Raw genomic sequence first — 95,383 nt, forward strand, 5'->3', positions numbered from 1 at the left:
GACGCGCACCCAGGTGACGCCGCGCAGCGCTTCGCCTTCGATGGCGACCATTGCGTCGGTGACCTTCTGGATCATGTCCTGCTTCTGGGTGGGCGTGAAAACGTCCTTGATCACTTCGATCGTTACGAGCGGCATTTCGTTCTCCTTGTTGAAAGCCTCCCTCTCCTTAGTCCCGCCCCGCCGCCCAAGCTTGCAGACCGTCTGGAGCTTATCTGGAGAAATGGCCGCAACCGGCTAAGATCGGCCGGTGACTTATGTTTTCGACGGCTTCGAACTCGACACCGCCCGTGTCGAGTTGCGCGCGAACGGCGCGGCCACGCCGGTCGAGCCACAGGTCTTCGCGCTATTGACGCTGCTGATCGAAAACCGCGATCGCATGGTGCCGAAGGACGAAATCGTAGCCCGCGTCTGGGGCGGGCGCTTCATCTCCGACGCGGCCATCGCCAGCCGCATCAAATCCGCCCGCCAAGCTCTGGGCGATGACGGCCGCGGCCAGCGTCTCATCCGCACCATCCGCGGCCAAGGCTTCCGCTTCGTCGGCGACGTCGCGATGCGCGCGACAATCGAGATCGCGCCGGCGCCGCAGCCGCCAGCCGAAGCGCCCGCGGAGGATGTTCGCCCGCGTATCGCCGTATTGCCTTTCCGCCTCTTGGGTGACGCCGGCCCGCACTACGTCATCGCCGAAGCCTTGCCGCAGGATCTGATCACCGCGCTCTCGCGCCTGCATTGGCTCTTCGTCATCGCCCGCGCCTCGTCCTTCCGCTTCCGCGACCCAGCGCAAGACCTGGAGCAAGTCCGCGCGCAGCTGCGCGTCCGCTATTGCCTGACCGGCCTCGTCGAAGTGCTCGGCGCCGCGATGACCGTCACGGTCGAACTCAGCGACGCAGGCGACGCCGGCATCATCTGGAGCGAACGCTTCCAATGCCCGCTCGCCGGCGCGCACGATGTGCGCGAAGAGATCGTCCAACGCGTGATCGGCGCACTCGAATATCAGATCCCACTCACCGAAGCCCGCCGCGCGCAGCTCAAACCGCCCGACAGCCTCGACGCTTGGTCGGCCTACCATCTCGGCCTTCAACACATGTTCCGCTTCACCAAGGACGACAACGACGCCGCCACGCGCTATTTCGCCCAAGCGGCGGCGCGCGATCCCGACTTCGCCCGAGCCTATGCCGGCCTTTCCTTCACCCACTTCCAGAACGCATTCTTGCGCTACACGCGAAATACCGACGAATCCACGCGCCTCGCGCGGCGCTACGCCGAGCAATGTCTCGAGCGCGATCCCGCCGATCCGTTCGGCAATCTCACCATGGGCCGCGCGCATTGGCTGAGCGGCGATCTAGACGCCAGCCTGCCCTGGCTCGAACGCGCCAATACGCTTAATCCGAACTACGCGCAGGCGCGCTATTCCCGCGCCTGGACACTCGCTTTGCTCGGCGACGCTTGCGAAGGTCGAAACAATGCCGACGCAGCTTTAGCGCTGAGCCCGCTCGACCCGCTGCGTTATGGCATGCTCGGCGTGCGCGCCTTCACCCACCTCGTCCGCGACGAACACGCCGGAGCCGCGCACTGGGCCGAACAGGCCGCACTCTCGCCCGGCGCGCACGCACTCATCGGAATGATCGCGATCGTCGCGCACGACCGCAACGGCGACGTCGCCCAAGCCGAACGCTGGAAGCAAGCCGTCCGCATCCGCGCCCCCCGCTTCACCCGCGACGACTTCCTGCGCGCCTTCCCCTTCCGCGGCGAAGCGCTGCGCAACACGGTGACTCAAGCGCTGGCGCGCTACGGCTTTTAACTCTCAGCCTAACCAGCTCGGCCGCTTGAACGGCTTGCCCAGATCCTTCGCCACGGCTTCGTGCGTGATTGCGCCTTCGTAGACGTTGAGCCCGTTCGCCAGGTGCGGATCGTCCTGCAGCGCCTTCTTGTAGCCCTTGTTCGCCAGCGCCAGCGTGAACGGCAGCGTCGCATTGTTGAGCGCAAACGCCGACGTCCGCGAAACCGCCCCCGGCATGTTGGCGACGCAATAATGCACGATGCCGTCCACCACGAAGGTCGGCTCGCTGTGCGTCGTCGCCTTCGAGGTTTCAAAGCAGCCGCCCTGATCGATCGAAATGTCGACCAGCACCGAGCCCGGCTTCATCGTTTTCAGCATGTCGCGCGTGATCAGCTTCGGCGCGGCGGCGCCCGCCACCAGCACGGCGCCGACGACGACGTCCGCGTCCTTGATCGCTTCGGCGATCGCGGCGGAGGTCGAATACACCGTTTCCAAACGGCCGTTGAACTCGCGGTCGAGTTCTTCGAGCCGCGCCGGATTCTTGTCGAACACCTGCACGCGCGCGCGCATGCCGACGGCGATCTGTGCCGCGTTATAGCCCGAGACGCCCGCGCCGAGGATCACGACATTGCCCGGCTGCACGCCCGGTACGCCGCCCAAGAGCACGCCGCGCCCGCCATGCGCCTTCTCCAGGAAGTATGCGCCGACCTGGATCGACATCCGGCCCGCGACTTCCGACATCGGCTTCAGCAGCGGCAGACGCCCGTCGCGATCGGTCACCGTCTCGTAGGCGATGCAGGTCGCGCCGGACTTCATCAGGCCCTCGGCCTGCGCCGGATCGGGCGCCAAGTGCAGATACGTGAACAGCACGTGGTGCGGCTTCAGCCGCGCGATCTCGACCGCCTGCGGCTCCTTCACCTTGACGATCATCTCGGCGGTCTCGAACACCGCGTCCGCCGTCGGCAGAATCTTCACGCCGACCTTCTCGTACACCTCGTCCGGCGCGCCGATGCCTTCGCCCGCTTTGGTCTCGAGGAAGACCTCGTGCCCCGCGCGCACCAGCTCCGCCGCGCTCTCCGGCGTCAGGCCGACGCGGTATTCATGGACCTTGATTTCTTTCGGGCAGCCGACGCGCATGGGAATTTCTCCTGATCGCCGGGGAAATATCGCAGCAGACGTGCATTTTCTTCGATATTTTGCTATTCGATGCCGCGTCACCGCCTAATTCACAGCGTCACGAGCTCAATGTCGCAAAATTCTCCCATCCAGCTCGACGAGTTCGACCACAAAATCCTAGTCGAACTGGAGCGCGACGGCGCGCTTACCGCCGCCGCCTTGGCCGAGCGCGTCGGCCTATCCCCCTCGGCCTGCCACCGCCGCGTCAAGGCGATGGAGGCGGCCGGCGTTATCGAGGGCTACGCCGCCATCCTCTCGGAGAAGGCGCTCGGCCGCAGCGCCACCATTTTCGTCGCCGTCACGCTCGATAACCAGAAGAGCGAGACCATGGCCGCGTTCGAGCGCGCCGTCGCGCGCTGCCGCGAAGTGCAGGACTGTCACCTGATGACCGGCGAGAGCGATTATCTGCTGCGCATCGTCATCGCCGACGACGACCGCTACGAGCGGGTACACCAGGAAACATTGTCGAAGCTTCCCGGCGTACGCCGTCTCGTCTCCAACTTCACCATCCGCACAGTCTTCCGCCGCGCCGCGTCAGTGGCGCATTAAGCAGCGCTATTGCGGCGGCGGTGTCGTTGCGGCCGCCGCTTCTTCGGTCTTTTCCTCATCCTCGTCGGCGGCAGGCGCCGGCGTGTCGCCGGACTCGGCAGCCGCCGCCGTCGTCGCCGCGGCAGGCTCGGCCGCCGGCGCGGGCGTAGTTGCTGGCGCGCTTGCCGCCATTGCGGCTGACGCGGCCGCAGCCTCCGGCTCCGGTTGCGGCGTCGTCGCCGGCGCGGCTTCGCCAGCGGGCGGCGCTGCCGGGGTCTGCTCTGCGCTCGCATCCGCAGCGGCGGGCGCAGCAGCCGGTGCCGCGGCGGCGCTCGTCTCATCGGCGGAGTTCGTTCCGGCGCAGGCCGGCAAGGCGATCGCGAGCGCGAGGATCGCGCCAGTAGCGAGCAACTGTCTCATCATTTCCCTCGAGTGTTTCATCAGACCCCGCCACGGGACGGCCAACAGCAGCGCGCGTGCGGTGTTCCGGTCTGCGGGATGATAATTTTGCAATCTCGCGCGAACCGCCGACGCGCACGTCGCGTCGGCGGCTGGCGTGTCTGCTTCAGTCCGGACGCACGCAGACGTTATGGCCGTCCGGGTGCGCGGTCGACGTGCCGACGCGGCTCGTGTCCGACAGGCATGCGCAGGGCTCGCCCGCATCCTTGCGCGTGCGGCAGCCTTGCGGCGCAGCTTCGCTCGACGCAGCCGCGGCCGGCGGCGGCGTCGAGGCAGGCGCAGTCGCGGACGCCGCTGGCTGCGGAGTCGTCGCAGGAGCCGTCGTCGGGGCTGGCGTTGGTGTCGGTGTCGGCGCCGGCGTGGTCGCCGCCGGCTGTTGTGTCGTGGGCGGCGTCGACGGTTGCGGCGTGGTTTGGGCCAAGGTCACCGGCGCGGCGATGAGAAAGGCCGCAGCGGCCAGCGCTAGCGTTCGATGCATATGTGAACTCTCCACAGGGGAACCCGCCCCTCGCCCGACGCGCGCAACGCGCATCGCGCGGCGGCGGTTTCGCCGCATGAGCCTACAAATCAGCAAGCTTTCGCGCCGCCTGCGCTTCCCCGATTGCCGCTGCTTGTGCTTTGCTCGCCGCCGAGCGGAGGAGTTCCCATGTCTGATCCAGTCGTCATCCCGGTTCCGAAGGAATGGGCCGAGCGCGCTTATGTCGACGATGTGGGCTATCGCGCCATGCACGCCTCCGCCTTGGCCGATCCCGAAGCCTTCTGGGGCGTGCACGGCCAGCGGCTCGATTGGATCAAGCCCTACACGAAAGTCAAAGACACGAGCTTCAACGAGGCCGACTTCCACATCCGCTGGTACGAAGACGGCGTTCTCAACGCCTCGGTCAATTGCATCGACCGTCATCTCGAACAGCGCGGCGACCAGGTCGCCATCATCTGGGAAGGCGACGATCCGCACATTTCCCGCCACATCTCCTATCGCGAACTACACGACGAAGTCTGCCGCTTCGCCAACGTGCTGAAATCGCGCGGCGTCAGCAAGGGCGACCGCGTCACCATCTATATGCCGATGATCCCGGAAGCGGCGTACGCGATGCTCGCCTGCGCCCGCATCGGCGCCATCCATTCCGTCGTGTTCGGCGGCTTCTCGCCGGAAAGCCTCGCCAACCGGATCAAGGATTGCGAGTCGAAGATCGTCATCACCGCCGATGAAGGCGTGCGCGGCGGCAAGATCATTCCGCTGAAACACAATGTCGACGCCGCGCTCGAACACGCGTCGGGCGTCGACACTGTTCTCGTCGTCACCCGCACCGGCGCCGGCGTGCCGATGCAGGACGGCCGCGACATCGTCTACGAAGACGCCGCCGCCAGTGTCAGCGCCGTGTGCCCGCCCGAGCCGATGAGCGCTGAAGATCCGCTCTTCATCCTCTACACCTCAGGCTCGACCGGCAAACCCAAAGGCGTCCTACACACCACCGGCGGCTATCTCGTCTATTCGGCGATGACGCATCAGTACGTCTTCGACTACAAGGACGGCGAGATCTATTGGTGCACGGCCGATGTCGGCTGGGTCACCGGCCACACCTACATCGTCTACGGCCCGCTCGCGAACGGCGCGACCACTTTGATGTTCGAAGGCGTGCCGAACTATCCGACCAATTCGCGCTTCTGGGACGTCATCGACAAGCACAAGGTCAACACCTTCTACACCGCCCCCACCGCCATCCGCGCCTTGATGCGCGACGGCGAAGCGCCGGTGAAGAAAACCTCGCGGGCAAGCTTGCGCCTCATCGGCACCGTCGGCGAGCCGATCAATCCGGAAGCCTGGCTCTGGTATTATCGCACGGTCGGCGACGAGCGCTGCCCCGTCGTCGACACCTGGTGGCAGACCGAAACCGGCGGCGCCCTCATCACCAATCTTCCCGGCGCCACGGCGATGAAGCCCGGCAGCGCCACGCGGCCGTTCTTCGGCATCAAGCCCGCTCTGGTGGACGAGAACGGCAAAGTCATCGAAGGCGCCGGCAGCGGCAATCTCGTGCTCCTGGATTCCTGGCCCGGCCAGATGCGCACCGTCTACGGCGATCACCAGCGCTTCTTCGAGACCTATTTCCGCACCTATCCCGGCATGTATTTCACCGGCGACGGCTGCCGCCGCGACGAAGACGGCTATTACTGGATCACCGGCCGCGTCGATGACGTGCTGAACGTCAGCGGCCATCGCATCGGCACTGCGGAGATCGAAAGCGCGTTGGTGGAGGACACCAAAGTCGCCGAGGCCGCCGTGGTCGGATATCCGCACGACATCAAAGGCCAGGGCATCTATTGCTTCGTCACGCTGAAGCAAGGCGTCGAGCCGAGCGATGCGCTGAAGGACGAACTCAAACAATACGTCCGCCGCGAAATCGGCCCCACCGCGACGCCCGACCTCATCCAATTCGCCCCCGGCTTGCCGAAGACGCGCTCCGGCAAAATCATGCGCCGCATCCTCCGCAAGATCGCCGAAAACGACCTCGGCAATCTCGGCGACACCAGCACGCTCGCAGACCCGAGTGTTGTGGATGATCTGGTGGCGAATAGAGCGGGGGGCGCGTAGTGCTGTTTACTCGCGAGCGGATCGCTTCCCGCGACCAAGCGCCGTCTTACACGTAAAGCCGCCTTCTGCGGCCGCGCCAAGCGAGCGGTGGCGGGGCCAGTCCTGATATGGGCCAACTTCTCTCAACTCGCTTCCTGAGCGGGCTGCTGATCCAGATGGCGTTCGCCGCGCAATGCGCGTACCTCCAGCTCAGCGGCCCGCTACGGATCCAGGCGCGGGCGCATGAGAGACGCTTCGTGCTCCCGCCTTCGAGGAGCGATCCGATGCAGCGTTATCAGCGCGAAGAACACATTGCGCCCGGTTCGACGGACCCGCGTCTGCGGCGGCTGAGACTTCGTCGCGGCCCAGACGCCAACCTTCTGATCTTCATCTTGACCGCGGCCGTCGCGGCAATCCTCTGGGTCTTTCTTCAGCTCTGAACGGACTGCGCCGCTCCGGCGGCGGCGCGCCCCGATTTCGCATTTGCTGCTGCGCGCAGGTGCAGACAATCGAACGGCGTCGTCGCATCGCGGCGCGCATGTTTGCACTTCCGCATCCAAGCCTCGGGGTGAACTTTCCAACGATGACGCGGTGACGAAGCTTCGGACAAGAGCGCCAGCCCGCATTGCCGGCAGCGCCTGGTTCTGCCGGCCGCCGAAATCCATTTACGAAACCAAACCATAAGAGCCTGCGTGTTGGGCAAAGCGGTCGATGAACCCGCGCCTTATCTCCCGTATAGGGCCAACGCTCAGCGGTCCCAACTGTTCATCGAACCTTTGCTGCTGAAGCGCGGACGCGTGAAACTCACCGTTACCCGCCCTCAAGCTCTTGTGCGGCGCATCAAGCACACCATGTCTGGTTACACCACAGCAAGCGCAGACCTGAGGCAAAGGCCGTTGGCGCCTGTACCACGGAGCTGCGCGAATGAACTATTCTATCCGATACACGGACGCTGGCGGCGTTACGATACGCTCGGAATTTCTTCCGTTCGACAGTGACGACGATGCGTCGACGTACGCCGGACTAGAACTTCCCAGAACGCCCCTTATTGAAGTGTGGAAGGGCGACGATCTCGTCACGCGCATGCATCCTCGCGGCGACTAGATGCGAATTAGCGTGCGCGGTCTCGTCCTTGCGTGTAGCCTCAATTCATCGTCGGCTTCTATAGCGGGGCGTTCCGGCGGCTGAGAGCATCCTCTCGCTTCGGAGACGCAAAATGCAAAGCACGACCATACCTTCTCCGGCCGCGATGTTGGCCACGACAGCCGTGCTTTGGTTCGCCATGTGGGGCATGTACGGACTCATGGTGGCCCCGTGATTCGGGCGCTATCCTCTCGCACGCGTTGGTGGCTCGATACGTTGGTTTGGGTCGCCTTCGGAGTGATCGGTTGGTTGGCGGTTGGCGGCGGCTGAGCTGACCGCTAATTTGAGTTGCGGGCGAGCTTATGCTTGCCCGTTTCATTCCGTTGTATAAGTCAAATCCGCTCTTCCGGAGGCGCATTTGACCGCCATCATCTTCCTCGCCGTCGCCGCGATCGTGCTGATCGCCGCGATCGTTCTCTACAACGGCCTCATCGCCAAGCGGCAGATGGCGCAGAACGGCTGGTCCGACATCGACGTGCAGCTGAAGCGCCGCGCCGACCTGATCCCGCAGCTCGTCACCACGGTGAAAGCCTACGCCGCGCACGAGAAGCAATTGTTCGAGGACGTCGCCGCCCGCCGCGCCGCCGCGCTCGCCGCCGGCGACGACGTGACAACGCGCAGCGCCGCCGAGAGCGAGCTCTCGCGTCCGGTCGCGCGCCTGATCGCCGTCGCCGAAGCCTATCCAGAGCTCAAGGCCAGCCAGAACTTCCTCGACCTGCAGAACGAACTCTCCGCCACCGAGGACAAGATCGAAATGGCGCGCCGCTTCTATAACGGCGCCGTGCGCGAGCTGAACACGGCGGTCGAAACCGTGCCGGGCAACATCGTCGCCGCGCTCGGCGGCGTCAAAGCGCGCCAGTATTTCGAGATCGAATCCGCCAACCGCGCCGCCCCGGCGCTGCATCTCGGCGGCGGCGCATGACGTTCCGCGCCGCTCTCCTCGCGCTGCTCGCGCTCCTGTTCGCTGCGCCCGCGCTCGCGCGCGAACAGATCAACATGTTCGATGTCCGCATCGAGGTGCAGACCGACGGCGACATCGTCGTCACCGAAACGATCAACGTCATCGCCGAAGGCGCCCAGATCCAGCGCGGCATCTTTCGCGATCTGCCGCGCACCTACGAACTCGACGGCGCCGTCCTGCCCTACGATTACGATGTGCTGGAGGTGCAGCGCGACGGGAGCGACGAGCCCTACGAGACCAGCACCGACGACAACGCCTTCCGAATCCGCATCGGCGACCCCGACGTGTACCTCGAACCCGGCGCGCACACCTTCACGATCCGCTACGAAGTCGCGAACCAGGTCCGCTATTTCGACGGCTATGACGAAATCTACTGGAACGCGACCGGCAATTACTGGGCGTTCCCGATTCTGCGCGCCCGCGCCGTCGTCGCCCTGCCGCCCGGCGCGCGCATCACCGGCGTGCGCGGCTACACCGGCGCCTTGGGCCAAGCCGGCACGGCCTACGAGCATCGCCAAAGCGGCGACCAGCACAGCTTCGTCACCACGCGGACGCTGCAGCCGCAGGAAGGCCTAACCGTCGCCGTCGGTTTCGAGAAGGGCCTCATCGATCCGCCTTCAACAGGCGACCAATTCGCACGCTGGTGGCAGCGCAACGGCGCGCTCATCATTCTCGGTCTCGGCCTTGCCGGCCTCATCGTCTTCCTCACCAACAGCTTCAACAAGGTCGGCCGCGACCCAACCAGAGGCCCGGTCTTTCCGCGCTACGAGCCGCCCGCCGGCTATTCCCCGGCCGCGACGCACCACATCTACTATCGCGCCGTCTCCGGTCATCGCGCGCTGATCGCCACGCTGATGAACCTCGCGGTGAAAGATCGGCTTTCGATCGACGCGTCGGACAAGGAGAACACGACGCTCACGCGCCGCACCGAAGGGGCGAGCGCCGCCAACATCCCGCAGGAGGATCTCGCGCTCGAAAACGCCATCTTCTCCACCGGCCGCACCAAGACGCTCGGCGCCAAATACGATTCCGCCTTCACCGCCGCCTACAACGCCTTCAACGCCGCGCTCGGCCGCAAATACGGCGCCTCCTATTTCCGCTGGAACATCGGCTACACGCTCGCCGCGATCGGCCTCACCGCCATCATTATCGCCGTCGCCGCGACGCAAGTGACGCAGTGGACGCTCTGGCACACGCTCGGCATCATCGCGCTCATCCTGCTCAACGGCGTTTTCCTCTATCTGATGCCGGCGCCGACGCAGAAGGGCCAGCAGGTCCGCACCGAGATCGAAGGCTTCCGTCTCTACATGGAGAAGGCCGAGAAGCTGCAGCTCAACGCCGTCGAGGTCGGCCTCGAACAGCCGCCGCCGATGACGGTCGAACGCTACGAGCGCTTTCTGCCCTTCGCCGTCGCGCTCGGCGTCGAAGCGCCGTGGACGCGCCACTTCGAGCGCCTGATCCCGGACGAAGCCGCGCGTTACGATCCGCACTGGACCACCATGTCCGGCTCACGTTCGCTCGGCGCCCTCACCGGCGCGCTCGTCGCCAACATGAGCTCCGGCGTTTCCAGCGCGTTGCCGCAAAGCTCGAGCTCCTCCGGCTCCGGCGGCGGCGGCTCCTCCGGCGGCGGCGGAGGCGGCGGCGGGGGCGGCGGCTGGTGATGCGGTCAGCGTCTTCGTGCGCTTCGCATCGACGCCGACTTCCGCTTTGCCTCTCCCGCGCGCTCGTGTAATCCATCGGGCGCGTCGCATCAGCCACGGGGGGTCACATGAAGCACGCTGGTCTTTCACTCGCACTCGCCTTTGCGCTCACCGCCTGCGTGCCGCCACAGAGCGGCGCGGAAGCCACCGTGCGCGGCATTTATGACGAGGTACAGCAGCACATCGGTGGCGAGGTCACGCCTACGGACTCGATCCCGATGACGGACGATCTCATCGCGCTGCTCGAACGCGCCGAAGCGGCGGCGGACGCGCGCGGCGAGCCGTTCATCGATGGCGACCTCGCCGCCAATTGCCAGGATTGCCAAAGCCTCACCGGCCTCGAGATCGGCCCGCAAACCGGCCCCGAGCCCGTGCCTGCGCAAAGCGGCCACACGCTGCTCGAAGCGCGCTTCGTCATCAACGGCAACGAAGAGCGCGCCGTGATTTACGATCTCGTGCAGACGAGCGAAGGCTGGCGGGTCGACAACATCCTCGCCGAAGGTTTCGATTTGCGCGCCGAAGCGCAATCCTATCTCGCCGAGGCGAGCGCCGCGACCTCGGCCGCCGCGCCGCCCTCGCCCTGACGCAAGTTCCGCACGGGAACTTGTAACCGCCGCCGCTGTTCAGACTAACGCAGGTTAGCAGACGGCGGAGACGGATTGACCGCAGCGGAAACCCGGACTGCGCGCGCCGTTGAGCGCGACCATCTCGCTGCACGTTTCGCCGACGTGCGCGCGCAGACCTGCGCCCTCGCCGCCCCGCTCAGAGCCGAAGACCAAGCCATCCAATCGATGCCGGACGCGAGCCCCACCAAGTGGCACCTCGCGCACACGACCTGGTTCTTCGAAACCTTCCTGCTCACACCGCACGCCGCGCATTACACGCCGTTCGATCCGCGCTTCGGCTATCTCTTCAACTCCTACTACGAAGCGGCCGGCCCGCGCCATCCGCGTCCCGCGCGCGGCCTGCTCTCGCGTCCGCGCCTCAATGCGGTGCGCGCTTATCGCGCCCATGTCGACGCCGCGCTGCAGGCGCTGATCGACTCCGCCGCCGCCGCAGCGTGGCGCGAAATCGCGCCGCTGCTCGAACTCGGCCTCCATCACGAGCAGCAGCATCAGGAATTGATCCTGATGGACATCAAGCACCTCTTCGCGCAGAACCCGCTCGCGCCCAGCTACGGCGCCGCGGCGCGTCCGCGCGGAGCGGAAGCGCCCGCGCTCGAATGGACGTCGTTTCCCGGCGGCCTCTACGAGATCGGCCACGCGGGCGAGGCCTTCGCCTACGACAACGAAGGCCCCCGTCACAAAGTCTGGCTCGAACCGTTCGCGATCGCCAACCGCTGCGTCACCAACGCCGAATACGCCGCCTTCATCGCCGACGACGGTTACGCACGTCCGGAGTTTTGGCTGTCGGACGGTTGGGCCGCCATCAACGCGCAGGGCTGGCGCGCGCCGCTCTATTGGCGCGGCGACGACATCTTCACGCTCGCCGGCGAATGCAAGCGCGATCCGGCCGAGCCGGTCTGTCACCTGAGCTATTACGAAGCCGACGCCTTCGCGCGCTGGGCCGGCAAACGGCTGCCGCGCGAAGCGGAATGGGAAGTCGCCGCGCGCGCCGCCGCATCCCACGACGCGCACTTCGCCGAGTCCGGCGAATTCCATCCGCGCCCGGCGCGCGCTGCCGCGCTCACGCAGATGTTCGGCGACGTCTGGGAATGGACCGCCTCCGCCTACAGCGCCTATCCCGGCTTTCGCCCCGCGCCCGGCGCAGTCGGCGAATACAATGGCAAGTTCATGTGCGGCCAATTGGTGCTGCGCGGCGGCGCCTGCGTCACGCCCGCCGGCCACATCCGCAACACTTATCGCAACTTCTTTCCGCCCGGCGCGCGCTGGGCCTTCTCAGGATTGCGCCTGGCCGATGACCTCTAGCCTCAAGCTCAAGCCCGCACGCCGCTTCGAGTTCATCGATCTCGGCCCGCAGCAGGAAAGCTTCGAGCGCGCCGTGCTCGCGGGCCTCGCGCAACCGCACAAATCCGTTCCCTGCCGCTTCCTTTACGACGCGCGCGGCTCGGCGCTGTTCGACCACATCTGCGATCTGCCGGAATATTATCTGACCCGCACCGAAACGCAGATCCTGCGCGACAACGCCGCCGCCATCGCCGGTTGGATCGGCCCGGACGCCTGTCTCGCGGAACTCGGCAGCGGCTCCAGCGTCAAGACGCGCATCGTGCTCCATGCGCTCGACCGTCCCGCCGCCTACGTGCCGATCGATATCTCGCGCGAACATCTGCGCGCCGCCGCGCTCAACCTCGCCGCCGAGCACCGGGAGCTCGACATCGTCGCCATCTGCGCCGATTATTCCGAGCCGTTCGACCTGCCCGCGCTCGGGCGCCGCCGCATCGCCTTCTTCCCTGGCTCCACCATCGGCAATCTGGACGAAGCCGAAGCGCTCGCCCTGCTCCGCGCCTGGCGCACGCGGCTCGGTCCTGGCGGCGGCATGATTATCGGCGCCGACCTACACAAGGACGCGGCGATCCTCGAAGCCGCCTATGACGACAGCGCCGGCGTCACCGAAGCCTTCATCAAGAACATCCTCGTGCGCATCAACGCCGAACTCGGCGCCGACATTGATCCCGCCGCCTTCGCTTACGCAGCCCGCTTCAACGACGCCGCGAGCCGCGTCGAGATGCATCTGCGCAGCAAGCGCGCGCAAACCCTACGCGTCGCCGGCCGCAGCATCGCACTCGACGAGAGCGAGCGCATCCACATCGAGAACTCGCGCAAATTCACGCTCGAAGGCCTGAGGGCGCTCGCAGCCGACGCCGGCTTCCGCGTCGACCGCGTCTGCTGCGACGCCGACGCGCTGTTCAGCGTGCAACTCTGGTCCGCCGCCTGAAGGAGGCCGCTATGGCGCCGCAACCGCGCAAGGGCATGCCGGACGTCCAGCTCGACGAAGCCGAGTTCAAGCGCCGATTCCTCAGCCAATACATCGATCCGGCGTTTGACACCTTACAAGACGAACTGCAGCGCGTCGCCGACGCCGCCTGGCGCGGCTACAGCGAATATCGCAAGAGCCCGCGCACGCGAAAGGCGGGCCCCGGCTTCGAAGAGTCCGATTACGATCTCGCGGTCGACTGGCTGAATGCGCGCGAGGCCGTCATCGCCGCGCAGCAGCGCCACGACGACACATCCCAGCCGCTCCGCATCCTCTTGATCAACAGCTCCTCGCGCAGCGAGCACACCTGCCCGGGCGAAATGTCGAAATCCTTCCGCCTCGCCGAGATCGCCCGCCATGCGATCGAAGCCGAAGGCGAGATCGAGATCGATCCGCTGAACCTCAGCGATCTCGCCTCCGAGTACGGACGCAAGATTCATCCGTGCAAAGCCTGCTTCTCCACCGCCGCTGCGCTCTGCCACTGGCCGTGCTCGTGCTATCCGAACTACGCCATGGGCCAGACGCTCGATTGGATGAACGACATCTACCCGCTCTGGGTCGGTGCGCACGGCGTCATGATCGTGACGCCGGTGAACTGGTATCATACCTCGTCCTCGCTCAAGCTGATGATCGACCGTCTGGTTTGCGCCGACGGCGGCAATCCCGATCCCACCCGTACGCACGGCAAGGACGCCGCCAAAGCCAAGGAGATCGAGCTGCAGGGCTGGGACTATCCGCGCCATCTCGCCGGCCGCCTGTTCGCGGTCGTCGCGCACGGCGACGTCGAAGGCGCCGAGAACACTCGCCGCGCGCTCTCCGATTGGCTTTGCTACATGCAGCTCCGCCCCGCCGGGCCGATGGCCGAACTCGACCGTTACATCGGCTACTGGGCGCCCTACGCCAGCAGCCACGACGCGCTCGACGAAGACGAGAGCATCCAGGAAGAAGTGCGTAACGCCGCCCGCACGCTCGCCCGCGCCCTCAAAGCCCAGCGCGCCGGCGCGTTCGCCGACCCCAGCGAAATTCTCCGCCAGCCGCGCCAGAAATAGCGCAGGCGCGCAAATTCGCGTTGCGCGCACGTGCGTCATAACGTATGCACGCGCTCCTTCTGAACGCCTGACAGGGAGGCGATGATGCAATGCTGTTCACGCCTCCGGGCTTTGTTCACTGCGACTTGAAGCGCGCCGCGCACACGCGCGGCTGAGCCTGTTCGCCACACCTCTCACCCCAGCGTTCGCCGCTCCGCGGCGATGAATGGCCATGCATATCGAACTTGCACACGCGCCGACGCGCGCGCGCCATCATGCGCGCGTGCGCGAGGCTCAACTGGAGACTCGTCTCGCGCGTTTTCGCGCCGAGCTGCGGCCGCGCATCCGCGCGCTCGCGGCCGAACACGCCTGGATTGCCGATCTCGCCTCGAGCTTCCCGGCGCTGCTCGTGGCGCTCGCGTTTCCGCGCCCGCGCGTCGATGTGCGGGAAGCGATGCTGCTCGTCACCACCGGCGCGCCGCTCGCGACGATCGCCGAACACGTCGGCGTTCCGCTCTGGCTGCGCAATTTCTCGCCGGAAGCCTTTGACCGTGCGCTGCCCAAGCTTCCTGACAGCGCCGCGTTCCGTCGCCGCATCGCCAACCATCCGCCGGCCGCATGGTCGCACGCGCCCCGTTGGCTGGAGAGCGTCGCACTCGCCGCCGATGTCGCCGACGAAGAAATTGCGCTCTGGTTCGCGCGCGAGAACCCCGCCAAGCCGAAGCGCCGCCGCCGCGGCTACCAGCCCCCGTGCAAGCGCCGCCTTGTCGCGCTGTGGGCATGGCATTCGCGCCACGGCGCCGTCAAAGGCGACGCTTGGCAATGGGACATGAACTGGAAGAACGCGCTCAACGCCGCTTACGCCTGGAGCGACAGCCTCGAACTCGCGCTGTTTCTGGGCGAGACCCCCGTGGCCGACGCTTGGCTCGAAGACGGCGCCGTCGATGGTTACGACTTCATCGGCCTCCACACCGCCGAAGCCGTTCGCGCCGAGGCGGCGGCGATGAAGCATTGCGCGCACACCTACGGCGCAAGCCTCGCCGGCAACGAATATCGCCTCTGGAGCATCCGCCGCGATGGCGCGCGCGTCGCCACCATGTCGGTGAGCGCCGACCGCCTCGTGCTGCCGACCATCCGCGAGATCTCCGGCCTCGCCAACGCCAAGGTCCCCGTCGACGTGTTCATCGCCGCGCGACGCTGGCTGCACGCGCAGGACCGTCCCGACATCGACGCCAAACGCTTCCAATACAGAAGCCCGCGCTTCGACGCCGCCGCCTGGCGCGCGCAATGGCGGCCATACTGGCTGGCCAAGCGGCGCATTCCCGAATGGCTGCCGCTCACGCCGCCGGCCGACGGCTTCCTGCCGATCTGATCACGCGCTCGCCCGATCCCGCCCCGCCATATCGTCGCCGCTCAGCTCCAGACGGCAGCGCACCGCCCAGCCGCCTGGCGTGGCTCGCGCTTGTCGCCGAAGGCTTGCCGCTCGCGCCATTTTCCTCGACAACCGCCGTAAGGTTTTGCGGCAGGGGCTGGCATGGCGGATCAGGCTGCGGCGAAGGGCTTTCTCGGCTGGATCGAACGCGCGGGCAACAAGCTGCCCGATCCGGTATTCATCTTCTTTTGGCTCATCGCCATCCTGATCGTCGGCTCGGCCATCGCCGCCGGCCTCGGCTATTCGGCGCCGCACCCGACCGAAACGGATGAAAGCGGCGCTCCGGTCATCATCCGCGCCGTCAGCATTCTTGCGCCGGAGAACATTCAGCGCCTCTGGGTCGACATGCCCGAGACGTTCACGCATTTCCATCCGCTCGGCTACGTGCTCGTGGTCATGCTCGGCGCCGGCGTCGCCGAGCGCTCCGGCTTCTTCGCAGCCGCGATGCGCGCCGGCGTACGCGATGCGCCGAAATTCCTGCTGACGCCCGCCGTCGCCTTCGTCGGCATGATGGGCAACCTTGCAGCCGACGCCGCCTATGTCGTGCTGATCCCGCTCGCGGGCGTGCTCTACGCCGCTGCCGGGCGCCATCCGGTCGCCGGCATCGCCGCCGCGTTCGCTGGCGTCTCCGGCGGCTTCTCGGCGAATCTCCTTCCCGGCCAGCTCGATGCATTGCTGTTCGGCATCACCGAAGCGTCAGTCGAGCAGATCGTGCCCGCCTGGGACGCCAACATCGCCGGCAATTGGTACTTCATCGCCGCGATGCTGGTCGTCTTCCTGCCGGTGATCTGGTTCGTCACCGACGCGATCATCGAACCGCGCCTCAAGCGTTACAGCGCGCCGGACGGCGAAGCGATGAAGAATGTCGGCGACGCCAATGCGCCGCTCAGCGCGGGCGAGAAGAAAGGACTCGGCCGCGCGCTGATCGCGTCGCTGCTGGTGGTCGGGCTCTGGGCCTTCTTCACGCTCGGCCCGGGCACGCCGCTGATCGACGAAGAAGCTGAACTCGCGCAAGCGCGCCTGACTCCGTTCTACCAATCGCTCGTGGCCGGCTTCTTCATCCTCTTCCTCGCCGCCGGCTGGGCCTTCGGCGCCGCCGCCGGAACGGTCAAGAACCATCGCGACGCGGTGAAGATGATGGCGGGCGCGATGGGCGACCTCGCTTACTATCTCGTGCTCGCCTTCGCCGCCGCGCACTTCGTGGCGATGTTCAACTGGTCGAACCTCGGCCTCATCTTCGCCGTGCAAGGCGCCGATGCGATCGAAGGCTCCGGCCTGCCTTTGCCGGCGCTGCTCGTGCTGATCGTCGTCTTCACCGCTGGCATCAATCTTCTCGTCGGCTCCGCCAGCGCCAAATGGGCGCTGCTCGCGCCGGTGCTGGTGCCGATGATGATGCTCCTGGGCGTCAGCCCCGAAATGACCACCGCCGCTTATCGCGTCGGCGACGGCGCCACCAACATCATAACGCCGCTAATGGTCTACTTCCCGCTGGTGCTGACCTTCTGCCAGCGATGGCGCGTCGATTTCGGACTTGGCAGTCTTACCGCGGCGATGCTGCCCTATTCGCTTTGGATCCTGATCGTCGGCGTCGGCCTCACCTTCGCCTGGGTCTATCTCGACCTGCCGCTCGGCCCAGGCGCCGTCGTCGACTACACGCTCCCGGCTGCGACTGCGCCCGCTCCCGCACCAGCGCCTTAAGCGCTAGCGCGATCTAGCGCTGCAACGTCGTCGCCGCTCAGCTCCAGCCGCAGCGCGCCCAGCAGCTCACGCAATTGTTCAACGCTGGTCGCGCTCGCGATCGGCGCGGCGACCGCGGGCTTGGCCATGATCCAGGCCAGAGCGACTTGCGCCGGCGTCGCGCCATGGCGCGCGCTCACCTCATCCAACGCCGCCAGCACCGTGGGGCCTTTGCCTTGCATGTATTTGTCCATGCGCCCGCCGCGCAGGCTCTTGGCCTTGTCCGCCTCAGTCCGATACTTGCCGGTGAGATAGCCGCTCGCGAGCCCGTAGAACGGGATCAGCGACACCTTCTCGCGCACGCAGATCGGCATCAGCTCCGCTTCGATGGCGCGGTTCATGAGATTGTATTCGGGCTGCAGCGTCGCGATCGGCAAACCCTGGCGCTTGCCTTCCGCGATCGCCGCCTCGAGCCGCGCCGGCTCGAAGTTGGACAAGCCAACCGCCCGCACCTTGCCCCCCTGATGCAGCGCCTTCAGCGCGCCGACGAACTCCTCTGGCGGCGTTTCCTTGTCGTCGCGATGCAGCTGGTAAAGGTCGATCGCCTCGACCCCGAGCCGCGACAGCGAATCATCGCATGCCGCCAGGATGTTCTCGCGGCGGATGCCGAGCCTCTTGTCCCACATCCCCACCTTGGTTGCGATCACGACGCGCTCGCGCTTGCCGCTCGCCTTCAGCCACGAACCGATCACGCGTTCGCTTTCGCCGCCGGCATGGCCCGGCGCCCAATTCGAATAGACGTCTGCCGTGTCGATGGCGTCGCCGCCCATGTCCACGAAGGCGTCCAGCACCGCGTGCGAGACGCGCTCGTCCGCCGTCCAGCCGAACACGTTGCCGCCCAGCATCAAAGGCGCGATCGCAAGTCCGCTTTGCCCGAGTTCTCGCTTCTGCTGCATCGCGCCGCTCCTGTTTGTGCTGGACCGCCGGCCGCCCCCGCGCCGACAATGCGGCAAAGATAGGAACGCCCATGCGCCTGCTCAACGTCTTCGCCGCGCTTTCCGGCGCATTCGCGCTCATCATGCTCGTGCTCGTCGCGCATGCGCTGCAGTTGGCCGGGCCCGACGCGGACCGCATGCAGCTCGCCGCCTTCATCCAGCTCACCGCCGCCGCGGCGGCGCTGGCGGTCGCCCAGCGCAGCGGCAAGCTGAACCTCATCGCCGGCGCGATGATCCTTGCAGGCGCCGCGATCTTCTCCAGCGCGCTCTATGCGCTCTCGCTCACACAGGCGCGCAGCTTCGCCATGCTTGCCCCCATCGGGGGAATGACGCTGATCGCCGGCTGGATCGCGCTTGCGTTCGCGCGCCCAAGGCCGCACGCGGAACTCGAAGCGCCGTCCTCACGCCCTAAATAGACCTCTTCATGACCGCCACACCAGATCTCGCACCCATTATCGAACCCGTCATCACCGCCGAAGCGCTCGAAGCCGAAGCGCGCCGCTTCGCCGCCAAGCTTGCCTCGATGAGCGGCCCGGACATCGCCGTCGCGCTCGCCTGGACCGCCGGCATTCTGCTCGGCGCGCTCGCTCTGCTTTGGCTGTTGCGCTTTGGCCTTCGTCTCGCCGCCCGCTGGCTTTCGCCCAAGCACGACAAGGCGACCGAGCAAGGCAAGGAAGCGCGCCGCCATGTCGGCGGCTGGACCATGATCGCCGCGCGCTTCGTCATCGGCATCGTCGCCGTCGCCATGATCCTCAACATCTGGGGCTTCGACGTCCGCACCGGCGCGCTCGGGGCGATTCTCGGCGTGTTCTGGCGCGCCGGCTTCATCATCATGTTCGCGCTGGCGGCGGTCGAAGTGTTCGGCTTCGTCATCACCCGCTCGCTGCACCGCGGCGCGCGTCACGCCAGCGATCTCCGCCGCGCCGCGCAACTGCGCACGCTGGCGCCGGTGCTCAAAGGCGTCGCCACCAGCTTCGTCGCCATCATCGCCGTAATGTTGACGCTGTCGCAGTTCGGCGTCGACATCGGCCCGCTGATCGCCGGCGCTGGCGTCCTCGGGCTCGCCATCGGCTTCGGCGCGCAGACCTTGGTGAAGGACTTCCTCACCGGCATCTTCCTCATCCTCGAAGACACCGTCTCGATCGGCGACATCGTCACCATCGCCGAGTTCGGCGGCGTGGTCGAAGACATGTCGCTGCGCACCATCAAGCTCAGAGACTTCGACGGCACGCTCCACATCTTTCCCTACAGCGAGGCCATGGTCATCCACAACAAGACCAAGAGCTTCAGCTTCGCCGTGTTCGATCTCTCGATCGATTACAATTCCGACATCGCTCGCGCGCTCGATTTGATGCGCGACATCGGCGCCGAGCTGCAACAGGCGCCCGAACTCGGCCCCAAGATGATCGATGACATCGAAGTTGTCGGCGTCGATCGCCTCGCCGATTCCGCCGTCATCCTCAAAGCGCGGATCAAGACCGCGCCCGGCCAGCAATGGACGATTCAGCGCGAATATCTGAAGCGCATCAAGCTGGCCTTCGACGCCAACGGCATCGCCATCCCGTTCCCACACCTCAAGCTTGTGCCGCCCGATTCACCCATCCCCGTCGAACCTCCGCGCGCGGCGGAGTGATCACGCAGCGGGCGGCGCCGGCGGCGGCTCTTCGCCCGCGCCGAGCTTCTTCTTCAGCGCCTCGACATCGCGCTTCAGCTCAGCCACGCGGTCCAGCAGCGTCCACACCGCGACGCCGAGCGCCACGACGAGCACGATGATCGTATAATCGGCGGGCGAGCCCATGCCGCTCCTCTCCCCGCGCCGCGCGGCAAAATCAAGGCGCTGCGCGCGCCCGGAGTCCGCTTGACGCGCGAACGCCCGCCTCTAGCCTCCGCCGCGCATGCAAACGCAGACCGTCACCATCGCCGCCCGCTTCAACGGCCCGCCCAATTCCGGCAATGGCGGCTACGTCTGCGGCCTCATGGCCAATCTGATCGACGGCCCCAGCGAAGCAACGCTGCGCGCCCCGCCGCCGCTCGAGCACGCGCTCACGCTGAGCCGCGACGACGGCGGCGCCGTCACATTGCGAGACGGCGATGCGCTGATCGGCGAAGCCAAGCCCGTCGCGCGCTTCGATCTCGCCGCGCCCGCCGCGCCATCGCTCGACGAAGCCCGCGCCGCCGCGACGCGATACCTTGGCCGTCACGTCCATCGCTACGCCACCTGCTTCGTCTGCGGTCCCGGCCGTCCCAGGCATGACGGCCTCGACCTCTTCACCGGCCCGGTCGAACAGCGCGACATGGTCGCCTGCACCTGGACGCCGGGCGCCGATCTCGCCGACGCACACGGCGTCGTCCGTCCCGAATTCGTCCACGCCGCGCTCGATTGCCCGAGCTATTGGGCGCTGCCGCACGCCGGCAAACCTGCCTTGCTCGCGCGCCTCACCGCCAACATCGACGTTCCGCTCCCGCGCGCCGGCGCAGAGCTGATCGTCGCCGCCTGGGCGCTCGAGTCCAGCGGCCGCAAGCACCGCGGCGCCGCCGCGCTCTATCACGCCGACGGCGCCCTCATCGCCCGCAGCGAAGCGCTCTGGATCGAACCCCGCACCACGGAGACGACGCCATGACCGAAGCCCAAGCCGCCGCCACGCGTTATTGCGCCCGGCTCATCGGGCCGCTGATGCTGATCATCGGCGCCATCGTCATCGCCCGCTTCGACGATCTCACGCTGCTGATGCCGGCGATCCTCGAGGACGGGCCGCTCGCTTTCGTCACCGGCATCTTCACGCTGATCTGCGGCTGCGCGCTGTTCGCCGGCCACCACCACTGGACCTCCGCCACCGCGATCGTCATCTCGCTGCTCGGCCTCCTGACCATCGTGCGCGGCGTGACCTTGATGCTGGCGCCTGACTTGCTCGCCGAGTTCGCGCTCCAGTTCGTCAACGCCGGCCCGGGCGTCATCGCCGCCGGCGCCATGGCGCTGCTGATCGGCGCTTGGCTCGCCTTCGTCGGCTGGTTTGCCAAGGGCTGGCGCGAGGTCTAAATCACACGCATCCATAACCCGGGGGGCCGCGCCGAAGCGGCTGAGATTGGACGTAACGCGTCCTGACCCGTCGAACCTGAACCGGTTAGCACCGGCGGAGGGAGGACATAGCTTATGAATAAGCCCGAAAACCGCGGCGCGTTTGCGCCATCCGTGACCACCGGTCCGCTGCAAGGCTCGCGCAAAGTGTACGCGTCAGGCTGCGCGCATCCCGATCTGCGCGTGCCGTTCCGCGAAGTGGCGCTGCATCCGAGCGCGGGCGAACCGCCGCTCACCATCTACGATCCCTCCGGCCCCTACACCGATCCCGACGCGGCGATCGACATCAACACCGGCCTCGCCCGCACCCGCGAGACTTGGGTGCGCGCGCGCGGCGATGTCGAAGAGATCGCCGGCCGCGCCGTGCAGCCGGAAGACAACGGCAACGTCAGCGCCGAAAAACTCACCCCGCCCTTCCCGCAACAACCCCGCGTGCTCCGCGCCAAAGGCAACGCCTGCGTCACCCAGCTCGACTACGCCCGCCGCGGCATCATCACGCCGGAAATGGAATACGTCGCCATCCGCGAAAATATGCGCCGCGAAGCTCTTCACTCCTCCCCCGCAAGCGGGGGAGGTGCTGAGCGAAGCGAAGCGGAGGGGGGAAGTCCGACAGTCGCGCGCACCGGCCCCCTCAGTCACGCTGCGCGTGACAGCTCCCCCGTAAACGGGGGAGCTGTTAGAGCACGCGACGGCGACTCCTTCGGCGCCTCCATCCCCGACTTCGTCACCCCCGAATTCGTCCGCTCCGAAATCGCCCGCGGCCGCGCCATCATCCCGGCCAACATCAATCACGCCGAACTCGAGCCGATGATCATCGGCCGCAACTTCCTGGTGAAGATCAACGCCAATATCGGCAACAGCGCCGTCACCTCCTCCATGGCCGAAGAAGTCGACAAAATGGTCTGGGCCATCCGCCACGGCGCCGACACGGTGATGGACCTCTCCACCGGCCGCAACATCCACAACATCCGCGACTGGATCATCCGCAACAGCCCCGTCCCTATCGGCACCGTGCCGATCTACCAGGCGCTCGAAAAAGTCGGCGGCGTCGCCGAAGACCTCAGCTGGGAAGTGTACAGAGACACGCTGATCGAACAGGCCGAACAAGGCGTCGACTATTTCACCGTCCACGCCGGCGTGCGCCTCCCCTTCATCCATCTCACCGCCAACCGCGTCACCGGCATCGTCAGCCGCGGCGGCTCGATCATGGCCAAGTGGTGCCTCTCCCATCACAAGGAGAGCTTCCTCTACACGCACTTCGCCGAGATCTGCGAAATCATGCGCGCCTACGACGTCAGCTTCTCGCTCGGCGATGGCCTCCGCCCCGGCTCGATCGCCGACGCCAACGACGCCGCCCAATTCGCCGAACTCGAAACCCTCGGCGAACTCACCAAGATCGCGTGGGCGCACGGCGTGCAAGTGATGATCGAAGGCCCCGGCCACGTGCCGATGCACAAGATCAAAGAGAATATGGACAAACAACTCGAAGTCTGCGGCGAGGCGCCCTTCTACACGCTCGGCCCCCTCACCACCGACATCGCCCCCGGCTACGACCACATCACCTCAGCCATCGGCGCCGCCATGATCGGCTGGTTCGGCACCGCGATGCTCTGCTACGTCACGCCCAAGGAGCACTTGGGCCTCCCCGACCGCGACGACGTCAAAACCGGCGTCATCACCTACAAATTGGCTGCGCACGCAGCCGACTTGGCGAAGGGCCATCCGTATGCGCGATTGCGCGACGACGCGTTGAGCCGCGCGAGGTTCGAATTCCGCTGGGAAGACCAATTCAACTTGGGCTTAGACCCCGACACCGCGAGGGCCTTCCACGACGAAACGTTGCCAAAAGACGCGCACAAGACGGCGCACTTCTGCAGCATGTGCGGTCCAAAGTTCTGTTCGATGAAAATCACGCAGGACGTGCGGGATTACGCGAAGGCGAAAGCGGAGCGGGAAGCGGGAATGCAGGAGATGAGTGCGAAGTTTCGCGATGGCGGCGGGGAGATCGATGTTGCGATTTGATCTGCGCCGACGAAATCTACGCTACGCAAAAAGCGACGCCCTCATTGCAACTCAATTTTGTGTTAACCATGTCTCCGTTGGCAGCAATCGGAGAGGTGAATGGCGTTATCGGGTATACAAGGTGCATGTGCGGCGTGGCGTAATGCGGTGAATTTGTTGGCGAAAGGCTTCGAGCTTGAGCCAATGCACACACGGGCGCCGAGAAAAGATTTCGAGAAACTACTTACGCAAGTCGTTGAACGATACGAGGCAGGCGCGACTGCCGCGGCTAAGCAGGACAAACTGCAAGCTTATAAGGACCTTGAGCTTGTCCGTCAGGAGAACAAGCGCCTCCTGGAAACGATCGAAGAACTTAAGCGTCGCGCACCGCGCCCACGACAACTCTGGCAGTCGCGGCGACAGACCGGCCAAAGCCCGCTCCACTGACACGAGCGGCGAACTGACCTCACACGGAATGTGAACCCCCAGAACCCTCTCCCGCAGTGCGGGAGAGGGCAGGGTGAGGGGCCGGCGCTGATCTTTGGGAGTTGGAGCGCGCGGCTCCGCCGCGCATGAGTCGCGAAGCGCCGCGCTCCCAGTCTTCGCTCTCCACCCTCGCCCTACCCTCTCCCTCCCAAGCAGGGAGAGAGTTCAAAAGAGTGCGGCATGGCGGGATAAGCACCACGGCATGGCGGTAGGGAGATTTTAGGCGGGCGACAAGCCGTCTATGTGAAATCCCAGCGCCAATTGGACCGATAAATCGTCGGGACCGGCCCGCCAGTCCAAGACCGTTGCTCCCACATCAACTGTCGCGGGCTGCCCCCGTACTTCGCGTCGTCATGCATCATCGAAAAGACGCTGTCCGTAATATACGTTCGATAAGTACTTTCACGGATTGTGCTGAGCTTCGCCGCGACGTTCGGAGCGCGGCCAACCCAGACCAGATCGTTGTTATTGCGAATCCCACCCCGAACAACGAGGACGTCGCCGCCATCGATGCCGCAAGAGTACGCAAGAGGGTACGTGCCGTTCTGAAAAGCTAAGTAGGTCGATTGAAATTTTGGAACGACCACCGTTTCGAATGCATACTTAAGCTTCAACGATGCCTTCACCGCGCTGGTGTTTTTGTAGTCGCCTACAAACACCGCCATTAGACGATCGCCATCAAAGCTTCGTATTTCGCCCCCCTCCATTCGCACAACTCGCGCCGCCGTAGCGAGAAACGCCTTGAACAGTTTCGCCGCGATTTGCTTGTCGTACATGGCAATTTTGGTTGAGTCTGCGAGGTCAGCGTAGAGCATCACCGCCCCAATCTTCTTGGCGCCGCCTGCAAGCGCGACATTCTCGTTTTGGGGTACCACTTGCCCATCAACGATGGACCACTGCTGCCTCACCGTGGACGTCACGTCGTTCTGAATGTCTTGAAGTACGCCCATCTCACGACCCGAATTGAAATGATTGCCGCTCCAATACGGCAGTAACGAGAAGCACAAGCCAGGGGATCACAGCGAACGCAGTGAGTGTGAAGGCGCCTTCGGTGGCGCTGAACTTCTTGGATAGAATCTCGCAGTTCCGCCAAACCTGATGCAAAGCGTCCTCAAGAAGCTGCTTGTCTTGCAACTCTGTCCACTGCGTCACGAATTCTTCCGGCTCATGGTTGGCAATATCTCGGAAATACAGCAGCGACTTCTTCTTCGCGGCACTGAGGTGGGGCGCGTAAGCGAAGTATAAAAAAATGAGGCTCGCCGTGCAAAGAAGCAGCACCAAAGTCAGAAGCAAACCTACAAAGAGTTGCGTTTGAAATGACTTCCAGCTCACTGCGGCAAACGCGGTCGCGATCAAGCTAAGGTTGATAGCAAACAAGAATGAGGCCTTGCCCTCGACGCGCGGGAAGAAGCTAAGAACTCGGTCAAGCTGCGCCAGGGCGGCGGGCAATCGACTTGGTGATTCCATATCCCTACATTACCACGTTCGGTGTTTGTTCAAGCTTGCCAATTTTTGCCAACCACCCCATCCTCCCCTCATGGCCACCCGCAACATCAATCTCACCCCCGCGCTCGACGCCTATGTCGCCGAGCAGGTCGCGTCCGGGCAGTTTCAGAACGCCAGCGAAGTCCTGCGCGCGGGCCTGCGCGCGCTGAAGGCCGAGCAGGCGGCGCACGCGGCCAAGGTCGAAGCGCTCAAGGCGGCGATCCAGGTCGCCGAGGACGATCTCGCCGCCGGCCGTTACGAAGACGTCGAAGACATCGACGCATGGATGGATGAGATCAGCGCCGAGGTGGAGGCCGAGTTCGAAGCCAAGCACGGCGCCGCGCGCACGCCGGCTGAATGAGGCGCGTCGAGGTCGCTGCGCAAGCGCGAGCCGACATCCGCAACGCGCTTGCGGAGTCGCGCGAACACTTCGGGGCAGCGGCCAGGCATCGCTACGACGCTATCATCCGCCGCGCGCAAAAATTGCTGCAGCAAGACCCTAAACGCGCAGGCGTGCAGCAACGCGAAGACCTCCCGCCGAACTACTTCCTCTTTCACCTTCGTCACGCGCGCACGCGCGCCGCCGCGCCGAAGCACCCGCGCCACTTCATCCTGTTTCGCTTCGACGATCGGCGGCTCTACATTCTCCGCGTCCTTCACGATGCGATGGATATCGAACAGAACGTCAGCGCTGACGAAAACAACGAAACATGACTGAGCCCCACATGCGCGCCGCACTCGCAGCCGCCCTCACCCTCGCCCTCACCGCCTGCACCCCCGCGCCGCCGCCGTCTCAGCCTGCCGCTGAGCCGCCCGCCGCGCCGCCAACGCCAAGCCCAAGCGCCGCGGCCGCGCCGACCAGCGCGGCGGACGCTGCAGCGCTCGCCGCCGCGCCGCTCCCGGACGGTCAATGGTTCTTCCGCGCCGACGAAAGCGTCTTCGCCGCCGGCTTCGGCGCGCCGCAATCGGAGTTTCAGTTCGCCGTCAGCTGCAATGGCGGCAGCGGCGCGGTGCAGATCATGTCCGCGCACGAGCTTGCGCCCGATCAGCCGGTGACGCTCACCATCGTCACCGCGGCGCAAACGATCGACCTCGCCGCCAATTCGTTCAACGAGGGCCTCGCCAGCGTCAACGCCGAGCTCGCCGATGCAGCGCCGGAGAAAGCCGCTTTGATCGCCGCGCTGACGCAAACCCAAGCGCGCATCGGCGTTCGAGTCCGCGACGAAACCCACGTCTATGCGTGGGACGAAGCGCTCACACGCGCGCTCGCGCCCTGCCGCTGAGACCCCCGCGAGGGCGCGCGCTCCGGAACAGCATCCCGCACCCGCCGTTCCCCCAGCGAGCCCGCACGGGAGAGCGCGCATGACCGCCACGACCGAACCCTCCTTCACCGAGACCGAGCAGATTCCCAACGCGCCGGTCACGCCCGCGCCGCGCTATGCGCGCCCGCCGCAGGTCACGGCGCAGCGACACGCCGCGCTCGGCGCTGGCGCGGTCGGCGCATTGGCGCTCGGCGCTTTCGCGGTCGGCGCGCTCGCCGTCGGCGCCCTCGCCATCGCCCGCCTCACCGTGCGCGACGCCCGCTTCAAGCACGTGCGCATCGCCCATCTCGAAATCGACCGCCTCGACGTGCGCGACTCCGAAACGCGCCACTGAGCCTCCGATCGATTGGGGGTGCGCTTGAACTCCGCCTCCGCATCGCCCACGCTTGCGCCCATGCTCGCGCTCGAAACCAAGCCGCGCCCGCAAGCGCCGCCGGCGAAACGCTGGCGCAACTATTACCGCGTCTATCGCGTGCTCGATCTCTGGCGCCTCGGCACGATCTTTCCCGGCGTCCACGCCGGCCCCGATTGGTTCGTCAGCAAAGACCTCGCCGAGGCGAACGCATCCGCGTTCTTGGCCGCGCTCAATCCCCCTGGCCGTTGCTTCATGGAGCACGCCGGCGCCTTCCCGGACGGCGATTCCGCCCACTAAACGCGGTGCGAGCCGCGCAAGCGGCGCGCGCCAATCCCCCGGATATCTCCGCTCTTATCCGCCCCCTTTGAAACGGGCGTATACTTGCGCCCATGACCGACACCGAACCCGAACGCAAAGCCCCGCTGGATCTCTGGCGCATCGCCCGCGCCTTCCTGATCGCGCTGCACGCTTTGTTCGGCGACCCCGCCCAGATCGCCCAGCGCATCTGCTTCCGGCGCAAGGAGTATGAGACCATCGCCCGCTGGGTCCGCGCCGGCGAAATGCTGCTGCGTCGTCTGCTGCTGATCGAAGCCGCGGCCTTGCAGCTCGCGCCGACGCCCGTGCGCGCACGCGTCAAGCGCGCCCGCGTCCGCAAGCTGCACGCCTTCCATCTCGAAGCGCCGGAAACGTGGCGCGTCTCGTTCCACGTCATCGATCGCGGCCGCCGCGCCGCCGGCCATGCGACGCCCCGCACGCACGCGCCGGGGGCCTCATCGCCCGCCGGCGCCTTCCCCGACGCCTTTCCGCTCGCGCTCCGCTGCGAAGCGCTGCTGCGCGCCTACAACGATCCCGCGCCCTACGCGCGCCGACTCGCGCGCCGCCTCGCGCGCCAGCCGCAGCGCGCCGCCGCCATCCTCGCGCACACGCCCGACACCCATCACGTGATCCCGCGCGAAGACGTCGACGCCGTCACCAGCCGCGCCGCCGCCTGCTGGGCCCCGCTGGCGCCCGATTCCAGCTGAGGCTGTCCGCACCGGCTTCAAACGCAACTGCACGGGCGTCGCCGCACAGCGGCGGCGAACGCCGGCGCGCGCGCACGCGCAAGTCTGCCTTCAAATCGCCCTAAGCTCGAAACGAACGCGCAACACCGCGGCAAAACCAAAGGCGCACGCTGAAGAGCATCGGAGGACGAAACATGTCGAAGCCGCAAGCCTGCTTGATCACGTGGTTGGTGGCCGTGCTGCCCGCGCTCGCGCTATTCGCCGGCGGGGCCTACGCCTAAAGTTCCCACGTTGCCGGGCGCCCGTGCTGTCCCTTAAGTTCGCCGCGCGAGGGACGTTTGCCGGCAAGCCAATCACAGAGATCCTACGTGCTCCTGGGCGCGGCTTTGGCCCTGCCCATCGTCGTTCTGGTCGTGCTGCAGCTCGTCCTGGCGCTCGAAGGCGAGCGCGAACGGATCGAGCAGCGGACGCTCAACGAAGCGACTCAGATCGTCAATCTGGTCGACGCCCAGGTCCGCTCCGATCTCGCCGTGATGCGCGTGCTCGCCACCGCCGACGATTTTGAGCGCCGCAACTGGCCGGCGGCCTTCGCCCGCACGCGCGAAATCGCCGCGCTCAACCGGCATTGGCGCAACGTCATCGTCTCGGACCTGGAGGCCGGCCGCGAAGTCTTCAGCCTCGCCCGTCCCTATTCCTCGTCGCGCCGCCCGATCGCGCCCGCCATCGCCCGCCGCGATCCGCGCCATCTCGCCGGCGAAGTGGTGCGCGAAGGCGACGGCTGCCCGTGCGTCTATCTGCACTACCCGTTCGGCAGCGCGGGCCGCTATCTCGTCACCGTCGCGCTCGAACCGCGCGTGTTTCTCGCGCCGCTGCGCCGCAACACGCCGGCCGGCGCGATCAGCGGCCTCGTCGATCGGCGCGGCAATTTCATCGTCCGCAGCCGCGATCAGGCCGAGCGCGTCGGCGCGCCGGGCACGCAATTTCTCCGCGATGCGGTCGCCAGCGACGAAGCTTGGGGCATCTATCAGGGCCGCACCTACGAAGGTCTCGACAATCACACCGCCTACTACACTTCCCCGCTCACCCGATGGTCCGCCCACATCGCCATTCCCTCCTCGCTGATCGATCGGCCGCGCACCTATTCGCTTGTCGCCTCGATCGTCGGCGGCGTGCTCGCGCTCTCGATCGCCGCACTGCTGATCGCCTGGGCGCTGCGAGATCTCGCCCAGCGCCGCGCCGCGGAGGAGCGCTTGGCGCAGACGCAAAAGCTCGAAGCCATCGGCCAGCTCACCGGCGGCGTCGCCCACGACTTCAACAATCTGCTCACCGTGATCATTGGCGGCCTCAACATGCTGTTGAAGCGCATCGACGATCCGAAGCAGCGCCAAATCGCCGAGCACATGCTCGAATCCGCCAAACGCGGGGACAAGCTGACCAAGCAATTGCTGGCGTTTTCCCGCGGCAAACAGATGGAGCTCGCGCCCGTCGACTTGCTCGAACTCGCACCGGGCATGGAAGAATTGCTGCGCCGCTCGATCGAAGCCGGTCAGACTCTCGAAATCCACCTCGATCCGGAATGGCGCTGGGTCCGAAGCGACGCCAACCAGCTCGAACTCGCGATTCTCAATCTCGTCATCAACGCCCGCGACGCCATGCCGAACGGCGGCCGCATCGAGATTGCCAGCCGCAAGTCGGCGCGCGAAGGCTGCATCGAGCTCAGCGTCAGCGACACCGGCATGGGCATGCCGAAGGACGTGATCGACCGCGCGCTCGAACCGTTCTTCACCACCAAGCCAGCCGGCAAGGGCACGGGCCTGGGCCTCAGCCAAGTATTTGGCGCCGCCCAGCAATCCGGCGGCTCGGTGGAGATCGACAGCGTCGTCGGCCGCGGGACGACCGTGCGCATGATCCTGCCGCAGGCCGAGCCGCCGCGCCGCATCGAGCGCGAGGACGACGAAGAGCCGGACTCCGCTCTCTCGGACGGCGCGAGCCGCAGCATTCTCGTTGTCGACGACGAACCCGGCGTGCGGTCCTTCATGGCCGACGCGCTGCGCGATGCGGGCTTCAAGGTCACCGAAGCGGCCCATGCCGGCGATGCGCTGAAGGCGCTCGAGTCGGAACGTCCGATTTTGCTGGTGACGGACTATTCGATGCCGGGCATGACCGGGCTCGAACTCGGCGAACGCGCCCGCGCGCAGGTCGAGGGGCTGCGCGTGCTGATCGTTTCGGGTTACGCCGATGCAGATGCGATCGAAGCCTCGCCCTCGCGGCCGACTTTGCTGCGCAAGCCGTTCGACGAACACGCGCTCTTGCAAGCCGTGCGCGACGTTCTCGCCGCATGAGCATTCGATCGCGGAGAGGATGTGACGCTGCAGCCGATTTCGGATTGCGCGGAACGCGGCTAGATTCGCCGCGGAGGGGCAGATGAACCTGTTTGCGCGGCTCGCGCGGGAAGTGCGTTTTCTGGATGGCCTCGCGCGCACGCTCTGGAGCGTCCGCAAGATCGATCCGGATTCGGACGTTCTCATCTGCGACGATTTCGAGCAAGCCGTCGACAAATTCGCCGACCACACCGCGCTTGTCTTCGAGGGCGAACGCTACACCTATCGCCAGCTCGATGCGCTCGCGAATCGCTTCGCCGCCTGGGGCGATGCGCTCGGCCTGAAGGCGGGCGATACGGTCGCGCTGTTTCTGCCCAATCGCGCCGAATACGTGCCCGCCTGGATGGGGCTCGCGAAAATCGGCGTCGCGGCTGCGCTGATCAACAACAACCTGACCGGAACAGCGCTCGCGCACTGCCTCTCGATCTCGAACGCCGATCACGTCATCACCGATTCCGAGACGGCGCCGGCGGCCGAAACAATTCGCGCCGGCTTGCCGCGGCCGCTCACCTATTGGCTGATCGACGGCGAAGCGGGCCAGAGCGCCCACAAGGCGATCGATCTCAAAACACCAAAAGCGGCGCCGGAACGGCCGCCGCCCTCGCGCCGGGCCGGGCTGAAATCGCGCGACGTCGCGCTCTACATCTACACCTCGGGCACCACCGGCTTGCCGAAAGCGGCGAAGATCACGCACATGCGCGCGCAGCTCTACATGCGCAGTTTCGCCGGCTCGACCAGGGCGACGGCGGAAGACCGGCTCTATTGCGTGCTGCCGCTCTATCATGCGACCGGCGGATTGTGTGGCGTCGGCGCGGCCTTGTTCAGAGGCGGCACGGTCGTGCTGCGCCGGAAATTCTCCGCCAGTCATTTCTGGGACGACATCGCCGAGCACGGCTGCACCATGTTCGTCTATATCGGCGAGCTCTGCCGCTATCTCGTCAATCAGCCTCCGCATCCGAAAGAGCGCGCGCACGCGCTTCGCCTCGCCTTTGGCAACGGTTTGCGGCCGGAGGTTTGGTCCGAATTCCAGCCGCGCTTCGCCGTTCCACACATCCTCGAATTCTACGGCTCCACCGAGGGCAACGTCTCGATGTTCAACTTCGACGGCCAGCCCGGCGCGATCGGGCGCGTGCCGCCTTATCTGCAGCGCAATTTCGCAGTGCGGCTGGTGCGGTTCGACGTCGAAACCGAAACGCCAGTGCGCGGCGAGAACGGCCTGTGCATCCTCTGCGAACCCGACGAAGCCGGCGAGGCGGTCGGCCTGATCAAGGATGATGCGCGGCACAATTATACGGGTTACGCCGACAGGGCCGCATCCGAACGCAAGATCCTGCGCGATGTCATCGAGCCGGGCGACGCCTGGTTTCGCACCGGCGACCTGATGCGCCAGGACAAGGCGGGCTACTTCTATTTCGTCGACCGCATCGGCGACACCTTCCGCTGGAAAGGCGAGAATGTCTCGACCACCGAAGTGGCGGAAGTCGTCGCCCGCTATCCGGGCGTCGACGAAGCCAATGTCTATGGAGTCAAGATCGCCAGGCTCGACGGCCGCGCCGGCATGGTTGCGATCACGCCGGGCGAAGGCTTCGCGCTCGACGGCTTGCGCGATCATCTGGTGCGCGAGCTGCCGGCTTACGCGCGACCGCTCTTCATTCGCCTGCAGCCGGCGATCGAGACGACCGGCACGTTCAAGTATCGCAAGATCGATCTGGTGCGCGACGGTTTCGATCCGGCCAAGCTCGAACAGCCGCTCTATTTCGATCACCCGGATGAGCAGCAATACATCCCGATCACGCGCGAGCTCTACGCGCAAATTCAGAGCGGCGAGCTCCGCCTCTAGTGGAACGCCGCGACATAGCTCTCACCGACGCGCATCAAAGCACCGGTTCGGCCATAGGCGGACTCCAGCGCCGCCGGAGTCAGCGCCTCGATCGGCGCGCCCTCGGCGATTGCGCGTCCCTGCCGCAACAGCAGCACGCGATCGGCGGCGGACGCGGCCAAAGCGATGTCGTGCGTCGACAACAGCACGCCGCCGCCGTTCGCTGCATGTTTGCGCAAGATCTCGGCGACGCCGAGCGCCTGCGCCGGGTCGAGCCCCGCCGTTGGCTCGTCCAACATCAAAAGCGGCGCCTGTTGCGCCAATGCGCGAGCGAGATGGGCGCGCGCCTTCTCGCCGCCGGAGACCTCGTCCATTCGGCGCGTACGCAGCGCCGTGAGCGAACACGCTTCGATCGCCGCATCGACAGCCGCTTGATCGCGCGGGCTCAAGCGATCGGGCGCGGCGCCGTGCGCGTAACGGCCCAGCGCCACGAGGCTTTCGACGCTGACCGGCCAAATCGACTGCGGCCGCTGCGGCAGATACGCGACGCGCAACGCGCGCTGACGGGCGCTCAACATGCGCGGATCGGCGCCGGAAAGCGCAACGCGTCCCTCGTGGCGAACCGCGCCTGTTGCAGCGCGCATTAGCGTGGTCTTGCCCGCGCCATTAGGGCCGAGCAGCGCGACGATCTCGCCAGGAGAAACGCACAGCGAAACGCCGTCCAGCGCCGCAACATTGCGCAGCGTGACGCTGACCGAGTGGAGTTCGAGCAGCGCGCTCATGCGTCGCCTCCCCGCGAAGCCAATCGTGCGGCGATCAGTGCGAACACCGGGCCGCCGATCAAAGCGGCGGCGACGCCGAGCTTGAGTTCGGTATCAGTCGGCAACAGCCGCACAGCCATATCCGCAAGCACTAGAATTGCGCCGCCGGCGAGCGCGCTCGGCAACAGCAGTCGCGCCGGATCGTGCCCGGCGAACGCGCGCACCAGATGCGGCGCGGCGACGCCGACGAAGCCGATCACGCCCGCGACCGCCGTCGCGCCGCCGGCGCAAGCTGCCGCGCCGAGCACGACCAAGAGCCGCGTGCGCGGCAGATCGGCGCCGATCGCCGCGGCCGCTTCTTCGCCGAGCGTCAGCGCCTGCAAGCCGCGCGCGGCGAAGAAGATGAGCGCGCCGCCGGCGAGCAGAAATGCGCCCGCGAGCAGCGCATCGTTCAGCGAGCGGGCTTCCACCGAGCCGAGCGTCCAATTGACGAGATCGGCCAGCGCGCCGGGATTGGGCGCGAGATTGAGCGCGAGCGCGATCAAGCCGCCGGCGAGGCTGGAAATCCCGACGCCGATCAGCGCCAAGCTCGCTGGCCCGCGCGCCGACCAGCCGAGCGTCGTCACCGCGAAAGCTGCAATCAGAGCGAAGGCCAGCGCGGCGAGCGAGGCGAGCAGCGCAACGCCGAACGCAAACGCGACCACCGCGCCCAACGCGGCGAAGCCGGAAAGCCCGAGCACGCCGGAATCGGCGAGCGGATTGCGCAGCAGCCCTTGCAGCGCAGCGCCGGAAAGGCCGAGCGCGGCGCCGACGATCCACGCCGTCAGCGCCCGCGGAAAACGGATGTCCCAGACGATCGTGCGCGTCGCCTCGTCGTTCGCGAACGGGTCGGCAAGCGGCGTCGGACCTAGCCACACAGCCGCGGTGAGCGCCGCGATGCCGAGCGCGGCAAGTGCGAGAGAGATGCGCAAGCTCATGATGCACGGAGGGCGGCGTTGATGCGTTCGGCGGCGTCGATCGCAAACCAAGCCTCGCAACTGATCGCGGCGAGCGGCAGAGAGACGGTGCGCGCATCGGCGAGCGCACGGCGGAGGGCCGGATGACGCGCAGGCAACCACGGATTCACCCGGTTGCGGCCGTGATCGAAGAAACCGAGCGCGATCAACGCCGGCGGCGTCTCGATCATGCGCTCGAGCGGCAGCACGACCCAGCTCGCCTCGGTGCGCACGTTGCGTCCGCCGGCGGCGCGGATCGCCGCGTCCATCATCGTGCCCGAGCCTGCCACCGCGCCGGCGGCGGAGAGATACATTACCGGCGGCGCGTTCTCAGGCGCGTTCGCCGCGAGCCGCGCAAGCCGCAGATCAAGATCGTGCGCGATCGCTCGCCCGCGCGCGGGTTGGCCGATCGCCTGCGCAGCGTCGATCAGATCGGCGCGTGCGGTTGCGAAATCCGGCGCATCGCCCACTTGCAGCACCGGCACGCCGAAGCGCGCATAAACCTGCTCCGCATCCCAAGGCCCGCCCCAGTTGCGCACGACAAGATCGGGCTGCAGCGCCAGCGTTTCTTCGAGCGTGCCGCGCGTCTGGCGGATGCCAGCAGCGCGCTCGCGATAGTAGGAATCGTCGCGCCGCGAACCGCGCGACAGCGCCGCGATCTGCGCCCGGTCGGCGAGCGCGAGCACGAACTGGTCGGCGCAATAATCGAGCGACACGATCCGGCGCGGTTCGGCGTGAGCGGCCGAAGCAATGACGAGCGCCAAAGCGCAGATGAACCAACGCACATCGACCTCCACGGCCGCATCCCGGGCCAAGGCTCTGTGTCGGCAGGTCTTCTGGCTTCGCGGGTCCTTGCTTTTCGGCCCCTTCCCGCGCTTGACGCGCAGTGGCTATGGCCTCGAGCTCGCCGCTTACAGCTGCGGGCGCAGCCGCGGATTTTCACCGCGTTCCCTCATGGTGCTCGGATGAGCAACCGACTCGGGCTGTTTAAGGCATCGCCGGAGCTGCGCCTAGAGCAGCTCTTGCACGGTCTCTTTCGGCCTGCAGAGGCGCGTGCCTTTGTCGGTCGTGACGAAGGGGCGCTCGACCAGCACCGGATGCTGCACCATCGCGTCGAGCAGCTTGGCGTCGCTGACTTTGGGATCGAGCAGGCCCAGCGTCTCGGCTTCGGCGGCTTTCGTGCGCAGCGCCTGGCGCGGCGTCACGCCGGCGGCGGCGAACAGCGCCTTCAGCTGCGGCTTGGTCCAGCCGGTCTTGAGATACTCGACGATCTCCGGCTTCGCGCCCTTCGCCTCGATCATCTCCAGCACTTGGCGCGACGTGGAGCATTTCGGGTTGTGATAGATGGTGGCGGACTTCGCTTTGGCCATCTCTAGTCCTCCTCGTCCTCCTCCATCGGGAAGAAGGAGAAATTCTCGTCGATGTCGATCGGCTCGGCCACCTGCTCGACTTCCTCGAAACGGATGCTGGCCTGCTCTTCGAGGTCTTCATAGCCGCGCGGCGTCTCAAGATCGGGATCGTCGAACAGCAGCTCAGAGGCGATGGTTTCCGCTTCGGACGCGCTCGCCGCCTCGACATAGCGCGTGGTGTAGAAACCGCAGAGGATCACTTCGCCTTCAATGTCGACAGGAAAATTTTCGCCGCAGGCGAACACGCGAAACCAGGCCATGTCAGACCCAATCGGCGATCAAAGCGCCGACTTCGCGATGAACGCCGTTGCGCGTCTCGGCGTCGGCGTTTCCGCCGTCCTGATAGACGGCGATCAGGACCGCATCGCCCTTCGGCGCCCAGGCAATGGCGACGTCGTTGTGGGCGCCGTTCATGCCGGTCCCGGTCTTGTCGCCGACGCGCCAGTCGTCCGGCAGCCCGGCGCGAATGCGTTCACGGCCGGTGGTCGAGGCGATCATCCAGCTGCGCAGCGTTTCGCGATTGGCGCGGCGCAAAGAGTCGCCGACCAACAAACGGTTCAGCGCGTTCGCCTGCGCCAGCGGCGTCGTCGTATCGCGTTCGTCGTTCGGCGCGTTCTCGTTGAGCCCGGGCTCCCAACGGTCGAGCCGCGTTACCGCATCGACGTTCTGGCGCAGCCACACGGTAAAGCCGTCCGGCCCATCGAGTTGACGCAGCAGCAGATTCGCCGCGGTGTTGTCGCTGACCGTGACCGCGGCTTCAGCAATCTCCGACACCGTCATGCCTTCGGCCATCCGCGTTTCGGTGACCGGCGAATAGGCCACAAGATCGCTCTGCGCGTAAGCGATGCGCTCACTGTGATCGAGCCGTTCGAGCGCAGCGGCCGCGAGCAGCCACTTGAAGGTCGAGGCCATGGCGAAGCGCTCTTCGGCGCGATAGCCGATGCGGTTGCCGTTCGCCGTGTCGAGCGCGGCGACGCCAAGTCGCGCGCCAGGCCCAAGCCGGCGCTCCAGCACGGCGAGATAGTTCTCGGTGCGCTGCGCCTGATCGATATCGCCGCGCGTGCCGCAGGCTGCGAGCGCGAGGCCGCCGGCGAGCGTCAGGCGGCGGGTGAGCATCAATCCTTCGCCCGCTCGACGTACGAACCGTCCTCGGTCGAGATGACAACGCGCGTGCCGGCTTCGATATGCGGCGGCACCATGGTTTTGACGCCGATATCGAGCATGGCCGGCTTGTACGAGGACGAAGCGGTTTGCCCCTTCACCACAGGTTCCGTGCTCTCGATCTTCGCCACGATGCGCGGCGGCAGCTCGATCGACAGCGCCTGGCCTTCGAACATGGTGAGATCGACGACCATTTCCGGCTGCAGGTAGGCGATGGAATCGCCAACCATGTCGCGCGAGAGATGCACCTGCTCGTAGGTGTTCGGATTCATGAAAACGAGACCGGCGTCGCCGTCGTCATAAAGATAGGTGTGCTTGATCTGCTCGACGAACGCCTTTTCGAGCGCGTCGGTGGTCTTGTAGGTCTCGGTCGTCTTCACGCCGTCGACGATGCGACGCATGACGATCGTGGTCGTCGGCGTGCCCTTGCCCGGACGGAAGGTTTCGTGGCTCATGACGACATAGAGCTTGCCGTCCTCGTGCTCGAGCACGTTGCCTTTGCGGACGTCGCTGGCGATGACTTTGACCACGTAAACCTCACTTGCCGCCGCCGGCCTCGTTCATCGGCCGGCGGGCCTGAAATCGATCGAAAGGACCGGAATTGCGGGTTTCTCTAGCCGGGTTTGACGCGCGGGGAAAGCGGGGCGCTGAAGCCTCCCCCCTTGCGGGGGAGGCGCCCGCGCAGCGGGCGGAGGGGGGGCGCGGCCAACGCTCCGGCGCCTTCGCGTTTGAACGCCCCCCACCCCCTGCCCCCGCCCCGCAAGGGGACGGGGGATGAGCGCGTATTGGGAAAGGTCGCGCCATGCCGACCGCCGGCTCTTTCTGGCCGCACGAACCGCAATTCTGCGGACGGTACGTGGATGGTTCGAGCGCAACGGCTTCACCGAAGTGGAGCCGAACCTCGTCGTCCCCTCGCCCGGCGCGGAAACGCATATCGAGGCGGTCGCGGCCGACGGCGGTTATCTGCACACCAGCCCCGAGTTCGCGATGAAGCGGCTGCTCGCGGCAGGCGAGCGCCGCATTTTCTATCTCGGCAAATGCTGGCGGAAGGGCGAGGCCGGGCCGCTGCATGCGCCGGAGTTCACCATGATCGAATGGTATCGCGCCGGCGCGCCGTACGAAGAGATCATGGACGATTGCATTGAGGTCGTGCGCGTCGCCGCCCGCGCGGCGAACGCGTCGGCGCTGACTTGGCGTAAGCGCAGCTGCGATCCGTTCACGGCGGCGGAACGCATCAGCGTGCGCGATGCATTCGCACAGCTCAGCCCCGTGCCGATGCCGGCCGACAGCGACGCGTTCTCGGCGGCGCTGGTGCAGCACGTCGAGCCGCAGCTCGGCGACGGCGCGCTCACTTTGCTAACGGAATACCCGATCAGCGAAGCGGCGCTGGCGCGACGCTCGCCGCGCGACCCGAGCGTGGCGGAACGGTTTGAGCTGTACTCCTGCGGCGTCGAACTGGCGAACGGCTTTGGCGAACTGACCGATCCGGTCGAGCAGCGGCGGCGGCTGATCGAAGCGATGGATGAAAAGGAGAAACGCTACGGGCAACGCTGGCCGATCGACGAAGATTTCCTCGCCGCGCTGGCGCACATGCCGCCGGCAAGCGGCGTCGCCATGGGCTTCGACCGCGTCGTGATGCTGGCGACGGGCGCGCGGCACATCAACGACGTGCTGTGGACGCCGCAATGACAGAGACTCGATACCGCCTCCATCTCAGCGTGCGCGGCGAGACGATTGTCCGCGAGATTGTGCTCGATAGTTCTGAGCCAACGAAGGATATTCTTAACTGGCTCGAAGACGAGTACGCCTTCCACGCAAACCTGAAGAAGGTCTATTTGCTTCGAGCTGACGGTGTCGAAGAGCAGATTTATTGATGGTCCGCGACGCTACACCAAACGACTATCCCGCCATCCGACAGATCGTCCGCCAAGCCTTCGGGCAGGAGGACGAGGCGAACCTCGTAGACCAGCTGCGCGCCGAAGGCCATGTGGTGGTGGAGCTGGTCGCGGCGAGCGAAATCGCGCTGCAGGGGCACGTTCTCTATTCGCGGCTCACGATCGAACGCCCTTCCGGAAACTTGAACGCAGCCGCGCTCGCCCCGGTCTCCGTCCTTCCGGCGTTTCAAAGAGGCGGGATCGGCAAGGCTCTTATCGGCGCCGGCAATGCGCGCTGCGCTGCGCTCGGGTGCGCCGCCATCATTGTGCTGGGGCACGCGGACTATTATCCACAGTTCGGCTTCTCGGCGGCGGCGGCCGAATCGTTGGAAGCTCCGTTCTCGGGTCCGCACTTCATGGCGCTAGAGCTTCGGCCCGACGTGCTGAAAGCTGGCGGCCGCGTGCGGTATGCGAACGCTTTTGGAGTTTAGCGCGGTGCAAGCGCCGAAAATCGCAACAGATGACGATCCGCTGGCCGAGGTCGCGGCGCGCTACGCCGTCGCGATCACGCCGGCGATGGAGGCGCTGATCGATCCTGCCGATGCGTGCGATCCAATCGCGGCGCAGTTTCGTCCGGACGCGCGCGAGCTCGAGATCGCTCCGGACGAACTGAGCGATCCGATCGGCGATGACGCGCATACGCCAGTGAAAGGCGTCGTGCACCGCTATCCGGACCGGTGCCTGCTGAAGCTGGTGCACGTGTGCCCGGTCTACTGCCGCTTCTGCTTCCGGCGCGAGATGGTGGGGCCGGACGGCGACGGCACGTTGACGGGCGGGGAGCTTGATGCCGCGCTCGGCTACATCGAGGCGCAGCCGGGCATCTGGGAAGTGATCCTCACCGGCGGTGATCCTTTCCTGCTTTCGGCGCGTCGCGTGCGCGACATCACCGAGCGCCTGGCGGCGATCGATCACGTCAAGATCATCCGCTGGCATACCCGCGTGCCGGTGGTCGACCCGCTTCGGGTGACGCCGGACTTGGTCGACGCGCTGCGAGGCGCCGGCTCAACGACGTATGTGGTGCTGCATTCCAATCATGTGCGCGAACTCACAGACCACGCGCGCGCGGCGATTGCGCGGATCGTCGATTCCGGCGTGCCGATGCTGTCGCAGACGGTGCTGCTGAAGGGCGTGAACGACAGCGTCGAAGCGCTCGAGGCGTTGATGCGCGGCCTGGTCGAGGCGCGGGTGAAGCCGTATTACCTGCACCACCTCGACAAAGCGCCCGGCACCTCGCACTTCCGCTGCTCGATCGGGCGCGGCCAAGAGCTGGCGCGAGAGCTGCACCAACGCGCCTCCGGCATCGCCCAGCCCACTTACGTGCTCGACATCCCCGGCGGCCACGGCAAGGCGCCTCTAGCGAGCCCGAGCGTGCGGGAGGGCGAGGGTGGGATTGAAGTGCGCGATCGTGACGGCGTTTGGCGCAAGTACGAGGAATGATCGCTTAGGGCAGCGGAGTTGCTTCGCGCGCGGGCTCACCCAAGGCTACAAACAGCGCCGCGAGGATCAGCAACGCCGCAGCCGCGAAGGGTGCGCCTGAACCGAGCGTATCGAACAAGGCGCCCGCGCCGAGCGGGCCGGCAACGCGGCCGAGCGCGGACGCCGATTGCGAGAGGCCCATCACGGCGCCGCGTTCCTTCTCCGCCGCTTGAGCGGCGATCAGCGAATTGAGCGCGGGCGTCGCGAGGCCGATGCCGATGGTGAGCGCCGTCAGCGAAGCCGCCATTGTCGCGACTTCGTGGCTGACGGCGAGGCCGCCGAAACCCGCGGCGAACAACGCAAGTCCGATCAATAAGGTGAGGCGCTCGCCGAACGCGCGCGCCGCCGCGCCCGCGCCGCCGCCCTGCAGAACGACCGCGCCGGCGCCGAGCGCAGCCAGCGTCCAGCCAACTTCGCGCGGGCCCCATCGCAACTCGACGCCGGCCCAGAGTCCGAACGTCGTTTCCATCAACGCCTGCGCAGCGATGACGAGGAACATCACCGCGATGAATCGCGTGAGCGCCGGCCGCGTCATCAGCATGCCGATGCGGCGCGGGCGCTCGCCGCCCTTCTGTGTGCGCGATTCCGGCGCGAGCGTTTCGCGGAAAAGCAGAAGCGCCGCCAGAGTCGCCAGCGCCGCGAGCGCGGCCGAGGCGTAGCAGACCAGTGCGAATCCCCCGCGGTCTGCGGTTTCGCCGATCAGCAGCGCCCCAAGCGCAGGTCCGGCGATAAAGCCGAAACCCACAGCCGCGCCGAGCAGGCCCATGTTGCGGGCGCGTGTCTTGGCGTCGGCGAGATCGGCCGCGGCGGCGAACGCTGCGCCGACATTGCCGGCCATCAGCCCGCCGAACAGACGCGCGGCGCCGAGTTCGAACACGCTGTTCGCGTTGGCGATCCACAGATACGAGATCACGCCGCCGATGAGTCCGGTGATCAGGATCGGCTTCCTGCCGACGCGGTCGCTCAAGCGGCCCCAGAACGGCGAGGCGATCAGCTGGCCAAACGAATATGCGCCCATGGCGATGGTGGTGGTCGTCGCCGTCGCATCGAGTTCGAGCGCAAGGAACGGAAAGATCGGCAGGAACACGCCAAAGCCCGTCATGCCGATCAGCACGACGCCAACGAGCGCGGCGAGCGAAGCGGAACGTGGCGTCATGTCGCCCTGGTTAGCCCATCGACCCAATAAGGGAAGCGCGACATGGTCTCCGCGTGCGCATCCGATGCGGGGGCCGCGGGCATCCCTTACCAGGAATTGGAGGCGGGCGTGGTGAAGTCAGGCGGCGACGTGTCTCTCGAGCTGCGAGGGATTAGCAAGAACTATGGCCGCAAGAGCGTGCTAGCTGAGGTCTCGCACACGTTTACGCCGGGGCTCACGCTGCTTACTGGGCCGAGCGGCGCCGGCAAATCGACTTTGTTGCGCATGATCGCGACGGTGGAGAAACCCACTCGCGGCGACATTCTCTGGAACGGGGCGCGCCTGCCGGCTGCGCGCGGCAAGCTTCGCACTACGCTCGGCTATGCGCCGCAGGCGGTCGATTTGCCGGAAGATCTGACGGCGCGTGAGTTCGCCATGCACATGGCCGCGCTCAAAGGACTTTCACTGAGGGCCGCAGACAAGCAGTTCGGCGCAATTACCGACGCAATAGGACTGCACGCCGACATCAACAACCGCATCGCAAGCTTCTCTGGCGGCATGCGCCGGCGCCTGATCTTCGCGCAGGCCCTGCTCGGGGCGCGGCGCGTGTTGGCGCTGGACGAGCCGACGGCGGAACTTGACGCGGAAACCGCGCGCAAGCTCGGCGCGCTGCTTCTCGAGCGCGCGCGCGATGCGATCGTAGTGATGACGACGCACTTGGCCGATGAGCTGGCGCCGAGCGCCATCGCCGTGCTCCGCGTCGAAGCCGGCATGGTGGCGCACTCCTCATGACCACCGTCATGCGCTCTTCGCTGGCGACGTCGCTGGCGCGCTACCGGCGCAGCTGGGGTCTTTGGCTCCTGCTGCTCATCGCTCCGATCGGCGCACGCTACATGCTGCCGATCGACGGGACCGGCGTCATCATCGCCATTGGCAATCAGCTCCCCGAAATGACGTCGCCCTTCCTCGGCGTCTCGCTCGGCATCGTCGTCTCCACCTTGATGCTGCCGATCGCTTGGCTCTACCTGCGCTCGAACACGACGCGCCGGCAACCTTGGCAGATCGAGGAGATCACTCCGGCTTCGCGCGTCGCCATCGCGTTAGGCCGCTTCGGCGCGGATGTGCTGGTGCTGCTGGCGATGCTGGCGGCTTTGACGGTGGCGGGATGGTTTCTGGGCTGGCTGCTTGTGCCGCCGCGGCCATTCAATCTGGCCGAAATCGCCTTTGCGCTTTGGCTGGTCGCTGCCCCAGCCCTGATGGGGCTGGCGGCATTGCGCGTCCTATTCGACGCGCGGCCGCTATTGCGCAGCGGCTTCGGCGACTTTCTCTATTTCGTACTGTGGATCGCCAGTATCGCCGTGCCGGCCGCGACTCAAGGACAGTCGCCCAGCTTCGCGACCAATATGGTGGACTTCGCGGGCTTCGTGACACCGCTGCAGTATGGCGCGCCGGGAGAGCCTGGCGACTTCGCCATCGGCGGCGCGGACGTTGAGCCGGGCCATGTGCAACTCGATGTGATGGCGGGACTGTTATCGCCGGGCTACATCGCGTCGCGTTGGGCGTGGGCGGCAATCGCGGTCGCCATCGCGGCGCTGGCGGGATTGATCTATCGCCCTCACCTCACGCGCCGGCGCCGCGGCAAGCCGGGACGCTTGACGACGTGGCTCGCCGCAGGCCCGCCGCCGCGAGCGATCGCCGATGCGCCGCCCGCCCGCCGCGCCAGCTTGGCTTGGCTCAACCTCGTCGGCGCCGAGTTCAAGCTGATCGGCTCAGGGCGCGCGTTCTGGCTACTTGCCGCGAGCATCGCGGTCGCCAGCGCGCTGGTGGATTTCCGTCACATGGCTAGCCCCGCAGCATTGCTGCTGCTTGCCTTCGCGCTCAGCGCACACGCCGGACGCAGCGAAGCGCGCGGCCTGCTTAGGCTGACGAAGACGGCGCCGTTCGCGCCGATGGCGCGGCGCGCTGCTTTCGTCGCTGCTGGCGCGGGGTGGACGACATTGTTGGCGTTGCCGGCGCTCGTGCGGGCCCCGGCGCTGGACACGCTCGGCCTCGCAGTCGGGACGGGCGCAGCGGCGGCGTTGATCGCGAGCGCGTTAGCCAGCGTCAGCGGCTCTGCCTTCGCGCCGCGCCTCGTGTTGCTGGTGCTGTGGTACGGCTACTTCTCGGCGCCGTGATCAAGCGCTCGGGCGAATTGGCGCGGGCGCGGCGGGATTGAGATAGGCGCGCAGGTCCGCCCACGGGATCGACACTTCCGTGCCGCCCATAACGTAAGGCGCACCGAACGAATACGGCGGGAACAGCAGCGTGAGCCCTTCTTCTGTGATCAGCCACAGATGCGGCTTGGTCACGCTTTCACGCACGTCACGTTCGGGCGGGGTGAAGCCATCTTCGCGGAATTGGCGGGCGATCTCGGACACGGCGCGCTGCGTGAGGAAGTTCTCCCAGCCCGAACCTTCGCGGAAAACATCGCCTGCGACGAGCGCGCGGCCCTCCTCCATCAGCACGGTGACGGCCTTAGACGTGTTGTTGCCGTGCGCCGCGCCGAGCGTGTCGGACGCCATGTCGAAGCGCACCGAGATGAGTTCGGGGCCGGCGAAGGCGATGCGATAGTCGACCGTTTCGTTGGTCGCTTCCTCGAGCCGGAATTGCGGCTGCTGGGCGACGAGATCGTTGAAGCGCTGGATCGCCGGAGTCTGGCGCCCGTCGATGCGGGGGAAGCGGATCTCGCGCACGATCGCGTTCGGCGCCTCCTCGCCGAGGCCGCTCGACGCGGCCATCGCTGCGCTCACGGGCGCGGCGTCGACCAGCTCCATGCGCTGGAAAGTGTAGCCGCCAACCTCCTGCACCGCTTGGCGCACTTCTTGGGCGCGGGCGCGGAAACGGTCTTCGAGGCAGCTTTGCTGTTCGGCATTCGGCTCGGCGTCGGGACCGCCGAGGCCGCAGATGACCCGCGCGGCTTCGCGCCAGCGGTTCTGGTTCTGCACCAGCAACGCGGCGCCCGCGTCCGAGATGGCGGAGGACTCGGCCACCAGCGCCTCGTGCGCGGCGCTCTCGAGTCGCGCGAGCGCCTGGTTCTCGCAGAGTGCGTCGCCGCCATTGGCGCACACGTCAAGCGCCACGGCGATGTTCTCCGCCGAGCTCTGTTCAGTCTTGGCGCCGTCGCCGCCGCGGCCGCATGCGACAAGGGCGAGAAGGGCGAAGGATGCGCTGGCTAGCCAGACTCCGCGCATCGACATCTGTTCACGTACCTCCGCGTCGTCCCCAGCACGCTCTTGGGGTTCATTGCCACATTCGCCGGAGCGCGTCACGGTCCGTCGCGTGACAAGCGCCCTAACCGTTCGCCCTCGCTAAACTAGTTAGATCACATGCCTGTTTCGGCCAGTTATCGACCCGATCCGTTGTTCGAGAAACTCGGGCCGGAATTCGCCGATCCCGTGGCGCCGGCGCGTTTTCCCGAACACATTTTGCGGAGGCGAAATCAGGCCTGGGCCGAGCGCTTGGGACTGGGCGAGCTGAGCGCCGAGGAGTGGACGGCGCACTTCGCACGCTTCGAGCCGCTGCCGGACAATATGCGCCAGCCGCTGGCGATGCGTTATCACGGCCATCAGTTCCGCTCGTACAATCCCGAGATCGGCGACGGGCGCGGTTTTCTCCATGCGCAGCTGCGCGACGACGCCGGCCGGCTGCTCGACTTCGGCACCAAGGGCTCGGGGCAGACGCCGTATTCGCGCTTCGGCGATGGGCGGCTGACGCTCAAGGGCGGCGTGCGCGAGATTCTGGCCGCCGAGATGTTGGAGGCGCTCAGCGTCAACACCTCGAAGGCGTTCTCGCTCTACGAGACCGGAGAGCAGCTCGTGCGCGGCGACGAGCCCTCGCCGACGCGCTCTTCCGTTCTGGTGCGGCTCTCGCACAGCCACATCCGGTTCGGCACGTTCCAGCGCCTCGCCTTCTTCGAGCGGCCGGATCTCGCGCATCAGCTGATCGAGCATGTCTGCGCCGCGTATTACCCACAGCACCTCGGTCTCGCCGGCGAGGCGCGGGCGGCGGCGATGTACGGCGAGATCGTCGAAGCGAGCGCGCGGCTGGCGGCGAGCTGGATGGGCGCCGGATTCGTCCACGGCGTGTTGAACACCGACAATCTGAACGTCACCGGCGAAAGCTTCGACTATGGTCCGTGGCGTTTCCTGCCGACCAGCGATCCGAGCTTCACGGCGGCCTATTTCGACGAGACGGGACTCTATGCTTTCGGCCGCCAGCCGGAGGCGGTGTCTTGGGCGCTGTCGCAACTGGGCGGGGCGCTGACCTTGGCCTGTGCGCCGGCCTTGCTGGAAGCAGAGCTGGCGCGGTTCGCGCCCGCCTCTCAGCGGGGCCTGCGGGGCTACTTGTTCGGCAGGCTCAAACTGACCGAAGGCGATCTCGGCGCGGACATCTCGTTCCTCTCCGACATGTTCAGCTGGCTGACCGAGAGCCAAGCGGGCTGGGATCAGTTCTTCCACGATTGGCATTGCGGCGCCGCCAGTGCGGAGCGCGCGCGGCAAAGCCCGCAGGCGGCGCTCTATGCGGCGGACGCGTTCGCGCCGGTGCGCGCGGGGTTCGAAGCGCGCACCCGCGGCAATGCGGCGGCGTTGCTGGCGCATCCCTATTACCAGCAGCCCCAGCCGGTCAGCATGGTGATCGAAGAGGTCGAGCGGGTCTGGGCCGCCATCGCCGAGCGCGACGACTGGGGCCCGTTCGAAGCCAAGCTGCGCGACATCGCCACACTCAAAGCCGCGCTCAGCGGCTGTCACGCATCTGTCGCCGAAGGATAATACCAGGGTCGGCAATCTCAACGCGACCGGCCACGCGGCGGCGGCGGCCGGATCGGTGACTGAGCGGTTGCGGGAGCCGGCGCAAGTCCTTAGCTGTTGCGCCCGAGGCCCCGTAGCTCAGCTGGATAGAGCAGGTCCGTCCTAAGGACACGGTCGGGAGTTCGAATCTCTCCGGGGTCGCCACGCGCACGCGGGTTCACTCATTGAAACAGAGCCAGGATCTCGCGCCGCTTCAGGAAGAGCGCGATGAGCAGGGCCGTCAGACCCAGCGGAGCGGCGGCGGCTGTCGCGCGATCGTACCAGGGCCGCACTCGTTCGGCCAATTTGCGGCGCGCTGCCGCGGAGACCGCCGCCTGATCGATCTCGGGTCCGAGGCGCTTCATTGGCGGGTCACCGTTTACTCCACCTGGAACAGCATTGGCATGCTGACGTGTGCGCCGACGGTGGGACGCCCGTCGGGGAATTGGCGGGCGGCGCGGAATTGACGGGCGATGCGCAGCGCGGCTTGGCCGAAGCCGGCGCCCGGCGGGTCTTCGGAGGCGACGGCGCAGTTGAGCCGCAGATTGCTGCGCACGGTGCAGTCGAGCGTGACGCGGCCTTCTATGCCGGCGCTCAGGGCGCGGCGCGGATAATGGCGGGCGAAGTCGCTTCCGCTCGGGCGCTGCGTGAACGGCACTTCGGAGAGCGACACCGTCGGGCCTTGCGGCTGCTGGCCCTGTAGCGCGCCGAGCACGTCGAAATGAACGACGAGTTGGGTTTCGTATGCCGCGCCCGGATTAGGCGGATAGCGCGCGCTCAACGCGACGCGCATCGCCTCGGCGGCGACGGCGGCGTTCTCGACGTCGCTTTCGATCACCTGCGCGCTTTCGACGAGGCCTTCGGGCGACACGCGCACGTGCAAGGTGACGACGACGTTGCGGCGGAGCGCAAGGATTTCAGGCGTGAGGATGGGACTCGCGATCGCGAGCGGCGCGATCTCGCGGCCGGCGCGGCCCGGCGGAAAGATCACGCGATAGCGCGCGGGATAGGGCGCGGTGCGGCCGCGCCAATCGGTGGGCCAGAGCGCGCCGCGCACGAGGCGCACCGCTTCGGCGCCATAGCCGATGTCCTCCGCGCTTTCCCGGACGACGCGGATGTCGGAGGCTCTGCCGTCGGCGCCGACGGTGAACTCGAGATCGGCGTAGCCGGAGAGGATCGTCATCGACATGGCCGGACCGAGCACGGGACGGGCGATCCGCTCCGGGCGCACATGCAGGCGGTCAAGTTCGGAGAGGCCGGGCCATTCCTCGTCTTCGACGGCGGCGGTGGTCGGCGTTTCGACCGGGATCAGCGGCTCGCCTGGGCGGCGGTTGGTGTAGAGCGTGACGGCGATGACGATCAGCACGAGGGCGACCGCCGCGATCGCAATCAGGATGGTGCGCCGATCGAAGCCGCGCTGCGGCGGCGGCGGGGGCGGCGGCTCGGACTCGTAGGCCGGCTCGTACGGAGGCTCGCTCGGCGGCGGTGTTCCGAAGTCGGCGGCCTCCGCTTCGACATACGGCTCAGGCTCGCCAACCGGTTCAGCCGCGTACGGCGAGTCGCTTGGCGGCAACGCTCCGAAGTCCGCGCTCGCGGGCTCTCCATACGGCTCCGGTGCGTGAACCGGTTCAGCTTCGCGCGGAGGCTCGCTCGGCGGCGACGCGCCGAAGTCCGCCGTGTCGGTTTCGACATGGGATTCAGGCTCGTGAACCGGCTCGGGCGCGCGCGGCGGCTCCGCTTCCGCAGGTTCTGACTCGACGTGCGGTTCAGGCTCGTTCGGCGCCGGCGGTTCGGGTTCATCCGGCGGCGGCGTAGGCGGGATATTCGTCACCGATCGGCTCGCGGCGTGTGGAGTGCGTCACCCATGCGGCACTCGCCTACACTAGACTTGCGCGCGCCGGAAGCAATGAGCGCTGTGGTCGTTGACGACGCCGACAGCCTGCATCCAGGCATAGACGATGGTAGGGCCCACGAACTTGAAGCCGCGCTGTTTCAGGTCCTTCGAGATCTGCGCCGAGAGCGGCGTCGAGGCTGGAACCGACTTGCCGTCGCCCTTGATCGGCTGGCCGCCGGTGAACGACCAGCAATAGGCGGCGAAGTCCTCGCCGCGCTCGGCCATGTCGCAATAGAGGCGGGCGCCGGCGATGGTCGCCTCGATTTTGGCGCGGGCGCGGATGATGCCCGGATCGGCCATCAGACGCGCGATGTCCTTCTCGCCGAAGCGCGCGACCTTGGCCGGCTCGAAACCCCTGAAGGCCGTGCGCATGTGCTCGCGCTTGCGCAGCACGGTGATCCACGCGAGCCCGGCCTGGAAGCCTTCGAGCATCAGCATTTCCCAGAGCATGCGCGGATCGCGCTGGGGCGCGCCCCATTCTTCGTCGTGGTAGGCGACGTAGAGCGGATCGTCGCCGCACCAGGCGCAGCGTTTCAGGTCGGCTTTTGCCATGGCGCAAGGATTAGCGCGCTTGCCGGAACAGGCGCAAATCGGGCGGCGTTGGTTTCGTTCGAGCGAGGGATCGGCGTGACCTTTCTGAGCGGCTCTTATTGCGGTTCGCCGCCGGCGCCGGCGGAGCTTTGGGCGCGGTGGACGCTCGATCCAGGCTTGCTCGTCGCGCTGGCGATCGCGGCGCTGTGCTACTGTGCGGCCGCGCCTCGCGCCGGCCTGGGGCGGACGCAACGCTGGTGCTTCGCCGCCGGCTTCGCCGCCCTCACGCTGGCGTTGATCTCGCCGCTCTGCGCGCTTTCGGTGTCGCTGTTCTCGGCCCGCGTCGGCCAGCACATGGTGCTGACGCTCCTCGCGGCGCCGTTGCTCGTTCTGGGCGGCGCCGCACGGCTGCTCCCGAGCCAATTGCTGCGGCGGCTCGCGCCGTTGGGCGAGCCGATCGCCGCCGCGCTCGTCTTCGCGGCGCTGATCTGGTTCTGGCACATGCCGGCGCCCTACGCGGCGACGTTCGAGAACAGGCTCGTCTACTGGATCATGCATGTGAGCCTGCTCGCGAGCGCGCTCGCGCTTTGGAGCGCCTTGCTGCGCACCGACCGCCGTGGCGCCGCGGGCGCGGTCGCAGCTGGGCTAATCTCGACCGTGCAGATGTCGCTGCTCGGCGCTTGGCTGACGCTCGCCGGCGCGCCGGCGTTCGCGCCGCACGTGCTGACGACGGCGGTCTGGGGTCTCGATCCGCTCGCCGACCAGCAGCTCGGCGGGCTCATCATGTGGGGGCCGGGCTGCATGGCGTTCCTCATTGGCCTTGTCCCGCCGGCGCTTTCGCTGTTGCGAGAGGAAGCGCCCGCTGCCGCCGCGCGCTGACCGCGCGCTTGCTTGCTTTGCGCTAATCCGGTTCAGTGCCGCCCTCGTCTCGGAGGGGAAGCGATGAAGATTTGGGCGCGCGCAATGCTAGGCGCACTCGTCGCAACAGCGATCACAGCGAGCGCGAGCGCACAGGACGCGCCGGCGCGCGATCCGAATTTCGGCCGCGGCGAGCGTGTGTCGGGGCAAAGCTTCGCGACGCGTTCCCCGGTGATCGCCCCGCACGGCGCGGCCGCCACGGCCCATCCGCTGGCGACGCAGACGGCGATCGACGTGCTGCGCAACGGCGGCAGCGCCATCGACGCGGCGATCGCTGCGAATGCGATGCTCGGCCTTGTGGAGCCGACCGGCAACGGCATCGGCGGCGACATCTTCGTCATCGTCTGGGATCCGGAGACGCAGCGGCTCTACGGCTACAACGGCTCAGGGCGTTCGCCGTGCGGGCTTTCGTTCGCGGAGATGCGGCGTGAAGCGCGCCGCCGCGGCGACGCCGAGCACATCCCGAGCTTCGGCGCAGCTCCGGTGACCGTGCCGGGCACGGTCGACGGCTGGTTCGCGCTGCACGAACGCTTCGGCCGCACGCCGATGGCCGACCTCTTGGCGCCGACAATCCGCTACGCCCGCGAAGGCGCGCCGATCCCGCAGACGATCGCGATGTATTGGGCGAGCAATCGGCGGCGCTTGGAGCGTGAATTCGCGGAAGGCCGGCTGCAGGAATACGACAACGCGCGCGGGACCTATTTCTGCCAGGACGATTGCGAGCCGATGCGGCAATTGCCGGACGGTCACGGCCTCTTCCGCAATCCCGATCTCGCCAACACGCTTGAGCTGCTCGCGCGCGACGGTCGCGATGCGTATTATCGCGGACCGATCGCGCGGACCATCGACGGCTATATGCGCCGCATCGGCGGCTGGCTGCGCTACGAAGACCTTGCGGCGCACCGCGGCGAATGGGTTGATCCGGTGTGCGTGCCCTATCGCGGCGTCGAAGTGTGCGAGATTCCGCCCAACAGCCAGGGCGTCGCGGCGCTGCAGACGCTGCGCATTCTCGAAGGCTTCGACCTGCGCGCCATGGGCTTTCTCTCGGCGGATTCGCTGCACACGCAGATCGAAGCCACGCGTCTCGCCTTCGCCGACCGGGCGCAATTCTACGGCGATCCCGCCTTCACCCGCTTCGACGTGCGCAGGCTGCTGACGGATGACTACACCGCGCAGCGGCGCGCCATGATCCGCAACGACCGCGCCATGGCGCCACCGCCGCACGCGGAGCTCAGAATCGATGGCGACACCACCTATCTCACCACCGCCGACTCGAGCGGCATGATGGTGTCGCTGATTCAGTCGAACTATCGCGGCATGGGTTCGGGCCTCGTGCCCGACGGTCTCGGCTTCATGCTGCAGGACCGCGGCGAATTATTCTCGCTCGAACGCGGCCATCCCAACCAGTACATGCCGAACCGCCGCCCGTTTCAGACCATCATCCCCGCCTTCGCGCTGCGCAACGGCCAGCCTTGGCTCGCGTTCGGGGTGATGGGCGGCGATATGCAGCCGCAAGGGCACGTGCAGATCATCGTCAACTTGGTCGACTACGACATGGACCTGCAGGCCGCCGGCGACGCCGCGCGCTATCGCTTCTATGGCGGCGCCGAACCGACCGGCGATGAACCCGACGGCGTCGGCTTCGTCGCGATGGAAAACGGCGTGCCGCCGGAGGTGCGCGCTGAATTGGAGCGGCGGGGCCATCGCATCCGCCCCGCCGATGGTTCGTTCGGCGGCTACCAAGCGATCATGCGTAATCCGAACGGCGTCTATGAAGCGGCGACGGAAATGCGAAAGGACGGCAGCGCGGGCGGGTACTGATGCTCAGCTGGGGGCAAACGTCGTCATTCCGGAGGCGCGAAGCGCGATCCGGAATCGCGCCGCGGCCGGCGCGTCGCCTGCTCCTGGGTTTGGGGTTCTTCGCGCTCGCGCTTCTCGCCGCCTGCGGCCCGCAGATCGGCGAACTCGAACGCGGCGAAGAAAGCCGCGTGGCGCGCGCTTACAACGGCGACACGCTCGAACTCGAGTCGGGCTTGCGGGTGTTCTTGGCGGAAGTGGACGCGCCGCAGGGCGAGGCCGACTACGCCGCGCAAGCGCAAGGCGAGCTGGAAGCGCTGGCGCTGCATCGCGAGGTGCTGCTTGCGTATGGCGGCGCGAAACGGTGGGTCGGGCGCCCGCGCGAAGGCGAGGAGGCGCCGCGCGAAGCCGCCATCGCGCACGTGTTCGTGCGCAGCGAAGGCGGGCGCTGGTTCTGGCTGCAGCACGAGCTGGTGTCGCGCGGCGCGGCGTACGTGCGACCGCGCCGCGACAATCATGCGCGCACGGACGAGCTGCTGGAGATCGAAGCGCTGGCGCGCGAAGCGGAGCGCGGCCTGTGGGCCGAGCGCGCCTATCGCGCGGCGAGCCCGCGCAGCGCCGCGCGGACGGCGCTGGAAGCGGACGCGACTTGCCTGCGCGGCGACGCGCCCTACCGGATCGTCGAGGGCCGCATCGCTGATGCGCGCGTGTTCGAGACGCGCGCGTCGCTGGCGATGGACGGCGCACCGGCAGAGACGCCGTTTGCGCTGGTCGTGTTCGGCGAGAACTTCTCAGCCTGGGAGGGGCCGCCGCTTGCTTCGCTCACCGGCTCCAACGTGCGGGCGCGCGGGCCGCTCGGGGTCTATCGCGGCGAGCCGCAGCTTTGTTTGGAGCATGCGAGCCAATTGGAAGTGCTGGCGGAGTAGAGCCGGGGCCTCGTAGGCGGCGCTAGCCGACGTAGCCGGCCTCCACCGGATCACCCACGCGCGCGATCAAGGCGCGGCGGAGCTTCTCCAGGGCGTTGCCCTCGATCTGGCGCACGCGCTCCTTCGAGATGCCGAGCCGTTCGCCCAGCGCTTCGAGCGTCACCGCTTCGTCTTCGAGCTTGCGCTCCTGGATGATCAGGCGTTCGCGTGCGGAGAGTTCGCGCAGCGCCTGATGCACGAGGCTGACGCGCGCGGCGCCGTCATGCGCCTGCATCACCATCAGTTCGGGGCTGTCGCTTTCGTCGGCGAGGAGATCCTGCCATTCGCCGTCGCCCTCTTCCGTCAGCGGCGCATTGAGCGAGCGGTCGGGCGCGGAGAGACGCGCGGCCATAGCCTCGACCTCGCGCTCCGGCACGCGCAGCGCCAGCGCCACGCGCGAGGAGGCTTCCGCGCTCATCACCGCGTCGCCGACATCGCCGATCTTGGCCCGGAGGCGCCGCAGATTGAAGAAGAGCGCCTTCTGCGCCGAAGTCGTGCCGGTGCGCACGATCGACCAGTTGCGCAGCACGAAATCCTGCATCGCCGAACGAATCCACCAGGACGCATAGGTGGAGAAACGCACTTCACGCTCCGGCTCGAACCGCGCGGCGGCTTGCATCAAACCGACATTGCCCTCCTGCACCAGATCGCTCATCGGCAGGCCGTAATGGCGAAAGCGCGAAGCCATCGCGACAACGAGGCGGAGATAGGCCGTGATCAGCTTATGCAGCGCCCGCTCGTCGCCTTCGTCGCGCCAGCGGCGGGCGAGTTCGCGTTCGTGCATGGCGTCGAGCAACGGGGCGCGCATCGCGGTGCGCAGATAGCTCTGAGCCCCACGGCGCAGTTCTGAGGTCTCGGTGAGCGCCATACCCTACCTACGTTCGGAGTCACAAAGCGTGCATGCGCCAGCTCATCCCTCTGGCGCCTTGCAGATCACGAACGCTCGAAGCGGCTGTTGGGCGCCGTAGGAACTAAAAGAAAAAGGCGCGCGCATAGCAAAAGAGCCGGACCTTACGGTCCGGCTCTCCGTGTGCGTTCGCTGGCGCCGTCAGGCGGCCGCGGCTTGCTTCTTCGAGGCGAGCGAAGCCGTCACCTTCTGCACCGCGTCATCGCGGCTGACCTTTTCCACCGCCGCGAGTTCGCGGGCCATGCGGTCGAGCGCGCTCTCATAGAGCTGGCGTTCGGAATAGGACTGCTCCGGCTGGTCCGAGGCGCGGTGCAGGTCGCGCACGACTTCGGCGATCGACACCAGATCGCCCGAGTTGATCTTGGCTTCGTATTCCTGGGCGCGGCGGGACCACATGGTGCGCTTGATGCGGGCGCGGCCTTGCAGCGTCTTCATCGCCTGGTCGACCACTTCGCTGGAGGCCAGCGGACGCATGCCGCAGGATTTCGCCTTCGCGGTCGGCACCCGCAGGGTCATCTTGTCCTGTTCGAACGAGATCACGAACACGTCGAGGCTGATGCCAGCCACCGACTGCTGCTCTACCCCCATGACCCGGCCCACGCCGTGCGCCGGATAGACGATGTGGTCGCCCGGGCGGAAAGCAGTCGAGGGGTTGGCAGTTTGCATTCGTGACTCCGTTTGTCCCAACGTACGCGGTCAAATCTTACCGTCACGTCATGCCAAGCCGCGCACGCCAAGGCGGACGGCTTCATTCCCGCCCGAGATGTGCCTGCGCGGTTACGGTAGCGTGATGATGTGATCCGACTGCCGGCGCGTCTGCGCGCGCCACTGATTGTGGAGAGTATATAACACAGTTTACGCCGAATCGGAAGCGGCCTGCTGTCACAAGTTCAGCTGCCGGTCCCCGGCTCCGTGCTGAAGTATTTCTCGAATTTACCTTTTTCGTCCTTGAAGCGATCGGCGTCCTCGGGAGGTGTTCCCTTCACCGTAATGTTCGGCCAAGTCTTCGAATACTCGGTGTTGACGCGAAGCCACTTGCCATCGGGCTCGTCGTGACTGTCGGGCTTGATCGCGTCGACTGGACATTCAGGCTCGCAGACGCCGCAATCGATGCATTCGTCCGGATGGATGACCAGGAAGTTCTCGCCTTCGTAGAAGCAGTCGACAGGACAGACTTCGACGCAGTCCATGTACTTACATTTCACGCATGCGTCGGTGACGATGTAGGTCATTGCCGCTGACTACTCCCGTCGTTCAGATGACGAGCACGGCGCCGAGCGTCAAGCGAAGCTCTCTGCGTCAAGTTCGCTGTAAAGCAGTCGCGCTTCGGCGGGGGGGCCGCGGCGGGCGCCCAGGCCTTCAACGCGGATCGCAACCAGCTTCCCGCGCAGGGGGAACAAGAGTGCGTCGCCGATCCGCACTTCCACCGAGGGCTTCTCCAGCCGCCGCGCCACGCCGTCGCGGGCGATCCGGGCGCCGCCTTCGCTGATCAGGCGGGCTGCCGCGGCGCGCGTCTTCACAAAACGGGCGCGGAACAGCCAGACGTCGATGCGTTGGCTCTCGCTCACCCGGGCCCTCTCCGGCGGCGGCGCGGCGGTGTCGCGGACGACGGCAGCAGGTTGGCGAGCGCGGAGAAAGCGCCGTCCGGCGAGGGTTGCGGCTCGGGGCGGCGCTTGCGCGCGGCGCGCCGCCAGCGCGCGGGTGCGCCCTCGTTTTCGGCCATGCGACGATAGCCGAGCGACGAGAGGATGCCCGGCAGATCGCGCGCCGACCGGCCGATCATGCGGGCGAGTTGTGCTTCCAGCGGCTGTTCTGGGCCTTCGATAGCTTCAGCCAAGCGCTCCACTAAATCCAAACGCACGGCGAAGCGTCCGCAGGGACGGAACCCGGCGGCGGCGCATTCGCCCCACGGCCGCGCCTGCTCGAGCGGAACCGAGAGCGCGCCCGGCCGGGCAAGGAACACCGCGTGCGGTTTGCCGGGGTGGGCCGCGTGCCAGAGCAGCGCCAGCGTGTGCGCGGCGCGCGGCTTCACCAGCGCCGGCAGGAAGATCGTGTGCTTGCCCAGCTTGACGCCTTGACGCTGGAGGGCGGCGCGGCCGGCCTCGCCCATGTGGTCGAGATCTTCGTGCGCGCGATCGAGCGCACCGGCGTTCTCGATCAGGCGGAAAGCGAGCCCGCGAGCGTCCGGCGGCAAACGGCCATCGCGCCATGCGTTCTCCAGCGCAACCAGCGGGCGCAGATCGTGCGCGACCAGGCGCGCAAGCCAGAGTTCGAGCCGCTCGCGCGCGGCTGCGCGTTCGGTTTCGTGCGCGTGCTCGGCGCCGATCAGATCGAGGCGCGGCTTCAGCACCGGCGTTTTGGCGGTAAGTTTGGCGACGAACGCGCCGTCAATGCGCACGCGGCCGTCACGCGTGAGCTCGATATCGTCGTCCTCGGCCGTGGCGATGCGCGCGAGACGGCGTGAAACCTCGGGCCGGAGCGCACGCAGCGCCGCGTTGCGCACGGCGCGGCCTTCGAGACTGGAGGACGCGCGCGGATCCTGGATGAATTCGAGCCCGTCGAGCCGGCCGACGAAATGGCCTTCGACCGTCACTTCGCCCTCTTCGGAAATGCCGGCGAGCAGCGCGTCCTCGCGCTTCAGACCTTTGAGCAGCGCGCTGGTGCGGCGATCAATGAAACGCTGCGTCAGCGCCTCGTGCAGCGAGTCCGAAAGCTTGTCCTCGACCTCGCGCGTCTTCATGCGCCAGTCTTCTGCGTCTTGGAGCCAATCGGCGCGGCTCGCCGCGTACGTCCAAGTGCGGATATGGGCGAGGCGCGCCTGTAACGCGTTGAGATCGCCGTCCGGGCGATCGAGCTTCTCGATCTCGGCGCTGACCCATTGGCTCGGCACGCGGCCCCTAGGCTTGACGATGTAGCCAGCGATCCGCAGCGCCAGGGTGGCGTGCTCGTCCTTCGAGAGCTTGCGGAAATCCGGCAGCTGGCAAGCGTCCCACAGCCGGCGCACATGGTCCGGCGTGCGAATCCCATCCATCAATTCGGCTTCGTCGAGTGCGCGGCGGAGCACGAATTCATCGTCGGCGCCGCGCACGCGCAGCAATCCATTGCGCTCCGGCGGCTTCTCCAGCGAGGCTATCAAAGCTTCGACGCTGTCGAACCGCAACGTCTCGTTGCGCCATTGTACGGCTTCGATCGACTCGAACTCGTGCGCTTCGACCCGTTCGACGATCTCCGCGTCGAACGGCTCGCATTCGCCGGTTTCGCCGAACTGGCCATCGCGCGTGAAGCGGCCGGCGCGGCCGGCGATCTGGGCGATTTCGTCGGGGCGGAGATCGCGCCAGGTGCGGCCATCGAACTTGCGCCGCGAGGCGAAAGCGACGTGATCGACGTCCATGTTGAGGCCCATGCCGATCGCATCGGTGGCGACTAGGAAATCGACCTCGCCGCTTTGGTAGAGCTCGACCTGGGCGTTGCGCGTGCGCGGGCTGAGCGCCCCCATCACCACAGCCGCCCCGCCACGGTGGCGCCGCAGCAATTCGGCGATGGCGTAGACTTCCTCTGCGGAGAAGGCGACGACGGCCGAGCGCTTCGGCAGCTTGGTGATCTTCTGCGGCCCGGCATAAGCCAGCGTCGACATGCGTTCACGGCGGATGATCTCGGCGTCCGGCAAAAGCTTACGGATCATCGGCCGCATCGTGTCGGCGCCTAGCAGCATGGTTTCGCCAAAGCCGCGGGCGTTCAGCATGCGATCGGTGAAGACGTGGCCGCGGTCGAGATCGCGCGCCACCTGGATCTCGTCGACGGCCAGAAACTCGACCGCCCGATCGGACGGCATCGCCTCGACGGTGCAGACGAAATAGCGCGCGCTTTCCGGGACGATCTTCTCTTCGCCGGTGATCAGCGCCGCCAAGTGCTCGCCCTTGGCTTTCACGACGCGGTCATAGACTTCCCGCGCGAGCAGCCTGAGCGGCAGGCCGATCATGCCGCTGGCGTGGCCGAGCATGCGCTCGATCGCCAAGTGGGTCTTGCCGGTGTTGGTGGGTCCAAGGACCGCCCTGACGCGGGCGCGGGCGCTCATGCCCCGACGATGGTTGCCGGCTAAGGCGATTTCAAGCCGAAGCTGGAGAACTGGTAAGATGAGGGCGACGGAAAAGAACCAGAACGAATCACCTGCGAATCACTGCATTTGATTCGTTCTTGCGTCGTTCACGGCTAAGTCTTGTGTTTAAGACTTAAGTAACACACAAGACTACCGTCCAGCATGAAGAAGGCCGCCCGACACCTGCCGGCGGCCTTCTCATTCCAAATCTGCATCGAGTTAGCGCAGGCGCTGGCCGTTCACGGTCAACCGGCGCGCCTCGAGGCGCACGACGCCGACGCCGTCGGTCGGCATCTCGATCGTGACCGGGGCCCACATGCCGCTCTCGGTGCGGGCGAACAGGAAGGTGAGCGTCGCGGGCTCCTGCGGATCGCCGAAGCCGGCGATCGGGCGGAATTGCACCCGGCAGCGCACGCCAGGCCCCTGATAGGCGCGGGAGTTGATGTTCACCGTGCCGTTCGGCGTCAGCACGAAATCGAAGCGCGAACGGCCGTCCATGTAGATCGGCAGCGTGCGCGAACAGGGATCGCCCGTCGCCGTCACCATCGCGGCGATGGCGGTGATCTGGTCGATGACGCCGCGGCGCTGGGCGGCGGTGGCGGGCGGATCGCCCATGCCCATGCCGGCCGGGACCGAAGTGGTGGCGACGTCGTTGGCGGAGAAGGTCGCGCGCACCAGCCGGCCGTTCGGCCGGTCATCGCGGCGCCGCCCGCCCTGGTGCTGGTATTGTGTGGGGCGCAGCGTGCCATCGGCAGTGACGTTGCCGCGCACGGAATAGGTGTAATCCTGGCTTCGGCGCAGGGCCGCGCCCACCCAGCCCTTCATCTCGCGCTCGGCGGTGGCGGTGTAGGTGGAGCCGTTCTGGCGGAAGCTATAGGTGAAATCGCCGGCTTCGACGCCGCGGGCGTGCACGGAATAGACCCCGTCGAAGCTGCGGTTGCCCGATTGGGCGGCGGCCGGTCCGGCCAGCGCCAGCCCGAGCGCCAGGGCCGCGGCGGCAATCTTCTTGATCATCGTGAGCCTTCGTCCTTCTTCCACGGCCATAGATAGTGCATCGGCCCTGACGCCGGCATGAACCAAATTGGGCTTCTTCGAGGAATCCTCGCCGCAATCGTCCTCGGCCGGCCAGTTGACCCCCGCCGGCCGTTCGCGTATGCGTCCGCGCTTCAAAATTCCCACTCTAGAGAGCGCGTTCCCATGTCCCGCCGCTGCGAGCTGACCGGCGTCAACCGCCAAATCGGCCATAAGGTCAGCCACTCCAACATCAAGACGAAGCGCGAGTTCAAGCCGAACCTCGTCGACGTCACCCTGGCCAGCGACGCTTTGGGCCGCAACTTCAAGTTCCGCATCACCGCGGCGGCGCTCCGGTCCGTCGACCATCGCGGCGGCCTCGACCAGTTCCTGCTGAAGGCCGACGAGAGCGAGCTTTCCGATCGCGCGGCGAAAGTCCGCCGCGAGCTGAAGAAGAAGCTTTCGGAAGCCGCCGCGGCCTAGAGCCGTGGCCGAGCCGAACTCCGGCCTGCGCATCGGCACCTTCGCCGGCGCGCCTGTCATCGTCGAACCGGCGTTCCTGCTGCTGGCCGCCTACGTGGTTGGCTCCTCGCTGTTGCGCGGCGGCGCCGGCGCGCTGGGTGAGGCGCTCATCTTCGTCGCCGTGCTGTTCGCGGCGGTGCTGATCCACGAGTTCGGACACGCCGGCATGGCGGCGGCGCTCAACGCGCCGAGCAAGCGCATCGTGCTGACCTTCTTCGGCGGCTACGTCCAGTTCGCGCGCCAGCCGAAGCAGGGCTGGCACGAGATGGCCGTCTCGGCCGCTGGCCCAGGCGCCAATCTCGCGAGCTGGGCGCTGATCACATCGCTGATGCCGCTGCTCGCGAATTCACTGTCGCCCGAGCCGACCAGCTTCGCTCTGCTCAATGCGCTCAGCACGTTCGGCTTCATCAGCCTGCTGCTCGGCCTGTTCAATTTGCTGCCCGGCTTTCCGCTCGACGGCGGCCACATCCTGCGCGCGGCGCTGAGCTACGTCATGCCGCGGCGCAGCGCGCGCATCGCCACCGCCGTGACGGGCCTCATCATCGCCGCCGCGCTGCTCGCGTTCGCGCTCTGGGCGCAGATGTGGTGGACGCTGTTCATCGCCGGTCTGCTCGGGCTCGCGGCATGGGCCGAGCTGCGCATGGCGCGCCATCAGCGCGACGACGAAACGGAAGAGACGTCGAACGCGTAGAGCAGCGTGCGCTGGCGATCGCTGAAATTGTCGTCAGAGACGACGTAGATCCGCGTCGCGCCACTGCCGAGCCGCTGCGCGGCGATGCCTTCGAAATTATCGACGGGCATCGGCGGCGCGAGCTCGGCCAGCACGGTGAGCGCTGGCAGCGCCTCGCCACGCGCTGCGAGGCTCGTTTCGGGAAACATGGTGATGCGCGCGCGTGCGCCGATGACCGGCGCATAGAAGCGCTCGAGCGCGACAAAGCCGCCGTCCGGCAAGCGATCGAGCGCGGTCAGCGAATAGCCTAGCGCCGCGGGATAGCCGATGCGCGGCTCGACCGGCGCCTGCGCGTCGAGCGGCGCCAGCCAAAGCGGCGTCGTGCGTTGCTCGCCGCCTTCGGCGCCGACGAGCAACGCGCCCTCCGCCGTCGCCGCTATGGCTTCCAGGCCGGCGTTGCGGTGCAGCCGCTCGACGCCAGCGAGGCGCGGGCCGGGACGCGCCGCGCCGAATGGGCCGTCGCGGTTGAAGTCGTAGATGCGGATGCTCTGTGTCTGCTCGAAGCTGACGGCGAAACGGCCGTCCGGCAGCTGCGACAAGTCTTCGCTGTCGCCATGGCGCTTGGTGGGAAATAGGCGTCCGTTCTCGTCGCGCATGAAGGCGCTGCGCACATCGCTGACGCCCACGAGATCGCCGGCTTCGTTCAGCACAAGCCGGGCCTCGAACCAATCGCCATTGTCGCTGATGGCGAGAATGCGGTTGTCGTCCAGCACTTCGAGATCGGAAATGCCGCCGAACACTTCGTCCGCCGACGAGATTTCGACGCCGCCGCGGAAGCGGAGCCGGCCGACTCTCTCCGCGCCGAGCGCCACCGGCGCGGTCTCCACGTCGACCGCGCGCCACTGCTCCGGCGTGTCGATGATCGCAGGCGCGCAGGCCGAAAGGAGCGCACAAATGCTCAACAGTGCGCAGCGCATCACGCCATGACCTGGGCGCGTTGGCGGCTTTCGCGCGGGCTGCGCGGCGGCGGCAGCACATCGTCGTTGGTCGGCTCGTCGAACAGTTCGGCGAGCTTCTCGGTCATCACCCCGCCGAGCTGTTCGGCGTCGGTGATGGTGACGGCGCGGCGATAATAGCGCGTGACGTCGTGGCCGATGCCGATGGCGATCAGCTCGACCGGCGAGCGCGTCTCGATCCAATGGATCACGGTGCGCAGGTGGCGTTCCAGATAATTGCCCGGGTTAGCGGAAAGCGTGCTGTCGTCGACCGGCGCGCCGTCTGAGATCACCATGAGAATGCGCCGCTGCTCGGCGCGGCCGAGCAAGCGCTCGTGCGCCCACAGCAACGCTTCGCCGTCGATGTTCTCCTTCAGCAGCCCCTCGCGCATCATCAGGCCGAGGTTGCGGCGCGAGCGGCGCCAGGGCGCGTCAGCGGCCTTGTAGACGACGTGGCGAAGATCATTGAGCCGCCCCGGCTGCGGCGGGCGTCCCGCCTCCTGCCATTTCTGCTTCGCTTCGCCGCCTTTCCATGCGCGCGTGGTGAAGCCGAGGATTTCCACCTTGACGCCGCAGCGCTCCAACGTGCGCGCGAGAATGTCTGCGCAGAGCGCCGCGACCATGATCGGCCGGCCGCGCATCGAGCCTGAATTGTCCAACAATAGGGTGACCACCGTATCCTTGAACGGCATGTCCTCTTCCTGCTTGAACGACAGCGCTTGCATCGGATCGGTGATGACGCGGGTGAGGCGCGCGGTATCCAACAGCCCCTCTTCCAGGTCGAAGCTCCAGGCGCGGTTCTGCTTCGCCAGCAAACGGCGTTGCAGCCGGTTCGCCAAGCGGCCGACCACGCTTTGCAGCGGCTTCAGTTGCGCATCGAGATAGGCCCGAAGGCGCGCCAGCTCTTCGCCGTCGCAGAGGTCTTCGGCGCCGATCACCTCGTCGTGCGCGCGCGTGAACACTTTGTACTGCGCGTTCGGGTCTTCCGGTTCGTTGCGCGGCTTCGGCCGGATCGGCTTCTCGCCGGGCTCTTCCTGCTCGGACTCCTCGGTGTCCTCCGCTTCGTCTTCGGCTTCGACCTGGATCGTGCGGTCGCTGTCCATGTCCGGTTCGGACTCGGTCATCTGCAGCTCGGCGGAGGCGTCCTCTTCCTTCTGATCTTGACCCTCGGGCGATTCATCGGGTTGCGGCGGCGGCTGTTCGGCGTCGCTGCCGTCCTCGTCCTTGGTTTCTTCGGCGCCAAATTCGTCGCCGATGCCCAGATCGGTCAAGACGTCGCGCATCAGCATCGAGAACTCGTGCTGATCGCCGTGCACGGCGGCGAGGCGGTCGAGCGCGCCGCCGGCGTCGCGTTCGATGTCCTTGCGCCAAGATTCAACCAGCGCCTTCGCGTTTGGTGGCGGGGCGAGCCCGGTGAGCCGCTCGCGCACCAGCAACGCAACGGCGTCCGCCAGCGGCGCGATCGCCCGATCGTGCATGCGCGATGCGCCTTTGCGCTCGAGCTGATCAGTGAGCGAAGCGGTGAGATTGTTGGAGACGCCGCGCATCGCATTGGCGCCCAGCGCCTGAATGCGCATCTCCTCCACCGCATCGAACACCGCGCGCGCTTCGGCCCCTTGCGGGCGCATGCGCGCGTGCTCGGCCGCATCGTGGTGCGCGAGTCGAAGCGCCAGCGCGTCGGCCTGACCGCGGATGCGCTCGGCGTCGGGATCGGAGATGACGCGCGGCGGATGCGGCAACACGATTTTCCCCGGACTGAGGCGCGGGCCCTCAGCGCCGAACGTCACTTCGAGTTCATCCTCGCGCCCCGCGAGCGCACGCGTCGTCTGCGCCAGCGAGCGCTTGAACAGTTCGGCCGGAGTTTCTTTGGCGGACATCGGTTCCCATCATAGCCTGCGAGCGTCCCTGCGGAAGGGCGACATCACGCTCGAAAAGGGATATTGTCACTCATGACCAAGCTCACCACTGCCCAGGCCGAACGGCGGATGGAAGAATTGCTCAACCGCGTCCAGCGCGGAGAAGAATTCCTCATCAACGAAGGCGAGGCGTGCGTGAAGCTCGCGCCTCTGACAAAGGAAGAGCGCGAGCGCCTGCGTGACGAGCCGCCTCCGCGAGACGAAATCTGAAGCGAATTGCAGGCGTGGTATCGTCCAGATCCATTGATCCCTGCTCTTCGCTCCGCTGCGGCCGGGATGGCTTTCGCGGGCTAACGCCCACTACTCAAGCCACCTTCACCCTTGTCGCCGCTTCCGGCAGATCCGCGCCGAACGCGCGCTGGTAGAACTCGGCCACGGTCGGGCGCTCCAGTTCATCGCACTTGTTCAGGAACGTCATCCGGAACGCCAAGCCGACATCGCCGCCGAAAATCTCGGCGTTCTGCGCCCAGGTGATCACGGTGCGCGGGCTCATTACGGTGGAGATGTCGCCGTTCATGAAGGCGTTGCGCGTCATGTCGGCGACGCGGACCATCGACATGATCTTCCGCTTGCCGTCGCCCGTATCATAGCTCGGCGCCTTCGCCAGCACGATGTCGGCTTCGACATCGTGCTCGAGATAGTTGAGCGTCGTCACGATATTCCAGCGGTCCATCTGCGCCTGGTTGATCTGCTGGGTGCCGTGATAAAGCCCGGTGGTGTCGCCGAGGCCGATCGTGTTCGTCGTCGCGAACAGGCGGAACAGCGGATTGGCGGTGATGACGCGGTTCTGATCGAGCAGCGTCAGCTTGCCGGAAGATTCCAGCACGCGCTGAATCACGAACATCACGTCGGGGCGGCCGGCGTCGTATTCGTCGAAGCAGATCGCCACGTTGCGCTGCAGCGCCCAGGGCAGCATGCCTTCGCGAAACTCGGTGACCTGCTTGCCTTCTTTCAGCACGATCGCGTCCTTGCCGACGAGATCGATCCGGCTGACGTGACTGTCCAGATTGATCCGCACCAGCGGCCAGTTGAGCCGCGCCGCCACCTGCTCCACGTGGGTCGACTTGCCGGTGCCGTGATAGCCCTGGACGATGACGCGACGGTTGAAGGCGAAGCCGGCGAGGATCGCCAATGTTGTCTGTGGATCGAACCGGTAGGCGTCGTCGATATCGGGGACGTACTCGGTGCGCTTGGCGAAGGCCGGGACCTTCATGTCGCTGTCGACGCCGAACTCGCGGGCCGAGATTTGGCGGTCGGGCTTCATGGTGAGGAGATCGTCGGCAGTCGTCATTTCGTCTCGGCTGTGCTGGATTTGCGCATGAGCTTACCGCGCCGCAGCATGGAGAGAAAAGCGGCGTTTTGGCGAAGCTCGAATAGAACGCTTCTATGCCGGACTTGGGGGCCCCGGCCGGCCTAGACCAGCCCGCCGGCCTTCAGCGTCTGGTAGGCCTTGATGACGCGCTGCAGCTGCTCCTCGGCGCTGCGGTCGCCGCCGTTGGAATCGGGATGCCAGCGCTTCACCAGCTCGGCGTAGCGGGTGCGGATATCAGGCGCCGTCGCGTTTTCCTCGAGCGACATGGCCTCAAGCGCCAAGCTCTGCAGCCGCGTCAGCCGCCGGCGCTGGCGCACCGGCCCGTTGGCAGGCTCGCCTTCCGTGCCGAACATCGAGAACGGATCGCCGACGCGGCCGGCGCGGAAGCCGCGCATGGCCGACGAGTAGCGGTCGAGCCGGCCGCTGCGGAAGGTCCAGGTCGGACGGTGGCCGGTTTCTTCCTTCGCCTGATAGTCGGCGAACTCGGAATCGGTCATGCCGGCGAAATAGTTCCAGCGCTTGTTATAGGCGGCGGCGTGCTCGGTGCAGAAGTGCCAGTACTCCCCTTGGCGATCACGGCTTTTCGGCGCCCTATGGGCGCCCACCCGTTTGCATCCTATCTGATCGCACGAACGCTCGCCCGGCTCGCGGTCGAGCCTCGCCGCGTCAGGCTTCTTGACGCGGATGTCGACGAATTTCGGCCGGTACTCGAACGCATTCGACATGAGGATGACGAGTATGGGCGCCAGAGGTTAAGCGGACAAGGAATTGACAGACACGAAAACGCATCTTTCCCGCGCCGAGCGCATCGAGAAGCTGCTGAAACCGCAGCTCTCGCCTCACGTCTTCGTGCTCGAGGATGAATCGGCGCGCCACATCGGCCATGCCGGCGCGCGCCCGGAAGGCGAAACGCATTACCGCTTGCGCGTCGTCTCCGACGCGTTCGCCGGTTTATCGCGCGTAGCGCGTCAACGCTTGGTTTACGACGCGCTTCGTGAAGAATTCGACACGGGCTTGCACGCGCTCTCGCTCGACCTCAAAACTAGCGCGGAGGCGTGAAGCCTCGTGAAGCTTTCGCGGCGGGGAGCGAATGCTGCGGCGGGTGTTGGCTTGGGCGGCGGCGGCGCTGATCGGCGTCGCTTTGGGCGTGGGCTCGGCATGGGCGACGCTGGAGTTCGGCCGCGCCGGTTTCATCGAACATTACGGGTCCTGGGCGCATAGCCGGGCCGCCGGATCGCAGGCGGCCGGGCCGTACACCCGCGCCATTATCGCCCGCGACGGCCTCTTGGCGCTGAGCGCGCGCGAAGCGCTCTATTTCACGCTTTACGAAGACGAGGAGGGCCGCCCGCTCGACGAGAGCTGCGTCTACGATCTGAGCGGTCCGCCGCTCGCCGCGCGCTGGTGGTCGGTGACGCTTTACGACGCTGACAATTATCTCGTGCGCAACAACGACCACGCCGGCTCGATCGACGCGTCGCGCATCGGTCTCGACTCGATGTGGTCGGTCCGGGTTTCGCCGGTGCGCGGAAATGCGCCGCACTGGCTGTCCTCGCGCGCGGCCGGGCGCGACTTTTCGCTAACGCTGCGCGTCTACAACCCGCACCGCGATTTCCGGGCCAGCGCCGAGACGTTGCCGCGGCTCACGACGCTTTCCTGTGCGGGAGAAGCGTGATGGGCTGGGACAAGTACGTGTTCGGCGCGCTGCTGATCGCAGCTGTCACGCACATCGCCTGCATCTACGCGGCGCCTCGCCTGATGATGAACGTCGCGATCGAACGCGTCGGCGGGGAGAGCTACAACAGCTGGCGGCTGGCCGAACGCGTCTCGCCCGCATCGCGTCAGATCGTGCGCCCCTCGCCCGATTTCGCCTATTCGGCCTGCGCTTATGATCTGAGCGCCGGCCCGGTGACGATCTCGGCGGCGCCCTGGTCGTCCTACTGGTCGCTCTCGCTCTACGCCGCCAACAGCGACAATTACTATGTCATCGACGACCGCGAGGCCGAGTATGGCGCGGGACTGACGCTGATCCGCCGCGGCGCGCGGCGCCCGGACGGCGCCGCCATGATCGTCGAAAGCCCGAGCGAGCGCGGCATTGCGCTCATCCGCAGGCTGGCGCCCTCGCCGGCGGAATACCGCGCGGCGGCTGAAACGGCCCGGCGCGACGTCTGCGCCAGCTTGGCTAGCCTCGCTGGTTAGGGAACCGCGTTTTCAGGAACTCGCGTCCTTAGCGCCGCGTTCGCGGCACGAAGGAAAGAGCAGATGAAACGCCCGGCTTACGCCGCTGCCGCAGCAGCCGTTTTTCTCGCCGCCTGCGGGGCCTCGCAGTTTCCGCAGTTCGGCCAGTCGGCCTATCGGCTCGAAGGCCTGACGACGCCGCCCGAAGGCGGGCCGGCCACGCACACGATCATCTATCGCGACGGGCCGAAAATGCGCGTCGAGGCCACGCTGCCGGCGATCGGCCGCGCCACCATCGTGTTCGATGACGCGAGCCGCGGCGCCTACGTGCTCAATCCGGGCGCGCAGCAGACCGGCGTCGCCGCCTCCGCCATCGGCGTGCCGCCGCCGCCGCCGCCGGTGACGGTGAGCTTCGCGCCCGCCGACGCCGCCACGCCTGCGCCGCCCCCCGGCGTCGCCGTGCGCATCGACGACGCAGACGCGCCGCAGCCGCTCGAAACGGCCTGGGCGGCTCTCGGGCCGAAGAACACCCGCACTGAAGGCCTATGCGAAGTCGCCGGCGAGCGTGGGCGCTTGTGGCGGCCGCGCACGGCGGTCGCCGGCGTCGAGCGCGTGGCTTGCATCACGCGCGACGGCATCGTGTTGAAGGTCACCGAGAACGATCTTGTGCTCTGGGAAGCGACGTCGCTGCAGCGCGGCCCGCAGGACCCGTCGCTTTTCGGCGTGCCCGCCGGCTATCGCATGGTCGATCCGCAGACCATCGCCTCGGCGGAAGAACGCCGCGTCGTCGGCGCGCCCCCGCCGCTCGAGGAAGCGCCGCCGCCGCGCGGCTAACCGTTCAGCCGGAACGCCGCCAGTCGCGCGAACAGCAGCGTCACTGCCTTGCGCCGCGCCCCCGCGAGCGGGCGCACCGGGCTGTCGCGCAGGATCGCGCCGCCGAAGCCGTCGGCGACGATGAGGCCGACCTCTTCCGGAATCAGCTCGCGCGGAAAGCTCTCCGTCACGGCGAAGAAGAAGCGGTCGCAATACTCCATGTAGTCGGGCCACTTGGCGTCGACGGCGTAGTCTTCGAGGCACGATTTGGTCTCGACGATCCAGATCTCGCCCCTGGCGGTCAGGCCCATCACGTCGGCGCGCCGCCCGTTCGCGAGCGGCGCTTCGAGAACCGACGCCAGCCCATGCTCCGCCAGCATGCGCGTCACGCCGCGCGCCAGCTGCGCGGTGATCTCGGGGCGCGAATGGATTTCGTCCGGCACAGCGCTGTTTTCGCATCACCGCAGCGCAAAGCAAAACCCCGATCTCAGGCGGCTCTGCGGGCGCGCAGCCAAGCGGCCAGAAAGGCGAGTGCGAACGCGGCGTGGACGACGAGGAAGAGCTTGGCCACATCGCGCGCCTCACCGGTCAGGACGCCATACGCATCGTTGAGCGCCACGGCCGCGAAGCCGACCAGGTTGGCCAGGAGCACCGCGTCGCGGGTCTTCGACGGCTCGGCGTTGCGCGTCAGCCAGTTGAGCGCGGCGATGCCGAAGAACGGCCCGCCCAGCAGCCGCATCAGCGCCAGCAGCTCCGACGAGGCATCCGCGGGCACGGCGCCGACGCCGAATTGCGGCGTGAAGAACATGAGCCCCGCGCCGACAAGCGCCATATAGAGCGCGGCGCTTATGAGAAGCCATTTCAGCATGTAAATGCGGCGCTCACGACCGTCGCACGGTTGTCGCTCTATTTGGTGTCTACGCTCGATATATCCGTAGGAGACGTCAGGTCTATGCAGTCCGCAGACAATCGTCCCGCCGGCCTCTGCATCAGCCAACCGAGGTCGCGCTCGGTGAGATCATCATCAACCTCGTCTTCCGGTTCGAGCCCGAACGGGTCGCGAACATAGTCGTCGTAGGCGGGTCTGCAAAAGTACAGACGCCGCAGATCAAGCGCGAGCGGCGCTATCGGCTCACCCTTGGCGTTGGTCACGTTCGCCACAGCATCGGTCGTTGGCGCCACGCTGATTTCCGGCCCGGAGTTAAATGAGACCGGGCCCCCATCGCTCTGCGGGCCGGTCAGCCGAGGCGTTTCCTGGGCGCCGTTCAGTCGGCGCGCGGTGACCGCGTGCATACAGCGCCACACCAGGGGCGAGCGTATGTATTCAGCGGTAGGGCGTGAGGCGCCGCTTGTGGCGTTTGCGGCGTCCTCGATGGTCGAGCGGGTTGAATAGATGGTGCTGTATTGGTTGTTGCGCGCGTATTCCGCTGCGGCAGAATACTGGCGGGCTTCGACTCCGGTCATCCGAAACTCGTAAACAGTGCGCCTCGGTGCAGAAATCAACCCTTGCGAGCTGGCGGCGAGGATCTCAGTGAACGCCGCTTCGAGCCGCGCCGACTGTCTGCTCAACAGGCGCCCCACGTCGCCGCCCACCAATAAATTCAGCTCCGCCGGCGTCAGATTGAGTTCAGCGCGCAGAACCTCCGCCCAGTTGCGATCCTCCGCGAATGCGACGTGGCGGGCGGCCAGTGTGAATGTCGTGACGTACCGGTCGCCAAATGCGCGTTCGATATAATCCGGATGCTCCCTCGCGAACTCTGTCGCCCACGCGAAATCCGCACCGGGCGAAAGCGCAGCGGTGCGTACTCCCGCCAAGACGATGTAGCCGCTGCGATCCTGTCCGTCCTGCGAGTTAAGTCCGAAGATCTCGCCGAGACTGAAGCCCGCCCGGCGTGCTTCGCTTCCGGACCATCGGAAGATCATGAGATTTGGAATAGCGCGCAGCCGCTGCAGTTCGATTGTCGCGGCCTCCTGCCTCTGACGCGCGGCAGCTAGCTCAGCCTGAAGTTCCGTGCGTTTCGCCAAGACTGCGTCCGGCGTGAAGTCCGCCATGCCGAGCGCCTCGCGCGCGGCCGTTATGGCGGCATTCTCCTCCACGGCAAGAGGGGCTTTGGTTGCGTCCTCCTCGTTGGCTCGAATCTCACGCGCACGGCCGTCGGCCGCGTCCAGAATCGCAAGGCGAATGTTGACGGCGGATTCCATGGCTAGGGCCGAAGCGGCCAGGTCGATCGCACGGCTCACGCCAGACACGTCGTTTGCCGAGGCGCTTGAGTCGTAGATGGTCTCGATGATCTTTGAGCAGCCATAGCTTTGCGGAACAGCCAACAGCTCGGGCAGCGTGCCGCCTGGATTGGTCACGATCGAGCCGACTGAGTACGGCAGCGACACTCCAGTCACGTTGACGGCGGTGCGGAAATTGTGAGCGCCGGACCTGGAAGCCGCATCCGATCCAAGCCGCTCAATGCCCAATTGGATTACGCCATCCACACTGCGCTCAGACGACGCGCAGGCTACAACGGCCCCGGCTGTTAATACGACAAAGACCTGCCGCCACATTGACCAGCTCCCCGACTACCGCCGCGGCAAAGTTAGTCTATCTTAGGTTGTTTCGCAGCCGCAATTCTCGCGTCCGGCGCGGTTTTCCGTAGGCGCGGCTACGGGCGCCAGCAGCCGATCAATCGCTTTGATTGAGTGCGACAAGCGCCAAATATGCCGCGCTCAACGTCAACCCCGCCACGACGATCGCCGGCAGCCATAAAATAACAGCTCCGCCGCCGGCGGCGATTGGCGGCAAGACTTGCGCGGCTTGGCCATATCCGCCCGCCAAGGCCGCACCGGCGACAACGATAATTGCAAGCGATGCCGCCAGCTTGAGAAAGCGACGCAGTCGCCTCATCGAGGCCATAGCGGCGGCGACTCTCTCGCTGACGCGATCCTCATCAACAGCGCGCGCGCCATCGGCCAAGATGCGGCGAAGTCTGTCCTCGTCCACCGTCTATGCCTCCTCTTCAAGCATGCGGCGCAACAGCCGCGAGGCGCGCGCCACGTGCGATTTGACCGTGCCGACCGGCATGTTGAGTTCGGCGGCGACTTCCGCATGCGTCATTCCCTCACCATGCGCGAGTAGGACGCACGCCCGCTGCGCCGGGCTCAAGCGCGCCAGCGCCGCGTCGAGATCGAGCCGCGCGTCCGCATCGCGGCCAGCGGGATCGACAAGGGTGTCAGTTTCGGCGAGCGGCTCGGCGCGCATGCGAGTCCGTGACGCATCGACGGCCGCGCGCAGCGCGATCTGGCGCAGCCATGCGGCGAAGCGGTCAGCATCGCGCAAAGCGCGGATGTTGCGCCAGGCTTTGAGAAACGCCGCCTGCGCGACGTCCTCGGCCGTGCCGGCATCGCCGCAGACGCGCGTCAACAATCCGACGATCGCCGCCTGATGCTGGCGCACCAATCCGGCGAACGCCTCGTCGCTGCCGGCGATCGCCAGAAGCACGGTCGTGCGCATCTCGCCATCGCCGCGACACGCGTGATCGGCGCTCATGCCGTTGCAATCAATGGCGGGCGGACGACGCGCGGCGCAACCACGCGCCTGCGGCCAGCAAGCCCGCGGCCAGAAACGCCGTGAACGCCGCAATCGCCAGCAAGGGGCTGACCGATTCCGGCTCGTTGGCGCCGAGCACCAAGGCGAACACGGCGACGCCCGCGCCCGCGAAGAGCGCGATCACGCCCAACACAGTGAGGCGCTGCGCCCACGAGAGCCCGCTCGGGGCTTTCAGCCGGGCGATGGCTTCCGCGTCAGCGACGGCGCCGCTTTCAATGGCCTTTCGAATCGTCGCTTCCGTCTCACGCCGCGACAGATAACTCGTAATCGTGACCGCAAGCCCGCAGACGCCGAGCACAATCCAGAACGCAATCCAGCCCATCGGCGCACCTCGCACTTTGCATTAGACGCGCGCCGCCCGCCGTTTGGAGGCGCCCCGGCAATTTATTTCGCCAGCGCCACCAAAGCCCACGTCGCGTGCGTCTTTGGCGATGAAAGGGAGTCTCATGCCTGCCACGTCGTCGCTGCGCAACGCCGCCATCGCGCTTTCGCTCTTAGCCGCCTTTGTCTCGCGCGCAGATGCGCAAATACCCGCCTCCGTCGTGCGCGACATCGAAAGCGGCGCCGCCGAGGCCGGCTTCAGCGGCGTGATCTTGGTTTCCGAACCCGGCGCGCCGCCTTACTTGGCCGCCTTTGGCCTCGCCGAACGCACGTTCGGCGCACCCTCGCAGCCCGACACGCGCTATCCGATCGCCTCGATCACCAAGCTCTTCACCTCAGTTCTAATTTTGCAACTGACCGACGCCGGTCTGCTCAGCCTCGATGCGCCGTTTGGCGCTTATCTTCCCGACTATCCCGGCGAGGGCGCCGATCGCATCAGCGTGCGGATGCTGCTCAACCACACCTCCGGTCTCGCGCAGTTCGACACCATCGGCAGCTACGAAGAAGCGGTCGCGCACGGGCTGCCGAACTATCAGCGCCCGATTGCGCCCAACAACATCATCGAGGTCTGCTGCAGCGGCGCGCTTGCTGCCCCGCCGGGGACTAGGTTCGACTACAACAATGCCGACTACTTTGTGCTTGGCCGCATCATCGAGCGTCTGACCGGCCTCAGCTACGAAGAGGCTTTGCGCACGCGCATCCTTGAACCGCTTGGTCTTCGCGACACCGGGTTGCTGCACTGGGACGCGATCACGCCGCGGCTCGCGTCCACCTATTTCTATAGCGATGGCGCGGACGCGCCTGTCGCCGATCTGCCGGTCTATTGGGAAAACTGGTACGCCGCCGGCGCCATGTACTCGACAGCGGCCGACATCGCGCGATTCGCCGACGCTGTGTTCGGCGCCGACCTTATATCCGAAGCGGCTCTCCAGCAGTTGCTGACGCCGGCGTTCGACGAATATGGCCTCGGCGTCTGGAGCTACAGCTTCGAACGCAACGGCCGACGCTATCGTGTGGCCAAACGCCCGGGCAGCATCATGGGCGCGAACGCCGTGCTCTACCGCTTAGTCGACCAAGAGGTCACGATCGTGCTTCTCGCCAACACGAACCGCGCCGATCTTGACCTGTTCGCGCAGCGCCTGGCCGCCGCGCTGATTGACGCCCAGTCCGAGTAGCGACGGCTCGCCCCGAACCCAGTCGCGGACGCGGCCGTATCGGCAACCTGCACGCAAAACGCCCCGCTCTTGCGAGCGGGGCGTCCTGCTTTGCGTTCGGGAAATTTGAAGCGCCCTACTCCGCCGCCACCGCAGCCGCCTTCACTTCGTCCAGCGCGCCGGTGTTGATGCCGAAATTGATCGTCTTCAGGTATTGGATGCCTTCGTCGGCGATGGCGTCGCCGACCATTTCCTCGCCCTCTGCCTTGAACTCCTCGAAGTTCACGTAGGTGGCGTAGAACGGCGCGGTGCGTTCGGTGATGATGCCGGCGTTCCAGAGCGTCTTCACCAGCACGCGGAAGATGTTGGTGGCTTCCTTCATGTGTTCGCGGCGCGCCTCGTCGGTCGCGACTTCCTGGAAGCCCTGCATCACCTTGTCGGGGTCCAAACCGAACTGCTCGTAGATCGCCGTCATCTGGTGCGGCGCGACCAGATTGAACAGCAGCGTCTGGAAGCAGTGCGCCGCCCAATTCTCGACGATCTCGTGCTCTTCCTTCGAGAGCTTGGGGATCGTGCGGTCGGCCCAAATCTTCCCGAACTTGTGGTGGAAGGCTTCGTCCGTCATGACGAGCTGGGTCAGCTTCTTCGCCAGCGGATCGTTCCATTCTTTGAAGATCGAGGCGAAAGCGCCCATGGCCAGGCCCTCGACCAGCATCTGCATGCCGATGATCTTCTTATAGACTTCCGGCGCGTGCACGATCTCTTGCAAGAGGCCCGCGAGCACCGCGCCACATGGCAGCGGCGAGCCCCAGCGGGCGATGATGTATTTCGCGAACGCGGTGACGTGGCGGCCTTCTTCGCGCGTCTGGTTGGCCGCATATTCCTGCGCGCCGGGATCGCGCAGCACATGGCAGAGCGAAGCGGAGAGGTTCAGCGCGCCCTGCTCGCCGTGCAGGATCGCCGACATCTGCCAGCGCGCCATCTGGCTCTTGAAGCGCAACAGCTCGGCCGGCTTATCGGCGAAGTGGTCCTTCACGTAATCGGTCTGCAGCGCCGGGACCATGTGATCCGGGATGAAGTCGGTCGTGTCCGGATCGAAATCGTCCTGGAAGTCGATGTATTTCTTGTCGAGCGGATCCCAGAAGTGATCGTGCGTGGCCGAGATGATCTTGTCGAAGGCCGACGAGCGATTCAGGTGCCGGTTGATGTCCAGCATCTGACTGAAGTCGGTCGGCGGCACCGCGTCGTACACCTCGTCCTTGGTGATCTGACGGATCGGAGCTGCTGAATCGGCCATCGCGTCTCTCCCCGCGTGCGGCCGGGCGTGCGCCGGCCATTGTTCTGGATGACGCACGATAATTCAGCTCTTGACGCCAATCAAGAAAAATGACGGCAGCGTCAACTTACCTGACGCGGAATTTACCGTTCAGGGCGTCACGGAGAGCGAATAGCTCCCGGAGGCTTGCCGGCCGGAAGCGTTCTCGACCACGACCACCACCGGCAGCCCCGCCTCCGGAATGTCCAGCTCCGCGGTCTCGCGATTGCCGCCGGTGGTCGCCACCACGAACAGCAGCCGCCCGCCAGCGCGCTCGCCGTTGGCGTCGGCCGGGTAGACCGCCACCGTTTCGGTGCCGCCGCCCGTGCGCGCCTCCAATGTCACCGTACGCCGGCCAGGCGCCGCAGCGCGCAGCGTGTGATTGAATCGCGAGAACTGATCGGAATCCCACTCGCCTGCGTATGGCCCGAGATCGGCGGCCGGAGCCTCGGGCGCGGCGGCGTCGGTCGCCGGCGCGGGCGTCTCCGGCGCGGGCGCTTGCGTGGTCTGGCCGCAGGCGGCGATGCTGAGCACAAGGGCGGCGATGATGATACGCATGAGCTGGCCTCCTATCTCGCCAGCTAAGCCCAACCCGGCTCCGAACACCACCGATGACCGACGATTCCCTCGCCCCTTCCCTCGACGATCTCGAACGCCTCGCGCGCAAGTCGTGGGAGGCGCTGCCGGCGGAATTCAAGGCGCTGGCCGGAGACGTGCTGATCCGGATCGAGGATTTCGCCGATGAGAAAACGTTGGCGGAGATGGAGATCGAAGATCCGTTCGAGCTGAGCGGGCTTTATGTCGGCGTCGATCTCACGCGCCAATCGATCAGCGATCCGACGCCCACGCAAACGATGGTTTTCCTCTACCGCCGCGCCATTCTCGACGAATGGATCGAGCGCGGCGACATCGGCCTCGCCGACCTCGTCTCACACGTGCTCGTGCACGAAATCGGCCATCACTTCGGTCTCAGCGACGAGCACATGGATCGGCTGCTGGAAGAAGCGGACTAGCGCCGCCGTTCGCGCCGGCTCGCGGGCACCGCCAGGCGGTCAGCCATGCCGAGGCTTTGGCGGCAGTATTCTTCCGGCGAGGTGAGCTGCGGGCGCATCGGATCGCTCTCGAACGCCGACTGCACCTGCATTACGCATTGATCCCACGCGCGAACGTCTTCCATGCGCTCGGCGATCGAACGCGGATCGCCGGCGGGCGGACGCACTTGCTGCTCGCGCTGGCCGGGCACCACGATCGCATCGTCCGGATCGCTTTGCGCGCGGCGCGGCTGCGTGGGCGGCGGCGCGGCGACATCCGGCGCAGCGGCCGGCGCCGTCGTGGTCGGCGCCGGCGCTGTCACAAGCGGCGGATTGGTCGTCGGCGCGGCCGATGGCTGGGCGCCGGTTTGCGGCGGCGGCAGAGTCGGAGCGGTTTGGGCCGGCGCCGCAGTCGATGCGGCGGGCGGTGGCGCAGGCGCGCGGCCAGCGTTGCGCCCGGCGGGCTCCAGCCCCGCGCACGCGGCCAAGGCGATCGACGCCGCCACAATCGCCACACGTCGCATCATCCGGGGCTCCTTGTTCCGTATTGGGTAAACACTGTAACGCCAATTGCGGCGCCGCCTAGCCTGGTCACATTTGCCCGATCAGTTCGGCCGCCCAGGCGGGCACGATCTCACTCGCTTTGCCGTAGCGTGCGGCGTCGAACAGAAACGCGTTCTCCGACGGTTCGAGATTGATTTCCATCGTCTCGATGTCGCCGCTGCGCGCGGCGGCGACGAAACCGGCCGCCGGATAGACCGCGCCCGAAGTGCCGATCGACACGAACAGGTCGGCCGCGGCCAGCTTTTCGTAGATCGTGTCCATTTCTAACGGCGTTTCGCCGAACCAGACGACGTGCGGACGCAAGCCGCCGATGCGCCCGCAGGCGCCGCAGCCGAGCGCGAGTGAAAGTTCGCCGTCCGCTGCGGTCACGTCGCCGCAATCATGGCAGCGCACCTTGCCGATCTCGCCATGCATGTGGATCACGTTCTCGGCCCCGCCCGCTTCGTGCAAGTGATCGATGTTCTGCGTGCAGATTGTGACCTCGCCGCCGCGGCCGGCCCAGGCGCGCTGCAGCTGACCGAGCGCAACGTGCGCCGGGTTGGGCCTCACGTCTCGATGCGAGTTGCGGCGGAGATTGTAGAACTCCAGCACCCGCGCGGGATCGCGTTCATAGCCCGCGAGCGAAGCCACGTCTTCGACCCGGTACTCAGCCCAGAGCCCGCCTTTGTCGCGGAAGGTCGAAAGCCCGGACTCCGCCGACACGCCGGCCCCGGTCAGAATGAAGATCTTGGCAGGAACCACCGCACCCCTCCGCTTTGGTTGTGGAGAAGTAAGGCTTGGCGGAACCAAGACAAGATCGGCGATTGTCGGAGCGAGCCTCAACCTCTCAGGGGATACTCCGCTTCGAGCCGGTAAAGGCTTGGAGCGGATCTCCGCGTCCAGCTGGAATAGAGCCCGAAGCTCTCGACCCGAAACGGCGGCGCTTCGAACAATCCCAAACGCTGCTCGAACGCTTGCACGCGATCGAGCGGCGCACGGGCGAGATAAGCCAGCGTCACGTGTGGCGTGAACTTGCGCGACTCGGGCTTCAGCCCGGCGCGCCGCGCCGCCCGCTCGCAACCGGCGGCGAGCTTCTTCAGCGGCTCGCTCTCCGCCGCGCCGATCCAGAGCGCGTGCGGATCCGCGCCGCCGAAACTGCCGGCGCTCTTCAGCGCAAGTTCGAACGGCGCATTCGCCTCCGCGGCCTCGCCGAGCGCGCCATCAATGTCGTCCGCCACCGGCTCGGCCACTTCGCCGAAGAAACGCAGCGTCAGATGCAAATTCTCGCGCGGACGCCACTTCGCCCCCGGCACGCCGCGCATCAAAGCGAGCAGTCGCTCGGCGATGTGATCTGGAAGCGCGATGGCGGCGAAGAGGCGAAGTGACATGCGATGAGAGGCAAGTAGGCGGAAGGCAAATAGGCAGTAGCCGTAGAGCACACGCTCGGACGCGTTTGGCGTCGTGCCGGGCGGCGACGCTCGACCTGTCCAATCTCCCTATTGCCTATTTGCCCACTTGCCTATTTGCCCAACACCCGTCGTACACGTTTTGTTCAACCCTACATCACCATACGCTGAAACGTCGCCTGACGCCGGCCGACAACGAATCCTTCCGCTTACCCTGCAGCACCATTGCTGCGCGCGGTGTTTTCATCGGACGGGAAGACTCTCGAACGCGCGCCGTAGCCCAGGTGGAGTCTGCTGCATGAGCTATGCTGCGGGAACCGGCGGAGGGCGCCGATGTCTTCCGACACCGGAAAGATCGTATCAACACGTCCGAGCGTCAAGCTTGGAACACCATTTGTGATCGCATTGAAATGTAGCGCCTGCGCTAGTTTTGCTGCGCGTTTTCCTCTGCGCGCGGCACCGTCGCGATGTACGCAGCGACAGCGCGCGCATCGTCTTCGTTCAAGCGATACGGCGGCATCGGCGGACGCGGATGCGATCCGTCGGGACGCACGCCGGTCTGCAGAAAAGCGATGAACTGCTCTTCCGTGTAGTTTGCCGGAAGGCCTGCGATCGGCGGGGCGACTTCGCCCCACGGAATCGGAATGCTGACCGTCGTCAGATTCGGCGCGCCCTGCAGATGGCGCGTGTGATCGGGACCGTTCGGCCCCATCGGCGTATGGCAATCGCCGCACAGCACGACATTGTTGACGAGATAATCGCCGCGCTCGACCAACGCTTCGCGCGTCGGCGCCGCCGTCGGCTGCGCACAGGCGCCGAGCAGCGCCAGCGCCGCAGCGGCCAAACCAAGCTTTCGCATCGAAACCTCCCCCCGGAGCCGCGCCCGCGCGGGCGCTGTTCACATTACTAGCCTCGCCGGCGCACCCGCTCAACGCAAAAGCGAGCGCGCCGAAGAATCGCGCTAAAGCTCGCCCCCGTGAGCGCGCCCGACATCCTCGCCATTCTGAGCGGCGGCGCCGTTGGCCTCGTGCTCGCCCTGATCGGCGGCGGCGGCTCGATCCTGGCGACGCCGGCTCTGCTCTACGTCGTCGGCGTCGCCAACCCGCACGTCGCCATCGGCACCAGCGCGCTCGCGGTCTCGGTCAACGCCTTCGCCAACTTCCTCCACCACCTGAAGCGCGGCAACGTGCGGTGGCGCTGCGCCGCCGTCTTCGCCGCCGCCGGCGTGATCGGCGCGGCCGTCGGCGCCGCGGTCGGCAAGCAGACCGACGCGCAGATTCTGCTGCCGCTGTTCGCGCTGCTGATGATCGTGGTCGGCATCGCCATGCTGATCCCGCGCAAGAGCGAAGCCGGCGGCGAGGTCAAGCTCGACGCGCGCACCGCGCCCCGCCTCCTCATGTACGGCGCCGGCGTCGGCGCGCTCTCCGGTTTCTTCGGCATTGGCGGCGGCTTCCTGATCGTGCCCGGCCTCATCGCCGCCGCCGGCATGAGCATGATCCAGGCGATCGGCTCCTCGCTCTTCAGCGTCGGCGCGTTCGGCGCGACCACCGCGACGAGCTACGCCGCCGACGGCCTGATCGACTGGCGCATCGCCCTGCTCTTCATCGGCGGCGGCATTGTCGGCGGCGCGATCGGCGCCGGCTTCGCGTCGCATCTGGCCAAGCAGCGCGGCGCGCTGCAACGCGTGTTCGCCGGCGTCGTCTTCGCGGTCGCCGCCTACATGCTCTGGCGCAGCTTCGTCAGTCGATGATCTGCACGATCCGGTACGTGGTCGGATCGACCAGCACCACGCGGCCGTTCACCACCGCATATTTGTAGGTGGTGACGTTATAGTCCGGCGGCACGTCATAAATGACGACCGTGTTCGGCAGCGTCGCCCCGACCACGACGTCGCCGCTATACGCAAACGACGGATGCTGCTGCTGCACCACGTAAGTGCGGAACCGCGGCGCGTTCTCGTCGGCGATCGCGCCGGCGATGCCGCCCGCCGCCGCGCCCACGACCGCGCCCGGAGGGCCGGCCACCAGCGCCCCGCCGGCCGCGCCCGTCACCACGCCCGTCGTCGTCCCCGGCGACTCGCACGCCGCCAAAGCCAAAGCCGCCGCCATCGCCCCGCCGCTCCATACCAGTGCTCGTTTCATCGTGCGCTCCACTAGAGTTTGCGCGCCCCTCTTCGTCGCGACTGAAACGTCCGGCCGCCGCTCACGGGTTCGCCGGAACCTCAGTCGCCAGTTCCGCTAATGCGAACTTCACAGCAGCCGGATCCGCGGCCCTTCTCCGCCTTCCATCAGCGCCGTCAGCGCCCACACCAAAGCGTCGGCGCGGTCGAGCAAGCCTTCGCTTTCGGCCACGCCCAGCGCCATCAGTTCTTCCTCCAGCGCCACGAACGCGTCGCAATGCGTCACCCGGCCCTGTTCGTAGAGCAGCGCGATCGGCTCGGCCCGCGTGCGCTTGGAGCGCGAGGCGTGCACCAGCCGCACCGGGCACGGCGCGTTCGCTTGCGCCAACGTCGCCTTCACCATGTCGCCGCCATTGTTCGATTCGGCGACGATCTCGAGCGCATCGAACGCGCGCGCCGCGTCGCACACCCGGCTCGCCCAGCCGAGCGGCGACAAACCGCGCTCCGAACAATCCGCCAGCACGTACGCGCGATCGCCGCGCCGTCCGGCGACGACGATGCCGCACGCCGCGCCCGTATGTCCCGCCGGCGGATCGACGCCGACGACGACGCGGTCGAACCGCTCCGGCTTCGCCCCCCGCGCGCGCTCCAGATTTTCCGCCTTCCACAGCGCGCCCTCGCCTTCGACCAATCACGCCCTCGAGCTCCTGCACCGCGAGCCGCGTGCCGCCGTACAAACCGTCGAGCATCTCCAGAAACGAAGGCGTCAGATTGGCTGCGTTCACGGAGGTCGCCGCCTGCGTCACCACGCAGCTCGGCTCGGCCCGCAGCATCCGCAGCGCCGGAATAGGCTTCGGCGTCGTCGTCACCACGAGCTGCGGCGCATCGCCCATGCGAAGACCCATGCGCAGGATCGCCAGCGTATCGCTCGGCCGCGGCCAGATGCAGAACTCGTCCGCCCACGCCGCTTCGAATTGCGGCCCGCGCAGACGCTCCGGCTCCTCGGCCGAGAACGCATACGCGACCGAGCCGTTCGGCCAAGTCAGCCGCCGGCGCGAGGGCTCATAGCTCGGCGGATCGCGCCCCGGCAGCCGGCGCAAGCCCGACACGCCGTCAATCATGACTTCGCGCACGTCATGCTGCGTCGGCGCCACCAAAGCGAACACGCCGCGCTTGGCTTCAGCCCGCGCCGCCAGCCATTCGGCCCCCGCGCGCGTCTTGCCGGCGCCGCGTCCGCCCTGAAACAGCCAGGTCGACCATTGTCCTTCCGGCGGCAGCTGCGCCGCGTGCGCGATCTCGCGCCAGCGGCTGACGAACGCGCTGTCGCCGACCTTCACGGCTTCCGCGTCGCTCGGAAACGGATGCAAAGGCGGCGGGATCGGCTGCGTCAGCAGATGATGCGCCTTGCACCATTTCTCTTTCGACGCGCGCTTCCGGATCGCATCGACGCTCATGCCGTAGCGGTCGGACACCGCGCTCGCGGTGAAGCCTGCCAAATAGTCGCGCCGCGCCTGCGCCCACAGCTCGGCGCTATGATGCCGGCGCATGGTGATGGTGCGGGATGTTGTGTGAGTGTCGGATTCTGTAGCCATGCCGACATTCTACGCCAACGCCGGCGCGGTCGGATTGAGAGCCGTTCTATCCCCGGGATAGACGCGCGCGCCGCGCCGCCACGCTGCGCCTCAAGCGCAGCAAATCTCCCCGCAATCCAACGCCAACCCCGCGCCGCCTCCTCCCGCAATTCCGAGACTACGCGCCGCGAATAACCCCGAATCCAACGGCCCAGTATCAAGCAATTGAAGGTTGGACCGCGAGCCTTCAGGCCCGCGCTCCAACTTGCAAACAGCGCGCGTCTAACCGAACATCCGGTCATGGGCACAAAGGGCTGGCATTCGCGCGGATACCTCCCCCACTACGACGGCGACGGCATCACCCAGCACATCGTCCTGCGCCTCTACGACGCCGTACCGCCCGGTCAACGCAACGACGACAACACGCTCGATAAAGGCATAGGCTCAGCCCTGCTCCGCGACCCGCGCTGCGCCCGCATCGTGGCGGAGACGATCACCGAGGGCGCGAGCGATCGCTACGCCTACAGGCTTGGTGCGTGATGCCCAACCACATCCACGCGCTCATCGCGACCAACGCGAAATTCGAACTCGGCCGCATCGTGCAGGCATGGAAGAGCCTGACCCGCCGCCGCATCAACGCCCTGCTCTCCCGCACCGGAGCGCTGTGGGCCAAAGACTATTTCGATCGTTGAATGCGCGACGACCAGCACTTCGAAACCACCAAGCACTACATCGAGATGAACCCGGTCAAAGCCGGCCTCTGCGCCACGCCCGAAGCCTGGCCCTTCAGCTCCGCCGGCTGGAAGTAACCTCGGAGCGCGCGGCTCCCGCCGCGCCCGCGCAGCGAAGCTGCGCTTCCTTCACGCACCCAGCCAAAAACGCGCCTCCGGCGCGTGGGCGCGACGGAGTCGCGCGCTCCGATTCCCACGGCCCCAAACACCACGTCGGACCGCGCGGCTCCCGCCGCGCCCGCGCAGCAAAGCTGCGCTTTCAGGAGCTTCAGTTCGCTACGGTCCGCGAAGCGATAAGCACCTCGCAAATGCTCGCGCCGCCGAGTTATACTAGTCCGGCGGGGAAGCGGGATTGGCGGACCAAAGCAAGATCGGCACGGATTGGAGCGACGCGGAGCTTGACGCCATCGTCGCCGATTACTTCGACATGCTTCATGCGGAGCTCGCTGGGCAGGCTTACGTCAAGGCTCATCACAGCGCGGCCCTTATGGAGCAAATCGGCCGAACGCACCGCTCGGTCGAATTCAAACACATGAACATCTCGGCTGTGTTGGTCGAACTCGGCCTGCCTATCATTCGCGGCTACAAGCCCAAGCCCAACTACCAGAACGCGATCTTCGGCGCGATTGACCGTTACCTCTCCGCACACCGTTCGCTGCTCATCCACGCCCCCATGGCCGCCGCTGGCGTGGCCGAAGTGCAAGCGATCTGGGAAGAAGCGGCGCCCTCAGCGGACTTCTCGAGATCACCGCGTCCCGAGGGCCTTGAGCGACTCATTCGGAAATTCGACCCTGTCGAACGCGATTTTCGCAACCGCGCCCTCGGCGAAGCGGGGGAGGAGCGCGTGTTCGAAATGGAGCGCGCGCGGCTGACATCGGCGGACCGTCCCGACCTCGCGCGCAAGGTGCGATGGGTGAGCAAAGAAGATGGAGACGGCGCCGGCTATGACATCCGCTCTTACGATCTCACAGGCGCCGAGCGCCTGATCGAAGTGAAGACGACCTACGGCGGCGCCAAGACCCCATTCTTCATTACACGCAACGAGAAAGCCGTATCGGACGAACGGCCCGACGCTTTCCGGCTTTATCGCTTATTCGAGTTCGCCCGCGCGCCGCGACTTTTCACCCTGGCGCCGCCGCTCGAAAAGACTCTGGTGCTGGACGCCGAGACCTGGCGCGCCGGCTTCGGCTAACCCAATCGTCTCTTCGCCAAGGTGGGACGCCGGCTCCGCCGGCTGGAAAAAACGCTCGGCCCTTCGGATCGCACGGCTCCCGCCGCGCAACGCGGCTGCGCCCATCTCGGGCGCTCAACCCCAAACGCGCCTTCGGCGCGCGGGCGCGACAGGAGCCACGCACTCCCTCCTTGCCCCCACCTCTGCTTCAACGCCCGCTTCCGTAATGCAGACGCTTGGTGAGGTGCGCTTAGGTATTGGCTCTGAATCCATGCAGGCATGTTACGACCGCCCGCGACCGGATGGGTAGAACGCGATCTATATCCCTATCTCGGCCTAGCTCTCATGACGGCGCGGCCGCCAACTTGAATCGGGAGTCGAATGAATCTACTTGCGCAGCGCCTTTGAAGGGACGCACATGCGCTAGACCTTCAAGGGATTTGCAATCGTCCTTAATTGACGTTTATCGTCAGCTGCACGCTGGTTCGGGTCACCTTAACCGTGACCGCCTAATGTGCCAGCACCGGAGTTCAAAGTCTTGTTCGAGCCACAGGGGCCTAAGCACGCGATTATCGAGGCCGTGTTTGGCCTACAACTCGCTCGCCATTTCACAGCGAGCGAGATCGAAGCACTCATCGCTCAGCACGATAAATTCAAAAATGACCTACCTCGTGTGAACCGTACTCAGGTGATCATGTTAGGGGGCATACCACCCGGCGTGTCGATCACGCCGCCAACAGCAGGCGTGTCCTTTGACGCAATGAAGAGAGACGGCTCGTTGGAGTGGCGGCTCCGCGCAGAGGACAATCAGCTTATTCTCAATTGCCTTGCCTATTCTCGTTGGTCTGAAATTTGGCCACGAGCGCGGGATTATTTGAAAGCCGCGAGCGAAATTGTGATCGGCAACGACAACCACGTAAGAGGAATCTTACTGCAATACGTCGACGTCTTCCTTTGGAAGGGTGATGTCGCTGCATATGATCCTAAGCTAATGCTTGACCCCAACAGCACCCACGTCCCCAAATCCATTCTTGAATGCGGACCGATGTGGCACCTGCATCAAGGCTGGTATCGGGACGATAGTCTTCCAGAACCCGGTCGCTTGCTCGAACGCTTGCACTTAAATGCAATTCCTGACGACACTGGCGTTCCCACTGTTAAGGTGGATACCTATCTGCAGCTGGAACTCGCCAATGAGCAGAGCGTCGTTTCGTTGTTTCAAAATACGCCTTCTATGATCGAAAACGCGTTCAAGTATCTTCATAATGACAGCAAGGCGCTGCTAAAGTCGTTCTTGACGGACGAACTCGCGAAGAGGATCGATCTACAGTGACGTTCGCAACCGCCGTTTCCTCCGCTAGCCCGCTCCAGATTGCGATGCGCGATTTTAGCGCGAATGCAATTGCCAGCGGCAGTCTGCCTCCGGTGAAGAAGGTGGAGTACAAAGCGGACGCGGGTGTATCGCCCACTGGCATGCAACGAGGCATGACGGCAATCGTTGTTGCGGTGGCGCTGTCGGTTAGCCTCGCTGATACCGCGCTCGCGTCCGATCGCTCGGAGACTGGCGTTGCACTTAGTCCTGTGCGTCTCGGTGCTCGCGTTACTCAGCGCACTGCAGCGCTACACAATGAGGTCGTGAGCTATCTTAACCTGCGAGAGGGCTGGGATGGTGAGGGTAGCGTGACGCCCAGCTTAGCCGTGGTGCACAACGCACTGGCGTTCCTGGCAATGCTTCCAGAAAACGTTTCGCTGCCGGAGTCCACTGTGTCGGCAGATGGCGAAGTGGGGTTTTATTGGAAATCACCCAATGTCTACATTGACGTTGGCTTCCCCGCGCCTGGCCGAATCTCGTACTATGCTTCCGCGCATGGATTGATCGCACGCGAAGCCACAAATTTCGACGGCTCTACAATTTCGCAAGAGCTACTGAACGTGATCTCGCGAGCTTGAGGAAAATGTTGCTTGCTCGCGAAGAAATTATGCCCCGGCGAGGCCGTTGCTAAGAGCAAGTTTGGCGTTGTCACGGACGACGAACTGCTCGCACGAGTCGTCGTGAGTCCCAGACATTTCCAGAAGGATGGAACGATCAAGCCGGGAGTGCTCCCGCTATCGCACATCGCTCAGGGCGGCCTTTCTCTTATGCGTACCGACCACATGGATGCGGCTGAGCTAGCGGTGCAAGCTCAGCGCATCGCTGGTGCAGAAACGGCGGCCGGTGTTCTGCTAACGAAAACTCGCCCAATTCGTGAAATCACCGACGACAACGGAAATCGCTCTCTCTGCGTCATTGATGATCCAGAGCCGTTGAACGAGGCGCACGCTGCCGCTGTTCAATCGGGGGCGCTTGGTGCTGACGACCCTGAGATCAAGCGCATCCGAGGCGTCTTGATGGACCTGTTCGGTGGCCTAGTCCCACTGACACAAGCAAAGGCCTAGCGCAAACCCCTAAGCATCCACATCCGCTTCCAGCGCGAATTCCTGGATGAACTCCCGCCGCGGCTCCACCACGTCGCCCATCAGCTTGCTGAACATCTCATCCGCATCATCGGCGTGCTCGACCTTCACTTGCAGCAGGTTGCGGATTTCCGGGTCGAGCGTGGTCTCCCAGAGCTGCTCGGCGTTCATTTCGCCGAGGCCCTTGTAACGCTGGATCGAAATGCCTTTGCGGCCGGCGTCCTCGATCGCCTTCAACAGCGAAAGCGGCCCGTGCACGGGAATACTCTCGGCCCCGCGCCGCAACGTCGCCGGGCCCATATAGGTCTCGCGCAGCGGCGCGGCGCGGTCGGCCAAACGGCGCGCGTCGGCCGATTGCAGGAAGAGCTTGTCCAAGACGTGCCGCTCGGCGACGCCGCGCACGATGCGTTCGAGCACCAAAGCGCCGTCAGGATCGAAGCGGCCGGACCAGCTGGCTTCGCCCTCTTCGGCGATGACGTTGAGCCGGCGCGCGGCGTCTTCGGCTTCCGCCTGCCCCGCGCCCGGCGCAAACGCGCCGGCGAGCACGGCGTGGCCGATCACCGGATCGGGGGCCTTGCCGTGGAGGCGGCGCACCAAGGTTTCGACCGCGACCGCTTCGCGCGCGAGGCGCTTCAAATCATCGCCGGCGATCTGCAGCCCGGTCGAGGTTTCGAGCACGGCGCCGGCCGCGCCTTCCTCGATCAGGAAGCTCTCGAACTCGCTCTCGTCCTTCAAATAGCGCCCGCTCTTGCCCTTGCTGGCTTTGTAGAGCGGCGGCTGGGCGATGTAGAGATAGCCGCCGTCGATGATCTCCGGCATCTGCCGATAGAAGAAGGTCAAGAGCAGCGTGCGGATGTGGGCGCCGTCGACGTCGGCGTCCGTCATGATGATGATCTTGTGATAGCGCAGCTTGTTGAGATCGATGTCGCCTTCGCTGCGGCCGATGCCGGCGCCGAGCGCCGTGATCAAAGTGCCGACCTGATCGGACGACAGCATCTTGTCGAAGCGCGCGCGTTCGACATTGAGGATCTTGCCCCGGAGCGGCAGCACCGCCTGATAGTCGCGGTTGCGGCCCTGCTTGGCCGAGCCGCCGGCCGAGTCGCCCTCGACGATGAAGAGTTCGGACTTGGCCGGGTCCTTCTCCTGGCAGTCGGCGAGCTTGCCGGGGAGCGAAGCGACATCGAGCGTCGACTTGCGGCGCATTTCGCGCGCCTTGCGCGCCGCTTCGCGCGCCGCCGCGGCCTGGACGATCTTGCCCATCACCGTCTTGGCGTGCGCCGGGTTCTCTTCGAACCATTGCGTCAGCGTGTCGAAGATGAGGCCTTCGACCACCGGGCGGACTTCGGAGGAGACCAGTTTTTCCTTTGTTTGCGAGGAAAATTTGGGGTCCGGCACTTTGACCGAGAGCACGCAGGTGAGACCCTCGCGGGCGTCGTCGCCGGTGATCTCGACCTTCTCCTTCTTCGCCAGGCCCGAGCTCTGCATGTAATTGTTCACAACGCGCGTCAGCGCGCCGCGGAAGCCGGCGAGGTGGGTGCCGCCGTCCTTCTGCGGGATGTTGTTGGTGAAGCAGAGCGTGTTTTCGTGATAGCCGTCATTCCACTGCATGGAGGCTTCGACGGTGATGCCGTCGCGTTCGCCAATGACGTAGATGGCCTCGGGAATGAGCGAGGTGCGCGAGCGGTCGAGGTGCGCCACATACGCCTTCACCCCGCCCTCGTAGTAGAGCGTCTCCTCGAACGGCTCCGGCCCGCGCAGATCCTTGAAGATGATCTTCACGCCGGAATTCAAAAACGCGAGCTCGCGCAGACGGTGCTCAATCGTCTTGCGATCATACTCCGTCATGGTGAACGTCTGCGGACTGGCTAGAAACCGAACCGCCGTCCCGCGCTTGGTTTTCCCGTCGGCTTGCATCGGCGCGAGGCCAACTTCGGCCAGCGGCGCCTCAGCATCCCCATGCCGAAACCGCATGAAGTGCTCTTTGCCATCCCGCCAGATGCGCAGTTCAAGCCACTCGGACAGCGCGTTGACGACCGAGACGCCAACGCCATGCAGCCCGCCCGACACCTTGTAAGAATTCTGATCAAACTTCCCGCCCGCATGCAGCTGGGTCATGATCACTTCAGCGGCGGAGACCCCCTCCCCCTCATGGATCCCCGTCGGAATCCCCCGCCCATCATCCGTGATCTCGGCGCTCCCATCCGGATGCAAAATCACCTGAACATTCTTCGCATGTCCCGCCAACGCCTCATCGATCGCGTTGTCCACCACCTCATAAATCATATGATGGAGACCGGACCCATCGTCCGTATCCCCAATATACATCCCCGGCCTCTTCCTCACCGCGTCTAAGCCTTTGAGAACTTTGATGGATTCCGCGCCGTAGTCAGGCGCGCTCGCCGGTGCGGTTTGGGGAGCGGTCATGGGTGTCGAATCGGGCTGGAAAACATCCCCTAATATAGGGAACGGAGCGCGAAATGTCTTGGATTTGGCGGTGTTTTTCTGCCGCAGCCGGGCTCAGAAAATGAGCGTCCAACCGAGCCAAAATGCGCCCGCCAACGAGGCCGCGCCGAGCAGCAGCCAGAGGCCGTCCCGGGCCACCATGCCGAGGCCGAAAAACACGACGGCGACGCCGGGCGCCAGGGGCGCAAGCGGCACGAGGCTGAGGGGGAAGGTGATCAGGGCGGCCGCAATCACGAAGAGCGCGATGACGTTCACGAAGGGCGGCTGACTGAGGAAAGCGAGGCGGGGCTTCAGCACGCCATCGATCCGCTTGGCCCACGAGCGGACCTTGTCGATCGCCTGTAGCGAGCCTTCCCGCGGCAGCTTCGCCCTCAGCGCCTTGCGCGGCAGCCAAGGGCGCTTCATCCCGACCAGCATCTGGCCGGCCACGATGAGCGTGATGGCTGCGGCGAGCCAGGTCATGCCCGGCACGATGGTGGCGGGCGAAATCGCGAAGAGGCCGATGACCAGAAGCAATGGACCGTAAGAGCGCCGGCCGACCGCTTCGACGATGTCGCTCAGCCTAAATGGATCGCCGTCCCTTTCGCGCGCACGGCCTTCAATCTCGTCCAACACACCGGAAAGATTTGTCGCATCGCGCGGCTGCCTTTGCTTTACGCCGCGATTCTGACCGGAAGGCTCTCGTAGCCCTTCACGAATGAACTGTATACGCGCCGCGGTTCGCCGACGACCTCTACGTTCTTGAAGCGCTTCAGGATTTCTTCCCATACGATGCGTAACTGCATCTCTCCGAGCCGGTTCCCGACACAACGGTGTATGCCGAAACCGAAGGACAGATGGCGGCGGACGTTCTCGCGTTCAATGTCGAACTGGTTAGGGTTGGCGATGACTTCCTCATCGCGATTGCCCGACACGTACCACATCACGACTTTGTCGCCCTTGCGGATCAGCTTGCCGTTCAGCTCGACGTCCTCAAGCGCGGTGCGGCGCATGTAAGCGAGCGGCGTCTGCCAGCGGATAGTTTCAGAGACGAGGTTCGGAATGAGCGCGGGATTGGCTTTAATCTTCTCGTATTGCTCGGGGAATTGATTCAGCGCCAGCACGCTGCCGGTGATCGAATTGCGCGTGGTGTCGTTTCCGCCGACAATGAGCAGGATGAGATTGCCGAGATATTCCTGGCGCGGCATGTCCTTCGTGCTTGGCCCATGCACGAGCATCGAGATGAGGTCGGGCTTCGGCGCCTGATCCGCGCGCTCATTCCAAAGGTTGTTGAAATAGTTCAGACACTCCATCAGCTCCATGCGGCGCTGCTCGTCGCTCTCGACGACGCCCTGCCCTGGCGCCGCCGTTGCGACGTCTGACCAGCGCGTGAGCTTGCGGCGATCTTCCCAGGGGAAGTCGAACAGCGTCGCCAGCATCTGCGTGGTCAGTTCGATCGAGATCTTATCGACCCAATTGAAAGTTTCGTTGCGCGGCACTTCGTCTAGGAGTTTGCCGGCGCGTTCGCGGATGATCGGCTCGAGATGCTCCAAATGGTTCGGCGCCACGATCGGCGAGACGGTCTTGCGCTGCACGTCGTGCTTGGGCGGATCCATCGCTATGAACATCGGCAATGGAAAATCCTCCTCCGGATCGAACAGCACGATCGACGGCTCGGAAGAGAAACGCTGGTGGTCGGTGTCGACCGCCATGATGTCGTTGTACTTGGTGATCGACCAGTACGGGCCGTTGAGGCTGTCGGGGCAGTAATGCACCGGGTCCTCTTTGCGCAGGCGCTCGAAGAACGGCCAAAACTTATTGTCGCGAAAGCGCTCGCCGCGGCTCATGTCGAGCGTGGAGAGATCGGTGGTCCACGCATCCTCGTTGGGATCGTAGTTGAAGACGTAATCCGGATTGTGCCGGCCGACATAATTGGGATTGGCCATGGGGAGCGCCTCGCTTCCAGGCCATCGCACCAAATTTCCGCGCGACTGTCACGCCTTCCCGCGACGGCAGGGCGCGTCACAAACGCTTGCCCATCCGGATCAGCGGCACGTCCACGCCCGCGCTGGTGCGGGAAGTGAACGGCTCTATCGGGCGATATCCGCAGGCGATGTAGAGCGGCTCGCCGGCGAGCGTTGCTGCGAGTTCGACGGAGCTGAAGCCTTCGGTGCGCGCAGCTTTTTCACACGCATCCAGCACCATGCGGCCGATGCCACGGCGGACGTGCGCTGGGTCGGTGTACATCGCGCGTACGCGGGCGGGCTCAGTCTTGGGATCGAGCAGCGCCGCGTTGCGTCCTGCCGTATGGTCTCCGCCGAACAGCGTCGCGCGGCGGCTCCAGCCGCCGCAACCGACGATCTCGTCGTCTTCGGTGACGGCGAAGTATGTGCCGTCGGCGATCAGCTGACTATCGAGACCCATGATCTCAAAAGAGGCCGTGACGCCGTCGGGCGGAAGATACGGTTTCAGCAGTTCAGCGATGGCGCGGTTCATCAGTTCGCGCATGGCGGGCTCGTCGGCGGCGGTAGCGATGCGGAGCAGCAGCACGCATGAAACTTGAACCGCGGGCCTTCATGCCGGCAAGGGGGCGGCGGCCACAAAAGTGCGGTCAGACGACACCGGTCGCGTCGCTGTTGTTCCGGGAACCGATGCGCCCGGCCCCTGGTTGGACGCAGGCGGGGAAGGGAGCCGCATATGAAAACCAGCCAAACGCGAGCCGCGTTGTTCATCCTTCTTGGCCTCACCGGAGCGACCATGGTCAGCGGGTGCGCCCTTGCCGCCGGCGCCGCCGTTGGTGCGGCCGCAGTCGATTACTTCCAGGACGACAACGACGAGTGCAACGGCCCGAACGACGAAGGCCTGCTCGACAGCGACTGCCACGACTAGTGCGCGCCGCTTAGGCGGTTCGCACCTGCCCGTCGCGAACTTCGAAGCGTTGTGCGCGTGCGCCGAACGCCTCGAATAAATTCTCGTCGGTCCCGGTGAGCCAAGCTTGGCCGGGATTGGCGAGAAGTTCGTCGAATAGCGCCGCCCGGCGGACGCTGTCCAAATGGGCGGCGGCTTCATCAATCAGTATGAGCGAGGCCCCCGCGCCAGGATCGTTGGCGAGCGCGCGCGCTTGCGCAAGCGTGACGCCGACTAGCAGCGCCTTCTGTTCGCCGGTGGAGCACTGATCGGCGTCCATGTTCTTGGCGGCGTGGCGCGCTTTGAGGTCGCTGCGGTGCGGGCCATCGAGCGCCCTGCCCGCGCCGGCATCGCGGCCGCGCACGTCGTGTAACAGCGTGGCGAAATCTTCCTCCACGTCCGCGCTCTTTGCGCCCAGCTCGAAACGCTGCTCCAGCAGACCTTCCAGCGCCAGAACCGCTTTGGGAAAGGCGCCGTCGGGCCGTGCATCGATGGCTTCCTGCAAGCGGCCGAGCGTTTCAACACGCGCGGCGGCGATCGCGGCGCCGTGTGCGGACATTTCGCGCTCCAGGCCGCCGAGCCAGGCGTCGTCGAACACACGTTCGCTGAGGAGACGCTGACGTTCGCGCATCGCGCGTTCGTAGGCCGCGGCAGCGTGACCGTGCTCCGACGCGCGCGCGAGCGTGAGGCGGTCGAAGAAACGGCGGCGATCGCCGGCGGGGCCGGACCATAGCCGATCCATCGCCGGCGTCAGCCACGTCATGCGCGCGGCTGCCGCCAGATCGGAGGCTGCGGCGGGTTGACCGTCGCGGCGCGTGACGCGTTTTACGCCGCCCTCTGGCGTGCGTTCGGCCCCGGCGCCGAGCACCGTCTCAACGCCATCGCTCATCACGCGCGCCGACACGGCCCAGGGCTGAGCGCGCATCTCATCGTCGCCGGCGCGCGCGACGTCGGTCAACGAAGCGCTCCGCAGCCCGCGGCCCGGCGCTAACATGGTGAGCGCTTCGAGGATGTTGGTCTTGCCGGCGCCGTTCGGCCCGAACAGGCAAACCGGACGCGCGTCAAGCTGAAGATCAAGCGCGGCGTGATTGCGGAAATCGGTAAGAGTGAGGCGCGAGACAAAGAGCGAATGGCTCATGGCGCCCTTCGCCGCGCCGCGAGCGGGCCGATGAGTTCGATGCGATCGGTGACCACGCCGCCGCGCCAGCCGCGTGGGATCGTGGCGAATGTGTCCGCGTCGTCGATGCCGCCAACGCCAGGCCTTTCGCCGCGCCGAATAGCGTCGACAATGAACACTTCGCTGCCGGCTGTCTGCATGCGCTCAAGAAACAGGTTGGGCCAACCCCAGGCGACCCAGCCGTAGTTCGAAGGCACAAAGATGATGGTGTTGCGGCAAGGGCTGTCCACGTTGCCGTACCAGCCGGTCAGCAGGTAGCTCTTCGCGCATTGCATCAGACGCCGTCGGCTCAGCGTGCGCAGTTCGGGACGCAGCTCTCGCACGCGTTCGGCAGGCGCCGCGCCGTAGAAGGCGAGCCGCGCATAGTTCGCCTCGGGCGTCTGATCGAGATAGGCAAGGAGCTGGTCGGCTTCGGCGGCGTCGCCGCCTTTGAAGTTGATCAGGAACCGCCGATCAGGGAAAGCGGCGAGCACCTCGCGCAGCGTCGGCATCATGCCGACGCCCTGCCCTCGCAACGGAAAAGTTTGTCCGCCATCGGCGGTGTAGCCGTATCCGAGATCCAGCGTGCGTAGATACGCCATCGTTTGCTCGCGCGTGACGCCCTCGCCTTCTGTGCGGCAATCGAGCGTCCAGTCATGGAAAACCGCGAACTCCCCATCCGTGGTGGGATGGATGTCGACCTCGATGATGTCCGCGCCGGCCGAGAAGGCTGCCTCCATGGACGGAAGCGTGTTCTCGATGAATGAATGCGTCGGCGGAAAGATTCGCTCGGCCGTACAGCTTTCGTTGGTGAGCCCTTCGCTTGAATAATCGTGATGAACGCCGCGATGAGAGAGCAACGTCAAAGACCCGTGCGGATTGCCGCGGAAGGAAGCATTGAAAATGAAGATCGCGCCCACGGCCAGCGCAAGCGCGCCGAGCACGATCCACCGCTTACGCACGCCTAGACCCGAAGCGGCATCAGGACGTAAAGCGCCTTATCGTCCGCTTCATCACGCACCAGTGTCGGCGAGCCGGAGTCCGCCAGCTCGAACAGCGCTTCTTCACCTTCGATCTGCTGGGCCACATCCAGCAGATAACGGGCATTGAAGCCAATCTCCATGCCATCGTCGCCATAATCGGCCGCAAGGTCTTCGGTGGCGACGCCGGCGTCCGGATTGTTCACGGTGAGCGTGACCTTGTCCTTCTCGAGCGCCAAGCGCACCGAGCGCGAGCGCTCGGCCGACACAGTAGCGACGCGGTCCACGGCCTCAGAGAACGCCTTGTTGTCGATCTTCAGCTTCTTCGAATTCGATTTCGGGATGACGCGTGCGTATTCCGGGAAGGAGCCGTCGATCAGCTTCGAGGTCAGCACCGCATCGCCGAGTGCGAAGCGAATCTTCTGCGGCGACACGGAGATCTCGACCAGATCGGCAGCGTCATCGAGCAAGCGCTTCAACTCGTTGATCGTCTTCCGGGGCACAATTACGCCGGGCATCCCCTGCGCGCCCTTTGGCGCGGCGTAGTCGGCGAGCGCCAGGCGGTGGCCATCGGTGGCGACAGCGCGCAGCATCGCTTCGCCCGAACCATTCGCAACGGTGTGAAAGAAGATGCCGTTGAGATAGTAGCGCGTCTCTTCGGTGGAGATGGCGAAACGGGTCTTGTCGATGAGGCGGCCGAGTTCTGTCGGCTCGACTTCAAAGCGCGTCTCGAACCCATCGGATGGCATCGACGGAAAATCGCCGGCTGGCAGGATCGGCAAATGCAGGCGCGATTTGCCCGCTGTGATCAGCAGGCGCGGATCGTCGCCGGAGACATCCAGTTTTACCGCGGCGCCATCGGGCAACTTGCGCACGAAGTCGTAGAGATAATTCGCGGGCGCAGTGGTCTGCCCGCCGCGCTCCACCTCTGCTGACGCGGCTTCGGAAATCTCGATGTCGAGATCGGTCGCGGTAAGGCGCAACGAGTCGCCTTGCGCGGAGAGAAGCACGTTGGAGAGAATTGGGATCGTGTTGCGGCGCTCCACGACGCTTTGCACGTGATTGAGAGCTTTCAAGAGCGCCGAGCGCTCGATGGTCAGCCGCATTGCTTCTTCCTGGGCCCACAATGCCCCGCGAGGGGGCCAGATACGATCACCCCCCGCCAGCGGGCTGAGTCGCCGCCGACAGGGGGTGGGAAATTAACAGATGCGCGGTGATCCCCAAGCCCCAATTGCCAGATTTTGGGGCGTGCGACAGCATTTCATACCCAGGTTTAGGGCTCGCGCTTGATGGCCCGCGCGATGTTCTCGACTTCCGCCTTGAACGCGGGGTCCTGCTCCACCAGCGCCGCGACGCGATCGCGCGCGTACATGACGGTGGTATGATCGAAGCCTCCGAACCGCGCGCCGATATCGGGAAGTGACGCTTGCGTCATTCGGCAGGCGAGAAACATCGCCGTCTGCCGCGGCCGCGCGATCGTGTGTCGTCGGGTTCGCTCAAGCAATTGCGGGACGCTCATGTTGTAGTGTCGAGCCACCACCTTCTGCACCAAGTTCACGGTGATCCGCTTTTCGGCGGCTTCGGACAGCTTGGCTTGCAGAGCATTCGCAGCGGCTTCCATTGTCACCTCGGTCCCTCCACTGATCCATTCGATGATGAGTTGGCTGAGCGCGCCATCCAAATCGCGACCGCTCCCCTCGATACGCTCAGCGATCATGTCCAACGCATCGGAAGCCACAGAAAAGCCCGGCGTCAAGCGCGCATGATGTTGAAGCCGCACGTCGAGGATGCGGCGACGCAACGCTGCATCAGGTACATCGATCTCGCAGGACGGCACACCCTTTAGGCGCGCGCGCAGCGCTTCATTAAGATCTTTCAATCCTGACGCATCGTTGTCGGCGGCGAGCACGACCTGGCCGCCGCGGCGCGTCAGTTCATGAATGGTGTCGAAGGCCTCCATCTCGGTGGCCGGCTTGCCGCAAAGACGATGAAAATCGTCAATGAGAAGCAGATGCGGCGCGCGCACCATTTCCTTGAATGAGGAGGAATCTCTCTTTTTGTGCAACGCCGACTGGAACTGCTCCAGATATTCTTGGCCCGTCATCATCAGCACTTTGCGGTCGGGCGTGCGCTGCGCCGCCTCATTGGCGATCGAGGCCAACAAGTGCGTCTTTCCAAGCCCTGGGCGCGAGTGGACCAGCCACACGGGGAACGCCTCGCCCTCTCCGGCCGCGATCTTCCGCGCCACGGTGTAGGCGCGCTGGTTGGAGGCGCCCTGGCAGAAGGTATCGAACGTCAGCGATTGGGTCTGACTGGCGGGCAGCGCCTCGACCACGGGCCGGGCGTCCTCGATCCGGACATCAGCCAGGTTGCGGACGTCGTCGGGAAACTCGTGTTCCAGGAGAATCTCGACGCCCTCGATGCGGGGCTCGTAGGAGCGCAGGCGCTTTTCTAGCCGGTGCTGGGCCTGCTGGCGCAGGCGCTCCTGCGCGATCCGCGTGCTGGCCCGGAACAGCAGCACCCCATTGAGATCGGCCACCAAGCGCAGCGGGTCCACGTAGGACCGGTAGAAGTCAGCGCCGAACTCGCTGAATAATTCTTTGCGGACCAATTCATAGGCCCGCGCCGCCCCTAAACCCGCCGGTGACCGGCGGGCCTCTTCGCCCATTTCCATCAAGCAACCCCCGCTAGAATGGTTATGTTTCAGCCGCCCCTACGGCGGACATAGCTTCTCCGTTCGAGCCGATGACCCTTTCGGCCCGATGCCTTGGCATCGGTGTCATTGAGGTGTCGAACTGCGAAGATATTCGCCGGACGGGAGAACGATGCGCCCTTCTCAGAGTGCCGTCAACGGTCTCTTTTTAACTAATTCTTAAGTTACTAACAACTTAGCGAAGTGCCTGAAAAGAATAGGTTATTTCGCGATTTGCGGAAGCCGCGGGTGTGACCGTACACGGATGGTCACACGCCCTCGTTAAGGCGTTGTTGCAGAATTGAAATACTAAGATTCGCGGAACTTGGAAGGACTGTTACGAGCGTTTTTTAGCGCCCGACAGCGCCCCGACCCGCTTAGCCAGACGCGAAACCTTCCGGCTGCCCAAGTTCTTGTGCACGACGCCCTTGGATACAGCACGCATTGTCTCGGATTCCGCCGCGCGGAGGGCCTCGGCCGCCGTCTTGGCGTCGCCGGTCGCGATCGCTTCTTCCACCGAGCGCCACGAAGACCGCATGCGGGTACGGCGCGCCTTATTGACCGCCGTACGGCGTTCAATCACGCGGGTCGCCTTCTTTGCGGACTTCGTATTCGCCATGGGTTTTTCTATTCCGATGTGAAGATTTCGCTCGCGAAGCGCGGGGCTATAGCCTTGGCCCGCGCCGCCGTCAAATGATCACCTGTGCTTAAATTCGGGAGGCCGCTTTGCAATGAAGGCGGCCATTCCTTCCTTCTGATCCTCAGTCGCAAATAGGCTGTAGAACAGGCGCCGTTCGAGCCGCAGGCCCTCGTTCATCGGCGTCTCGAACGCAGCGTTCACCGCTTCCTTGTTGGCCATCGTCGAAAGCCTGCCGAACGAAGCGATCTTCTTGGCAGCGCTGAGCGCTTCTTCCATCAGCTGGTCGGCCGCGACAACGCGCGCGACGAGCCCGCAGCGCTCCGCTTCGGCAGCATCCATCATGCGGCCGGTGAGACACAGATCCATGGCTTTGGCTTTACCGACGCTGCGCGTGAGGCGCTGTGAGCCGCCCCAGGCCGGCATCACGCCGAGCGTGATCTCAGGCTGGCCGAATTTCGCGGTCTCGGCAGCGATGATAAAATCGCACATCATCGCCAGTTCGCAGCCGCCGCCGAGCGCATAACCGGCGACAGCAGCGATCAAAGGCTTTCTGGTGCGCGCGACGCGT

The 95,383-nt window shown here is 66.0% G+C and carries 106 protein-coding genes, 1 tRNA gene, 1 pseudogene and 2 riboswitches (1 of these 110 only partly in view); of the genes and pseudogenes, 53 read left to right on the top strand and 55 right to left on the bottom strand.

Going from position 1 to position 95,383, the window contains the following annotated elements:
- A protein-coding gene (locus VEA80_RS14150) for a tautomerase family protein (protein WP_325061405.1) crosses the window boundary here: on the bottom strand, nt 1–135 show its 5' portion. It extends 90 nt beyond the left edge of the window; the window shows 135 of its 225 coding nt (coding positions 1–135); the start codon lies at nt 133–135; its stop codon lies beyond the left edge, outside the window.
- 112 nt (nt 136–247) lie between these two features.
- On the opposite strand from VEA80_RS14150, the gene VEA80_RS14155 reads away from it, so the two are divergent.
- On the top strand, nt 248–1,798 hold the full coding sequence (locus VEA80_RS14155) for a winged helix-turn-helix domain-containing tetratricopeptide repeat protein (protein ID WP_325061406.1): 1,551 nt from the start codon (nt 248–250) through the stop codon (nt 1,796–1,798).
- Nucleotides 1,799–1,801: 3 nt separating this feature from the next.
- On the opposite strand, the gene ald is transcribed toward VEA80_RS14155, so the two are convergent.
- Complete coding sequence (ald, locus tag VEA80_RS14160) at nt 1,802–2,914, bottom strand: alanine dehydrogenase (protein WP_325061407.1); 1,113 nt, start codon at nt 2,912–2,914, stop codon at nt 1,802–1,804.
- A gap of 108 nt (nt 2,915–3,022) precedes the next feature.
- On the opposite strand from ald, the gene VEA80_RS14165 reads away from it, so the two are divergent.
- Nucleotides 3,023–3,502: an Lrp/AsnC family transcriptional regulator gene (locus VEA80_RS14165; RefSeq protein WP_325061408.1), complete on the top strand. Its 480-nt coding sequence runs from the start codon at nt 3,023–3,025 to the stop codon at nt 3,500–3,502.
- Nucleotides 3,503–3,508: 6 nt separating this feature from the next.
- Here the strand turns inward: VEA80_RS14165 and VEA80_RS14170 are convergent, their stop codons facing one another.
- Together VEA80_RS14170 and VEA80_RS14175 are read right to left on the bottom strand one after the other, a co-directional pair.
- Nucleotides 3,509–3,901: a hypothetical protein gene (locus tag VEA80_RS14170; protein ID WP_325061409.1), complete on the bottom strand. Its 393-nt coding sequence runs from the start codon at nt 3,899–3,901 to the stop codon at nt 3,509–3,511.
- A 145-nt stretch (nt 3,902–4,046) separates the two neighbouring features.
- The gene (locus VEA80_RS14175) at nt 4,047–4,418 is read right to left on the bottom strand and encodes a hypothetical protein (RefSeq protein ID WP_325061410.1); all 372 of its coding nucleotides are present in this window, start codon (nt 4,416–4,418) and stop codon (nt 4,047–4,049) included.
- A gap of 168 nt (nt 4,419–4,586) precedes the next feature.
- Between VEA80_RS14175 and acs the strand changes: the two genes are divergently transcribed.
- From acs to VEA80_RS14225, 10 genes are all read left to right on the top strand, one after another.
- Nucleotides 4,587–6,530 (top strand): acetate--CoA ligase, encoded by a 1,944-nt coding sequence (acs, locus tag VEA80_RS14180; RefSeq protein ID WP_325061411.1) that lies wholly within the window; start codon nt 4,587–4,589, stop codon nt 6,528–6,530.
- A gap of 263 nt (nt 6,531–6,793) precedes the next feature.
- On the top strand, nt 6,794–6,949 hold the full coding sequence (locus VEA80_RS14185) for a hypothetical protein (protein ID WP_325061412.1): 156 nt from the start codon (nt 6,794–6,796) through the stop codon (nt 6,947–6,949).
- 1,061 nt (nt 6,950–8,010) lie between these two features.
- Entirely contained in the window at nt 8,011–8,574 is a 564-nt protein-coding gene (locus tag VEA80_RS14190) for a LemA family protein (protein WP_325061413.1), read from the top strand.
- Nucleotides 8,571–10,274 (top strand): DUF2207 domain-containing protein, encoded by a 1,704-nt coding sequence (locus VEA80_RS14195; protein ID WP_325061414.1) that lies wholly within the window; start codon nt 8,571–8,573, stop codon nt 10,272–10,274. Before VEA80_RS14190 ends, VEA80_RS14195 begins: the two co-directional genes overlap by 4 nt.
- Nucleotides 10,275–10,381: 107 nt before the next feature.
- Nucleotides 10,382–10,897, top strand: a complete 516-nt coding sequence (locus tag VEA80_RS14200; RefSeq protein WP_325061415.1) for a hypothetical protein — start codon at nt 10,382–10,384, stop codon at nt 10,895–10,897.
- Between the two features lie 75 nt (nt 10,898–10,972).
- Nucleotides 10,973–12,241: an ergothioneine biosynthesis protein EgtB gene (gene egtB, locus VEA80_RS14205; protein ID WP_325061416.1), complete on the top strand. Its 1,269-nt coding sequence runs from the start codon at nt 10,973–10,975 to the stop codon at nt 12,239–12,241.
- Nucleotides 12,231–13,208, top strand: a complete 978-nt coding sequence (gene egtD, locus VEA80_RS14210) for an L-histidine N(alpha)-methyltransferase (RefSeq protein WP_325061417.1) — start codon at nt 12,231–12,233, stop codon at nt 13,206–13,208. Before egtB ends, egtD begins: the two co-directional genes overlap by 11 nt.
- A gap of 11 nt (nt 13,209–13,219) precedes the next feature.
- Nucleotides 13,220–14,296, top strand: coding sequence for a flavodoxin family protein (locus VEA80_RS14215; RefSeq protein WP_325061418.1), 1,077 nt, complete (start codon nt 13,220–13,222; stop codon nt 14,294–14,296).
- A 211-nt stretch (nt 14,297–14,507) separates the two neighbouring features.
- Entirely contained in the window at nt 14,508–15,647 is a 1,140-nt protein-coding gene (locus VEA80_RS14220) for a hypothetical protein (RefSeq protein ID WP_325061419.1), read from the top strand.
- 162 nt (nt 15,648–15,809) lie between these two features.
- A complete protein-coding gene (locus tag VEA80_RS14225) occupies nt 15,810–17,405 on the top strand; it encodes an AbgT family transporter (RefSeq protein WP_325061420.1) in 1,596 nt (531 codons plus the stop codon).
- On the opposite strand, the gene VEA80_RS14230 is transcribed toward VEA80_RS14225, so the two are convergent.
- Nucleotides 17,402–18,340, bottom strand: coding sequence for an aldo/keto reductase (locus tag VEA80_RS14230; protein ID WP_325061421.1), 939 nt, complete (start codon nt 18,338–18,340; stop codon nt 17,402–17,404). The genes VEA80_RS14225 and VEA80_RS14230 overlap by 4 nt on opposite strands.
- Nucleotides 18,341–18,411: 71 nt before the next feature.
- Here VEA80_RS14230 and VEA80_RS14235 point away from each other — a divergent pair, with 71 nt between their 5' ends.
- Both VEA80_RS14235 and VEA80_RS14240 read left to right on the top strand, forming a co-directional pair.
- Nucleotides 18,412–18,795: a DUF423 domain-containing protein gene (locus VEA80_RS14235; RefSeq protein WP_325061422.1), complete on the top strand. Its 384-nt coding sequence runs from the start codon at nt 18,412–18,414 to the stop codon at nt 18,793–18,795.
- Between the two features lie 8 nt (nt 18,796–18,803).
- Nucleotides 18,804–20,012 (top strand): mechanosensitive ion channel family protein, encoded by a 1,209-nt coding sequence (locus tag VEA80_RS14240; RefSeq protein WP_325061423.1) that lies wholly within the window; start codon nt 18,804–18,806, stop codon nt 20,010–20,012.
- Here the strand turns inward: VEA80_RS14240 and VEA80_RS14245 are convergent, their stop codons facing one another.
- Complete coding sequence (locus tag VEA80_RS14245; RefSeq protein WP_325061424.1) at nt 20,013–20,177, bottom strand: hypothetical protein; 165 nt, start codon at nt 20,175–20,177, stop codon at nt 20,013–20,015.
- Between the two features lie 97 nt (nt 20,178–20,274).
- Here VEA80_RS14245 and VEA80_RS14250 point away from each other — a divergent pair, with 97 nt between their 5' ends.
- From VEA80_RS14250 to thiC, 3 genes are all read left to right on the top strand, one after another.
- A complete protein-coding gene (locus VEA80_RS14250) occupies nt 20,275–21,000 on the top strand; it encodes a hypothetical protein (protein ID WP_325061425.1) in 726 nt (241 codons plus the stop codon).
- Nucleotides 20,997–21,416 (top strand): hypothetical protein, encoded by a 420-nt coding sequence (locus VEA80_RS14255; protein ID WP_325061426.1) that lies wholly within the window; start codon nt 20,997–20,999, stop codon nt 21,414–21,416. Before VEA80_RS14250 ends, VEA80_RS14255 begins: the two co-directional genes overlap by 4 nt.
- A gap of 9 nt (nt 21,417–21,425) precedes the next feature.
- Nucleotides 21,426–21,536, top strand: a riboswitch (TPP riboswitch).
- Nucleotides 21,531–23,477 (top strand): phosphomethylpyrimidine synthase ThiC, encoded by a 1,947-nt coding sequence (gene thiC / locus VEA80_RS14260; RefSeq protein WP_325061427.1) that lies wholly within the window; start codon nt 21,531–21,533, stop codon nt 23,475–23,477. It overlaps the preceding riboswitch by 6 nt.
- 704 nt (nt 23,478–24,181) lie before the next feature.
- Here thiC and VEA80_RS14265 read toward each other — a convergent pair.
- Nucleotides 24,182–24,892, bottom strand: coding sequence for a hypothetical protein (locus VEA80_RS14265; RefSeq protein ID WP_325061428.1), 711 nt, complete (start codon nt 24,890–24,892; stop codon nt 24,182–24,184).
- 1 nt (nt 24,893) lies between these two features.
- On the bottom strand, nt 24,894–25,391 hold the full coding sequence (locus tag VEA80_RS14270; RefSeq protein WP_325061429.1) for a Pycsar system effector family protein: 498 nt from the start codon (nt 25,389–25,391) through the stop codon (nt 24,894–24,896).
- Nucleotides 25,392–25,479: 88 nt separating this feature from the next.
- Between VEA80_RS14270 and VEA80_RS14275 the strand changes: the two genes are divergently transcribed.
- From VEA80_RS14275 to VEA80_RS14310, 8 genes are all read left to right on the top strand, one after another.
- Nucleotides 25,480–25,788: a type II toxin-antitoxin system ParD family antitoxin gene (locus VEA80_RS14275; RefSeq protein WP_325061430.1), complete on the top strand. Its 309-nt coding sequence runs from the start codon at nt 25,480–25,482 to the stop codon at nt 25,786–25,788.
- A complete protein-coding gene (locus VEA80_RS14280) occupies nt 25,785–26,141 on the top strand; it encodes a type II toxin-antitoxin system RelE/ParE family toxin (protein ID WP_325061431.1) in 357 nt (118 codons plus the stop codon). The genes VEA80_RS14275 and VEA80_RS14280 overlap by 4 nt, the downstream gene beginning before the upstream one ends.
- Nucleotides 26,138–26,710 carry a hypothetical protein gene (locus VEA80_RS14285; protein ID WP_325061432.1) on the top strand — a complete coding sequence of 191 codons (573 nt, stop codon included), beginning with the start codon at nt 26,138–26,140 and terminating at the stop codon, nt 26,708–26,710. The genes VEA80_RS14280 and VEA80_RS14285 overlap by 4 nt, the downstream gene beginning before the upstream one ends.
- Nucleotides 26,711–26,789: 79 nt before the next feature.
- Nucleotides 26,790–27,083: a hypothetical protein gene (locus tag VEA80_RS14290; RefSeq protein WP_325061433.1), complete on the top strand. Its 294-nt coding sequence runs from the start codon at nt 26,790–26,792 to the stop codon at nt 27,081–27,083.
- A 60-nt stretch (nt 27,084–27,143) separates the two neighbouring features.
- A complete protein-coding gene (locus VEA80_RS14295; RefSeq protein ID WP_325061434.1) occupies nt 27,144–27,401 on the top strand; it encodes a hypothetical protein in 258 nt (85 codons plus the stop codon).
- Nucleotides 27,402–27,493: 92 nt separating this feature from the next.
- Complete coding sequence (locus VEA80_RS14300) at nt 27,494–28,126, top strand: hypothetical protein (RefSeq protein WP_325061435.1); 633 nt, start codon at nt 27,494–27,496, stop codon at nt 28,124–28,126.
- Between the two features lie 347 nt (nt 28,127–28,473).
- Nucleotides 28,474–30,447, top strand: a complete 1,974-nt coding sequence (locus VEA80_RS14305) for an ATP-binding protein (RefSeq protein WP_325061436.1) — start codon at nt 28,474–28,476, stop codon at nt 30,445–30,447.
- An 82-nt stretch (nt 30,448–30,529) separates the two neighbouring features.
- Entirely contained in the window at nt 30,530–32,326 is a 1,797-nt protein-coding gene (locus VEA80_RS14310; RefSeq protein ID WP_325061437.1) for a long-chain-acyl-CoA synthetase, read from the top strand.
- Here the strand turns inward: VEA80_RS14310 and VEA80_RS14315 are convergent.
- The 7 genes from VEA80_RS14315 to efp form a co-directional block, all read right to left on the bottom strand.
- On the bottom strand, nt 32,323–33,087 hold the full coding sequence (locus tag VEA80_RS14315; protein WP_325061438.1) for an ABC transporter ATP-binding protein: 765 nt from the start codon (nt 33,085–33,087) through the stop codon (nt 32,323–32,325). The genes VEA80_RS14310 and VEA80_RS14315 overlap by 4 nt on opposite strands.
- On the bottom strand, nt 33,084–34,043 hold the full coding sequence (locus VEA80_RS14320; RefSeq protein ID WP_325061439.1) for an iron ABC transporter permease: 960 nt from the start codon (nt 34,041–34,043) through the stop codon (nt 33,084–33,086). Before VEA80_RS14320 ends, VEA80_RS14315 begins: the two co-directional genes overlap by 4 nt.
- Nucleotides 34,040–34,846 (bottom strand): ABC transporter substrate-binding protein, encoded by an 807-nt coding sequence (locus VEA80_RS14325; RefSeq protein WP_325061440.1) that lies wholly within the window; start codon nt 34,844–34,846, stop codon nt 34,040–34,042. Before VEA80_RS14325 ends, VEA80_RS14320 begins: the two co-directional genes overlap by 4 nt.
- 24 nt (nt 34,847–34,870) lie before the next feature.
- Nucleotides 34,871–35,053: riboswitch (cobalamin riboswitch) on the bottom strand.
- 18 nt (nt 35,054–35,071) lie between these two features.
- Nucleotides 35,072–35,431 carry an arsenate reductase (glutaredoxin) gene (gene arsC / locus VEA80_RS14330; protein ID WP_325061441.1) on the bottom strand — a complete coding sequence of 120 codons (360 nt, stop codon included), beginning with the start codon at nt 35,429–35,431 and terminating at the stop codon, nt 35,072–35,074.
- A gap of 2 nt (nt 35,432–35,433) precedes the next feature.
- Entirely contained in the window at nt 35,434–35,730 is a 297-nt protein-coding gene (locus tag VEA80_RS14335) for a hypothetical protein (protein WP_325061442.1), read from the bottom strand.
- A gap of 1 nt (nt 35,731) precedes the next feature.
- Nucleotides 35,732–36,586 carry a class A beta-lactamase gene (gene bla, locus VEA80_RS14340; RefSeq protein WP_325061443.1) on the bottom strand — a complete coding sequence of 285 codons (855 nt, stop codon included), beginning with the start codon at nt 36,584–36,586 and terminating at the stop codon, nt 35,732–35,734.
- Complete coding sequence (gene efp / locus VEA80_RS14345; protein WP_325061444.1) at nt 36,586–37,161, bottom strand: elongation factor P; 576 nt, start codon at nt 37,159–37,161, stop codon at nt 36,586–36,588. The genes bla and efp overlap by 1 nt, the downstream gene beginning before the upstream one ends.
- 244 nt (nt 37,162–37,405) lie before the next feature.
- Here efp and epmA point away from each other — a divergent pair, with 244 nt between their 5' ends.
- The 4 genes from epmA to VEA80_RS14365 are packed head-to-tail and all read left to right on the top strand — an operon-like array spanning nt 37,406 to nt 40,002.
- Nucleotides 37,406–38,320, top strand: a complete 915-nt coding sequence (gene epmA, locus VEA80_RS14350) for an EF-P lysine aminoacylase EpmA (protein WP_325061445.1) — start codon at nt 37,406–37,408, stop codon at nt 38,318–38,320.
- The gene (locus tag VEA80_RS14355; protein WP_325061446.1) at nt 38,317–38,505 is read left to right on the top strand and encodes a hypothetical protein; all 189 of its coding nucleotides are present in this window, start codon (nt 38,317–38,319) and stop codon (nt 38,503–38,505) included. The genes epmA and VEA80_RS14355 overlap by 4 nt, the downstream gene beginning before the upstream one ends.
- On the top strand, nt 38,505–38,996 hold the full coding sequence (locus VEA80_RS14360) for an N-acetyltransferase (protein ID WP_325061447.1): 492 nt from the start codon (nt 38,505–38,507) through the stop codon (nt 38,994–38,996). The genes VEA80_RS14355 and VEA80_RS14360 overlap by 1 nt, the downstream gene beginning before the upstream one ends.
- Nucleotides 38,974–40,002, top strand: a complete 1,029-nt coding sequence (locus tag VEA80_RS14365; protein WP_349257260.1) for a lysine-2,3-aminomutase-like protein — start codon at nt 38,974–38,976, stop codon at nt 40,000–40,002. The genes VEA80_RS14360 and VEA80_RS14365 overlap by 23 nt, the downstream gene beginning before the upstream one ends.
- Nucleotides 40,003–40,006: 4 nt before the next feature.
- Here VEA80_RS14365 and VEA80_RS14370 read toward each other — a convergent pair whose 3' ends face one another.
- Entirely contained in the window at nt 40,007–41,197 is a 1,191-nt protein-coding gene (locus VEA80_RS14370) for an MFS transporter (protein ID WP_325061449.1), read from the bottom strand.
- 42 nt (nt 41,198–41,239) lie between these two features.
- On the opposite strand from VEA80_RS14370, the gene VEA80_RS14375 reads away from it, so the two are divergent.
- A complete protein-coding gene (locus tag VEA80_RS14375; RefSeq protein WP_325061450.1) occupies nt 41,240–41,968 on the top strand; it encodes an ATP-binding cassette domain-containing protein in 729 nt (242 codons plus the stop codon).
- Complete coding sequence (locus VEA80_RS14380) at nt 41,965–43,350, top strand: hypothetical protein (RefSeq protein ID WP_325061451.1); 1,386 nt, start codon at nt 41,965–41,967, stop codon at nt 43,348–43,350. Before VEA80_RS14375 ends, VEA80_RS14380 begins: the two co-directional genes overlap by 4 nt.
- On the opposite strand, the gene VEA80_RS14385 is transcribed toward VEA80_RS14380, so the two are convergent.
- On the bottom strand, nt 43,351–44,406 hold the full coding sequence (locus VEA80_RS14385; RefSeq protein WP_325061452.1) for an RsiV family protein: 1,056 nt from the start codon (nt 44,404–44,406) through the stop codon (nt 43,351–43,353). It lies immediately after the preceding gene.
- A 135-nt stretch (nt 44,407–44,541) separates the two neighbouring features.
- On the opposite strand from VEA80_RS14385, the gene VEA80_RS14390 reads away from it, so the two are divergent.
- A complete protein-coding gene (locus VEA80_RS14390) occupies nt 44,542–45,984 on the top strand; it encodes a protein adenylyltransferase SelO family protein (protein WP_325061453.1) in 1,443 nt (480 codons plus the stop codon).
- Nucleotides 45,985–46,090: 106 nt separating this feature from the next.
- Nucleotides 46,091–46,167: transfer RNA gene (locus VEA80_RS14395), tRNA-Arg, on the top strand.
- Nucleotides 46,168–46,184: 17 nt separating this feature from the next.
- Here VEA80_RS14395 and VEA80_RS14400 read toward each other — a convergent pair.
- Genes VEA80_RS14400 through VEA80_RS14410 form a run of 3 tightly spaced genes read right to left on the bottom strand, consistent with a single transcriptional unit; the run spans nt 46,185 to nt 48,448 of the window.
- Nucleotides 46,185–46,367 carry a hypothetical protein gene (locus tag VEA80_RS14400; protein ID WP_325061454.1) on the bottom strand — a complete coding sequence of 61 codons (183 nt, stop codon included), beginning with the start codon at nt 46,365–46,367 and terminating at the stop codon, nt 46,185–46,187.
- Nucleotides 46,368–46,381: 14 nt separating this feature from the next.
- Nucleotides 46,382–47,833: a TonB family protein gene (locus VEA80_RS14405; RefSeq protein ID WP_325061455.1), complete on the bottom strand. Its 1,452-nt coding sequence runs from the start codon at nt 47,831–47,833 to the stop codon at nt 46,382–46,384.
- A 51-nt stretch (nt 47,834–47,884) separates the two neighbouring features.
- Nucleotides 47,885–48,448 (bottom strand): DNA-3-methyladenine glycosylase I, encoded by a 564-nt coding sequence (locus VEA80_RS14410; RefSeq protein ID WP_325061456.1) that lies wholly within the window; start codon nt 48,446–48,448, stop codon nt 47,885–47,887.
- Nucleotides 48,449–48,523: 75 nt separating this feature from the next.
- On the opposite strand from VEA80_RS14410, the gene VEA80_RS14415 reads away from it, so the two are divergent.
- From VEA80_RS14415 to VEA80_RS14425, 3 genes are all read left to right on the top strand, one after another.
- Nucleotides 48,524–49,306, top strand: coding sequence for a cytochrome c oxidase assembly protein (locus tag VEA80_RS14415; RefSeq protein ID WP_325061457.1), 783 nt, complete (start codon nt 48,524–48,526; stop codon nt 49,304–49,306).
- A gap of 63 nt (nt 49,307–49,369) precedes the next feature.
- Nucleotides 49,370–51,166, top strand: coding sequence for a gamma-glutamyltransferase family protein (locus VEA80_RS14420; protein WP_325061458.1), 1,797 nt, complete (start codon nt 49,370–49,372; stop codon nt 51,164–51,166).
- 89 nt (nt 51,167–51,255) lie between these two features.
- Nucleotides 51,256–52,068 (top strand): thermonuclease family protein, encoded by an 813-nt coding sequence (locus VEA80_RS14425; RefSeq protein WP_325061459.1) that lies wholly within the window; start codon nt 51,256–51,258, stop codon nt 52,066–52,068.
- 22 nt (nt 52,069–52,090) lie between these two features.
- Here VEA80_RS14425 and VEA80_RS14430 read toward each other — a convergent pair whose 3' ends face one another.
- The 6 genes from VEA80_RS14430 to VEA80_RS14455 form a co-directional block, all read right to left on the bottom strand.
- The gene (locus VEA80_RS14430; protein WP_325061460.1) at nt 52,091–52,975 is read right to left on the bottom strand and encodes an RNA polymerase factor sigma-32; all 885 of its coding nucleotides are present in this window, start codon (nt 52,973–52,975) and stop codon (nt 52,091–52,093) included.
- A 180-nt stretch (nt 52,976–53,155) separates the two neighbouring features.
- Entirely contained in the window at nt 53,156–53,680 is a 525-nt protein-coding gene (locus VEA80_RS14435) for a CarD family transcriptional regulator (protein ID WP_325061461.1), read from the bottom strand.
- 224 nt (nt 53,681–53,904) lie between these two features.
- The gene (gene fdxA, locus VEA80_RS14440) at nt 53,905–54,246 is read right to left on the bottom strand and encodes a ferredoxin FdxA (protein WP_325061462.1); all 342 of its coding nucleotides are present in this window, start codon (nt 54,244–54,246) and stop codon (nt 53,905–53,907) included.
- 48 nt (nt 54,247–54,294) lie between these two features.
- Nucleotides 54,295–54,582, bottom strand: a complete 288-nt coding sequence (locus VEA80_RS14445) for a S4 domain-containing protein (RefSeq protein ID WP_325061463.1) — start codon at nt 54,580–54,582, stop codon at nt 54,295–54,297.
- Nucleotides 54,579–57,089, bottom strand: a complete 2,511-nt coding sequence (locus VEA80_RS14450) for a helicase-related protein (protein ID WP_325061464.1) — start codon at nt 57,087–57,089, stop codon at nt 54,579–54,581. The genes VEA80_RS14445 and VEA80_RS14450 overlap by 4 nt, the downstream gene beginning before the upstream one ends.
- Nucleotides 57,090–57,329: 240 nt before the next feature.
- On the bottom strand, nt 57,330–58,124 hold the full coding sequence (locus VEA80_RS14455; protein WP_325061465.1) for a DUF3108 domain-containing protein: 795 nt from the start codon (nt 58,122–58,124) through the stop codon (nt 57,330–57,332).
- A gap of 183 nt (nt 58,125–58,307) precedes the next feature.
- Here VEA80_RS14455 and rpmB point away from each other — a divergent pair, with 183 nt between their 5' ends.
- Together rpmB and VEA80_RS14465 are read left to right on the top strand one after the other, a co-directional pair.
- A complete protein-coding gene (gene rpmB / locus VEA80_RS14460; protein WP_325061466.1) occupies nt 58,308–58,604 on the top strand; it encodes a 50S ribosomal protein L28 in 297 nt (98 codons plus the stop codon).
- Between the two features lie 4 nt (nt 58,605–58,608).
- A complete protein-coding gene (locus VEA80_RS14465) occupies nt 58,609–59,334 on the top strand; it encodes a site-2 protease family protein (RefSeq protein WP_325061467.1) in 726 nt (241 codons plus the stop codon).
- On the opposite strand, the gene VEA80_RS14470 is transcribed toward VEA80_RS14465, so the two are convergent.
- On the bottom strand, nt 59,295–60,275 hold the full coding sequence (locus VEA80_RS14470) for an esterase-like activity of phytase family protein (RefSeq protein ID WP_325061468.1): 981 nt from the start codon (nt 60,273–60,275) through the stop codon (nt 59,295–59,297). The genes VEA80_RS14465 and VEA80_RS14470 overlap by 40 nt on opposite strands.
- Before the next feature lie 14 nt (nt 60,276–60,289).
- Nucleotides 60,290–62,185 (bottom strand): cobaltochelatase subunit CobT, encoded by a 1,896-nt coding sequence (gene cobT, locus VEA80_RS14475; protein ID WP_325061469.1) that lies wholly within the window; start codon nt 62,183–62,185, stop codon nt 60,290–60,292.
- Between the two features lie 72 nt (nt 62,186–62,257).
- On the opposite strand from cobT, the gene VEA80_RS14480 reads away from it, so the two are divergent.
- Nucleotides 62,258–62,434: a hypothetical protein gene (locus tag VEA80_RS14480; protein WP_325061470.1), complete on the top strand. Its 177-nt coding sequence runs from the start codon at nt 62,258–62,260 to the stop codon at nt 62,432–62,434.
- Nucleotides 62,435–62,528: 94 nt separating this feature from the next.
- On the opposite strand, the gene cobS is transcribed toward VEA80_RS14480, so the two are convergent.
- Nucleotides 62,529–63,515: a cobaltochelatase subunit CobS gene (cobS, locus tag VEA80_RS14485; RefSeq protein ID WP_325061471.1), complete on the bottom strand. Its 987-nt coding sequence runs from the start codon at nt 63,513–63,515 to the stop codon at nt 62,529–62,531.
- Nucleotides 63,516–63,637: 122 nt separating this feature from the next.
- On the bottom strand, nt 63,638–64,261 hold the full coding sequence (locus VEA80_RS14490) for a J domain-containing protein (RefSeq protein ID WP_325061472.1): 624 nt from the start codon (nt 64,259–64,261) through the stop codon (nt 63,638–63,640).
- A gap of 43 nt (nt 64,262–64,304) precedes the next feature.
- On the opposite strand from VEA80_RS14490, the gene VEA80_RS14495 reads away from it, so the two are divergent.
- From VEA80_RS14495 to VEA80_RS14510, 4 genes are all read left to right on the top strand, one after another.
- Nucleotides 64,305–64,595 (top strand): BolA family protein, encoded by a 291-nt coding sequence (locus VEA80_RS14495; protein WP_325061473.1) that lies wholly within the window; start codon nt 64,305–64,307, stop codon nt 64,593–64,595.
- A gap of 31 nt (nt 64,596–64,626) precedes the next feature.
- Nucleotides 64,627–65,208: a DUF1214 domain-containing protein gene (locus VEA80_RS14500; protein WP_325061474.1), complete on the top strand. Its 582-nt coding sequence runs from the start codon at nt 64,627–64,629 to the stop codon at nt 65,206–65,208.
- Nucleotides 65,208–65,732 (top strand): DUF1254 domain-containing protein, encoded by a 525-nt coding sequence (locus tag VEA80_RS14505; RefSeq protein WP_325061475.1) that lies wholly within the window; start codon nt 65,208–65,210, stop codon nt 65,730–65,732. Before VEA80_RS14500 ends, VEA80_RS14505 begins: the two co-directional genes overlap by 1 nt.
- A gap of 63 nt (nt 65,733–65,795) precedes the next feature.
- Nucleotides 65,796–66,545: a hypothetical protein gene (locus tag VEA80_RS14510; protein ID WP_325061476.1), complete on the top strand. Its 750-nt coding sequence runs from the start codon at nt 65,796–65,798 to the stop codon at nt 66,543–66,545.
- Here the strand turns inward: VEA80_RS14510 and VEA80_RS14515 are convergent.
- The 6 genes from VEA80_RS14515 to VEA80_RS14540 form a co-directional block, all read right to left on the bottom strand.
- Nucleotides 66,542–66,967 carry an MmcB family DNA repair protein gene (locus tag VEA80_RS14515; protein WP_325061477.1) on the bottom strand — a complete coding sequence of 142 codons (426 nt, stop codon included), beginning with the start codon at nt 66,965–66,967 and terminating at the stop codon, nt 66,542–66,544. The two genes, VEA80_RS14510 and VEA80_RS14515, sit on opposite strands and share 4 nt — an antisense overlap.
- A gap of 44 nt (nt 66,968–67,011) precedes the next feature.
- The gene (locus tag VEA80_RS14520) at nt 67,012–67,392 is read right to left on the bottom strand and encodes a hypothetical protein (RefSeq protein WP_325061478.1); all 381 of its coding nucleotides are present in this window, start codon (nt 67,390–67,392) and stop codon (nt 67,012–67,014) included.
- A gap of 38 nt (nt 67,393–67,430) precedes the next feature.
- A complete protein-coding gene (locus VEA80_RS14525) occupies nt 67,431–69,080 on the bottom strand; it encodes a hypothetical protein (protein WP_325061479.1) in 1,650 nt (549 codons plus the stop codon).
- 118 nt (nt 69,081–69,198) lie between these two features.
- Entirely contained in the window at nt 69,199–69,516 is a 318-nt protein-coding gene (locus VEA80_RS14530; RefSeq protein ID WP_325061480.1) for a hypothetical protein, read from the bottom strand.
- Between the two features lie 3 nt (nt 69,517–69,519).
- Nucleotides 69,520–70,062: a sigma-70 family RNA polymerase sigma factor gene (locus VEA80_RS14535; protein ID WP_325061481.1), complete on the bottom strand. Its 543-nt coding sequence runs from the start codon at nt 70,060–70,062 to the stop codon at nt 69,520–69,522.
- 10 nt (nt 70,063–70,072) lie between these two features.
- Entirely contained in the window at nt 70,073–70,444 is a 372-nt protein-coding gene (locus VEA80_RS14540) for a hypothetical protein (protein ID WP_325061482.1), read from the bottom strand.
- 124 nt (nt 70,445–70,568) lie between these two features.
- Here VEA80_RS14540 and VEA80_RS14545 point away from each other — a divergent pair, with 124 nt between their 5' ends.
- Nucleotides 70,569–71,678 carry a serine hydrolase domain-containing protein gene (locus VEA80_RS14545; protein ID WP_325061483.1) on the top strand — a complete coding sequence of 370 codons (1,110 nt, stop codon included), beginning with the start codon at nt 70,569–70,571 and terminating at the stop codon, nt 71,676–71,678.
- A 115-nt stretch (nt 71,679–71,793) separates the two neighbouring features.
- Here VEA80_RS14545 and VEA80_RS14550 read toward each other — a convergent pair whose 3' ends face one another.
- Together VEA80_RS14550 and VEA80_RS14555 are read right to left on the bottom strand one after the other, a co-directional pair.
- Nucleotides 71,794–72,954: a ferritin-like domain-containing protein gene (locus VEA80_RS14550; RefSeq protein WP_325061484.1), complete on the bottom strand. Its 1,161-nt coding sequence runs from the start codon at nt 72,952–72,954 to the stop codon at nt 71,794–71,796.
- A 129-nt stretch (nt 72,955–73,083) separates the two neighbouring features.
- Nucleotides 73,084–73,530 (bottom strand): hypothetical protein, encoded by a 447-nt coding sequence (locus VEA80_RS14555; protein ID WP_325061485.1) that lies wholly within the window; start codon nt 73,528–73,530, stop codon nt 73,084–73,086.
- 53 nt (nt 73,531–73,583) lie between these two features.
- Between VEA80_RS14555 and VEA80_RS14560 the strand changes: the two genes are divergently transcribed.
- Nucleotides 73,584–73,985 (top strand): metallopeptidase family protein, encoded by a 402-nt coding sequence (locus VEA80_RS14560; RefSeq protein WP_325061486.1) that lies wholly within the window; start codon nt 73,584–73,586, stop codon nt 73,983–73,985.
- Here the strand turns inward: VEA80_RS14560 and VEA80_RS14565 are convergent.
- The 4 genes from VEA80_RS14565 to VEA80_RS14580 form a co-directional block, all read right to left on the bottom strand.
- Entirely contained in the window at nt 73,982–74,530 is a 549-nt protein-coding gene (locus VEA80_RS14565) for a hypothetical protein (RefSeq protein WP_325061487.1), read from the bottom strand. The two genes, VEA80_RS14560 and VEA80_RS14565, sit on opposite strands and share 4 nt — an antisense overlap.
- A gap of 64 nt (nt 74,531–74,594) precedes the next feature.
- Nucleotides 74,595–75,308: an NAD-dependent deacylase gene (locus VEA80_RS14570; RefSeq protein ID WP_325061488.1), complete on the bottom strand. Its 714-nt coding sequence runs from the start codon at nt 75,306–75,308 to the stop codon at nt 74,595–74,597.
- A 77-nt stretch (nt 75,309–75,385) separates the two neighbouring features.
- Complete coding sequence (gene thpR / locus VEA80_RS14575) at nt 75,386–75,934, bottom strand: RNA 2',3'-cyclic phosphodiesterase (RefSeq protein ID WP_325061489.1); 549 nt, start codon at nt 75,932–75,934, stop codon at nt 75,386–75,388.
- Between the two features lie 442 nt (nt 75,935–76,376).
- Nucleotides 76,377–76,811, bottom strand: coding sequence for a c-type cytochrome (locus tag VEA80_RS14580; protein ID WP_325061490.1), 435 nt, complete (start codon nt 76,809–76,811; stop codon nt 76,377–76,379).
- A 117-nt stretch (nt 76,812–76,928) separates the two neighbouring features.
- Between VEA80_RS14580 and VEA80_RS14585 the strand changes: the two genes are divergently transcribed.
- The gene (locus VEA80_RS14585) at nt 76,929–77,702 is read left to right on the top strand and encodes a sulfite exporter TauE/SafE family protein (protein WP_325061491.1); all 774 of its coding nucleotides are present in this window, start codon (nt 76,929–76,931) and stop codon (nt 77,700–77,702) included.
- Here VEA80_RS14585 and VEA80_RS14590 read toward each other — a convergent pair.
- The 3 genes and pseudogenes from VEA80_RS14590 to VEA80_RS20485 all read right to left on the bottom strand — a co-directional run.
- Nucleotides 77,692–78,093 (bottom strand): DUF1236 domain-containing protein, encoded by a 402-nt coding sequence (locus tag VEA80_RS14590; protein ID WP_325061492.1) that lies wholly within the window; start codon nt 78,091–78,093, stop codon nt 77,692–77,694. The genes VEA80_RS14585 and VEA80_RS14590 overlap by 11 nt on opposite strands.
- A 108-nt stretch (nt 78,094–78,201) precedes the next feature.
- Nucleotides 78,202–78,762, bottom strand: a complete 561-nt coding sequence (locus VEA80_RS14595; protein ID WP_325061493.1) for a hypothetical protein — start codon at nt 78,760–78,762, stop codon at nt 78,202–78,204.
- Between the two features lie 46 nt (nt 78,763–78,808).
- Nucleotides 78,809–79,663, bottom strand: a pseudogene (locus VEA80_RS20485) (terminase large subunit domain-containing protein); the annotation flags it as partial.
- A 279-nt stretch (nt 79,664–79,942) separates the two neighbouring features.
- On the opposite strand from VEA80_RS20485, the gene VEA80_RS14605 reads away from it, so the two are divergent.
- The 6 genes from VEA80_RS14605 to VEA80_RS14630 all read left to right on the top strand — a co-directional run bounded on the left by VEA80_RS14605 (nt 79,943) and on the right by VEA80_RS14630 (nt 83,980).
- Nucleotides 79,943–80,182 (top strand): hypothetical protein, encoded by a 240-nt coding sequence (locus tag VEA80_RS14605; RefSeq protein WP_325061495.1) that lies wholly within the window; start codon nt 79,943–79,945, stop codon nt 80,180–80,182.
- Nucleotides 80,182–80,334: a transposase gene (locus VEA80_RS14610; RefSeq protein WP_325061496.1), complete on the top strand. Its 153-nt coding sequence runs from the start codon at nt 80,182–80,184 to the stop codon at nt 80,332–80,334. The genes VEA80_RS14605 and VEA80_RS14610 overlap by 1 nt, the downstream gene beginning before the upstream one ends.
- Before the next feature lie 391 nt (nt 80,335–80,725).
- Nucleotides 80,726–81,565 carry a DUF3883 domain-containing protein gene (locus VEA80_RS14615; RefSeq protein WP_325061497.1) on the top strand — a complete coding sequence of 280 codons (840 nt, stop codon included), beginning with the start codon at nt 80,726–80,728 and terminating at the stop codon, nt 81,563–81,565.
- A 517-nt stretch (nt 81,566–82,082) separates the two neighbouring features.
- The gene (locus VEA80_RS14620; RefSeq protein ID WP_325061498.1) at nt 82,083–82,877 is read left to right on the top strand and encodes a TIGR04255 family protein; all 795 of its coding nucleotides are present in this window, start codon (nt 82,083–82,085) and stop codon (nt 82,875–82,877) included.
- Nucleotides 82,874–83,494 carry a hypothetical protein gene (locus VEA80_RS14625; protein ID WP_325061499.1) on the top strand — a complete coding sequence of 207 codons (621 nt, stop codon included), beginning with the start codon at nt 82,874–82,876 and terminating at the stop codon, nt 83,492–83,494. Before VEA80_RS14620 ends, VEA80_RS14625 begins: the two co-directional genes overlap by 4 nt.
- 12 nt (nt 83,495–83,506) lie before the next feature.
- Nucleotides 83,507–83,980, top strand: a complete 474-nt coding sequence (locus VEA80_RS14630) for a hypothetical protein (RefSeq protein WP_325061500.1) — start codon at nt 83,507–83,509, stop codon at nt 83,978–83,980.
- 9 nt (nt 83,981–83,989) lie between these two features.
- Here VEA80_RS14630 and gyrB read toward each other — a convergent pair whose 3' ends face one another.
- The 4 genes from gyrB to VEA80_RS14650 form a co-directional block, all read right to left on the bottom strand.
- Nucleotides 83,990–86,422 carry a DNA topoisomerase (ATP-hydrolyzing) subunit B gene (gene gyrB, locus VEA80_RS14635; RefSeq protein WP_325061501.1) on the bottom strand — a complete coding sequence of 811 codons (2,433 nt, stop codon included), beginning with the start codon at nt 86,420–86,422 and terminating at the stop codon, nt 83,990–83,992.
- 93 nt (nt 86,423–86,515) lie between these two features.
- Nucleotides 86,516–87,076, bottom strand: coding sequence for an exopolysaccharide biosynthesis protein (locus tag VEA80_RS14640; protein WP_325061502.1), 561 nt, complete (start codon nt 87,074–87,076; stop codon nt 86,516–86,518).
- Nucleotides 87,077–87,114: 38 nt separating this feature from the next.
- The gene (locus VEA80_RS14645) at nt 87,115–88,386 is read right to left on the bottom strand and encodes a cytochrome P450 (RefSeq protein WP_325061503.1); all 1,272 of its coding nucleotides are present in this window, start codon (nt 88,384–88,386) and stop codon (nt 87,115–87,117) included.
- A 76-nt stretch (nt 88,387–88,462) separates the two neighbouring features.
- Entirely contained in the window at nt 88,463–88,948 is a 486-nt protein-coding gene (locus VEA80_RS14650; RefSeq protein WP_349257262.1) for a GNAT family N-acetyltransferase, read from the bottom strand.
- Nucleotides 88,949–89,137: 189 nt separating this feature from the next.
- Here VEA80_RS14650 and VEA80_RS14655 point away from each other — a divergent pair, with 189 nt between their 5' ends.
- Nucleotides 89,138–89,329 (top strand): hypothetical protein, encoded by a 192-nt coding sequence (locus VEA80_RS14655; RefSeq protein ID WP_325061505.1) that lies wholly within the window; start codon nt 89,138–89,140, stop codon nt 89,327–89,329.
- A 10-nt stretch (nt 89,330–89,339) separates the two neighbouring features.
- On the opposite strand, the gene recF is transcribed toward VEA80_RS14655, so the two are convergent.
- The 6 genes from recF to VEA80_RS14685 form a co-directional block, all read right to left on the bottom strand.
- Complete coding sequence (gene recF / locus VEA80_RS14660; RefSeq protein ID WP_325061506.1) at nt 89,340–90,485, bottom strand: DNA replication/repair protein RecF; 1,146 nt, start codon at nt 90,483–90,485, stop codon at nt 89,340–89,342.
- Entirely contained in the window at nt 90,482–91,465 is a 984-nt protein-coding gene (locus tag VEA80_RS14665; RefSeq protein ID WP_325061507.1) for a glycerophosphodiester phosphodiesterase family protein, read from the bottom strand. Before VEA80_RS14665 ends, recF begins: the two co-directional genes overlap by 4 nt.
- Before the next feature lie 2 nt (nt 91,466–91,467).
- Nucleotides 91,468–92,589 carry a DNA polymerase III subunit beta gene (dnaN, locus tag VEA80_RS14670; RefSeq protein WP_325061508.1) on the bottom strand — a complete coding sequence of 374 codons (1,122 nt, stop codon included), beginning with the start codon at nt 92,587–92,589 and terminating at the stop codon, nt 91,468–91,470.
- A gap of 167 nt (nt 92,590–92,756) precedes the next feature.
- Nucleotides 92,757–94,157 (bottom strand): DnaA ATPase domain-containing protein, encoded by a 1,401-nt coding sequence (locus VEA80_RS14675; protein ID WP_325061509.1) that lies wholly within the window; start codon nt 94,155–94,157, stop codon nt 92,757–92,759.
- 355 nt (nt 94,158–94,512) lie between these two features.
- Entirely contained in the window at nt 94,513–94,794 is a 282-nt protein-coding gene (gene rpsT / locus VEA80_RS14680) for a 30S ribosomal protein S20 (RefSeq protein ID WP_325061510.1), read from the bottom strand.
- Between the two features lie 78 nt (nt 94,795–94,872).
- The coding region (locus VEA80_RS14685; protein ID WP_325061511.1) for an enoyl-CoA hydratase-related protein at nt 94,873–95,383 on the bottom strand (511 nt) is incomplete at its 5' end.

This window comes from Vitreimonas sp. (assembly GCF_035627415.1).
In the GTDB taxonomy this organism is placed as follows: domain Bacteria; phylum Pseudomonadota; class Alphaproteobacteria; order Caulobacterales; family Aquidulcibacteraceae; genus Vitreimonas.

Excerpts from the sequence above, each read along its gene's own strand:
- ald (WP_325061407.1), bottom strand. The coding sequence starts at position 2,914 with ATGCGCGTCGGCTGCCCGAAAGAAATCAAGGTCCATGAATACCGCGTC.
- VEA80_RS14165 (WP_325061408.1), top strand. The coding sequence starts at position 3,023 with ATGTCGCAAAATTCTCCCATCCAGCTCGACGAGTTCGACCACAAAATC.
- VEA80_RS14170 (WP_325061409.1), bottom strand. The coding sequence starts at position 3,901 with ATGAGACAGTTGCTCGCTACTGGCGCGATCCTCGCGCTCGCGATCGCC.
- VEA80_RS14175 (WP_325061410.1), bottom strand. The coding sequence starts at position 4,418 with ATGCATCGAACGCTAGCGCTGGCCGCTGCGGCCTTTCTCATCGCCGCG.
- acs (WP_325061411.1), top strand. The coding sequence starts at position 4,587 with ATGTCTGATCCAGTCGTCATCCCGGTTCCGAAGGAATGGGCCGAGCGC.
- VEA80_RS14185 (WP_325061412.1), top strand. The coding sequence starts at position 6,794 with ATGCAGCGTTATCAGCGCGAAGAACACATTGCGCCCGGTTCGACGGAC.
- VEA80_RS14195 (WP_325061414.1), top strand. The coding sequence starts at position 8,571 with ATGACGTTCCGCGCCGCTCTCCTCGCGCTGCTCGCGCTCCTGTTCGCT.
- VEA80_RS14200 (WP_325061415.1), top strand. The coding sequence starts at position 10,382 with ATGAAGCACGCTGGTCTTTCACTCGCACTCGCCTTTGCGCTCACCGCC.
- egtD (WP_325061417.1), top strand. The coding sequence starts at position 12,231 with ATGACCTCTAGCCTCAAGCTCAAGCCCGCACGCCGCTTCGAGTTCATC.
- VEA80_RS14215 (WP_325061418.1), top strand. The coding sequence starts at position 13,220 with ATGGCGCCGCAACCGCGCAAGGGCATGCCGGACGTCCAGCTCGACGAA.
- VEA80_RS14220 (WP_325061419.1), top strand. The coding sequence starts at position 14,508 with ATGCATATCGAACTTGCACACGCGCCGACGCGCGCGCGCCATCATGCG.
- VEA80_RS14225 (WP_325061420.1), top strand. The coding sequence starts at position 15,810 with ATGGCGGATCAGGCTGCGGCGAAGGGCTTTCTCGGCTGGATCGAACGC.
- VEA80_RS14230 (WP_325061421.1), bottom strand. The coding sequence starts at position 18,340 with ATGCAGCAGAAGCGAGAACTCGGGCAAAGCGGACTTGCGATCGCGCCT.
- VEA80_RS14235 (WP_325061422.1), top strand. The coding sequence starts at position 18,412 with ATGCGCCTGCTCAACGTCTTCGCCGCGCTTTCCGGCGCATTCGCGCTC.
- VEA80_RS14240 (WP_325061423.1), top strand. The coding sequence starts at position 18,804 with ATGACCGCCACACCAGATCTCGCACCCATTATCGAACCCGTCATCACC.
- VEA80_RS14245 (WP_325061424.1), bottom strand. The coding sequence starts at position 20,177 with ATGGGCTCGCCCGCCGATTATACGATCATCGTGCTCGTCGTGGCGCTC.
- VEA80_RS14250 (WP_325061425.1), top strand. The coding sequence starts at position 20,275 with ATGCAAACGCAGACCGTCACCATCGCCGCCCGCTTCAACGGCCCGCCC.
- VEA80_RS14255 (WP_325061426.1), top strand. The coding sequence starts at position 20,997 with ATGACCGAAGCCCAAGCCGCCGCCACGCGTTATTGCGCCCGGCTCATC.
- thiC (WP_325061427.1), top strand. The coding sequence starts at position 21,531 with ATGAATAAGCCCGAAAACCGCGGCGCGTTTGCGCCATCCGTGACCACC.
- VEA80_RS14265 (WP_325061428.1), bottom strand. The coding sequence starts at position 24,892 with ATGGGCGTACTTCAAGACATTCAGAACGACGTGACGTCCACGGTGAGG.
- VEA80_RS14275 (WP_325061430.1), top strand. The coding sequence starts at position 25,480 with ATGGCCACCCGCAACATCAATCTCACCCCCGCGCTCGACGCCTATGTC.
- VEA80_RS14280 (WP_325061431.1), top strand. The coding sequence starts at position 25,785 with ATGAGGCGCGTCGAGGTCGCTGCGCAAGCGCGAGCCGACATCCGCAAC.
- VEA80_RS14285 (WP_325061432.1), top strand. The coding sequence starts at position 26,138 with ATGACTGAGCCCCACATGCGCGCCGCACTCGCAGCCGCCCTCACCCTC.
- VEA80_RS14290 (WP_325061433.1), top strand. The coding sequence starts at position 26,790 with ATGACCGCCACGACCGAACCCTCCTTCACCGAGACCGAGCAGATTCCC.
- VEA80_RS14295 (WP_325061434.1), top strand. The coding sequence starts at position 27,144 with ATGCTCGCGCTCGAAACCAAGCCGCGCCCGCAAGCGCCGCCGGCGAAA.
- VEA80_RS14300 (WP_325061435.1), top strand. The coding sequence starts at position 27,494 with ATGACCGACACCGAACCCGAACGCAAAGCCCCGCTGGATCTCTGGCGC.
- VEA80_RS14310 (WP_325061437.1), top strand. The coding sequence starts at position 30,530 with ATGAACCTGTTTGCGCGGCTCGCGCGGGAAGTGCGTTTTCTGGATGGC.
- VEA80_RS14315 (WP_325061438.1), bottom strand. The coding sequence starts at position 33,087 with ATGAGCGCGCTGCTCGAACTCCACTCGGTCAGCGTCACGCTGCGCAAT.
- VEA80_RS14320 (WP_325061439.1), bottom strand. The coding sequence starts at position 34,043 with ATGAGCTTGCGCATCTCTCTCGCACTTGCCGCGCTCGGCATCGCGGCG.
- arsC (WP_325061441.1), bottom strand. The coding sequence starts at position 35,431 with ATGGCCAAAGCGAAGTCCGCCACCATCTATCACAACCCGAAATGCTCC.
- VEA80_RS14335 (WP_325061442.1), bottom strand. The coding sequence starts at position 35,730 with ATGGCCTGGTTTCGCGTGTTCGCCTGCGGCGAAAATTTTCCTGTCGAC.
- bla (WP_325061443.1), bottom strand. The coding sequence starts at position 36,586 with ATGCTCACCCGCCGCCTGACGCTCGCCGGCGGCCTCGCGCTCGCAGCC.
- epmA (WP_325061445.1), top strand. The coding sequence starts at position 37,406 with ATGAGCGCGTATTGGGAAAGGTCGCGCCATGCCGACCGCCGGCTCTTT.
- VEA80_RS14355 (WP_325061446.1), top strand. The coding sequence starts at position 38,317 with ATGACAGAGACTCGATACCGCCTCCATCTCAGCGTGCGCGGCGAGACG.
- VEA80_RS14360 (WP_325061447.1), top strand. The coding sequence starts at position 38,505 with ATGGTCCGCGACGCTACACCAAACGACTATCCCGCCATCCGACAGATC.
- VEA80_RS14365 (WP_349257260.1), top strand. The coding sequence starts at position 38,974 with ATGCGAACGCTTTTGGAGTTTAGCGCGGTGCAAGCGCCGAAAATCGCA.
- VEA80_RS14370 (WP_325061449.1), bottom strand. The coding sequence starts at position 41,197 with ATGACGCCACGTTCCGCTTCGCTCGCCGCGCTCGTTGGCGTCGTGCTG.
- VEA80_RS14375 (WP_325061450.1), top strand. The coding sequence starts at position 41,240 with ATGGTCTCCGCGTGCGCATCCGATGCGGGGGCCGCGGGCATCCCTTAC.
- VEA80_RS14380 (WP_325061451.1), top strand. The coding sequence starts at position 41,965 with ATGACCACCGTCATGCGCTCTTCGCTGGCGACGTCGCTGGCGCGCTAC.
- VEA80_RS14385 (WP_325061452.1), bottom strand. The coding sequence starts at position 44,406 with ATGCGCGGAGTCTGGCTAGCCAGCGCATCCTTCGCCCTTCTCGCCCTT.
- VEA80_RS14390 (WP_325061453.1), top strand. The coding sequence starts at position 44,542 with ATGCCTGTTTCGGCCAGTTATCGACCCGATCCGTTGTTCGAGAAACTC.
- VEA80_RS14400 (WP_325061454.1), bottom strand. The coding sequence starts at position 46,367 with ATGAAGCGCCTCGGACCCGAGATCGATCAGGCGGCGGTCTCCGCGGCA.
- VEA80_RS14410 (WP_325061456.1), bottom strand. The coding sequence starts at position 48,448 with ATGGCAAAAGCCGACCTGAAACGCTGCGCCTGGTGCGGCGACGATCCG.
- VEA80_RS14420 (WP_325061458.1), top strand. The coding sequence starts at position 49,370 with ATGAAGATTTGGGCGCGCGCAATGCTAGGCGCACTCGTCGCAACAGCG.
- VEA80_RS14430 (WP_325061460.1), bottom strand. The coding sequence starts at position 52,975 with ATGGCGCTCACCGAGACCTCAGAACTGCGCCGTGGGGCTCAGAGCTAT.
- VEA80_RS14435 (WP_325061461.1), bottom strand. The coding sequence starts at position 53,680 with ATGCAAACTGCCAACCCCTCGACTGCTTTCCGCCCGGGCGACCACATC.
- fdxA (WP_325061462.1), bottom strand. The coding sequence starts at position 54,246 with ATGACCTACATCGTCACCGACGCATGCGTGAAATGTAAGTACATGGAC.
- VEA80_RS14450 (WP_325061464.1), bottom strand. The coding sequence starts at position 57,089 with ATGAGCGCCCGCGCCCGCGTCAGGGCGGTCCTTGGACCCACCAACACC.
- VEA80_RS14455 (WP_325061465.1), bottom strand. The coding sequence starts at position 58,124 with ATGATCAAGAAGATTGCCGCCGCGGCCCTGGCGCTCGGGCTGGCGCTG.
- rpmB (WP_325061466.1), top strand. The coding sequence starts at position 58,308 with ATGTCCCGCCGCTGCGAGCTGACCGGCGTCAACCGCCAAATCGGCCAT.
- cobT (WP_325061469.1), bottom strand. The coding sequence starts at position 62,185 with ATGTCCGCCAAAGAAACTCCGGCCGAACTGTTCAAGCGCTCGCTGGCG.
- VEA80_RS14480 (WP_325061470.1), top strand. The coding sequence starts at position 62,258 with ATGACCAAGCTCACCACTGCCCAGGCCGAACGGCGGATGGAAGAATTG.
- cobS (WP_325061471.1), bottom strand. The coding sequence starts at position 63,515 with ATGACGACTGCCGACGATCTCCTCACCATGAAGCCCGACCGCCAAATC.
- VEA80_RS14490 (WP_325061472.1), bottom strand. The coding sequence starts at position 64,261 with ATGTCGAATGCGTTCGAGTACCGGCCGAAATTCGTCGACATCCGCGTC.
- VEA80_RS14500 (WP_325061474.1), top strand. The coding sequence starts at position 64,627 with ATGCTGCGGCGGGTGTTGGCTTGGGCGGCGGCGGCGCTGATCGGCGTC.
- VEA80_RS14505 (WP_325061475.1), top strand. The coding sequence starts at position 65,208 with ATGGGCTGGGACAAGTACGTGTTCGGCGCGCTGCTGATCGCAGCTGTC.
- VEA80_RS14510 (WP_325061476.1), top strand. The coding sequence starts at position 65,796 with ATGAAACGCCCGGCTTACGCCGCTGCCGCAGCAGCCGTTTTTCTCGCC.
- VEA80_RS14520 (WP_325061478.1), bottom strand. The coding sequence starts at position 67,392 with ATGCTGAAATGGCTTCTCATAAGCGCCGCGCTCTATATGGCGCTTGTC.
- VEA80_RS14525 (WP_325061479.1), bottom strand. The coding sequence starts at position 69,080 with ATGTGGCGGCAGGTCTTTGTCGTATTAACAGCCGGGGCCGTTGTAGCC.
- VEA80_RS14535 (WP_325061481.1), bottom strand. The coding sequence starts at position 70,062 with ATGAGCGCCGATCACGCGTGTCGCGGCGATGGCGAGATGCGCACGACC.
- VEA80_RS14540 (WP_325061482.1), bottom strand. The coding sequence starts at position 70,444 with ATGGGCTGGATTGCGTTCTGGATTGTGCTCGGCGTCTGCGGGCTTGCG.
- VEA80_RS14545 (WP_325061483.1), top strand. The coding sequence starts at position 70,569 with ATGCCTGCCACGTCGTCGCTGCGCAACGCCGCCATCGCGCTTTCGCTC.
- VEA80_RS14550 (WP_325061484.1), bottom strand. The coding sequence starts at position 72,954 with ATGGCCGATTCAGCAGCTCCGATCCGTCAGATCACCAAGGACGAGGTG.
- VEA80_RS14555 (WP_325061485.1), bottom strand. The coding sequence starts at position 73,530 with ATGCGTATCATCATCGCCGCCCTTGTGCTCAGCATCGCCGCCTGCGGC.
- VEA80_RS14560 (WP_325061486.1), top strand. The coding sequence starts at position 73,584 with ATGACCGACGATTCCCTCGCCCCTTCCCTCGACGATCTCGAACGCCTC.
- VEA80_RS14565 (WP_325061487.1), bottom strand. The coding sequence starts at position 74,530 with ATGATGCGACGTGTGGCGATTGTGGCGGCGTCGATCGCCTTGGCCGCG.
- thpR (WP_325061489.1), bottom strand. The coding sequence starts at position 75,934 with ATGTCACTTCGCCTCTTCGCCGCCATCGCGCTTCCAGATCACATCGCC.
- VEA80_RS14580 (WP_325061490.1), bottom strand. The coding sequence starts at position 76,811 with ATGCGAAAGCTTGGTTTGGCCGCTGCGGCGCTGGCGCTGCTCGGCGCC.
- VEA80_RS14590 (WP_325061492.1), bottom strand. The coding sequence starts at position 78,093 with ATGAAACGAGCACTGGTATGGAGCGGCGGGGCGATGGCGGCGGCTTTG.
- VEA80_RS14605 (WP_325061495.1), top strand. The coding sequence starts at position 79,943 with ATGGGCACAAAGGGCTGGCATTCGCGCGGATACCTCCCCCACTACGAC.
- VEA80_RS14610 (WP_325061496.1), top strand. The coding sequence starts at position 80,182 with ATGCCCAACCACATCCACGCGCTCATCGCGACCAACGCGAAATTCGAA.
- gyrB (WP_325061501.1), bottom strand. The coding sequence starts at position 86,422 with ATGACCGCTCCCCAAACCGCACCGGCGAGCGCGCCTGACTACGGCGCG.
- VEA80_RS14645 (WP_325061503.1), bottom strand. The coding sequence starts at position 88,386 with ATGGCCAATCCCAATTATGTCGGCCGGCACAATCCGGATTACGTCTTC.
- VEA80_RS14650 (WP_349257262.1), bottom strand. The coding sequence starts at position 88,948 with ATGCGCGAACTGATGAACCGCGCCATCGCTGAACTGCTGAAACCGTAT.
- VEA80_RS14655 (WP_325061505.1), top strand. The coding sequence starts at position 89,138 with ATGAAAACCAGCCAAACGCGAGCCGCGTTGTTCATCCTTCTTGGCCTC.
- recF (WP_325061506.1), bottom strand. The coding sequence starts at position 90,485 with ATGAGCCATTCGCTCTTTGTCTCGCGCCTCACTCTTACCGATTTCCGC.
- dnaN (WP_325061508.1), bottom strand. The coding sequence starts at position 92,589 with ATGCGGCTGACCATCGAGCGCTCGGCGCTCTTGAAAGCTCTCAATCAC.
- VEA80_RS14675 (WP_325061509.1), bottom strand. The coding sequence starts at position 94,157 with ATGGAAATGGGCGAAGAGGCCCGCCGGTCACCGGCGGGTTTAGGGGCG.
- rpsT (WP_325061510.1), bottom strand. The coding sequence starts at position 94,794 with ATGGCGAATACGAAGTCCGCAAAGAAGGCGACCCGCGTGATTGAACGC.